The organism is Streptomyces sp. NPDC048644 (genome assembly GCF_043199105.1).
GTDB lineage: Bacteria > Actinomycetota > Actinomycetes > Streptomycetales > Streptomycetaceae > Streptomyces.
The window spans coordinates 1-115343 of record NZ_JBICVO010000003.1 but is presented as its reverse complement, the minus strand read 5'-3'; the positions used below and the strand labels follow the sequence as shown (position 1 = coordinate 115343).

The following is a 115343-nucleotide window of genomic DNA, read 5'->3' as shown; positions in this document are numbered from 1 at the left end:
GTATCCGCTGTTTCCAGAGGACGGCCAGAACGTCGAGTTGTTCATCGACGGCGTGTCGGGGCCGTACATCCCGCACCAATGGCCCGAGTTCCAGGCGGAGTTCCTGGAGGGGGCCGCCATGCTCTCGCGCACCCCGCTCTTCGAGGTGGTGCGCGAGGAAGCGCGGCCCCGTGGATACCGGCGGCTGTATCTGCGTCCGGCGGCGTCCGGCGACGAGCCGTTGGCGCCGCAGGGCACGGAAGAGGAGCGGGACGGCGGTTCCGGGGGCCTTTCCGAGGAGGCGCTGGCCCGCTATACGGAGGCGTCGGGGATCCTGCGGTGGCCGCCGGTGCTGGACGCGGAGCGGCTGGCGCGGACGCACGCGGCGGTGGCCGAGGTGAGTGAGGTGCTGGCTGCTCAGGGCCGGGCGGCTGCTGAGGCCGCGGCCGTCGAGGTGTCGCAGCGGGCGCGGGCGGAGGGCCATACCTGGATCGGTACGGAGGACGAGCGGCAGCGGCGGTTGCCCGGAGGCGGGCCGATCCGCCGCAGCGGCGCGCACCGGACCGGCACGGTCCGTAAGGACTCCGCACGGGGCACGGAGGGCAGGCGGGAAGCGGGCCCGTCCGGTACCTCTTCGGGCCCCGGACCGCTGGAGTCCGCCGCGGCCGATGAGACAGCGGCCGTTCCGATGGACACGGACCAGGGCCAGGCCGGGAACTACGTGGCATGGGCTGAGGCACACGAGGGCCCGGCATCCCGTGAGCAGCTCGACGAGGGCTGGCGGCTGCTCGCCGACCTGGACGACGAGGTCTACGCAGGCGACACCGGCCCAGAGCTGCGCGACCGGCTGCTGGCCCAGATGGAGCGGCTGGACGCGGCCAGTGCTCCCAGTCCGTCCGCGCCGTTCGCCCCGTCCCGCCTCCCCGCAAAGGACGCCGATCCCGTTGCCTGGGTCCGGTGGTTCAACCTGCTGGGCAACTTCGTGAACGCGCCGTTCACGGCCTACCTGCCGCTCTCTCACACCTCCGTGACCCGGTCCACCCTCCACGAGTTCCGGATCAAGTCGGGAGAACAGTTCCGGCGGGACCTGTGGAAGAACCGGACCGCGGACCACTTCCTGACGGGCCTTCGGGGCGATGCCGGCCGGGCCATCGACAGGGCGCTGGCCCGGCTGCGTACCGCCGGCACGGGATCCGCCGCCTCGGCTGCCGACGAGGAGGCGGGCCCCGGCAACGGCCAGGACGGCACACCTGCTGACGGGACGGAGCAGTGGCGTGGCGAGGCGCACCGCCTGATCTCGGAACTGCAGCGTGAGGGAGACACGCAGTTCGCCGCAGCCGCGCGCAGCTGGCTGAGTGAGGAGCGGCTGAACCCGTATACCAGGGGCCTGCGCGCCAGTGCCCTGCAGGCATGGCGTCACCATCTCCGTGAGCGGGGCGCACACCCCCTGACCGTCACCATCAGCCCCTTGCGGGACGACGCGTTCGACGCCTTCCTCGCGGTGCATCAGGAGGCGACGGGCCCGGGGGCGGATGCGACGCGCCAGAAGAAGCGTGCGCTGGTCACCTTGTTCCACGGGCACTTGGTGGTCCACCCGGAACTCCGGGGACACCCGGTCCACGGCGGGGCGGCGGCCACGAACGCATGGCTGTCCGAGCTGGACACCACGGTGTCGCTGCTGGGCTCGCTGGCGGGAGAGACCGGCGTCACCGCCCTGGACCTGGCGGTATGGGGGGAGTGGGTCGACCGTGGACTGGCGTATCGCGAGGAGGTGACGGGCCGGCTGCCGGCCGGCCAGGCGCAGGACTGGGCGGCGCGGCTGGATGGTGTTCTGGCGCCGTGGCTGGCGGCCCGGGAGGGGAACGCCGCCGCGACCGTACCGGTCACCGACGACTTCATGGACCTGGATCCGGACCCGGACCTGAGCCTGACGCACGACCTGGGCCCGGAGCCGCTGCAGACGGACCACCCGGCGTCAGGAGGTGCCGTCCGGGACAGGTACGAGCCGGTGGCCGTCGCTCGCCTCATCGACCTCTCCGGCTGGCCGGACCGGGCCCGAGGGCTGATCATCGACCTGGAGGACGTGCACGGGGTGGGAAGCGATGAGGCTCGCCTCGTCGCCGCATTCCTCCATGAAATCGTCACGTGGGACACCCAGTTGCGCTATGCCGCGGGGCTGCGGACGTGGTGGCAGCACCTGCCGCAGACGAGGCTGCTGACTCCTGCACCCACCATGGCCACGGACTACGTGGCGCAGGTGCGCTCCGCTGTGCAGCGAGGCGACACGCCGTCCAAGGCAGGCAACAGGGATCTTGCCGCCCCCCGGGCCTTCTACGCCTTCTTGAAGAAGCGGGGCGACATCGAGGCCGACCCGTTCGAGGACAGCGGCGGCACGAACCGACGGTCCGGCGCTCTGGAGACGGCTGCCCCGCAGCAGCGGCCGGAGCGGGAGAACCCCGGCATGCCGGACGCCGACGCCGTATCGGCCAGGCAGGGAGCGGGCCAGGCGTCGTCGGCACAGACGCAGGAGCCCCCGACCGGGCTGCACGCCGGACAGCTCGTCGTCGCCGTCCAGGGCTATCTGCGGTCGTGGAGCAAGAGCCCCCAGGGCGTCGCGGTACCTGCCGCGCGGCAGGAGGAAGGCCGGGAGTACCTGGCACAGCTCGACGAGGCGGTGCGGGCCGGGCATGACGACGCAGGGCCGCTGCGCGGGCAACTGCTGGCGGCACTGCGGGAGATGGCGCAGGCCGGCTCCGCCACGGCGAACACCGCGAGCCCGCTGCCGCAGCCGCCAGGACCCGAGGCGGCCGGCCCGGCACCAGCGGCTGGGAACCCGTCCCCGGGCCATTCCGGAGGGGCGGCGCCCAGGGAGGGCGGGACCGGTCACCCGCAGCCGGCATCCCGCCGCCCCGCACCGGGCGCCGGGAATCGGGTCGTAGGCCCGCGCGCCGCCCGGCGCAAGCCGCTGAACCGGCCGGGCGTCCATACGGGCCTGACGGTGAACGACGCGTTGGCGAAGGTGGCGGAGTGGGGGAGCGAGCAGCTGGACAACACGGCGCGGGAGTGGCTTGCGACGCACAAGCAGGGCGACGCGCTGCAGGAGGACTTGGCGAGGGCGCTGCTTCAGTGGGGTGAGTATCTGCGTGCGCGGGACCGGCATCCGCTGACCGAAGAGGACTTGCCGTCGGCCGATGAGGAGTACGACACCTTCCTCTGCATGGTCGCGGGGGCCGATGGCCGGACGCTTCATGGGAGCGTACGCAGTCGGCTGCGCTCCGATGTGGACGATTTCGTCATGTACCGGCGGAATCCCCACGCGTGGCAGCCGGTGCGCGACCCCGGGGCGAGGGCCGCCGCGCCACGCCCCACTGCCCCAAGGGCCGCTCCCGGAAGGAAGCCGGCCGGCACGGTGGAGGAATTGCTCGCTCATCTCTCCGCGCGCTACGGCGCGTCGCACCCGCTCGTCGAGGTGGCGGGTGAGTGGCTCGACGCGCAACAGACCGTGCGGACCAGGCAGGACCGGAGGCGGGAGCTGGCGGGTTGGGAGGAGTACCTGCACGACCGGGGCAGGGATCCGCTGGCGGAGACGGTGCGGCCGTCGGATGACCAGGAGTTCGACAGCCACCTGGAGGGGAAGAACATCGGGCCGGCGGTACGCGCGAAGCGCCTCGCCCGCCTCGACCAGATCTTCGGGCGTCTCCGGAGCCGGATGCAGGAACGGAACAACTCGGCCACCGCCGACGCGTTGCTTGCTCACCTCTCCGCACGCTACGGCGCATCGCACCCGTTCGTCGGGGCATCGCGTGAGTGGCTCGGCGGGGAACAGGGTGCGCAACGGAGCGAGGAGCAGGAAAAGCGGTCCCGTGAGGACCGGGTCCGGGCGCTGCGGGGTTGGGAGCAGTACGTGTACGGCCGGGGCAGGGATCCGCTGGCGGAGACGGTGCGGCCGTCGGATGACCAGGAGTTCGACAGCCACCTGGCGGAGCAGGGCATCAGCCTGGCGGTACGCATGAGGCACATCGGCCGCCTCAACCAGCTCTTCGATCGGCTCCGGAGCCGGACCGAAGGCCATCCCCTCACCGAGGCAACGCCCCGGGTTCCGGGTGGCACGGAGGAGGAATTGCTTGCCCATCTCTCCGTGCGCTACGGCGACTCGCACCCCTTCATCGAGGCGACGCGCGAGTGGCTCGACGCGCAACGGAGGGCGCAAAGCGGCGGGCAGCAGGGCGAGTTGACCCGTGCGAACCGGAGGCGGGTGCTGGCGGTCTGGGGGCAGTACCTGCACGACCGGGACAGGGATCCGCTGACGGAGGTGGAGCGGCCGTCGAGGGACCAGGGCTTCCGCCGCCACCTGAAGGAGCAGAACATCGGGTCGACGGGGGGCACGCAGCCCTTGACCCTCCTCGATCAGATCTTCGGGCGGCTCGCCGACAGGCCGCTGGAACAGGTCAACCCGGCTACGGCCGGAGGTAATTCGTTCACCATTCCTCCTGCGGTCACGAAGCTGGTGTCCGACATGGCAGGCGTGCACGGTGCGACGCACCCCTTCGTCCGGCTGGTGGACGAGTGGCTCAACCAGCGTCGCCTCGCCCGGAAGAGCCTGCGGACCTATGCGGGTGACATCCGTCCGTGGTGGGAGCAGGCACGGGACGGGCGCCTGCAATTCCCTGCCACGCCTCACGAGCAAATGGGTACATTCCTGCGGGATCTGGGGGTATGGGACGTGGCGACGGCGCGTCTGATCCAGAACGAATCCGGGTCTTCCACACGGAAATTGACGAATCATCACCAATTGGCTGCGCGGGCCCTCTACAAGCATGCGGAGCGCTGCGGCTACCTCGAAGATCTCGCACCGAGCGTCTATCCGGGCCTGACCACGGACGACGTGGTGGGGCAGCTGGCGGAGCGGGGAGGCGAGGAGCTGGGCAACACGGTCCGGGAGTGGCTCGCGTCGTACGTGCGGCGTGGCGCGCCGCCGCAGGAGGACCTGGCGAAGGCGCTGCTTCAGTGGAGCGAGTATTTGTGGGGGCGGGGCCGGCATCCGCTGACCGAGAGGAACCTGCCGTCGGCCGATGAGGAGTACGACACGTTCCTCGGCGGGGTCCAGGGGGCCGACGGCAGGACGCTCCAGGCGGATGAGCGCAGGCGCCTGCGCTCCGACGCGGACGATTTCCTCATGCACCGGCTGAGCCCCCAGGAGTGGCAGTCGGCGCGCGGCACCGGGGCGACAGCCCGGGTTCCGGTCATCGTGGACGAATTGCTCGCCCATCTCTCCGCGCGCTACGGCGACGCGCACCCGCTCGTCGAGGCGTCGGGCGAGTGGCTCGGCGGGCAGCTGCGAGCGCAGACCGCGGTGAACCGGGGTCTGGCACTGGCGGGTTGGGAGCGCTACCTGCACGACCGGGGCAGGGATCCGCTGGCGGAGACGGTGCTGCCGTCGAAGGACCAGGCTCTCCGCCGCCACCTGGAGGAACGGAACGTCGAGGCGACGGAACGCACGGAGCGCCTCGGCCGACTCGACCAGATCTTCTGGCGACTCCGGAGCCGGGTGCCGGGACGGAACGACCCGGCGACCACCCAAGGCAGCACTCAGGGGCCGTCGGCGCCTGTGCCGGAGACCCCCGCGGTGGTGGCCGCCCGGCAGTTCGAGGATGCGGCCGACAGCTATCTGCGCAGGGCCGAGAGCGCGGCCGAAGCCTCGTCGGCGCAGGTGGAGGAGGGCTGGAACCATCTCGTCCGGCTCGACGACGCGGTGCGGGCCGGCACGGTCGGCCCGGACCTGCGCGCTCGTCTCCTGAACGCACTGGCAGGGCTGGAACGGACCGACACCATGGCGCCGCGGATGGCGTCCATGCTGCCCCTCGGCATCGACATCCCCCGTGTGTGGGACAGCTGGGCCGAGGCGCTGGAGGCGACCGTCGCGTCGTTGGAGGAGGCCGCGGGGCGCGGCGGGCTGAGCGCGGAGCAGATCAGGCTGGGGCGGCGCCGCCGGCGCGACCTGTGGCATGCCGAGGTCCGCCGTCGGCTGCCGGAACAGCTGCCGGTGGAGATGACCCGGCGGCTGAACCAGGCGCTCAGCAGGCCCGCGCCCGGCGCCTTGGAGGTCACGGACGCGCCGCTGCCCGTCGCGCGCCGGACCGGGGCGTCGGGGCAGCTCCCGCGGTCGGCGAACCCGGCTGCACGGGTGCGTCGCCGGCCGACGCGGAGAAGCTTCGACGAGGCGGGGCCTGCGGCCGTTGAGCAGGTCCGTGACTGGCTGGCCACGCGGGAGAACCCGAAAAGCCGTCAGGGCTACGCCGCGGATCTGCGCGCGTGGTGGGAATTCGTGGGGCGCGAAGGACACGAGGGAGAGGCGTTGTTGTCGCCCTCCGCGGCCACGGTCGCAGCCTTCGTGGACAAGGCCCGCACGGGGCAGCGGGAAGCCCGCCTCTCCGCCGTACGCGGCTTCTACGACTTCCTGACGACCCGGCGCATCACCGCAGCCAATCCCTTCAGGGCCGAACCCGAGGTGACCGGGTACGGCCTGGCGGAACCGGGTGCGTGGGGCGGTCCGGACGGTGACGTGCCGATGGAGCCGGTGTCCGGGGAGCCGGGGGCCGGTCTGCGGGGGGATGCCGTCGGCTCCGGGCAGGAGGGCGGGCTCGACGACGACCCGTGGGGCGGCCTCTTCGACGACCTGGACGATGACCCGTGGGGCGGCCTTCTCGACGGCCTGGAGGAACCGGGTGCGCCGGGCGGGTTGGATGAAGACGTACCGATGGACCTGGTAAGGGCCGCGTACGAGCAGGTGCAGGGCGGCGCGGGCGGTACGGGGGCCGGCGCGGTGCCCGACGCCTACCAGGCGCTGTGGCAGTGGCTGCCGGGGGAGTTGCTTCCTCCGGTGGCGAGCGGGGCCGATCCGGGCGAGACCGTGACCCGGTGGCTGGGCAGCGCGGCGGCACGCGCCGAAGCGCGGACCGTGCTCGACGGGGAGAACCCGCTGGGCCCGGCGCTGCTGGACATCGTGGAGCACACCCTGTCGGCCCTGCCCACGCACGAGCAGCCGGCTTTCCTGTGGTCCGATCAGGACACGCTCGCGAACCACATGTTCGGCTCCCAACTGATCGGCTCCCACGTCTACCTCGGGCACCTGCTGGCGATGTCCCCGGCCCCCGTGCTCCCGCGTGGCGGGCAGAACATCGAGCTGCACATCGCCGGGGTGCACGGACGCCGGATCCCCCGGGAATGGCACGAATTCCACGACGAGTTCCCCGAAGGGGCGGTGCTGCTGCCGCAGACCCCCGTCCTGCGGGTCGTGCGCGTGGAGGGCACCGTCGACGGTCACATGCGCCTGTACCTGCAGCCTGACGAGGCGACGGAGGAACAGCCCACCACCCAGGGCTTCCTGGACGACGCGGGCTTCGGCCCCTACGGCGGGCCCGGCGACGTCCACATGCCGTCGGCACCCGGCGACGGGGCCGGTCCCTCGCAGCTCCCGCCCGGGGAGCCCGGGTTCTTCGCGCCGGGCCAGGACTCCGGCGTGCGGTACAGCGCGGCGGCACCGGGGGAGCCGCCGGGCCGGACCCCGGCTCCGGGACCGGGCACGGACACCTCCGCCCGGACCCCGGAGGAGTCCGCGCAGGCACCGGACACCTCCGCCCGGACCCCGGCCTTCCCGCTCGACACCGATCTCGACCCCCGGCCGACCCCGGCCGAACGGGCCGCAGGCGACCTCCGCAGGTCGCGGCAGGCCCTGCGGCTGCTGCGCACGCACTACGCGACGTGGGAGCAGTCGCAGCAGCCGGAGGACGGCAGGACCCAGCACCCGCTGCTGGCCGCCGGGCCCGAGGAGTCCTACCACCTCCGCAAGCGCGGGCTCGACGCCTTCCTGGAGCAACACCTGCCGCTCATCGAGGCGTTGGGGGATGCAGACCGGACGATTGCCGTCCGCCGCTTCATGACCGGGACCGTCGGGCCCTGGACGCACGACGAGAGTGCGCCCGACGCCCCGGCCGCCGGTCCGACAGGTGCCGTGCCGGGCCCGCCCGACGGCGTACACCCCGTGAGCGCCGAGCTCAGCGAGCTGTGCCGCACCAGTGCCAGGCCCGACGAGATGCGGGAGCGGGTGGCGCACGTCTGGCCGGAGATCGGCGATGCCTACCGGCAGACCGTCGCCGCCGACGAGACGGCCGGCGCCCGCGTCTCGGAAACCGTCAGGCAGTACCTGCGGCTGGCCTGGACCGGTGGTGACGACAGCGGCCGGATCCTGCCCGTGGACTCCCTCGTCAAGTCGCTCCTCCTCGACGGCCTGCCGCTGCGCGACGGCAACGGGACCGTCCGGCTGCCCGCCGCCGAGGTGTTCCGCCGCTACGCCGAACTCTTCCACGGGCCGCGCCAGGTGCTCATCGCCACCGCGGCATCCGAGTCGCGCGGCGTCTTCCACGCGTATTTCACCGGCCAGGTCCCCGCGGAGTGGCTCGTCGACCACATCGCCCAGATCGCGGTCAGGCTGGACGACCGGGGCGAAGGCGTTCCCGGCGAGCTGTCGGACTCCATGGTGGACGCGGTGCGCGGACTCTTCGGCGAACTGCACCAGCACTACCAGGCCGGGGCCTCGCTCCCGTACGCGGCATGGGAGCGGTCCCCCGGGACGACGGTGCCCTCGGCGGTGCCGGCGTTCGCCCACCAGGAGTACGCGAACGGCAACCGCAGACTGCAGCGTACCGGCGGCGCCCCCTCCCTGTTCCGCTACGACGGCGTCCACCAGGAACGCTTCGCGCGGATCAACGAGCTGTTCGCGACGCCGGAGCGCATCCGCCAGGCGCACGCGCACCTCACGCAGCAACGGCAGGACACGTCGGCCTGGCGCGCCCGCTGGCTGCTCGCCGACGACCCGATGCGCCGTATCCAGGACGGCTACCGGCCCGTGGAGTTGGACTACCGCTACCTCACAAGGCTCAGGGCCGACCGGCCGGCCCCTTACGACACGGCCGCCTTCCGCCACTTCCTTCACGGCCTGGCAGGCGGAGAAGCCGGGCAGCAGCCCTTCCACGCCTTCGAACTGGCCACCGTGTACTCCCTCGTCGTCGGCGACGCGCTCCCCGACTTCGGGCAGGCACTCGGCGACCGGACGCTGCCCGCCATGGTCACCGCCGCCGTCGCCGCGGCCGGGCTGCGCAGGCTGCCCGCCCACCACGGTGCCGTCCGGCAGCGCTTCGCCTCGCAGCAGGTGCCGTACATGACGGGCCGCGAACTGGACCTGAGCCTCGTGGTCGCCCATCCGCAGGCCGCCGGCAACACGGAGATCGTCTACACCGGCTTCCGGGCGACCGGCACGCACCCCCTCTTCCCCGGCAACCCCGGGGCGCCAGTGGTCATTTCCCCGGGCGAGCGCGGCATCGTCACCTCCGTCGAGCGGGCACCCGACCTCGACGGTCCGGCCGGCCCCGGTCACCGGCTCCACGTGGTGTCGCTCGGGGCCGAGATCGAGCGGATCCAGGTGAAGCAGCCGTCCGAGAAGTTCATGGAGGGGTTGGGCCATCTCGCGCCCGTGCCCTTCCAGCGGTTCGAGGTCAGGCGCCATCACCTCGGCGACGGGACGAAGCTGAGCCGGCTGATCGCGCGGGTTCACATGGTCGCCGATCCCGCACTCTCGCCCGCCGAGGTGGCGGCCAAGAAGCAGCAAGTCCTCCCGTACGTGGACATGTTCCACAACGTCGGGCACCGCTTCCCCGACGGCGATCTGGTGCAGTTCGTCGTGGAATTCACCAACGACGGCTCCCGCGCCCACCACACGGTGTCGCTGTTCCCGGGCAACGGCCGGGCGAACAGTGCCGAGTGGTTCGTGGGCACTCCTCCGCTGATCGTGCTGCACGAGTTCAGTCACCTCTTCGGCGGCCAGGACTGGTACCAGGAAGGATGGCCGCGCCCGCTGGACGAGGACGGCTCGATCATGGCCGGGCAGTACCTCGACCCGTGGGGCCGCACCTGGCTGAACAGTGACTTGCCGTCGTCCTTCGCCGCAGAGGTGCCGAACCTGCGGTGGCTGCCGCACGACCTGCAGATGCTCTGGTCGTCCGTGCAGCAGGCGCGCCTCGCGCAGGCGGAGGAAGCGCACGGTGACGGCGCACCCCAGGACCGTGCGGCCGGGCGTCGGCCTGACCCCGAGGCCGAGCGCGTCTCCGTCCCGCTGGAGGTCCGCCGGCGAGTGCTGTGGGGCGACCCCGGCACCGCCCGTCCGGGGCGGATGGCGCCACGGAACCACGCGATCCACCGCGAGTACCCGCAGCGTGTGGAGGAGATGAACCCCAACGGCACCTATCTGGCACGCTTTCCGTCGCAGCCCACGGCGGGCAGCGACGGCGTCGTCCACCACCCCACGGGCGGGGACCTCGCCGGCCGGCCGACGGCCGAGGGCGCCCCGGTGATGATGTTCCCCCGCCACATGACCGAGGACGAGGTGGTGAAGGCCGCCGAGCAGGCGTACCTCAACTGGCGTGCCAACGGGGGAATCTGGCCCGACGGGGCGGGCCGGGTCGCCTTCGACGGGGTCTATCAGGGCCTGCGGGTACGGGGAGTCGCCGACGCCTCCGGCAAGATCCTCGACTTCGCCCCGCACGAACAGCAGACCGACCCCAACGACACCGGACGGGCACCGCGCGCACTCCAAGTCCCCCTGTTCCGCACCCTGCTGCCGGAGCCGACCCCGGGCGGCGCGCCACTGATCACCCGCTTCACGGAACGCTTCGTGCTCGACGGCGACCGTGCCAAGGGCGTGGGCGGCTATCACGGCTTTGCGCCCACAAACCAGATGAGGCGCGGCATTTGGTACGAAGTGGTGGGCGGGGAACCCCTGGAGAACGGCGTCCGGGCTGGGGAGGTGAGGCTGCTGGACCTACGTATCTCCCCGCGACCGGGGGAGCTCGGAGATCTCAAGTGGTGGCATACGGTCGCCGACGGCCACAACGGCGGACACCTGCTCTTCCCGCAAGCATGGACGGCCGATGCCCTGTGGGGCGCGGTCCGCGACGCCCACACTCGCGCCCTGGACAGCGGGCGGTTCAGCTGGCACACCGAGGGCGACGACGCCCTGGGCGCGGGCTACCTGTGGACCGGCGAGAGCAACGGCGTCCGTATCCAGGGCTACACGCTCCAGGGACGCCACATCTGGGTCCGCCCCTCCGTGCATCAGCCGAGGGTGACCTGGTCCACCTGGGACGACGACGAGCACCTCGCGCAGTCCCAGGAGCACTCGGTCCGGCTGCCTACCAGCGGCACCACTGAGGCTCCCTTCCGGGTGTCGCACATCGTGCTCGACGACGGTGATCTGGGCGTGCAACTGGCCGTCGAACTGTCCGTCCCGCACGGCATGGACGCCGACCAGCAGAACGAGCTCACGGACTATCTGGACGAGGTCCAGGAGGAGATCGACGCGACGTACAACAAGGTGCCCCGGGGTGACGGGCGGCCCTTGGTCCGCTTCGACGTCGTGCCCGTCGGGCCGGCGCCGGGAGCCCGGTCGCCGCAGCCGGCCGAACTTCTCGCGCTGTGTGCCCGGGTCGGACCGGCTGCGCTGGCACAGCAGCTGCTGGGCATTCCGCCCGCTGCCCAGCAGATAGACGCGCTGCTCGCTGCCGCCTGCCGACAGGTGCCGATGCCGTCCCCGCATGCGGCCGACGCCTGGCTCCCGCACGACGCGGAGCAGCACATCGTGACGGCGCAACGCCACAGGACACCGGCGGGGATGGCCGCCGACCCGGGGGCGAGGGTGCTGCTGGAGACGTACCGGGCCGAGGAGCTGGCACCGTTCGCCACCCGCCGGAGCACCGTCGAAGAACTGCTCGCCCAGCTCCGGCCGGCATTCGCCCCCGGGGCCTGGTACAAGGAAACGGGGGACGAGCTGCCCGCCGGACTCACCGATGACGAACTGCGGCTGCTCGCCTTCCGCGCGGCGCAGCAGGGCAGGTCGGACACACCGGGGCGCGATGTGGTCACCGGAACCGTCCCGGGCCACGACGACCTGGCACTCCAGGTCAGGACCGACGCCGAAGGCACGATCCGTGACTACCGGCTGGTGCCGTCCGATGCGGCCGAGCAGTTCTGGCCGGAGGACGAACGGATGGCGGCATCGCCGCTCCTGCCGGATGACAGCAGTGAGGATGACCTCGCCGCGTATGGCGTGCGGGATCCGGAGTCGGACAGCGACGACGACCTCGCCGCGTACGGGGTGCGGGATCCGGAGTCCGATGGGGACGAGCCCGCCATGGACCCGGACGACGCTTCGGACATCTTCTCCGTACTGAGTGGCCGCTCAGCCCCGCCGCGGCCGAGCGCGCCGACGCCGGGGGAGCGGAGCCCCTACGAGCCCGATGGCCCGCGTCAGGACACGGACACGGACATGGACACGGACGCACACATGGACACGGACACGGATGCGGAAGGGGATTCCGGCACGGATTCCGACAGCGACACGGTCTCGGACATGTCGGGGGTCGAAGAGCAGGCGCCGCCCTCCCGGCAGGCGGCGGCCATCGCCCTCGCGCACCCGGACGGGCCGGTTCCGCCCCCGGCCGGCGGCCACCAGCAGGCCGGCGCGGGCGCCGAATCCACCCCGGGAGCCGCCACTTCGGGCACCGGTGAGCCACCGCTCCCGCCGATGACGCTCGGCACCATCCGCGTCGACGTGCCGGGACCGGCAGGACAGGGCGGCTTCGGATACCAGCCGTCCGGACTGTTCCAGGGTCTTGAGGTCAGCCGGGTGCGCCACCAGGGCGGGCCCTGGACGACCCGGGTGGTCCTGCGCACGGCGCCGGGGCAGCCGGACCTGCCCGGTGCCGTGCACACCACCACCGCCTACCGTCTGCCGGACGGGGAGCCGCTGGAGTTCGTCCTGGTCACGCCGGGCTCCGACGCGCAGCCTCCGGCCCCCGGGCCCGTCCCGCTGCTGTCCGGATCCGGTGAAGTGGTCCTGGAACCACGGGAGTTGCGATCCCTCGGGCAGGCCATCGACGACGCCTGGCGGGCCGCCGCCGATGCCGGCCAGGTCCGGCGGCAGGGCCGCGCGACCGATGACACCCCATCGGGCGCCGCCCGCACCGGCACGCCGGATGCCGATGGCCCCGCGCGGGTGCGGGTGCCCCTGGACGTGCGGCGGCGGGTGCTGTACGGCGGCGCCGGTTCCCCGGGGCTGCTCGAACCGGCCGGGACGGGGGCCCGCCCCTCCTCGTACCGGGTCGGGCAGCCGCACCCCAACGGCACCTATCTCGCCCGTACGGCACATACGACCGAGCCGTTGCTGATGCTGCCGCCCAACTGGTCGTCGGAACAGGTGACTTACGCCGTCGAGCAGGCGTATCTGGCCTGGCGGCGGGACGGCGGCAGCCGGCAGGACCCGTCGGTGCCGCGCCGCTTCGACGGGGTCTACCAGGGCCTGCGGCTGTGGGGCGAGGCCGACGCCGAGGGGAACATCGTCGACTTCGGGCTGCACCCCGTCCAGGCCGACCTCCGGGCGCCTTCCTTCCTCGCTCCCCATCCTGGTACGCCGGGCCCGCGCGTCACCGAGCGGCTGGAACGGCTGGTCCTGGACGGCGACCGGGCCCGCAACCTCGCCGGCCACTTCCTCCACGACGCGGACAGCCAGCGCGAGCGGGGCATGTGGTACCGGCCGCGCAAGAAGCTGGTCCGTGAGGACGGCGTGGTGCGGGAGGTCGACTGGAAGGAGGCGAACGGCGTCGCCACCGCACGGGCGAGTCTCCTGCCGGACCGGAACACCGGGGCGCACGGTCCGGAGACGGCCGGTAGGGAGGCCACCGATACGGAGGACTGGCAGATGCCGGCCGGTGGTAAATGGACGATGCTCTTCCCGTCGGAATGGACGATCGAAGGACTGTGGGACGCGGTGGCGCAGGGCCACGAACGGGCGCTGGACGCAGGCGACATCACCCTGTACGACACCGGCTACCTGTGGTCAGGCACCGGCAACGGCGTCCGCGTCGAGGGCTTCGTGCGCGACGGCGAACACGTCTGGATCCGGCCGTCGGCGCGGCAGCCGCTGCCCCGGTGGAGCGAGGACGCACTGGTCGCCACGGGCGGGCCGGTCACGGTACGGGTGCCGGTGGGCGGCGGCTCGGTCGGCCTCGCCGTACGGCACGCGCTGTTCAGCGGCGGCGAGCACGGCGTACACCTCACCGCCACGGTGCCCCGCCCCGCCCAGGGGAGCGGAGTCGACGACGCGGACTACGAAGGCGCGTTGCGGCGCCTCCAGGAGCATGTCGACGCGGCATACAACCAGGTGCAGGGGACGGCCGTCCCGGTGAAGTTCACGGTGGCAGGGGCGGATCCGGCCCACTCCCAGGGGACCGCCGCTGACCCCGACCCGGTCGCCGCCCTCCTCCTCGGCAGCGACGCCGACCTCGCGGAGGCGGCGTACCGGCTGCTCGGCGTGGAGCCTGCCGCTTCGGACGTGGACGCACTCGCGGCGCGCGTACGGCAGTTGGCCCCGATGCCCGTGGAGCCGGCCGGATGGCAGCCGCACTCCTCGGCGGAGCGGACATGGACGGCGCAGGAGACAGCGTCGGCGCTGACCCAGCTCCAGAAGGCCGATGCCGGCCGGCTGCCCTCCGACCCCGAGGTCCGCACCTGGTCCGACGATCCTGACGCGGCACCGCACGGACCGGGCGCCGCGGAGCTGGCGGCGCAACTCCGCGACCGGTTCGCCGGGAAGGCGTGGGACGCGTGGTACGCACCGGAGGTGCTGCCGGACGGCTGGACCACCGACCGGCTGCGGGTCGCTGCGTACCTGACGGCCCGACGTGCCCGGCAGGCCCAGGAGTTGGCGGATTACCCCCACGTCCTGGTCGCCGACGCGGGCGCGGAGCTGCCGTTCCGGCTCCGGGTGACCTTCGACGCCGGTACCGGTACGGTCCTCGACTACGTGCTCCCGGACCTGCCGCCGCCCGGCAGCGCTGGCCACCCGGTACCGTCCCCTCCCCCAACAGGGGCTGGGAACAAGGACGTCGGGGCCCAGGGCCTGGATATGATCCTCCAGGGGACGGACCTTCTCGCCGCCCCGGAGGCCAGGGGATGACCCCGGCCCACGCGCCGCCGCCCGCTCCCGGCCGAGGAGCCCTCGCAGCGGACCTGACGACGCACCCGCCGCACCCGCCCCCACCTTCACCCCCTACACCCCTCCCCACACGCACTTCGAGCAACAGCAGAAGAGGAGACGATGGCGCCCATGGAGCCGGAAGAGTCCCGCAAGGGCGGCGGCGCGCGACGGGACGCGGCCGATGCCCCGTCGACGGCCGCCGAGACAGCGGCCGTTGAAGCGGCGGAGGCCGAGCCTTCGGCGCCGGCCGGACCGCGACCGCAGGCGACCGAGGGCAGGCCGTACGCCACGGGCGGCGTGACCGTGCCCGTCATCTCCGCGGACACCGATCCCGCCGCGGAACCCGCGCCCGCACCGCGAGCGGCATCCGCGCAGGCTGCCGCCGCGTCGGGGCAGAGCGCCGCAGGTGCCCAGGGAGCGGCGGTACAGGCCGCAGCGGGGAAGAAGGACGCCCGGTCCGCCGCAGCCGCGGGCTCGTCGGGTCCTGGCGAGGACGCCGCGGACGAGGCGGCGGGGCCCGCCGGGCGGGTGTCCAAGCCGATGGTGGCGGCAGCCGCCCTGGCCGGTGTGCTGCTGCTGTGCTCGCCGTTCCTCATCAAGGGCCTGGTGGGGCACGGTTCGGACGACGCCAAGCAGCCGCCGGCCGCCGGGACCGACTACGACGGGCAGGGCCGCGGCGCCGGCATCGTGCCGGGCGCCGACCAGCCGCAGGGCAACCAGGGCCCGCCCGGCGGCAACGACGGCGGCTCGGGCGGTTCAGGCAACGGAGGCTCGGGCGACGGCGGTTCGGCGGGTGCGGGTGCCCCCGCCGACGGCGGCCACTCCTCACCCCCGCCCAAGGACGACAAGACCTACGCAGCCGTGGCGGGCCCGGACTGCACCAACAGCACCACCGGCTACAAGGAGCACGGGACGTACAGCGACGGCGACAAGGGCTGGACGACCCACGACGGCGGCTACGGCAAGGAGGGCTGCGGCGGGAAGTTCACCTCCGTCCCGATGGCGGGCGAGCAGGGCGACGACGGCAACTACGCCCTGTGGACCTTCGCCACCGGACCGGTGACGTCCGGAAGCTGCCAGGTCCGGGTGTACATCCCCAAGGACAGCGCGGTGGCGCACGTCGGCGGGCACCCCACCCGGTACTCCGTGTACGGCGCGGCCGGCGCGACGGGCAAGCCGCTCGGCGACTTCACGGTCAACCAGGTGGACAAGCGCGGCAGTTGGGTGTCAGGCGGCAGCTTCGCCATCACCGGGGGACACCTGGCCGTCAAGCTGCACACCCGCGGCGTCGACTACGGCTCCGGGTTCGCGGGCGCGCACCACGCCGCGGCGGCGGTCGGGGTGAAGTGCACCGGCTGACGGTCTGCGCACCGCCCGAGCGCTGAACGGCACCGGCGGTACGGCCCGGAGAGCTGAGGGGAACCCCTCGTCTCTCCGGGCCGATTTTTAGGGGTCGGTAGGGGGTGTGAGTGCGCCGTTCCGCTCCTTCCGGCAGAGACAATGGAGGCACGGAAATCGACGGCACGGAAAGCGATGGCCGGCACCGTGCACGGAAGCGGAGTGCGCGCCGGGCGCGGCGCGCGAGAGGAATGACATGGGCATCGCTTCCGATGGGGACACAGGTGCGGGACAGCCCGCGCCGGAAGAAGCCGGCGCCATCGCGGTCGTCGGACTGTCCTGCCGCTTCCCCCGGGCGGCAGGACCCGAAGCCTTCTGGCGGCTCCTCCACGACGGCACGCCACCGGCAGGCGGCGAGCCGTACGCGGCGGGGCACCCGGACCGAGGCCGCACCGGGGGCGCCGCGTGCCTCGACTCCGTCAACCGCTTCGAACCGGAATTCTTCGGCATCTCCGCCCGTGAAGCCGTCGCCATGGACCCGCAGCAGCGGCTGGTCCTGGAACTCGCCTGGGAAGCCCTGGAGAGCGCCGGAATACTGCCGGAGGGCCTGGCGGGCAGCGAGACCGGCGTCTTCATCGGAGCCGACGAGGACGCGGCGCCCCTGTGCCCCCACGGAGCCGGTGCCGCCCGGCCCGCGCCCACCGGCCTCAGCCGTGGCACGCTCGCCAACCGGGTGTCCTACGTCTTCGGCCTGCGCGGCCCGAGCCTGGTGGTCGACACCGCACAGTCATCCGCGCTGACCGCCGTCCACCTCGCCTGTCAGGCGCTGCGGGCCGGCGAGTGCAACGAGGCGCTGGCCGGGGGAGCCGCCGCCCACCTCATACCTGACGAAGCGTCACATGCCGGAGGTGTCCGCGCGGCCGGCGGGGTGGTCGTCCTCAAGACCCTGCGAAGGGCGCTCGCCGACGGCGACACCGTGCACTGCCTGATCCGCGGCGGCGCCGTCAACAACGACGGCGGCGGCACCCCGGCGGGCCCGCTCGCCGCCGCCCAGGAAGACGTCCTGCGCCGCGCCTACGCACACGCCGGGGCCGACCCCGCAGCCACCCGGTTCGTCGAACTGCACGGCGCGGGCACCGCCGACGCCGACCCGGCCGAGCAGGCGGCGCTGCACGCGGTACTCGGCGGCGCCCGCCCGGCACACGCGCCCCTGCTGGTCAGCTCGGTCAGGGCCGCCGTCGGACAGCCGGCCGGCGCCGTCGGCATCGCCGCGCTCATCAAGGCGGTCCTGTGCCTGCGCGAGGCCGTCCTCGTGGCCGGTTCCCCGCACACCGAAGCCTCTCCCGAGGCGCCGCACCTCCGGGCAGGCGACGGCGTACGGCCGCTCGTACGGCACGGCGGCGAGCCGGTACTCGCCGGGGTCAGCGCCTTCGGGGCGGGCGGCACCAACTGCCATGTGGTGCTGTCCGACTGGCGCCCGCAGCGCGTGGCACCGGCCACCGCGTCGGAGCGGCCCTCCGGTGAGGAGGCCGGGCGGCCGGGACCTGCGCGGCCCGACCACGGTGGCCTCCCCGTCCCGTGGGCCCTCTCGGCGGGCACCGCCGACGCCCTGCGCGCCCACGCGGCCCGCCTGCACGCCCACCCCGGATGCCACCCCGACGACCTCGCCCACACCCTCGCCCCCGCCCGGGACGCCGCCCTCTACCGCACCGTCCTCGTGGGCGCCGACCGGGACGGCCCCGCGGACGCCGCGGCGGACCTGGATGACGAACAGGTGCTGGAGATCATCGGCGAGCTGCCCCTGCAACGCCTGCGCGAGGCCGGGCTGTTGTCCCGGCTGCTGGAACTCGCCGGCCACCGCTGAAGCCATCCGTCCCTTCCTGACGCCGCGCCGTGACCCCCGTCCCGGCGCGGCTCAGTGCTGCCCGCGACCGGTCACAGGGCCCGGGAAGTAGGGGGTGGGGCGGCGGGTCTGGGGTTCAAAGTAGGGGGCGCGCGTGGATACGTTGACAGGGCGTTCGTGGGAGACCACGGCGTACGGCACCGGGGCAGACGCCCGGCGCATTCCGTACCGGATTCGGTAGTCCCCTGTCGCCGGGGATGCGTGTGCGACGACAGTGCAGAGGGAGAGCGAGGAGCCACTCGTGCGGTATGACATTCTTGGTTCGCTTAGGGTGACCGATGACCACGGCGTCTCCTCGGTCAGTGCGCCGAAGATGCAGATTCTGATGGCTGCGCTGCTCGTCCGGGCCAACCACGTCGTGTCGGGCGACGAGCTGACCCGCGAGATCTGGAGCAGCAACCCGCCACGGCGCGCGACCGCTTCCCTGCACGTCCACGTCTCCCAGCTGCGGAAGATCCTCGCCCGCCCCGGCCGGCCCGAGAGCCCGATCGGCACCGAGGCGCCCGGCTATCTCCTGCGCGTCCAGCCGGGCGAGCTGGACCTGCACCGCTTCCAGCAACTGCTGCGCGACGGGCGGCAGGCGGCGCGCGCCAAGAACCACGACAAGGCGGCGACGGTACTGGGCGCGGCGCTGTCCCTGCACCGTGGCACGGTGCTGAACGGGGTGGCGGACGGGCCGATCGTCGGCGGCTTCGTCCGCTGGGCCGAGGAAGCCAGGACCGAGTGCGCCGAACTGTTCGTCGAGTCCGGCATGGCACTGGGCCGCTACCAGGAGATGGCCGGACTGCTGCGCTCCCTGCTCGCCGAACACCCGCTGCACGAGGTCTTCTACCAGCAGCTCATCCGCTGCCTGTCGCGGTCGGGCCGGCGGGCCGAGGCACTGCGCGTCTACCACTGCGCACGCGAGACGATCCGCCGCGAACTGGGCCTGGAACCCTGCCAGGCGCTGCGGGAACTCCAGCGGACGATCCTGCTGTCCGAGGACGAGCGGCCCGGCATACGCCTGGCGGTGTGACGGGTGGTGCAGCGCAGACGGCGGTCCTGCGGGGCCGCCGTCTGCGCTGTTCCGTGACGGAACCGTGCGCGAAGCCCTTCCGTGCCACGAAAGCGCCGCGCCCCGCACATCGGCGGGGCGGGCAGCGCAGTGCGGAGCGGTCAGCAGCAGTGGTCCTTGCCGGCCTGCACCAGCCCCACCTCGTAGGCGAAGACCACCGCCTGGACCCGGTCGCGCAGATGCAACTTGGCGAGCATCCGCCCGACATGGGTCTTGACGGTGGCCGCGGACAGCACGAGGCTGTCCGCGATCTCCGCGTTCGACAGCCCCTGGGTCAGCAGGAGCAGTACCTCACGTTCCCGGTCGGTGAGCCGTTCCAGTACCGTGCAGTCCACCGGCATCCAGACGAATCGGCGGGGCCGCTGCCGGGTGATCACCGTGGTTTTCTCCTTCACCAGTCATCCAACAGCTCGTGGCGAGCTCCCCGGGCCGGGCATGTCTCACCGCCGGGCGGAGCCCGGCCACGGCGCCACCGGAGTGCCCCGGGTCACGCCGTAACTGCCTTGTGCCGACGGTGGTTTGTCGGAACGTCAGCATGTCGCGACGCTGTGTGGCCGGGGCACCCCCACTTGGAGGGGCATAGGGCTTCTGGCGCGATGTGTACCGTCATCGGGGGGATTCCGGCCGGTCGTCCGCGCCTGCCGCCGCCCCGCGGGACGGCCCACGTCACACGGCGCCGGACGGCCCGAGGAGCGTGGTGGCGATCTCCCGGGTGACCGCGGGGACATGGCTGTCGAGGTAGAAGTGGCCGCCGGAATACACCGACACGTCGAACGCGGCCGTGGTGTGCTCCCGCCATCCCTCGGCCTCGGCGACCGCAAGCGACGGGTCGGCGTCGCCGGAGAGCACGGTCAGCGGGCAGTTCACCACCGCGCCCTGATCGCAGATGTAGGTCTCCAGTGCGTGGTAGTCGGCGCGGACGACCGGCAGCACCATGGCCCGCAGCTCCTCGTCGTCCAGCACCCCGGGTGCGGTGCCGCCCAGCCGCTCCATCTCGGCGACCAGCCCGTCGTCGTCCCGCAGCCGGATGGAGGTGCGCTGCGGGGATGACGGCGGGCGGCGGGCGGAGGCGAACAGCTGTACCGGGCTCGCGAGGCCGGCCCGCTCGCACCGCCTGGCCACCTCGAAGGCGACGATCGCTCCCATGCTGTGCCCGAAAAAGGCGTACGGCTCGGTCAGCTGGGGCCGCAGCACGTCGAAGACGGCGTCCGCCAGCTCCGGGAGGCCGGTGAACGGCTGCTCCGCGCGCCGTTCCTGACGCCCCGGGTACTGCAGCGCCCAGGCTTCGACCTCGGCGGGCAGCTGCCGGGAGAGGGAGAGGTAGGAGCTTGCGGAGCCCCCGGCGTGCGGGAAGCAGACGAGCCGGACCCGGCTCTCCGGCGAGGGGCGGAAGCGCCGGATCCACGGGCTCGCCGCCGGGGCGGTGGCCACGGGGGCCGGCGCGACGGTGGGGTCGGGGTGCTGCACGGAAGGTCCTTCCTGGGGCGTGAACGTACCGCCGGTGGTATGCGCGGTACGGAGGGTGGTCACGGCAGGCTGCCGTGACCACCATGCTGTACCGGAACCATGGTGCCGTGCGGGTCAATCGGGGAGGTTCGGGAAGGCGAGCGTCGCCTTGCCGTCGCACCGGCCTCCGGAGGCGTCGTGATAGCGGTGCGTGGTGTGCGCCACCAGCAGCGGGGGCCCGCCTCCCGGGGCCCTCCGCTGGATCTGCTGGAACGCGAACTCGCCACGGAACGCACGGGGGTTGACCGGACGCCGGAACGTGCTCTCGAAGCGGGCGATGAGAATGTCGGGAAGCTGACGCTTCCAGTAGTCCTCCATGGTCCAGCCCGCGAAGTCGGCCAGCAGCTTCCACCGGACCGCGGCGGCGACCGTGTAATACATCACCTGGTTGTAACAGATGTTGACTTCGACGGAGTTGAGGTGCCCGGTGTCGTCGATGTAGCACGACTCGGGGATCGCGAACTCGCACTGTGTGGAGACGTCCCCGTCGACCGAGGTGACGACGACCGACTTGAGGTACTTGCAGTGCTCCTTGTAGGGGCGCAACACCTGGGCAAGCAGCTCCGGATCGCACGGGTGGGCGGACGCCGTCACGGCTACGCCCCGGTCTCGTACAGCTTGCGCGCGTCGTGCACGGTGACGCGGTGCGAGACGGTCGGCTCGGGTGTCGTGGTGTGCCGGGCGCGGTGGATCAGGCTGCGGTTGTCCCAGACGAGCAGATCGCCCTTCTCGAACTCCTGGAGGTGGATGGCCTCGTGGGACAGCTCCTCGTCGAGCTGCCCTGTGGCGTCGAAGAGCTGATGGAGGAGCTTGTCGTCGAGCGGGTTGCCGTCCGCGTCCTCGATCCCGACGGTGAAGCCCTCACTGATGTAGAGGATCGTTTCTGCAGTCATCGGGTGCAGGAAGGCAGTGGGGTGCAGCACCGCCGGGGTCTTCTTCTCGACCTCGTCGATGATCTCGGAGATCGGCCGGTAGACGTCGTGCGGGCGGATCTTGAAGTACTTGCGCACGCTGTGCCGGCAGTTGGTGCCTGACACCGCCGCCTTCAGCTCGTCGGGGAGCCTGCGGTACGCCTCGCCCATGTCGATGAAGTACGTACCGCGGTTCCTCTCCGGGATGACCTGCGGGTAGATGAGGGTGATCCCGAACGGGTCGGGCATGAACTGGTAGTCGGCGTGCCAGAACTTGCCGGTCTTGGGCACGCCGATCTGCTTGCCGTTCTCCTGGACGTTCGACGACACGAAGATGTCCGGGTTCTCCGGGTGGTGGTACATCGGTTCGTAGTACGCCTCAGGACGGCCCAGCCGCTTCCCCAGCTCGTGGAAGGACCGCGGTGAGAGGTCCTGGTTCTTCAGGACGGCGATCTTGCTGCTGTAGACGGCCTGCAACAGGTCCTGGACGTCCGACTCCGACGCGGTGGTGTGGTCGAAGTCCTCGACCGTGACACCCAGTTGCTTTCCTGCCTGCGGCGTGATCTGCATGAGGGGCGTTCTCCGGATTCTCGTGAGGGGTGCCGGCGGAAGCAGCGCCGACGTGGGGGAGTGGGGCGGGCCGCCTGCCGGGATCCGGCGGATGCGGCGCGGGGCCGGGACGTCACACCGCTACGGGAGGCCGCCCGGCTGCTTGGTGTCGATCAGCTTCGCCGTCTGCTCCAGCGACAGGTCCTCGGTCAGTTCGTTGTCGCCGACCTCGATCCTGAGGTTCCGCTCCAGCCGCAGCGAGATCTCGACCATGGTGAGTGAGTCGACCCCGAGGTCGGCGAAGGTGGCGTCCGGGCGCAGTTGGCCGGCGGGCGCGTCGTGCAGTTCCTGAAGGATCGCCACGAGGCGGTCGTAGGTGGTGTGGCTCATTGCCGGTCCTTTCCCAGGGCTCGTCGCCCGTCGGGTTCTTGGCTGAGGTCGGGCCAGCGCAGTACGCACGAGCCCCAGGTGAGGCCGCCACCGAAGCCGGTGAGCAGCACCCGGGCTCCCGGCGAAAGCAGGCCCGTGGAGTACGCGTGGTCGAGGGCGAGCGGAATGGAGGCGGCGCCGGTGTTGCCCACCTCGACGAGGTGGCGTGCGCACCGGTCCCGCTCGATGCCCAGGTCGTCCGCGACGGACTGAAGGATGCGCAGGTTGGCCTGGTGGCCGACGAAGTGGTCCACGTCGCCCGGCTTCCACCCGGCCGAGTCGAGGGCGGCGCGCGCCGAGGCCGCCATGCGGGTCACCGCGTGCCGGTAGACCTCCTTGCCGCGCATGGCGAAGTGCGATTCCTCGCGGGTCGGCGGGCGGTCCGACCCCCGCTGCCGCGATCCGCCGGCCGCGATCATGATGATCTCTTCCCCGTCACCGTCGCTGCCGAGGTCGAAGTGGCCCAGCGCGCCCGGCTCGTCCACCTCTCCGGCACGCAGCACGACGGCTCCGGCGCCGTCACCGAAGATGATGGCGTTGGTACGGTCGTCCGGGTCGACGATCGAGGAGTAGACGTCGGCACCGATCAGCAGCACCCGCTCGGAGACACCGGCGGCGATCAGACCGGCGGCGGTGGCGAGGCCGTAGACGAAGCCGGTGCACACGGCCGACACGTCGAAGGCCGCGACGTGGCGCAGACCGAGCCGGGCGGCGACCAGGGGAGCGGTCGCCGGACACGGGCGGTCCGGCGTGGTCGTGGCGACCAGGACCGTGTCCACGGCCGGCTCACCGGCCGAACACAGCGCCCGCCGCCCGGCCTCGACGGCCAGATCCGACGTGGCCTGACCCGGCTCGACGGCATGCCGGCCACGGATGCCGGTACGGGTGGTGATCCACGCGTCGGTGGTGTCGAGCCGCTGCGAAAGCTCCGCGTTGGTGACGACCCGCGGGGGCAGCCAACCCCCCACACCACACAGCACCGGTGCGCGACCGGGCGGCGGCCCTGAGGGGTCGGGGGGTATTCCGCTCATGCTCACGACGTACCTCTCAGGGAACGGACGAGAATTTCTTGAGGAAGCGTCATCCACGGTGGGTGAGGCGCTTTAAGGGAAATGCCGCAAAGTCGCTCATGTCAATGCGGGAGCGGATTCCTGAAGTGATTCTAAAGACGCACTAAAGCCTTGCCGATGCCTCGGGAGGGAAGCGATCCGCTGGGCAATCGCCCCGGAAAGGCCACCCCTGACCTGTGGGAATGCTCTACCGTCCCAGATTCTGAGCATATCCGGATCCGCTACGCACAGGGAAAGCCGTCGATCGGCCAACTTTTTGATGGTTGCGTTCGTCAGACCTTCGGCGTATCAACTGTCCTGCTGCCCGGCCCTTTTCGGTCGCTCGCGGAGAATCCGCCGGGAGCGTTATCGGCATCCCTACCGTCCGGCTGATTCCGGCACGCGGTACCGCGCGGATTTTGGAGGCGCGTTTTCCATGGACTCAACTTCGCCGCTCGCCCAGCGGATTGCCGGTCTCCCCGGCAACGAACGCAGGCGTGCGCTGCTCGACCTGGTGCGCACCCAGGTGAGCGACCTGCTCGGGTTCGCCGTCCCGGAGGACGCGGCCGACGTCTCCTTCCTCGACCTCGGCATCGACTCGCTCACCGCCGTCGATCTGCGCGACAGGCTCGGCGCCGCCGGCAGCCTGAACCTGCCCTCCACCATGGTGTTCGACCACCCCACCCCGGCACAGCTCGCCGGATACCTCGACTCCCTGCTGGACGACGCCGCCCGCGCGCACGAAGCCCCCGCACCCGACGGGGCCCGGAAGCCCGCAGCAGGGGAAGGCCCCGAGAGCCAGGAGGAGCACGGGAGCCGGGAACCGGAGCGGCACGACGACGACCCGATCGTCATCGTCGGAATGGCCTGCCACTTCGCCGGCGGTGTGGACTCCCCCGAGGACCTGTGGCGGCTGCTCGCCGCGGGCGCCGAGGCACACGGCCCCCTCCCGCAGGACCGCGGCTGGGACCTGGAAGCGCTCTACGATTCGGACCCCGACGTGCAGGGCACGACCTACGTCCGCGAGGGCGGATTCCTCGACCGCGCCCAGGAGTTCGACGCGGCGTTCTTCGGGATCTCGCCGCGCGAGGCGCTGGCGATGGACCCGCAGCAGCGACTGCTGCTGGAGACGTCCTGGGAGGCCCTGGAACAGGCCGGCATCGACCCCGCCACGCTGCGCGGATCCCGCACCGCCGTCTACGCGGGGGTGGCCGATTTCGACTACCCGCTGCTCGCCACGGCCGTACCTGACAGCGACATGTACTACACCACCGGCACGCACAGCAGCGTGGCGTCCGGCCGGATCTCCTACGCGCTCGGTCTGGAGGGCGCCGCCCTGACCGTCGACACGGCGTGCTCGTCGTCGCTGGTGACGCTGCATCTGGCGGCGCAGGCGCTGCGGCAGGGCGAGTGCTCCATGGCACTGGCAGGCGGCGCGACCGTCCTCGCGGGCCCCAGCGTCTATCTGGGCTTCAGCCGCCAGCGTGCCCTGTCGGCCGACGGCCGCTGCCGCGCGTTCTCCGACAACGCGGACGGATTCGGGCCCGCCGAGGGGGTGGGGATGTTGGTGTTGGAGCGGTTGTCGGATGCGCGGCGTAACGGGCATCGGGTGTGGGCTGTGGTGCGGGGTTCGGCGGTGAATCAGGATGGTGCGTCGAATGGTTTGACGGCGCCGAATGGTCCGTCGCAGCAGCGGGTGATTCGTCAGGCGTTGGCGGTTGCCGGGCTTTCCGTGGCGGATGTGGATGTGGTGGAGGCGCATGGTACGGGGACGGCGCTGGGTGATCCGATCGAGGCGCAGGCGTTGTTGGCGACGTACGGTCAGCGGGGTGCTGGCGTCCGGCCGTTGTTGTTGGGGTCGGTGAAGTCGAATATTGGTCATACGCAGGCTGCTGCGGGTGTGGCGGGTGTGATCAAGTCGGTGCTGGCGTTGGAGCGGGGTGTGGTTCCGGCGTCGTTGCATGCGCGGGTGCCGTCGTCGCATGTGGACTGGGATGCGGGCGCGGTGGAGCTGGCTGCCGAGGCGGTGGCGTGGCCCGAGGTGGACAGGCCCCGCCGGGCCGGCGTCTCCTCCTTCGGCATGGGCGGGACCAACGCCCACGTCATCCTGGAGCAGGCCCTCGATGTGGCGGCCGGCACCGCCGCGGACACGGCGCCCGAGCGGGGAGCCGACACCGGGGACGTGGCCCTGCCAGGCGGTCGGGAAGGGCTCGGCGGTCTCACTCTGTGGCCGGTGTCGGGGCGTGGTGAGGGTGCGCTGCGCGCTCAGGCCGGGCGGCTCGCGGAGTTCCTGCGCACGGGCCCGTCGGTTCCGGACGCGTCGGTGGCCGCCGCGCTGGCTCAGGGGCGTACGGCCTTCGAGCACCGCGGCGTGATCCTCGCGGACAGCCGGGATGCCGCGGTCGCAGGTCTGGAGGCGCTGGCGTCCGGCAACGAGAAGGCGGCTTTGGCCTCCCGCCTCGTCCCGCCGTCAGGTTCCACCGCGCCGGACGCCTCATCCGGTGCCGTGGTGACGGGCACCGCGCTCGCGTCCAGCGGCGAGGGTGTGGTGCTGGTCTTCCCCGGCCAGGGCTCCCAGTGGGTCGGTATGGGACGCCAACTCATCGACTTCTCGCCGGTGTTCGCGGACTGGGTCGCCGAGTGCGAGAAAGTCTTCGCCCCGTACCTCGACTGGTCCCTGAGCGCGCTGCTGCGGGACGAAGGCAGCACGGTTTCCCTGGACCAGGGCGACGAGGTGGTGCAGCCGGCGCTGTTCACGGTGATGACGGGCCTCGCGGAGCTGTGGCGGCACTACGGTGTCGTCCCCGCCGCGGTCGTCGGGCACTCGCAGGGCGAGATCGCCGCCGCGTACGTGGCGGGCGCGCTCTCGCTGCCGGACGCGGCCAAGATCGTGGCCCTGCGCAGCAAGCTCCTCAAGGAGCTGTCCGGGCGCGGCGCGATGGCGTCGGTGATGCTGGGGCGCGCCGAGACCGAGGCCAAACTCACCGACTGGGCGGGCCGGTTGTCCGTGGCGGCCGTCAACTCCCCTTCCTCGACGGCGGTTTCCGGCGACGCGGGCGCGCTGGGGCAGTTCCTCGACCGGCTGGCGGCCGACGGCGTATGGGCCCGCCGTATTCCCATCGACTACGCCTCGCACTCCGCGCACGCGGAGGTGGTGGAGGAACGGCTGGCGGAGCTGCTGGCGGACATCGTGCCGCGGTCTGGCGATGTGGTGTTCTGCTCGACGGTGACGGGTGAGCTGATCGACACCGCGGCGCTGGGCGCGGGCTACTGGTATCGCAACTTGCGGGAGCCGGTGGATTTCCAGGGTGCGGTGGAGTCGTTGCTGGCGGCGGGTTACCGGGTGTTCGTGGAGGCGAGTCCGCATCCGGTGCTGACGATGGCGGTCGAGCAGATCCTCGACGGAGCTTCCCGCGAGGGGGTGGCGCTGGAGTCGCTGCGGCGTGACCACGGCGGTCCGGAGCATTTCGCCGGGTCGCTGGCGCAGGCCCAGGTGCGGGGCGTGGACCTGGACTGGACCGCGGTGCTCGGGGCCGTGCCCGCCCGGGTGGACCTGCCGACGTACGCCTTCCAGCGGGACCGCTTCTGGCCCGTGCCCGCCATGCGGCAGGCCGGTGACCCGGCGGGGCTCGGGGTTGGTGGGGTGGATCACCCGCTGCTGGGTGCGGTGGTCGAGTCGGCGGACGGGGGCGGGGTGTTGCTGACGGGCCGGCTGTCGTTGGCCACGCATCCGTGGCTCGCGGATCACGCGGTGGCCGGTACGGCGCTGCTGCCGGGCACGGCGTTCCTGGAGCTGATGCTGCGCGCCGGTGAGGAGGTCGGCTGCGCTGAAGTCACGGAACTCGTACTGGAGTTGCCGCTGGTGCTGCCCGATGACGGTGGTGTGCGGATCCAGGTCGCGGTCGGCGCCGAAGACGACTCCGGGCACCGTACGGTCACCGTGCACTCCCGCCCGGAGGACGGCCCGCCCGGCCTGCCGTGGACCCGGCACGCCGGCGGCCTGGTGGCCGTCACCGGGGCGACAGGACCTGACGACCCGGCCGGCCTCGGCGACTGGCCGCCGGCCGGCGCCCGGCCGGTGCCGCTGGACGACTTCGCCGCGCGGATCGCGGAGCGCGGGTACGGCTACGGCCCCGCGTTCCAGGGGCTGCGGGCCGTCTGGCGCCGAGGCGAAGAACTCTTCGCCGAGATCGGCATGGACGAAGACCTGATACCGGGCGACCGCCTGGCCAGCGGCAGGCCCGAACGGTTCGCACTGCACCCGGCGCTCCTGGACGCCGCCCTCCGCCCGATGCTGCTCAACGGCGGCCTCGACGACACCGCGGAAGGCCCCTGGCTGCCGTTCTCCTGGAGCGGCTTCCGGGTGTACGCGGCGGGCGCCGACCGGCTGCGGGTACGGCTGACACCCCAGGGCCCTGGTGCGGTCGCGATGGAACTCGCCGACGGCGCGGGCCGCCCGGTCGCCTCGGCACAGTCGCTGGTGACCCGGCCGGTCCCCGCCGACCGGCTGCGGGCCGCCCACGGCGACGCCGGGCAGGCGCTCCTCCACCTCGACTGGCGCGCCCTGAACACCGAGGCGCGGACCGCGCCCGCCACCGAAGGCTGGGCGACGCTGGGCGCGGCGGACCCCGACGCACGCTACGGCGGCGTGCCGGTGACGAACCTGACGGACCTGGCCGCGCTGCGCGCCCGCCTCGACGCGGGACACCCGGCGCCGGACGTACTCCTGGTAGCGCGCTCCGGCCCGGCGGCCTCCGGCGCCGCAGTGCCGGACGCGGTGGCCGCCGGCACCGTGGAACTCCTCGGCGTCCTCCAGGAGTGGCTGGCCGACGAGCGCTGCACGGCCTCCCGCCTGGTGGTGCTGACCTGCGGTGCGACCGCCACCGGGCCCGACGAGGACGTCACCGGCCTGGCGGCGGCCCCGCTGTGGGGGCTGGTGCGCTCGGCGCAGGCCGAGAACCCGGGCCGGTTCATCCTCCTGGACACCGACGGCACCGCGGAATCCCGGCAGGCGCTGCCCGCCGCGCTGGCGGCTGCCATCGATGCCGGTGAGCCGCAACTCGCCCTGCGCGCCGGGCAGTCGCTGGTGCCCCGGCTCGCGCCGCACCCAACGGACGGCGCGGCCACCCTGGCCGCCGCCCTGGACCCGCAGGGAACGCTGCTGGTCACCGGCGGAACCGGCACGCTCGGCGGGGTGCTGGCCCGGCACCTCGTGCGCCGGTACGGCCTCGCGCACGTCGTCCTGACCAGCCGTAGCGGCAGGGCGGCGACGGACGCCGCCGCCCTGGAGGCGGACCTCGTGGCACTGGGCGCCAAGGTGACCATCGCCGCCTGTGACGCCGCCGACCGCACGGCGCTCGCCGAGCTGCTCGACACCCTCCCCGCCGAGCATCCGCTGACCGGTGTGGTGCACGCGGCGGGGGTGCTCGCCGACGGGGTGCTGCCGTCGCTGACGGCCGACCAGGTCGCACGGGTGCTGGACCCCAAGGTGCGGGCGGCCTGGAACCTGCATGAACTCACCCGCGACCGTGACCTCGCGCTGTTCGCGATGTTCTCATCCGTCGCCGGTGTCATCGGCACCGCAGGGCAGGCCAACTACGCGGCTGCCAACTCCTTCCTGGACGCACTCGCCGTACACCGTCGCGCCCAGAACCTGCCCGCCACCTCACTGGCCTGGGGATTCTGGAGCGAGGCGACCGGCATGACCCGGCACATCGACCAGGACGGCATGGCGGCCCGGCTGCGCCGCATCGGCATCAGGCCCCTCCCCACCGACCAGGGCCTCGCCCTCTTCGACACCGCGACCGCCACCACCGCCCCGGCACTGGTGCCCGCGCCGCTCGACCACGCCGCGCTGCGGGCCGGCACCCCGGACAGCGTGCCCGCGCTGCTGCGTGGCCTGGTCCGCGTCCCCGTACGCCGGACGGCGGCCCACCGGCCCGAAGCCGAAACCGGCGGGCTCGCGCAGCGGCTGCTCGCCGCCGCACCGGCCGAGCGGGAGCGGATCCTGCGCAAGCTCGTCCAGTCCGAGGTGCACGAAGTGCTCGGCGCCGCGCAGGCCGAGAACGTGGCGCCGGACCGCAGGTTCAGCGACCTCGGCTTCGACTCGCTCACCACCGTCGAGCTGCGCAACCGGCTCACCAGGGCCACCGGCCTGCGGCTGCCCACCACGCTGGTCTTCGACCACCCCACAGCCGCCGACATCGCCCGGTTCCTGCACGACCGGCTGATCCCCGAGAACGCCGAGGCGCCGGAGACGGCGGCCCCCACCGGGCCGACCACGATCCACCGGCCCGACACCGACACCGACATCGCCGCTATGGACGTGGACGAGCTGATCCGGCTCGCACTCGACGACAACTCCTGACGGCAACGGTAAAAGCGAGGTTCGTGATGGAAGCACCCCACGAGAAGGTCGTCGAGGCCCTGCGCGCTTCACTGACCGAGGCCAGGCAACTGCGCGCGGAGAACCAGCAGTTGCGGGACGCGGCGCAGGAGCCGATCGCGATCGTCGGCATGGCGTGCCACTACCCCGGCGGCGTGGACTCCCCGGAAGACCTGTGGACCATGGTCTCCTCCGGCACCCGGGCGATCGCCCCGTTCCCTGACGACCGCGGCTGGGACCTGGACGCGCTCTACGACCCGGACCCGGACCACCAGGGCACCAGCTACGCCCGCGAGGGCGGATTCCTGCGCGGGACGGCGGAGTTCGACGCGGCGTTCTTCGGGATCTCGCCGCGCGAGGCGCTGGCGATGGACCCGGTCCAGCGGCTGCTGCTGGAGACGTCCTGGGAGGCCCTGGAGCGGGCGGGCATCGCCCCCGCCTCCCTCAAGGGCAGCCACACGGGCGTGTTCACCGGCGCGTTCCCCTCGAACTACGGGCTGCTCCTGCAACCGATCTTCGACCAGATCGAGGGCTACTTCGACCTGGGCACCACCTCCAGCGTCGCCGCCGGCCGGGTCGCGTACGTACTCGGCCTGGAGGGCCCCACCGTCGCGGTGGACACGGCGTGCTCGTCGTCGCTGGTGACGCTGCATCTGGCGGCGCAGGCGCTGCGGCAGGGCGAGTGCTCGATGGCGCTGGCAGGCGGGGTGACGGTGATGCCCACCCCCACCGTGTTCATCGAGTTCAGCCGACAGCGGGTGCTGTCGCCCCGGAGCGTCTGCGAGCCGTTCTCCGACGGCGGCGACGGCACCACCCTCAGCGAGGGGGTGGGGATGTTGGTGTTGGAGCGGTTGTCGGATGCGCGGCGTAACGGGCATCGGGTGTGGGCTGTGGTGCGGGGTTCGGCGGTGAATCAGGATGGTGCGTCGAATGGTTTGACGGCGCCGAATGGTCCGTCGCAGCAGCGGGTGATTCGTCAGGCGTTGGCGGTTGCCGGGCTTTCCGTGGCGGATGTGGATGTGGTGGAGGCGCATGGTACGGGGACGGCGCTGGGTGATCCGATCGAGGCGCAGGCGTTGTTGGCGACGTATGGCCAGCGGGGGTCTGGCGTGCGGCCGTTGTTGTTGGGGTCGGTGAAGTCGAATATTGGTCATACGCAGGCTGCTGCGGGTGTGGCGGGTGTGATCAAGTCGGTGCTGGCGTTGGAGCGGGGTGTGGTTCCGGCGTCGTTGCATGCGCGGGTGCCGTCGTCGCATGTGGACTGGGACGCGGGCGCGGTGGAGCTGGCTGCCGAGGCGGTGGCGTGGCCCGAGGTGGACAGGCCCCGCCGGGCCGGCGTCTCCTCCTTCGGCATCAGCGGCACCAACGCCCACGTCATCCTGGAGCAGGCGCCCGACGACGAGCAGGCCCCCGACGCCGAATCGCCGCAGTCGGCCGCCGGGCAGGCAACGGGCCGTGCAAAAACGGCTGTTGGCGGTCTCACTCTGTGGCCGGTGTCGGGGCGTGGTGAGGGTGCGCTGCGCGCTCAGGCCGGGCGGCTCGCGGAGTTCCTGCGCACGGGCCCGTCGGTTCCGGATGCGGCGGTGGCTGCCGCGCTGGCTCAGGGGCGTACGGCCTTCGAGCACCGCGGCGTGGTGCTGGCGGCGGACCGCGAAGGCGCGGTCGACGGGCTGGAGGCGCTGGCCGCCGGTGTGAGTACCGGTAACGTCCTGACGGGCACCACGGTCGCAGCCGCCGACGACGGGGTGGTGCTGGTCTTCCCCGGCCAGGGCTCCCAGTGGCTGGGCATGGGCCGCCAACTCATGGACGAATCGCCGGTGTTCGCCGACTGGGTCGCGCGCTGCGAGGAAGCCTTCGCCCCCTACCTCGACCGCTCACTGACCGTGGCGCTGCGCGAGGAGCGGGACGCGACCGCGCTCGACGGGACCGAGATCCTCCAGCCGGCGCTGTTCACGGTGATGACGGGCCTCGCGGAGCTGTGGCGGCACTACGGTGTCGTCCCCGCCGCGGTGGTCGGGCACTCGCAGGGCGAGATAGCGGCGGCATGTGTGGCGGGCGCGCTGTCCCTGGCCGACGCCGCCAAGATCGTGGCCCTGCGCAGCCGGGCACTCAAGGAGGCCCGCACCCCCGGTGGCATGGCGTCGGTGATGCTGGGGCGCGCGGAGGTCGAGGCGAAGCTCGCACCGTGGCGCGACCGGCTGTTCGTCGCCGCCGTCAACGCCCCCGCGTCCACCACCGTTTCCGGGGACGTCGCCGCCCTGGAGGAATTCCTCGCGGACGTGACGGCCGCCGGGGTCAGGGCCCGCCGCATCCCCGTCGACTACGCCTCGCACTGCGCGCACGTCGAAGCGACCGAGGGGCCGCTGCGGGAACTGCTGGCGGGGATCGCGCCGCGGTCGAGCGAGACGGACTTCTGCTCGACGGTGACGGGTGAGCTGATCGACACCGCGGCGCTGGGCGCGGGCTACTGGTATCGCAACTTGCGGGAGCCGGTGGATTTCCAGGGTGCGGTGGAGTCGTTGCTGGCGGCGGGTTACCGGGTGTTCGTGGAGGCGAGTCCGCATCCGGTGCTGACGATGGCGGTCGAGCAGATCCTCGACGGCGCTTCCCGTGACGGCGCCGCGCTCGCCTCGCTGAGCCGCGAGCACGGCGGTCTCGCACACTTCGCCGGGTCGCTGGCGCAGGCCCAGGTGCGGGGCGTGGACCTGGACTGGGAAGCCGTACTGGGAGCGGCTCCCGCGCAGGTGGACCTGCCGACGTACGCCTTCCAGCGGAAGCGGTACTGGCCGGCACCGACGGCCAGGACAGGCGACCCGGCGGGGCTGGGGATCGGCGGGGTGGATCACCCGCTGCTGGGTGCGGCGGTCGAGTCGGCGGACGGCGGCGGGGTGTTGCTGACGGGCCGGCTGTCGCCGGCCACGCATCCGTGGCTCGCGGATCACGCGGTGGCCGGTACGGCGCTGCTGCCGGGCACGGCGTTCCTGGAGCTGATGCTGCGCGCCGGTGAAGAGGTCGGCTGCGCCGAAGTGGCGGAACTCGTACTGGAATCACCCCTGTTGCTCGCCGAGCGGGCAGCGGTTCGGGTGCAGGTCGCGGTCGGCGCCGAAGACGCCTCGGGGCACCGTACGGTCACCGTGCACTCACGGCCCGACGACGGTGCGGACAGCCGGTCCTGGACCTGTCACGCCAAGGGCTCCCTCGCCACCGGCGGCGCCGCCCCGGTGGACGGCACGGGAGCCTGGCCGCCGCCCGGCGCCGAGCCCGTGGACGTGGACGCGCTGTACGAGCGGCTCGGCGCGATCGGCGCGGAGTACGGGCCCGCGTTCCGGGGCCTGCGGGCCGTGTGGCGTCGCGGCGACGAACTCTTCGCCGAGGTCGGCACGGCGGACGGATCCGGTCCCCAGGACAGCGGCCCCGAGCGGTACGCGCTGCACCCGGCCCTGCTGGACGCCGCGTTGCACCCCCTCGGTCTGGACAGCCCCCGACTGCGGCTGCCGTTCGTGTGGCGCGGCGTCGCCCTGCACACCCCGGGCGCCTCGGCCCTGCGCGTCCGGCTCGCGCCCGATGGCACCGACTCCGTCTCGCTGACCGCGACCGACCCCGAGGGCAGGCCGGTCCTCACGGCCGAAGCGCTCACCCTGCGCCCGGTGGACCCGGCGGCGGTCGCCGCGGCCCGTGGCGCCCACCACGACAGGCTGTTCCGCACCGAGTGGCAGGCCGTGGCACCGGCCGACGCGCCCGCCGGCTCCTGGGCGGTGCTCGGAGACGGCCTCGCGGCGCCAGGGGCCCGGCGCTACGACACCCTGCCCGACCTGCACGCGGCGCTGGCCGCAGGCGAGGCCGTGCCGCAGGTGCTCGTGGTGCCCTGGCTGCCCGCTACGGACGCGCGGACCGGCCCGCTCGCCGAACGGGCCCGCCGGGCGACCTGCCGGGCGCTGGCGCTCCTCCAGACATGGCAGGCGGACGAGCGGCTGGCCGCCGTACGGCTGGCACTGGTGACCCGGGGCGCGGTGGCCGCGGCCCCCGGCGAAGGCGTCCCCGACCTCGCGCACGCCGCACTGTGGGGACTCGTACGCTCCGCACAGCGGGAGTACCCGGGCCGCATCGTCCTGCTGGACGCCGATGACACCACCGCTTCGCTGCGTGCGCTCCCTGGCGCCATCGCCACCGGCGAGCCCCAACTCGCACTGCGTGAAGGGCAGTTGAGCGCGCCACGGTTGGTGCGGGCCACGTCCGTCGAGCGGGCGCCCGACGGGCCGGCCGACCCCGAGGGCACGGTCCTGATCACCGGCGGCACCGGCGGCCTCGGCCGGCTCGTCGCCCGTCACCTGGTCGCCGAGTACGGCGCCCGGCATCTGCTGCTCGTCAGCCGCCAGGGGCCGCGGGCCGCCGGGGCCGAGGCGCTGGAGCGCGAACTGACCGGCCTCGGAGCCGAACAGGTCACCCTCGCCGCCTGCGATGTCGGCGACCGGGAGGCACTGGCCGGGCTGCTGGCATCCGTTCCGGCGCAGCATCCGCTGACCGGCGTCGTGCACCTGGCCGGCACCCTCGACGACGGAGTGATCCCCGCCCTCGACGAGGCGCGCATCGCACGGGTCTTCCGGCCAAAGGCCGATGCCGCGCTGCACCTCCACGAGCTGACCGCGGACCTGCCGCTGCGGCGGTTCCTCCTCTTCTCCTCGGCCGTCGGCACCCTCGGCGCACCCGGGCAGGGCAACTACGCTGCGGCGAACACTCTGTTGGAGGCGCTGGCCCGGCACCGTCAGGCAGCCGGACTGCCCGCCACCGCACTGGCCTGGGGCTACTGGGCGCAGGACAGCGACATGCTCAAGGAAAAGGACCGGGCCGGCCTGTCGGCGCAGTTGCGCAGGACCGGCACCCTGCCGCTGAGTGCCGACGAGGGCCTGGCGCTGTTCGACGCCGTGCAGGACGCCGCCGATCCGGTGCTGGTGACGGCGCCCCTGGATCTGGCGGCCCTGCGGGCGCCGGGCGCCGAAGTCCCCGCGCTGCTCGGCGCGCTGGTCCCGGCCGCGCGGCGGCACGGCAGGCGCGGCGCGGGGGCGGCAGGCCCCACGGCGCTGCGCGCCCGGCTCGACCGGCTCGCCGGCCCGGAGCGCGAGGCGGCTCTGCTCGACCTGGTGCGGGCACAGATCGCCGCGGTGCTGGGGCACGTGACGGCGGACCGCATCCCCGCCGGGCGTCCGCTGTCCGACCTCGGCTTCGACTCGCTCACCGCGGTGCAACTGCGCAATGCGCTCGATGCGGCGACCGGCCTGCGGCTGCCCGCCACGATGGTCTTCGACCACCCCACACCTGCCGATCTGGCCCGCGGTGTCGGCGACCGCCTGCGCGCGGCGTCCGCGCCCGCACCGGACGCGCAGCCCGCGGCCTCCGGGCCCTCACTCCTGGACGAACTCGCCCGGCTGGAAGCCGCGTGGGGCCGAGCCCCGGAGCAGGAGCTGGCCGCGGTCGGCTCCCGCCTTGAGGCGCTGCTGTCCCGCGTCCGCATCGGGGACGCGATGACCGCCGACCGCGACGGCATCGAAGCGGCCACCGACGAACAGCTCTTCGACCTGCTCGACGAGGAGCTCGGCTCCATCTGACCTGGCACCGGCCGCGTCCCCGGCCGGGCCCCAAGGGAAGGCACCCATGGCAGACGACCGCCGGCTACGGGAATACCTCACACGTGTCACATTGGAACTCCGCCGCACCAGGCGGAAGTTGGTGGAGAGGGAGGAAGCGCAGCACGAACCGATCGCCATCGTCGGCATGGCCTGCCGATACCCGGGCGGGGTGGAGTCACCCGAGGACCTGTGGGCACTGCTCGCCCACGGGCGGGACGCCGTCTCCGGCGCACCCGACGACCGGCAGTGGGACGAACGGCAGGCCGCGGCCGGCCAGGAATCCGGCGCCCCCAGGGAAGGCGGATTCCTGCACCACGCCGCCGACTTCGACCCGGAACCGTTCCGGATGTCCGAGCAGGAAGCGCTGGTCTGCGACCCCCAGCAGCGGCTGCTCCTTGAGTGCGCCTGGGAGGCCCTGGAGCGGTCCGGCATCGACCCGCTGTCCCTGCGGGAGAGCCCCACCGGCGTGTTCGCCGGCCTCATCTACAACGACTACGGTGGGCGCGTCCGGCAGGCGCCGGAGGGAACGGCGGGTGACCTGCTCGTCGGCAGCGCACCCAGCGTGGCATCCGGTCGCATCGCCTACACCTTCGGCCTCCAGGGCCCCGCGGTCACCGTCGATACCGCCTGCTCGTCGGCGCTCGTGGCGTTGCACCTGGCGGTCCAGTCGCTGCGCACCGGCGAATCCACGCTCGCACTGGCCGGCGGGGCGTCCGTGATGGCCACCCCGGCTGCCCTCGACGCTTTCGGGCGGCAGGGCATGCTCGCCCCGGACGGCCGCTGCAAATCGTTCGCCGCGGACGCGGACGGCTGGGGCCTGTCCGAAGGCGTCGGGATGCTGGCCCTGGAACGGCTCTCGGACGCCCAACGGGCCGGCCGTACGGTGCTGGCGGTGCTCCGCGGCTCCGCCGTCGTCCAGGACGGCGCCTCGCACGGGCTGACCGCCCCCAACGGGCAGGCCCACCGCCGCATGATCCGGCAGGCGCTCGCCGCCGCCCGGCTGACCTCGGCCGACATCGACGCAGTGGAGGGCCACGGCACCGGCACCCCGCTGGGCGACCCGATCGAGGCGCAGGCGCTGATGGACACCTACGGCGCCGAACGCGGCGCGGACCGGCCCCTGTTCCTTGGATCCCTCAAGTCGAACATCGGCCACACACAGGCGGCGGGCGGCGTCGGCGGCGTGATCAAGATGGTGCTCGCCCTGCGGCACGGCCTGCTCCCGCAGACCCTGCACGCCAAGGAACCGTCATCGCACCTGGACTGGTCACAGGGCACCGTCCGGCTGCTGACCGACCCCGCCCCCTGGCCCGCGGGGGACCGCACCCGCCGCGCCGCCGTCTCCTCCTTCGGCATCAGCGGCACCAACGCCCACGTCATCCTGGAGGAGGCGCCACCGCAGGACCGGGCGACCGCCGCCCGGCCACCGGCAGGTGCCGCCCGCACCGTGCCGTGGCTGCTGTCCGCGGCATCGGCGGAGGCACTGCGCGCACAGGCCGCCCGGCTCGCCGGCCACCTCGCCGCACACCCGGATCTCGACGCTCTCGACGTCGGCCGTTCGCTCGCCGCGAGCCGCGCGGGCGGGCCGCACCGTGCCGCCGTGGTGGCCGCCGACCGGGACGGGCACCTGCGGGGCCTCGCCGCGCTCGCCGATGGCCGGAACGCACCCGAACTGCGCCACGGCACACCTCCGGACGAGGCGGGAGACGCCGGCGCGCCCGCCGAAGCCGCCGACCCCCTGGCGGCGCTCGCCGACGTGCACTGCCGGGGCGGGTCGGCCGACGCCGCCGCCTTCGCCGCCACCGGCGCCCGCCTGATCGACCTGCCCACCTACGCCTTCCGGCGCCGCCGCTACTGGCTCGGCGCCGCACGAATCTGAAGGGTTGGTACGCCATGACCGGCCACGCCACACCTCCGCACGCGCCCCGCACGCTCGACACCAGGCTCGCCCACCACGCCGCGAACCAGCCGGACCGGACCGCCGTCGTGTGCGACGGCACGCAGCTCACCTACGGGCAACTGCACGAGGAGAGCGCCCGGGGCGCACTCGCCATGACGGCAGCCGGCCTGGGCAAAGGCGCCAGGGTCGGCTACCTGGGAAAGGAGTCGGCGCTCTTCTACGAGCTGCTCTTCGCCTGCGCGGCCGGCGGCACGGTACTCGTCCCCGTCAACTGGCGCCTCGCCCCCGACGAGGTCGAGTACATCCTGCGCGACTCCAGCGCCGAACTCCTCTTCGTGGAGAAGGAGTTCCTGCCCACCGCACGGCAACTCCACCCCGAGCTGCCCGCACTGCGGCAGCTGGTCCTGCTGGACTGTGACGACCCGGCGGGCACCGCCTTCGCCGCGTGGAAGGCCGCGGGCACCGGAGCCCTGCCGCCCGCCGCGCCCGGCACCGACGACGCCGTCGCCCAGATGTACACCAGCGGCACGACCGGTCTCCCCAAGGGAGTCGTCCTCGCCCACCGCAGCTTCTTCGCCGTCCGCGGCCTGCTGGACGATGCCGGCCTGGACTGGATCGACTTCCGGCCCGACGACAAGAGCCTCATCGGGATCTCCGGATCCCACATCGGCGGGCTGTGGTGGGCCACCCAGGGCTTCAACGCCGGCGTCACCAACGTCGCGATCCGCTCCTTCAACGGGCGCGAGGTCCGGGAGCTGATCGCCACGTCCGGCATCACCACCGCCTTCATGGTGCCCGCCATGCTGCTGATCCTGCTCGCCGAACCCGGCACGTCAAGCGCCGACTTCACCACCCTGCGCAAGACCGTCTACGGCGGTTCGCCCATCTCCGAATCGCTGCTCCAGCAGTGCATCGACGTCCTGCAATGCGACCTCGCCCAGATCTACGGCCTGACCGAGACCGGCAACACCGCCGTCTGCCTCGCACCCGCCGACCACCGTCCTGGCAGCCCCCGGTTGCGGGCGGCGGGGCGGCCCTACCCCGGCATCGAGCTGAAGACCATCGACGAGGACGGCCGCACCCTCGGCCCCGGCGACGTGGGTGAGGTCTGCATAAAGACCCCGGCCCGGATGCTCGAATACTGGCGCCTTCCCGAGGCAACCGCCGCCACTTTGCGGGAAGATTGGGTGCACACGGGCGACGCCGGGTTCCTCGACGAACAGGGCTATCTGTTCATCCAGGACCGCATCAAGGAAATGATCGTCCGGGCCGGCGAGAACATCTTCCCCGCCGAGGTCGAGAACGCGCTCAGCGCCCATCCGGCAGTGCTCGACGTGGCGGTCATCGGCGTCCCGGACGACCGGTGGGGCGAGGCGGTACATGCCTTCGTCGCCCTCCGGCCCGAGATGACGGCGGCACCCTACGAACTGCGGACCTTCCTGCGCGGACGGCTCGCCGACTTCAAGATCCCCACCCGCTACGCCGTCATCGACGCGGTACCGCGCAACCCCAGCGGCAAGATCCTCCGCCGCACCCTGCGGGACCAGTTCTGGAGCGCGCGCGACCGCGCCGTCAACTGACGCCCCCGGCAACCCGCTTCACCACACACGTCCCTGCCTCCGGCCCCGCACCGGACCGGGCCACCGTCCCCTCACGAGGAAAGAGACCAGCATGTCGGAAACCACCAAGGAAACGCCCGTCGAGGCCGTGGAGCCGTCCTTCAAGCCGTACGAAGGCAAGGCCGACCACCCCTGGGAGCAGCTGGCGTCGGACCGCGCCCGCTGCCCCGTCGCCCACTCGCCCGCCCTCGACTCGGTCCAGGTCACCACCTACGAGGGGGTGCGCGAGGTGGCACGCAACAGCGAGGCGTTCTCCTGCACCTACAGCGCGGCCTGGCCGCTGGAGGAGCCCGTCCCGGAAGAGATGCAGGTCTTCGACCTCACCGACCCGCCCCGCCACACCCGGCAGCGCCGGCTGGTGGTGCGCGCGCTGTCCGCGTCGCGGATCAGCCGGATGCGGCCGTTCGCCGAGCGGGTGATGAACGACCTCATCGATGCCGCCGCCGAGCGCGGCGGCGAGTTCGACCTCATCGCCGACTTCGCAGGACCGATGAGCGAGGCCCACATCGCCGAGCTGCTCGGGCTCGGTGAGGAGGAGCGGGAGATGGTGCTGCGCGCCGCGCTCTTCCCGGAGAGCACCGGCACGGCCAACACCGAGGGCCTGGAGAGCCCGGAGATGAAAGCCTGGCGCAGCTACCTGCAGGAGACGGTGCGCGCCCGCCGCGAGGCGGGTCCTGTCAACGACGACCTCCTGACGACGCTGTGCTTCGCCGAGGAGGACGGCGACCGGTTCGACGAGCAGGAGATCGGCCTCCTCATGCTGGGGCTGATCGCCGGCAACTCGTCCACCACGGCGGCCGTGGGCAACGTCTCCTGCGCCCTGGAGCAGCACCCCGAACAGAAGGCCAAGTACCTCGCCGACATCGAGGGCCTGAACGCCTCCACGGTCGAGGAAGGACTCCGCTACGACGGGCCGATCCTCGGCCTGTACCGCAGGACGCTGCGCGAGGCGGACATCGCCGGCCACTACACCGCACAGCCCGGCGAGCGGATCTACTTCTCCGTCGGCGCCGCGAGCCACGACCCGGAGGTCTTCGACCGGCCCGACGAGTTCCTCATCGACCGGGACTGGAAGAACCTGCCCGCCAGCATGGCGTTCGGCTACGGCGCACACCACTGCATCGGCGTGAACCTCGGCCGCCTCCAGGTCGAGGTGGCACTCGCCACGCTGTACACCCGGCTGCCGAACCTGCGGCTGCGCCCCGGATTCACCCCCGTGCAGCAGCCAGGCCCGATGGTCAGGGCGTGGGAGGCCCTGCCGATGGTCCACGACACTCCGGTGCTGCCCCGCACGGACGTCGCATGAGCGGCCTCACCGAACTCTCCTCCGAAGAACGGCACTTGGCGGTGGATCACGAGCTGTGCAGTGGCACCGGGCACTGCCAGGACGCGGCGCCGGAGATCTTCCGGGTCCAGGAGCGGTGGTCCTGGCTGCGCGAGGACGCCGACCTCGCGGCGGCCGACGCCGGCCGGCTGGCCGACGCCGAGGCCCGGTGCCCATGGATGGCCATCACCTTCGAGAGAAGGGAGCGGACATGAGCTACATCCTCGACCCGGCGTGGCACGCCGAGCGGGAACGCCTGGAGAACATCTCCGGCCTCTACGACCCCGGCACCACCGAGATCTGCACCCGGCTCGGCCTCACCGCGGGCTGGCGCTGCCTGGACGTGGGCGCCGGCACCGGCGGCGTCGTGCGGATGCTCGCCGAACGGGTCGGGCCCGAGGGCGAGGTGCTGGCGGTCGATGCCGACACCCGCTTCCTGGAGCCGCTCGCGGGCGGCCCGCTGACGGTGCGCACCATGGACGTGACGGCCGAACCCCTGCCCGACAGCCGGTTCGACCTCGTCCACGCGCGGCTCGTCCTGGAACACCTCGCCGCACCGGCCGACGTGGTGCGGTCGATGGCCGCCGCCGCCCGGCCGGGCGGCTGGGTGGTCGTCGAAGACCTCGACTGGTCCACGGCGCTGACCGTTGACCCCCCGTCCGAGGTGCACGAACGGGTCGTCGCCTGCTGCCACAAGGTCTTCGCAGGCACCCCCTACGACGCCTCGTTCGGCCGGCGGATTCCGCGGCTGCTGCGCGCCGCGGGGCTGACCGACATCGGGATCAGGGCGGTGTCGATGCCGCTGCCCGCCGACCCGGAAAAGGGCCAGCCGGCCTGGGAGATGCTGGTCGGCCAGCTCGCCCCCCGGATGCTCGCCGAAGGACTGCTCACCCAGGCGGACCTCGACGCCTTCCACCGGCAGTGGCACGACGGGGAAACGGTCGGCTTCGGACCGCTGATGGTCAGCGCCTGGGGCCGCCGCCCGGTCTGAGCCGGGAGCCCGCCGCACGGCCGAAGCCCGCCCCGGGACCTCCCGGGGCGGGCTTCGGTGCGGTGCGGTGACCGTCACTCCATGGGGTCAGGCACCGTCTCCTGCGCCGGCCCCCCGTGGTCCGGAACGTTCAGCAGCTGGACGGTCGCACAGCTCACCAGGCGGTTGCGCTCGTCGAAGACCTCCGCCGACCACAACTGCTGCGTGAAGCCGCAGTGGACGGGCACCGCGCAGGCGTGCAGCGTCCCCGAGACGGCCGACCGCATGTGGTGCATCTGCGTCTCGGCGCAGACGGCCGACCGCCCTTCGTCGACGTTCAGCGCCCCGCCGGCGGACACCGCGCTCTCCACGAGCGCCGCCAGGACACCGCCGTGCACGGCCCCCGCAGGCCCGTGTATCCGCGGGGACAGGGCCAGCGACGTGATCACCCGCTTCGCGGACAGTTCCTCGTACCGGATGCCGAGGAGAGCGTCGAGTGGATGCGTCTGACGGGTCAAGGGTCCGCTCCATTCGGGGTGGGCACCGTACGGGCGCCGCTGCATGAGGAGTTGGCGGTCAGGCACGTCCGCGGGCCGCCGCACACGGGCACGGCGGCCGGACACAGGGGCCGGCGGCCCCGCGGCGGATCAGATCCAGTCCGGCTGCTCCGGGGGAATCCGGCGCCCGTTGGCGATGAAGAACGAACGGATCACGTTGCCGCGGAAGAGCTGGCGGTTGCGCGGCCCGTCGAGCGCGGCGGAGAACTCCTTGACGCGGTCGCTGTAGAAGCCGCGCTTGCGGTACTTGCGGGTCTCCTCGTTGAAGATCTCGGCCACCATCTCGTCGGGGGTCCTGCCGACGAATTCGGCGAACTCGGCGAGCGTGCCGAGCCTGGTGTCCCGGTCCTTCGGTTCGAGGTCGGCGAGGTGCGCCGCGTACCGCTTGACGGTGATCAGGTCGTGAAAGGTCGGGTCGGTCATGGTCTTCCTCAGCCGGCTTCGTCGATGTCGTCAAGGAGGTGCCCCATCCGGGACCGCTTGGTCCGCAGATAGCGCAGGCTCTCGTGATGGGACGGCATCACCAGCGGCACGCGTGCGGACACCCGCACCCCGTGCCGGGCGAGCGCCGCCACCTTGTCGGGGTTGTTGGTGAGCAGCCGCACCCCGGCGATCCCCAGATCGCGCAGGATCGCCGCGCCCGCCCCGTAGTCCCGCCCGTCGACCGGAAGTCCCAGGGCCAGGTTGGCGTCCACGGTGTCGAGGCCGGTGTCCTGGAGCTGGTAGGCGCGCAGCTTGGCGGCGATGCCGATGCCCCGGCCCTCGTGGCCGCGCAGATAGATCACCGCGCCGCGGCCCTCGCCCGCGACCAGCCGCAGCGCCTCGTCGAGCTGCCCGCCGCAGTCGCAGCGCAGCGACCCCATGAGGTCCCCGGTGGCGCACTCGCTGTGCATCCTGACCAGCGCGTCGTCCGCACCCGCCACCTCGCCCGCCACGAACGCGAGATGCTCGGCGCCGTCCGCCGCCGCGTACGCCAGGCAGCGCAGCTCACCGTGGACGGTCGGGATCCGCGCCTCGGCCAGCCTGCGGACCGCCTCCGGGCCGTCGGGGCGGGCCGGAGGCCGCGGCGCGGGCGCCACGGCCTCCGCTGTCACCTCACTTCTCACTCGGGGAGGCCGAACATCCCCGCGAGGGCCCGCAGTTCCGCCTTGCGGTGCGGGAGGGGCGCGGCGCTCTGGATCATGCCGGCCTCGGCCAGCTCGTCCACCACCTCGGGGTCGCCCTGAATGCTGTTGCCCCAGGTGCCGTCGAAGTAGAGCTGCTCGAAGTCGGGGCGAGGCCGCTGGCCGCCCGCCTCGATGCTCTCCGCCGCGTAGCCGACCAGCTGGATCTGGGTCGGGATGACGCTCTCGGGCATGTTCAGCAGTTCGCGGATCTGGTCCCGGCGGCCGGTGACCAGGCCGGTGCCCAGGCCCTCGTCGGTGGCCGCGAGCAGCGCGGAGCCGACACCCAGGCCGCACTCGAAGGAGCTGAGCCACTTGGCGAACTCGATGTCACCGGCCAGCACGTTGAAGTCAGGCGTCTTCATCACGACGCTGTCGACGAACTCCTCGCTCCAGCCGTAGCTGGAGGTGAGGGAGCCCGTTTCGATGAGCTTGAGCAGCGTGGGGCGCAGCGGCTCCCAGCCCGCCAGGTCGGTGCACCAGACGATGGCGACCGGCGCCTGGTGGGCCTGCGGCTGGTTGTAGACCGCGTCGATCAGGCCGTCGCGCACCGCGTCGGGCGTCTCGCCCTTGGTGACGACGACGGCCTTGCGGACCTCCTGGGCATTGCCGTGGTGCGACTGGAGCCGCGCCGCGTGCAGGATCTTCTGGATCTTCTGCTTCTCCACCGGGCGCCATGCCTGGTAGTAGCGGGTCGTCCGCCGCGTTCCTACCGTGCGCTTGAATTCCACGGGTACTCCCTGATGTTGACGGATGAAAGCGTTACTGAAGGGAAAGAAGACGGCGCCGACGGCCGTGGCCGCCACGCCGGTTCAGCTGCCGCGAAGCAGGTGCTTGCGGATCTTGCCTACCGAAGTGCGTGGCAGTCCTTCGACGACCTCCACGCAGCTCGGAACCTTGAACGGCGCCAGCCTGGCCGCACACCACTCGATCAACTCACGCTCATGGAGCGGCAGTTGACCGTTGGTCACGACGAAGACCTTCACCGTCTCGTCCCGGATCGCGTCCGGAACCCCCACGACGGCCGACTCGAACACCGCGGGGTGCGCGTTGACCACCCGCTCGATCTCGCTCGACGACACGTTCTCGCCGGCCCGCTTGATGACGTCCTTGCCGCGGTCCACGAAGTGCACATAGCCGTCCGCGTCCACCCGGACGTGATCGCCGGTACGCAGCCAGCCGCCGCCGACGGCCGCGGCCGTCGCCTCGGGATCGCCCAGGTAGCCGGCCATCAGCGTCCGCCCCGGCACCCCGCCCACCAGCAGCTCGCCGGTCTCGCCGCGCGCCACGTCCCGCAGCCGCTCGTCCACCACCCGCAGCCGCGCACCGGGCACCGGACGCCCCATGCTCTGGTTGCGGCGCCGCCCGTACAGGGGGTTCATCAGCGGCGGCGCGACCGTCTCGGTCATGCCGTAGAGCTGGAGCAGCGGGGCGCGGAACCGCCGCTCGAACGACTGGAGTTGATCGTCGGTGACGTTCTGCGCGAACAGCACGGCCCGCAGCCGGTGCGCGATGTCGTGCGGCGTGGGCTGCTGGGCCAGGATCATGCGGATGGGCGCCGCGAACAGGCTCGCCACCGTGGCGTCGAGCCGGGCGGCCTGCTCGGACCACCGGGAGGCGCTGAACCGCGGCGTCAGGGCGATCGACGCGCCGGACACCAGCGCGGACATGGCGGAGTAGTACTGCGCGTTGCCGTGGAACAGCGGCAGCACGATCAGCTGCCGGTCCTCCGGGCGCAGCCGCAGATGCCGGGCGACCACCTCGCCCGAGTGCAGATACGCCGCGTGCGGCACGACCACGCCCTTGGGGCGGCTGGTGGTGCCCGATGTGTACAGCACGCCCAGCGGCGCCGACGGGCCGGCCGCGGGACGCGCGGCCCGTACCGGCGCGGTGGCCAGCGCCTTGGCCAGCGAATCCGTCCCTGCCACCAGCAACTGCTCGCAGCACGGGGCGGAGATGGCGGCGACCTGCGCGGTGGTGAGCAGGTCGGGCTGGGTCAGGCTCAGCCGGCATTCGGCGTGGGCGAGGACGTAGGCGAGTTCGTCGGCGGTGGAGAGGGGGTTGGTGGGGACCATCACGGCGCCCGCCTTCGCCGCGCCGAACCACGCGTCGAAGAACTCGGGGCGGTTGGTCAGATGGACGTGGAAGCGCTTGCCGGGGCCGATGCCCCGACTGGCCAGCAGGTCGGCCATCCGCTCGGCGCGCCGGTCCATCTCGCCGTAGCTGATGCTCGTGACCGTATTGGACTCGTCCAGGAAGGAGAGGAACGGGCGCTCCGGATGGCTCCGGGCGCGCCGCCGCAGGACACCGGCGACGGTGTCCTGTCCAGGGGTGCTCTGCCGTAGTGGTTGCACGTCGACAAGAGTCGGGTCCGCACATCAGCAGCCGCGTAACGAACCATCAACTCGCTGTTAACGGAGGGGAATCGAGGATCAGGCGCGGGCCTCAGGGGGCGGTGTGCGGGCAGGCGTCAAAAGGCCCCCGGCGGGCGCGGGGCGCGCCGGCCGGGGGCCTGGGGAACAGCGGGGGATGAGCGGGGCGGAACGGAGCGGAGTCAGAGGTTCCGCGGTCGGGGGCGGGCCCGCAGGGCCGGAGTCGGGGGAACTCCAGGGCCCGCCCCCTCCGGGCGTCGGCCCGCCGTCACGGGGGGACGGGGCCGACGTGCCGTGCTCCGCGGCGGCGACCGGTACGGGAGGGGGAGGCGCATCCCGTTACCACTGCGTCGCCGGCCGCCGCGGAGCGGTAGAAGAGCCCGCTCAGGGCAGCGCCCGGGGCGCCGTACGGTGCGATCCGGCCGGCGGCGGGAGCGGGGAGGGGGCGGCCCGGCCGCCGCATCGCGCACACCGGCACGGCGGGAACGCCATGCTGACCTGCGGCAGTTGCGGCGGCGCCACCGCCTGCGGCACCGACAGCGCGCTGACGTCGGTGCGCTGGTGGGTGTCGGGATCGACCCGGTACACCGTGATCGTCATGCCGGGCACGGCGCACCGCCCCGAAGACGACGGGACGACGGCACGACGGGAGAGGCCGGCCGCGCGGCGGTATGGCGCGAACGCGATGCACGGAACACGGGTGATCCTCTCCTCGGTGGGGGCGGCGGGACGGGCGAAGGCCGTCCTGATCACCGCCGGGGGAGGGACGGGGCGGGCGGCGGGGAGTGCGACAACACCCCCGGGCCCGGCGGGTCCTTCCGGCTGCCCCCATTGAAACGCCGCGACCGGACGGCCTGCACCCCCTCCTGGGGGGGACGGGTGAGGAACGGCGCCCGGAGGCACGTGCCCGGTTCCGGGCCGACTCAACTCCCCGTTAAGGCCGCAACGTCCCCTTCCTGACCGATCCGGTCTCCCAGTCGTCCGTATCGGCACTGGTGCAGAGTGATCGGTCCGTGACAGGATGTGCACGCGGAACCCGGTGGACTTAACCGGCCGTTGGGAACCGCAGGGGGCGGCGCCGGGCAGCCGGGGAACGATCCACGCACACCGCTGTCCGCAGGCCGGCAAGCACGGGCGAGGGACGGTGGGGGATGGCGGCGGCAGACGGTGAAGGGGAGCAGACGGAGCGGGGCATGCTGGGCGACCGTCTTGGCCGGCTCTTCGCGCACATGCACCCGCCGGGAGCGCCCTACACCAACGCGTACGTCGCCGAGGAGATCAGCGGCGACGCGCAGACGTACGGCGGCGTGCGGCTCACCGAGCAGTACCTCTCGATGCTGCGCAACGGCAAGCGCACCAACCCGTCGCCCGAAGTACTCAGGGCGCTCGCCAAGTTCTTCGGAGTGCCGGTCGGCTACCTCATCGGGGACCTCTCCCAGCCGCAGGCCGAGCGGGTGGAGGAAGAGGTCCGTTTCCTCGCCGCCATGCGCGACCAGCGGGTCCGCGCCATCGCGCTGCGCTCGGTGGGCCTGCCGCCCGAGGTGCAGGACAGCCTGACCACCATCATCACCCAGTTCCGCCGGCAGATGGACCTGCCGGCCGACCTGCCGGACCAGGGCGGTGAGGTGCGTGGCGGGTGAAGCGGTGCGGGCCGCCGAGCGCGACCGGATCTTCGCCACCTGGCGGCGGGTGGAGCACGACGACGGGATGAGCATGCGACTGGGGCAGATACGCAGGCGGTGCAAGCAGCTGATCAAGGAGCTGGCGCTGCCCGCCGCGATCGATCTGCGGGGAATGTGCGACATCGTCGGCGCGCGGGTCGAACGGCCGGTCCACATGGTGCCGATGAGCCTCGGCGGGGTGGTCTCGGGCATGACCGCCGCGACGGACGACGCCTACTGGGTCTTCTACGAAAGCCGCACCTCCCCCTGGCACCAGGCACACATCGTGCTGCACGAACTGAGCCACCTCCTCCTGGGCCACGGCCAGGACCCGGCGGTCACCGAGGACGCCCTGCGCCTGTGGACCCCGTCGGTCGACGCCGCGACGGCCATCCGGCGGATGGGCCTGACCGTGGGCTTCGCCCGCCACCACGGCTACGACAACCCCGCCGAACGGGAGACCGAGGTGCTGGGCACGCTGCTGATGGAACGAGTGGCCCCGCCCGCCCAGGAGGACGCACTCCCGCCGGAAGGCCAGGCAGCCGTCCTGGCCGCCGCACTCGGGCCCGCCCTGCAACACCTCAGGCAGCAGGGGGAGTTCAGGACCGCACCCAAGGATCCCCACGTCGCGGCGGCCGGCGACGACGGCGGCACCCCAGGCGGTGAGCCCCGTGTTTGACGTCATCTACCTCTGCTTCGCCGCCATCGCCTGGACCCTCGTCGGCTACAAGGCCGTCGCCTGGTTCCGCGACCGTGGCAACGCCGACCTGGGCCTGGCCTGCGTGATGACCGGCGGCGTCGCGACGGTCTTCCTGTTCTCCGCGCCCAGCCTCTACCGCGCCTTCGACCAACTCCTTGGCGTGGCCAACCTCGCCATGGTCTTCCTCTGCTCCGCCGTCGTGGTGTTCGCCCTCGGCGCCCAGGTGCTGCTGCTGCGCTGGGCGGCGGGCGAAGGCGCCGACACGCGGGCCCGCGCCCGGGTACGGGCCCGCTGGACCGTCGCCGCCGTCGCCGCCCTCTGGGCGGTGGCCGTCACCGGCTTCGCCGTCGGCCGCCCGGACACCGTCGAGCACCCCCGCGACTTCAGCACCGCCTACACCGGCTCTCCCGGCGTGATGCTCTTCCTGGGGCTGTATCTGGCCATCTTCGGAGCGAGCCTGGCGGCACTCGGCACGCTCTGCCCGCGCTACGCCGCCAGGCTCGGCACCTCCTGGCTGGCCCGCGGCCTGCGGGTGCTCTCCGCCGGCTGCTGGCTCGGCCTGCTCTACTGTGCCTGCAAGCTGACCGGCTTCGCGCTGTCCTGGGCGGGACACCCCGCCCCCTGGCTCTCCAACGGCGTGGCACCGCTCAGCGCATCCGTTGCCGCGATCCTCGTCCTCGCCGGTTTCGCGCTGCCCGCCGTCGGCCCGCGGGCTGCCGCCTGGCGCCGCCTCCGTCGCCTCACCCCCCTCTGGCGCCTGGTCACCGCACAGGCGCCCGAGGTCACGATGGACGGCGCGCGCCGGCCGTTCGCCGACCTGGAGTGGCGCGCCAACCGTCAGATGGCGGAGATCCGGGACATCCAGCGCGGCATCCGGCGCCACGTCGAATCCGACGCCCTCGACATCGCCTGGGAACGCGCCCGCCCCGTGGTGCCCGACGAACGGCAGCTCGCGGCCGTCGCCGAGGCCACCGCGCTGCGCCGCGGCCTGGAGAACCGCGCGGTGGGCCACGTGCCCGCACACGGCGCCGACAGCGTCGTCGTCACCAGGTCCGGCGCGTCCGCCCAACTGGCCGCCGAATACGAGCATCTGGCGCTCGTCGCCGATGTGTACCACTCGCCGCTGATCGACACCGTGCTCACCGAACTGCGCCAGCGCAGCACGGTGTCACGCGACTGACCGCGGCACACAGACGGGGTGGCCCGGCACGGGGGTCCGGGCCGCCCGTACCGCACCGGCGGCACCGGCATCGAAGCCGGTGCCGCCGGTGACAGGGACCGCGCGCCGCAATGCACGGCATGACGCGCAGAGGGTTGCTGAGTCCGGAGGGAACCGGCTGCACTGATGCCCGACGGTGTCCGGCGGGCCCGCCACGACCGGCGTGCTCCCTTCCCGGACGACGTGCCGTCAACTCACGGCGGAAGCACCGCAGTTCGATGGATCGGCCACGGGGGAAACGTGTCGGATATCGAGGTGGTGAGCGCCGTCCTGAAGGTCTGCGGCGACGACAACTGACCGCACCGCAACGGCGGGTGGCCGCCCGGAGGTGCCCCGGACGGCCACTCCTCTAGAGTCGGACACCATGCAGAACACCGCAGGGACCGGCCCCGACACCACCGCCGACGTGACGGCACTCCTCGACGATCCGCATGCCGCGTACGCCGCGCTGCGCGAGAGCGGGCCCGTCCACCGCATCACCGCCCCCGACGGGCAGCCGGCCTGGCTGGTCACCCGCTACGACGACGTCCGCAGCGCACTCGCCGACCCGCGGCTCTCGCTCGACAAACGCCAGGCCACACCCGGCAGTTACCGCGGCTTCGCGCTGCCGCCCGCCCTGGACGCCAACCTCCTCAACATGGATCCGCCGGACCACACCCGGGTGCGCAGGCTGGTCGTGAAGGCGTTCACCACCCGCCACGTCGAGGCGCTGCGCACCCCCGTACGGCGGGTCGCCGACGAGCTGCTCGACGCGATCGAACCGGCGGGCCGCGCGGACCTGATCGCCGACTACGCGGGCCATCTGCCGATCGTCGTCATCTGCGACCTGCTCGGCGTCCCCCGCGCCGACCGCCGCGACTTCCGCGCCTGGACCGACACGCTGATCACCCCCGACCCCACCCGCCCGCAGCTGATGAAGCAGACGATCGGCGAGCTGACGGCCTACTTCACCGGACTGATCGCCACCAAGCGCGCGCACCCCGCCGACGACCTGCTCTCCGAGCTGATCGCAGTACGCGACACGCAGGAAACGGACCCTGCCGCACCGGGCGGCGACCGGCTCACCGAGGACGAACTGACCTCCCTCGCCTTCCTGATCCTCTTCGGCGGGTACGAGAACACCGTCCACCTCATCGGCACTGCTGTCCTGGCCCTGATCGACCATCCCGAACAGCTCCGCCAGTTGCGCTGCAATCCGGCCGAACTGCCGAAGCTCATCGAGGAGTTGATGCGCTACGAATCCCCGGCGTCGCTGTCCATCCGGCGCTTCGCACGCGAGGACCTGGACATCGGCGGCGTACGGATCCCGGCGGGCGACTGCGTGCTGCTCTCCCTCGCGTCCGCCAACCGCGACCCCGCCCGCTTCCCCGCCCCCGACACCCTGGACCCCGGCCGTGACCTCTCCGGGCACCTCGCGCTCGGCCACGGCATCCACTACTGCCTGGGCGCGCCGCTCGCCCGGATGGAGACGGCGACGGCGCTGGCCGCGCTGATCGAGCGCTTCCCCGGGCTGCGGCTCGACGTGCCGCGCGAGGAGCTGCGGCACCGCCGTACGCTGCGCGCGCGTGGCCTGATTTCGCTCCCTGTCGCCTGGTAATCCGAAGACGAACAAGTTTTCTGCGGCGTAAGTGTTCTGTCATGAGGTAGAAAGGTGTTGAGACCCGCCCGGTGTGCATCCCCCGTCGCACCGGGCGGGTCGTTGTCGTCCACGACACGCCGGTGACCGGTGCCGCCGCTTGGGCCGTCTGGCGCAGCCGTCCTGCGTGGCGCCCCGGCCCTTCCTAGCGTGACGGCATGGCAATTGACGCACTTTCCCGGAAGACCGGTGCGCTGGCGGTGATCGCCGCCACCGGCCTGTCCCTGGCCTTCATACCGGCCACGGCCCTCGCGGGCGCCCCCGCACACCGCCCTCCAGAGCCGTCCGCGGCCGGGGTGCAGGTGGCCGATGCCCCCGGGGTGCCGAAGCTGCCGGACGGTCTTTCGGCTCTGTCCTGGGCGGTCACCGACGCCGATTCGGGCAGCGTCCTGGCGGCCAAGGACCTGCATCGCAAGCTGCCGCCCGCCAGCACACTCAAGACGCTGTTCGCCGTGACCGCCCTGCCGAAGTTCGCCGCCGATTCGGTACGCCGGGTCAGCGCAGCCGACCTCGAAGGCGTCGGCACCGGCAGCAGCCTCGTCGGGGTCGCGGAGGGCGGCAGTTACACGGTGGCCGACCTGTGGCGCGGCGTCTTCCTGCGGTCGGGCAACGACGCGGTGCACGTCCTGGCGTCGATGAACGGCGGCTGGGACGCCACCGCCCGCGAGATGCAGGAGAAGGCCCGCGCGCTCGGCGCCGACGACACCACGGTGGAGTCCCCGGACGGCTATGACTCACCGGGCCAGGTGTCCTCCGCCTACGACCTGACCGTCTTCGCCCGCGCCGGGCTCGCCAACGCCGACTTCGCGCGCTACTGCTCCACCGTGCAGGCCGACTTCCCCACCGCGGACGGCGTCACCCGGATCGAGAACACCAACCGGCTGCTGTCGGGAGCTGACGGGATGCCCCGCTACCCGGGGATCATCGGCGTCAAGAACGGCTACACCACACAGGCGGGCAACACGCTGATCGCCGCCGCCAGGCGGGACGGCCACACCCTGCTGGTGACCGTCATGAACCCGCGGTCCGGCGAGGCCAACGGGGTCTACAAGGAGGCCGGTGCCCTGCTGGACTGGGGATTCGCGAGCGTGGACAAGGCCGAGCCGATCAGCTCGATGACCCGCGCGGTGGCCCAGGGGCCCGCGGTGCAGCCCGCGGCGCACACCACGCAGACCGACGAGCGGGGCGGCTCGCCGTGGCGCGACGCGCTGGCCCTGTGGGCCGGAGGTGTCGGCGCGACGGTGCTGGCCATGGGCGCCGCGCTGGCCTGGCGGATGCACGCCAGGCGCCGGGCGGCCGGCCCGGAAGCCCCGTAGCCCGGCGGCTCAGCGGCGCAGCCGCGGGGCCGTGGCCGCTGCCGGGACCGGCGCCTGCGGCGGCTGCCGCAGGCGCCAGGTCAGCTCCCTGGCCCAGGCGGTCAGCCCGGCGATGTCGATGCCGTACGGCGCGGTGTCCGCGTACGGGGTGAGGGCCGCGGCGCCGCGGTCGAGCAGGGCGACGCCGCCCGTGGCATTGCCGCGGGCGGCGTGCGTGAGGCCGACGGCGAGCTGGGCCAGGCCGCGCCACAGTTCGCGCTCCGGTTCCGGCGCCGCCTTCCAGGCGTCCTCAAGGACCTCGTGGGCGTGGAACGGCATCCCCGCGTCGAGCAGCCGCTGTGCCTCGGCGAGGGAGGCGTGCGGCGGGCGCACCACGCCCTCGGGCTGCCGGTCCACGCCCGGTGTGCCGTACGGCAGCGGCCGGCCGAGCCCGTCACGCGGCCTGGCATTGCGGGCCTTGCCCTGTGGGTCACGGTCCCGCCTGCGCGACGGGGCGCCGCCCGCCGTCGCTGCCGCGGCTGCCTCATCGGCCGCGCAGTACCGGCAGCCGCCGTCGCCCGGCCGGTCGTCGATCCGGCCGCAGCGGTCGCAGACCCGGTCCAGCCAGCAGGCCGGATCGCCGCCCTCGTCCCGGCCGGTGACCGCGGCGGGTGCGGGGCCGCCGTTGCCCCGCGCGCCGGTCCTTCCGTTGCCCGTCTCCGCTTCGTTCACCCTTCGATTGTGCGCCGCGGGCCCGCCGTACGTCCCGCCGGGGGCGGTACCGGCTCAGGGCACCCGGGCCGGGGACGAGGCGTCCGGTACCCGCAGGGCGGGGGAGCCGTGGCCGTCGGCGGGGACGGTCCAGATGTCGCTGCTGCCGCTCTCCTTGCCCGGCAGCGCGTAGGCCAGCGTGCCGTTGTCGAGCCAGGCGGCCTGGTCGTCCACGCTGCGGGTCTCGGCGAGTGGCCGCTCGCGGTGGGTGCGCAGGTCGAGTACGTACAGCCGCCAGGGTGCGCGGGCGCCGTCGCGGACCCGCTTCTTGAAGGCGAGCCGGGTGTTGTCGGGGGAGAGGGACGGGCACTCGACGTTTTCGCGGAGGGTGTGCGCGGTCCATTTCCGCAGGTCGCCCTGGACGAGGTAGGTCGAGCCCCGGGTGGAGACGGTGGCGTAGAAGGTGTTGTCGTCGCGGGCGAAGCTGACGCCCCAGTAGTTGACGTCGGGGGAGTGGTAGCGGCGGCCGTCGAGGGTGAGCGGGATCTCCTCCATGTTCTTGATGAGGTAGCCGGTGCGGGTGTCGAGGAGGGAGGTGCGGGTGGAGAAGGACGTGGTGGCGTAGGAGTCGCCGGTGGCGAACATCGTCCAGGACAGCATCCGTCCGGACGCCGAGACCCGGGCCCGGTTGGGGATGCCGGTCAGCGCGATCCGGCGCTTCTCGTGCAGCGTGCGGTCCAGGACCACGGCGTACGACGTCGGCGGGATGCCGGGACGGCGCTGGAGGCACAGGGCGGTGTCCGCGGCGGCGTAGAAGCGTTCGCAGCGGGGGCCGCCCGTCGTCCGGTGCGGTCCGGACGCGCGGCCCTTCGCGGCGGGGGCGGCGCCGGAGGCCGGGGCCGGCAGATGGGCGATCCGGCCGGAGCCCGCGCCGGTGCTGCGGAAGTACAGCTGCCCGTGGCCGATGCCGAACGCCGATACGGGGTCGGCGGGTTCGGCCCGCCGGGCGGCCCCCACGGTGTAGACGACGGCGATGCCCGCCAGGAGCACTCCGGCGACGGCCACCGCGGTGATCCGGGCGCGCAGCGAAAGGGTGCCGGTGCGGCGGGCGGGTCGGCCCGCGGGGCTTTCGGGCGGTGCGGGCGGCGCCGGGCGCACCGCCTCACGGAGCGGACGGTTCGGTGGGTTCATGCGCGGGACGGTGCCTTTCCGTGCGGGGGAGCAGGACGGCGGACACGGCCAGCGCCGCGGCCAGCGCGAGGACCGCGGCGAGCAGCGCGGGGCGGGTGCCCCAGAGCGTCCAGGCGGCGCCGAATCCGGCAGCGGCCAGCAGCCGGCACAGTGCCTGGCCGGTCTGGAGCAGCGCCATCCCGCTCGCCCGGCGCGCGGCGGGCAGCACAGGACCGGCCAGCGCCATCAGCACGCCGTCGGTGGCCGCGTAGAACACGCCGAGCAGCAGCAGGACGGCGGCCAGCAGCGGCAGCCCGGCCTCGGTCGTCAGCAGCAGGAGGTAGCCGCCGAGCAGCGCCGCATGGCCGCAGAGGAGCGGCACCCGCCGCCCGATGCGGTCGCCGAGACGGCCGGCCGGCACGGCCAGCAGCAGGTAGACGGCGGCGGCCCCCAGCGGCAGCAGCGGGAACCAGCTGACCGCGAACTCCAGCCGGCGTTGCAGCAGCAGGTACAGGAACGAATCGCCGATGGTGGCGGCCCCGAGCAGCGCCGCGGCGGCGAAGATGCGCCGGAACGCGGGGTCGCGCAGCGGCGCGAGGAGCGCGGCACGGGGCTTGGGCGCGGCTGCCGGAGCCGGCCGGGGCGCGGGCACGGCGTCCCGGCCCGGTACGAAGGCGACCAGCATGAGGACGCCCAGCAGGCCGGTGCAGAAGCTCACGACGAAGACCGCGTCGTAGGCGTCGGCGGTGGCCCACAGCAGCGCGAACGCGGCGAGCGGGCCGAGCAGCGCGCCGGTGGTGTCCATCGCGCGGTGCACGCCGAAGGCCCGGCCGAGCGCGTCGGGCGGTGCGCTCAGCGAGATCAGCGCGTCGCGGGGTGCGGTGCGTACGCCCTTGCCGATCCGGTCGGCGGCGAGCGAGGCGCCGATGCCGAGGGTGCCGCCGCCGGCGAGCAGCAGCCCGATGCGGGAGAGGGCGGAGAGCGCGTAGCCCCATCCCGCGACGAGTTTGTGCCGTCCGCCGCGGTCGGCCGCGTGCCCGCCGAGCAGCCTGACGAGCGCGGTCACGCCGTTGTAGAGGCCGTCGAGGAAGCCGAACTGGAGCGGGGAGAGGCCGAGTTGGATGACGAAGTAGAGGGGCAGCACGGCGGTGACCATCTCGGATGAGATGTCGGTGACGAGGCTGACCGCGCCGAGGGCCAGGACCGGCCCTCCGACGCGGCCCCGCGTCACCTTCGCCGTGGCAGCCGCGTCCGTGGTGGCGAGATACATGGCGTGGCGTCCGTGGACCGCGGCGGGCGCCCGGTCAGTGGCACTCGTAGGAGGGGCTGCTGTCCTTCGTCTTGCCGTCGGTGCCGATCAGGTTCCAGGAGAACCCGGTGTCGGTGAAGTTCAGTTTCACCACCCCGAAGGTGTTGGTCAGCCGCTTCTCGCTGTTGGGCTGGACCTCTTCGATCTTGTAGGGGTGGGCGCCGCCCATGCCGCCGAGGAGTTCGACGATCCCGTTCTCGTCCCGGTCGCCGTCCGGGTTCTGCGGGGCGAACCGCTCGTAGTGGTGGTCGTGGCCGTTGAGGACGAGTTCGGCCTTGGCGTCGTAGAGCTGCTTCCACACCGGCCTGCTGACCGGGTCGTTGCCGTGCTCGCCCGAGGAGAAGAGCGGGTGGTGGAAGTAGGCGGCCACGCACTTCTTGGAGTTGGCGGCGAGGTCGTCCTTGAGCCAGGCGAGCTGCGCCTTGTCGAGGTCGTTGGTGTTCAGCGCGACGAAGTGCCAGTTGCCCTGGTCGAAGCTGTAGTAGGGCTTGCCGTGCGGGTAGGCGATGTCGCCGAAGTAGGACTTGTAGCCCTTGAGTTCGCCGTCCGGGTCGTAGGTCTCGTGGTTGCCGGGGATGGGGTGCGTCTTGTCCTTGAACTTCCCCCAGGTCTTGTCGTAGTAGCGCGTGAAGTCCTTGGTGCGGGCGTCGTCGTACTGGTTGTCGCCCATGGTCATCACGAACGCCGGGTTGATCTTCTCCACCAGCGCGGCGGTCTTGGGGTGCTCGCAGTCGCTGTCGCTCGCGGTGCACTGCTCGGCGATGTCGCCGGCGGCGACGGCGGTGAAGCCCCCGGCCTGGGGGCGGTCGGGTGCCGCGTCGGCGCGGCCGACCGGCGACCACAGCAGTACGCCGCCGAGCAGCGCGAGGGCTGCGCCGGCGGCGGGGATGCCGATGCGGGGGTTGGTGAGCCGGTGCTTCGTGGCGCGGGGGGTGTGCGTCATGTCCGTCTCCTGGGTCGGCGACACAGCCGTCCCGAGGAATCCTGGCGGTCGGTCATGTACCCGTCAAGATGCGTACCCCAGCATTGTTAGGAAACTTTACTACTCGCTCGTGACAGTGGCATCGAAGAAGCACAAGTACCCCTGGATTCCGGCCACTTCGGGCTTCGGTTCGGGGTACGACCACACCAGATCCGCCGCCCCGCCGTCGGCCAGCGACCAGTACGACGCGGTGCCCTTGAACGGGCAGTACGTCCGCGTCGGCGACGGCGTCAGCAGATCGGTGCGCACGTCCTGCGGCGGCAGGTAGTAGCGCACCGGATATCCCGTCTCGCGCAGCAGCAGCGGCCGGCGGCTGTCGGCCAGCAGCACCCCCTCGTGCTCGACGCGGACGTGGTCGGTGCCCTGCTCCACCGTGATGCGGTGTCCTGCGGTCATGGTCGTCCTTCCGATCGGCTCAGGGCGGCCCTGAGAACGTCGTGCCGGTGAACCCGCAGTGTGCCCGCCAGCCCCGCAGGCCGCGCCCCGCCCGCCCCGAACGGCCGAATCCGGCGCCCGCCCGCCCCGCGAAGGGGAGGGCGCGACGCCGGATCCGGGGAGGAAGGCGGTCAGGCGGCCCGCTGCTCGTACCCGACGAGCCGGACGCAGACGGCGAGGCCCGCGATGGCCTGCTCCAGCTCCGCGAGGCCCGGGTAGCTGGGCGCGATCCGGATGGTGGCGTCGCGCGGGTCGTTGCCGTACGGGTGGGTGGCGCCGGCCGGGGTCAGCACGATGCCCGCGTCGGCGGCGCGGCGTACGACCTCCTTGGCGCAGCCGTCCGGCACCTGGAGGGTCACGAAGTAGCCGCCCTTGGGCGAGGTCCAGGTGGCCAGGCCGGTGCCGCCCAGCTCGGCGTCCAGGATCCGGGCCACCGCTTCGAACTTGGGCTGGAGCAGGGCACGCTGCCGCTCCATGTGCGCCCGCACGCCGTCGGCGTCCTGGAGGAACAGCACGTGCCGCAGCTGGTTGATCTTGTCGGGGCCGATCGACCGCTTGGTGTTGTTGGCGAGCAGCCACTGCACGTTCGCGGGCGACGAGCCGAAGAAGGCGACACCCGCGCCCGCCATGGTGATCTTCGAGGTGGAGCCGAACACGAACGCCCGGTCCGCGTTCCCGGCCTCGGCGCAGGCGGCGAGCAGGTCGGCGATCCCGACGGGCTCGTCGGTGAGGTGGTGGGCGGCGTAGGCGTTGTCCCAGAAGATCCGGAAGTCGGGAGCGGCGGTCTCCATGCGGGCCAGCCGCGCCACGGTCGCGTCGCTGTAGCAGACGCCGTCCGGGTTGCTGTACTTCGGGACGCACCAGATGCCCTTGACCGACGGGTCGTCGGCGACCAGCCGCTCCACGGCGTCCATGTCCGGTCCTTCGGCGGTCATCGGCACGGGGATCATGTCGATCCCGAACCGCTCGCAGAGCGCGAAGTGCCGGTCGTAGCCGGGCACCGGGCACAGGAACGCGATCCGCTCCTGGTCCACCCAGCGCGACTCGGCGCCGGGCAGCACGCTCAGCAGGGCGTGCACCAGGCTGTCGTGCATCAGCTCCAGGCTGGAGTTGCCGAGCGCGAGCAGCTGCCCGGCCGGCACCTGGAGCACCCCGGCGAACATCTCGCGCAGCTCCGGCAGCCCCTGGAGCCCGCCGTAGTTGCGCAGGTCCGTGCCGTCGGCCGAGGTGTACCGGCCGTTGGGCAGGCTCAGCAGGTCATCGGAGAGGCCGAGCTGCTCGGGCGCCGGCTTGCCCCGGGTGAGGTTGAGCGAGAGCCCGCGCCCCGCAAGGTCCTGGTAGTCCTGGCGGGCGCGCTCCAGGAGCCCGGTCAGGGCGTCGGGGCTCAGCTCGGTGGTCATGGTGTGTCCTCTCACGGGTACCGCATGGATCGGGGTGGCGCCTGCCGAGAATACAAACCCGCGCGGGCGGCCCGACCGGGAGGCCGGTGCGGCGGGGGCGGCAGGGGGTGCGGTACCGCACCCTGCCGCCCGTGCCGTGCCGGGGCCTGGGCCGATGTGCGCTAGATCTCGCGGATCCCGCGCCCCGCCCACGCGGGCGCCGGTGCCACGAGCCCGGCGAGGCGGGAGTGCGCCGCGCCGGGCAGCGGTGCGGCCCGCCCGGCGCCCTGGTCGACGTGCAGCGCGAACAGTTCCTCGGTGGCCACCGGATCGCCGGCCGGCTCACCCACGAACATCTCGTGCAGGAACCGCACCTTCTTGGCGTCCGCCCCCAGCACCGTGGTGCGGACGGTCAGTTCGCTGCCGCGCGCCACCTCGTCGAGATAGCGGACATGGGCCTCGACCGTGTACAGCGAGCACCCGGTGCGGGCGCGGTAGTCCGCGTCCAGGCCCGCGTCCGCCATCAGCGCGTCCGTCGCGAAGCCGAAGACCAGGACGTAGTACGCCTCACTGAGGTGGCCGTTGTAGTCGATCCAGTCGTCCTGGACCGTCTGCCGGAAGAGGGGAAGCGGAGCCGTCATCGCGCGGTGCCTCCCAGACGTCCTGTGGCCCGCAGCACGTCGATGACGCCCTGGTCACGCTCGGCGACCAGATCCGCGTAGGTACGGTCGCCGGCCGCCGCCTCGCAGCCGTCGACCATGGCGTCCCGCAGCTTCCGGTCCAGCTCGGGGGCCTCCAGACGGGTCCACGGCGACTTCAGCGACGGGCCGAAGTGGTCGAGCATGTGCGCCATCCCGCCCTCGCCGCCGGCCAGCGCGAAGGTCAGGCAGGGGCCCATGAACGCCCAGCGCAGCCCGGGGCCCTCGGTGATCGACGCGTCGATGTCCTCGACGGACGCCTCGCCGTTGGCGACCATGTGCAGCGCTTCGCGCCACAGCGCTTCCTGGAGGCGGTTGGCGATGAAGCCGGGCAGTTCGCGGTCCATGGTGATGACGGACTTGCCCGCCACGTCGTAGAAGCGGGACGACCACGCCACGGCGTCCGCGTCGGTCCGCTCGCCGCCGACGACCTCGACCAGCGGAATGAGGTACGGCGGGTTGAAGGGGTGGCCGACGACGAGGCGGGACGGGGTGCCGGCGTCCGTCTGCATGTCGGTCATCGGGTAGCCGGACGTGGAGGAGGCGATCACCACGCCGGGCGGCGTCGCGGCGTCCAGCTCGGCGAGCAGCGCACGCTTCAACTCCAGCTTCTCCGGGGCGCTTTCCTGGACGAACTGGGCGTCGGCAACCGCTTCGGCGAGGGTCGGCGCGACGGTCAGCCGGTCCTGCGAGGCGCCGTCGGCGAGACCTATCTGCTCCAGCGCGGGCCAGGCGGCGGCGACCAGGCGGCGCAGCTTCTCCTCGGCGTCGGCGGCCGGATCCCAGGCGGTGACGTCGTAGCCACGGGCGAGGAAGTGCGCCACCCAGCCGCCGCCGATGACGCCGGCGCCGATGCAGGCGATGCGGCGGACGTCCTCGGGGGCGCAGGGTGCGGGGGTGGTGTCGGACATGCGACAGAACTCCAAGTCGGTGGGTGCGGTGGGCAGTTGAGGTCAGCCGCGGGGCTTGAGGCCGAGCCGGGCGCGGGCCTGGCCGGGGGTGGCGACCGAGGCGCCCAGCAGCTCGGTGATCTGCACGGCGCGCTCGACCAGCTGGCCGTTGGTGGCCTTGACGCCCTTGCTGAGGTAGAGGTTGTCCTCCAGGCCGACCCGGACGTTGCCGCCGAGCAGGATCGACTGGGCCACCCACGGCATCTGCATCCGGCCCAGCGCGAAGCTCGCCCACTGCGCGCCGTCGGGCAGCATGTTGACCATCGACTGGAGCACACCGGGGTCGGCGGGCGCGCCCCACGGGATGCCCATGCACAGCTGGAAGACGGTCGGGTCGTCCAGCAGCCCCTCGGCCAGCAGCTGCTTGGCGAACCACAGCTGTCCGGTGTCGAAGATCTCCAACTCGGGCCGTACGCCCAGGTCCTGGATCCGCTTGGCGCCGGCCCGCAGCATGTCGGGGGTGGAGACGTAGAGGTTGGAGCCGTCGCCGAAGTTGAGCGAGCCGCAGTCCAGCGTGCAGATGTCGGGCAGCAGCTCCTCGACGTGCGGCAGCCGCTCCAGGCCGCTGACCAGGTCGGTGCCCGGCAGGCTTGTCAGCGGGTTCTCCGGGTCGATGACCAGGTCGCCGCCCATGCCAGCGGTGAGGTTGATGATGACGTCGGTGCCGGTCTCCTTGACCCGCTCGACGACCTCCGCGTAGAGCCGCGGGTCACGCGAGGGCGCGCCGGTCTCGGGGTCGCGGACGTGGATGTGCACGACCGCGGCACCGGCGGACGCCGCCTCCACGGCCGACGCGGCGATCTGCTCGGGCGTCACCGGGACGTGCGGGGAGCGGCTGACGGTGTCGCCCGCGCCGGTGAGCGCGCAGGTGATGATGACCTCGTTGTTCACGGGGATTCCCTTCGGTGGTGGCCCGGTCGGGCAGGGGGGCGGGCCGGACGTCGCCGTGCCCGCCGGGGTGTGCCGTGGTGCGGGTGCCGCGGATGCGGGGGCTGCGCCTCGTCAGTCAGCGGCCAGTTCGCTCGTCACGAAGGCGAGCAGGGCGGTGTGCATGGTGTCCGGGGTCGTGCTGTCAGGCGCGGTGGCCAGTACCTGGGTGGCCAGGCCGTCGATCAGGGCGGTCAGCCGCAGCGCGGTGGACTCCGGGTCGACGGGACGGAAGACGCCCTGGGTGACGCCGCGGCGCAGCACGTCGGCGACGGTGGTGCGCCACTGCCGGTAGTAGTGCTCGTGCAGCCGGCCGACGGCGGTGGACCGGGCGGCCTGCGCCCACAGGTCCAGCCACACCAGCCACTGGCGGCGCTGCTGCGCGGTGCGCGGCGTCTGGAGCGCGATCAGGTGCAGCAGCTCGGCGCGGGCGTCGGTCGCCTCGGCGAGGCCCGCGGCGCGGCGGGCGGTGTCCTCGTCCATGCACCAGCGGACGGCGGCTTCCAGCAGTTCGTCGCGGCCGGGGAAGTGGTAGTGCACCGCCGCGGTGCTGGTGCCGCAGGCCGCGGCGATGTCGGCGACCCGCACTTCGTGAAAGCCGTGCTCGGCGATCAGCCGTACGGTCTCCCGCACGATCTGGAGCGGTCTGCCGCCCTCCGGTACGTGCGCGGGGCCGCGCTCCTGCGGCGGCTCGGGGCGTTCCGGAGAGCCGAGCAGCCGGCCCGCGTCCACCCCCGCGATATCGGCGATCCGCACGATCTCGGCGACGGTGAACCGCCGGCTGCCGCTCAGCGACCTGGACAGCTTCGACGGGTCCATCACGATCCGGCGGGCGAACTCGCGGCGGCTGCAGCCGAGACCGTCGATCACCTGCCGGACACGTTCCGTGAGGGCGCCCGCCTCGTCGGCGACCCGGGCCCCTGGGTCTTCCTTCATGGCCAGGGACCGTAACAGCGCGTTGAGAACATCGCAACACTCCAAGGCGTGCAAAGGGCAGAAAATGCCTGTTCGTGGCCCTTTGGCGGGGTGGTGTTGCGCATCAACTGATGAGCGAGTCAGTCGTGGGGCGGGAGGGGTGCGCGAGGCGCCCGAGGCTCCGCAAAGCGGGTGAATGTGGCAAAGTGACGGCATGGCTGACCGGGGAGCGAAGCGGCCCACCGTGTCGGTGCCGGACGACTGGCCCGCCCACCCGGACCTGACCCTGGCCCTCAACGGCATGGGCGGCTTCGACTGGGATCTCGACAGCGGGCGGCTGCACCTGGACCCGCCCGCACTGGAGCTGTTCGACGTGCCGCCCGGCACCTACGACGAGCGCCCCGCCACCCTCGCCGACCGCGTCCCGCCCACCGAAGCCGCCCGCCTCGACGCCCTGGTCGCCCGCGCACTCAAGGACGGCAGCGACTCCTACGGCGCCTACTTCCGCGTCCGCCACCGCGACGGCGCACTGCACTGGGCCCACAGCCAGGGCAGCATCCGCAGGGACGCGTCCGGCAGACCACGCCGCATCATCGGCGTGGTCCGCGACGCGGGCGAGGAATACACCCAGGCGGCCGAACGCCTCGCGGTCGATGAGGAACGCCGCCGCCACAACAGCGTCGTCGAGCGCACCACCGCCGCACTCGCCCACGCCAGAACCGTCCACGACGTGATCGCCGTACTCGCCGACGACCAGGGCCTGAGCCGGCTCGGCGCCGAGAACATCATCCTCGGACTCGTCGAAGCAGGACGCATCCGGCTGGTGTCCGAAGGCAAGGCGGGCAGCTTCATCCCCGACCACGAAGTGACCCGGGTCGGCGACGAGTTCCCGATGAGCGAGGTCGTCCGCACCCTCGCCCCCCGCTTCATCGCCAGCCGCGCCGAATTCGCCACCGGCTACCCCCGCCTGTGGCCGGCCATCGAACCGCTGAACATCGGCTCAGCCGCCTACCTCCCGCTGATCGCCCAGGGCCGCACCATCGGCGTCATCGGCCTCTTCTACCAACGCGAAAGCGCCTTCCGCGACCAGGAACGCAATCTCCTGATCGCCCTCGGCAGCAGCATCTCCCAGAGCCTGGCCCGCTCCATGCTCTACGACCAGGAACACGAACTCGCCGCCGGACTCCAAAAGGCCATGCTGCCGCGCCGCATCCCCGGCGTCCCCGGCGCCCAGATCGCCGTCCGCTACCGCTCCGCCCGGCTCGGCCGCGACATCGGCGGCGACTGGTACGACGTGATCCCGCTGCCCGACGGACGGGTCGGCGCCGTCGTCGGCGACGTCCAGGGCCACGACACCCAGGCAGCCGCCCTCATGGGCCAGCTGCGGATCGTGCTGCGCGCCTACGCCACCGAAGGCCACTCACCGGCCACCGTCATGGCCCGCGCCTCCGCCTTCCTCAAAGAACTCGACACCGACCGCTTCGCCACCTGCGTCTACGTCGACGCCGACCTCAGCACCGGCGCCGCCCGCTTCGTCCGCGCCGGACACATCGACCCCCTGCTACGGCACGCCGAAGGCATCTGCCGCAGACTCCCGGTCGCCGGCGGACTGCCCCTCGGCCTCTCCGCCGAATTCACCCGTCTGGACTACCCCGTCACCACCGTGCACCTCGCTCCCGGTGACACTTTGCTGCTGTGCACCGACGGCCTCGTCGAAGAGCCCGGCACCGACATCGACGACGGACTGCGCCACCTGACCGCCGAGGTACGGCACGGCCCCCAGGACGTCCAGCAACTCGCCGACCGGCTCTGCACACTGGCCGACCGGCGCCCCGGCGAGGACGACATGGCCTTCCTCCTGCTGCGCCGCCTCGGCAACCCCCACCACGACATCGCAGGCCGGGTCCAGCGCCAGATCGCCCCCGCCGACCCCGAAGGGCTCTCCGCCGCCCGCCACATGATCCGGGCCGCGGTACGCGCCTGGGGCGCCCGCGAACGCGCCGAAGAGATCGAACTCGTCGCCGACGAACTGATCACCAACGCCCTGCTGCACACCGAAGGCCCCGCCGTCATCCGCATCGAGATGCCCCACGGCGCCGAACGACGGCTGCGCCTGGAGGTGGAGGACCCGTCGAGCAACCTCCCCAAGCGCCGGGAGCCGGGCGAAGCCGGCGTATCGGGACGCGGACTGCTGCTCGTGGACAGGCTGGCCGACGTATGGGGAGTGGAACCGCGCGGCAGCGGAAAATGCGTATGGTGCGAGTTCAACTGCCCCTGACCGGACCGGCCGTGGCGCCGCTCCGGCCCGACGGGTCCGTACGCCGAGCAATCGGCACGTCGAGTGAGGACGGCATATGGCATCGCGACCGGCGGAACAGCGCGTTCAAGCCCGCCAACTGGCAGCGCACCTGGACGCCGAAGGGGTCAGGAACATCGCCCTGACCTGGATCGACAACGCCGGCATCGCACGCGTCAAAGCGATCCCCGCCACCCGCATCGGCAACGCGGCCGAACGCGGCATCGGCATGTCCCCGGTCTTCGACGTCTTCACATCCGACGACGCCATCACCGAATCCCCCCACCTCGGCGGTCCCGACGGCGACCTGCGGATCTTCCCCGTCCTCGACCGCGTCACGGTACTCGCCGCGCAGCCCGGCTGGGCCTGGGCACCCGCCGACCGCTACGACCAGCTCGGCGCCCCCCACCCCGCCTGCCAGCGGGACTTCGCCCGGCGGATGACCGCCCGCGCCGCCGACGCGGGAATCGGCCTGCGCATGGGCTTCGAAACCGAATGGGTCGTCAGCCGCGTCCCGGAAGGCGGCGGAGCACACCCCGCCGACCCGCACACCCCGCTCGACCACCCCTGCGCGGGCCCCGCCTACGGCATGACCCGCATCGTCGAACTCTCCGACTACCTCCGCGACATCACCGAAGCGCTCACCGTCCAGGGCATCGAGGTACTCCAGCTCCACCCCGAGTACGCGCCGGGCCAGTTCGAGGTCTCCACCGCCGCCGCCGACCCGGTACGGGCCGCCGACGACATCGTCCTGGTCCGCGAGACCATCCGCGCCGTCTCCCAACGCCACCAACTGCGCGCCGCCTTCGCCCCCACCGTCGTCGCAGGCCAGGTCGGCAACGGCTGCCACCTCCACCTCAGCCTGTACCGCGAGGGCCACAGCCTGCACCGCACCCCCGACACCCCCTGGGGCCTGGCACCCGAAGCCGCCGCCTTCCTCGGCGGCATCCTCACCGCCCTCCCCGCCCTGCTCGCCATCGGCTGCCCCTCGCCCGCCAGTTACCTGCGGCTCCAGCCCTCCCAATGGGCCGGCGTCTACCAGTGCTGGGGCGTCGAGAACCGCGAGGCGGCACTGCGCCTGATCACCGGAGCCCCTGACGACCCGGACGGCGGCCACGCCGAGATCAAGCCCTTCGACGCCGCCGCCAACCCCTACCTCGTCGTCGGCGCGGTCATCGCCGCCGGCCTGCACGGCATCGAAACCGGTACGCCGCTCCCCGAACCCGTCAGCGGCGACCCCGGCGCACTCGGCGTCCGCGAACGCAGCAGGCGCGGCATCGTCCGCCTCCCCGCCACACTCACCGACGCCACCGACCACCTGGAGAAATCCGCCCCGCTCCGCGACGCGATGGGCGAGATCCTGCACGGCGCGGTACTCGCCGTACGCCGCGCGGAGGAAGCCCGGTTCGCCGGGAGCGACGCCGACGAGATCGCCGCCGAGACCCGCTGGCGCTGGTGATGACGACCGGCACCCCGGGGCCCGCCGTCCCCGACGACGGCCTCCCGCCGCTGGTCGACCACCACTGCCACGGCGTCATCCGCCACGCCCCGACCCCCGCCGAATTCACCGGACTCCTCACCGAATCGGACCGTCCGCCGGCCCCCGGCACCACCTTCTTCGACACCCAGGCAGGCTTCGCCGTACGCCGCTGGTGCCCACCCCTGCTCGGCCTCCCGCCGCACTGCCCGCCCGACCGCTACCTCGCCCGCCGCCACGAACTAGGCCCCGACGAGACCCGCCGCCGGCTGCTGGCCGCCACCGGCATCGGCACCTACCTCCTCGACACCGGACTCCCAGGCAACCTCACAGGACCCGCCGAAACCGCCGCGGCAGGCGGCGCCACCGGACACGAAGTCGTCCGCCTGGAAACCCTCGCCGAACACCTCGCGGCAGGCACCAGGGACGCCGAGGAGTTCACCGGCACCCTCGCCCACGCCGTACGCGACGCAGCCCGGAACGCCGTCGCCTTCAAAACCGTCGCCGCCTACCGCCACGGCCTGGCCCTCGACCCCAGGCCGCCCACCCACGACAGCCTGCACACCGCCGCCCGCGACTGGCTGGCCGCAGGACCCGCCACACTCACCGACCCTGTCCTGCTGCGCCACCTCATCCACCTCGCCGTCGCCACCGGCCGCCCCCTCCAACTCCACACCGGATTCGGCGACCCCGACCTGCGCATCGACCACGCCGACCCCGCACTGCTCACCGACTTCGTCCGCGCCACCGCCGACACCGGCACCGACCTCGTCCTGCTGCACTGCTACCCGTACCACCGCCAGGCCGCCTACCTGGCCGCCGTCTTCCCGCACGTGTACGCCGACATCGGGCTGACGCTCACCCACACCGGAGCACGCGCCGCCGCCGTACTCGCCGAATTCCTGGAACTCGCCCCGTTCGGCAAACTCCTCTTCTCCACCGACGCCTACGGCCTGCCGGAGCTCTACACCGTCGGCAGCGCCCTGTTCCGCACCGCCCTGCACACCGTCATCGGCGACTGGACCGCGTCCGGCGCCTGGTCGCAGGACGACGCCCGACGCGTCGGCGCCATGATCGCCGCCGACAACTCCCGCCGCGTGTACGGCCTCACGGGCGGCTGACCGCACCACCGGCCGTCAGGGAAGAACGTGCGGCGCCCCCGTGCTTTACTTCCGCGTGCCTCCTACACCAATACCCACGAAGGGCTCAGCGCCCGCCCGCCCCCGCATATTCGCCGACCTCACCCCGCTCCGCAGCTCGCCGGACTACCGCAGGCTGTGGTGCGGCAACACCGTCTCCTGGATGGGCCAGCAGATGACCGCCCTCGCGGTCTCCCTCCAGGTCTACTCCCTCACCCGGTCCACCTTCGCCGTCGGCCTGGTGGGCCTGTGCTCCCTCGTACCGCTCGTCGTCTTCGGGCTCTACGGCGGCGCCATCGCCGACACCGTCGACCGCCGCAAACTCGGCCTCTACAGCGCCGCCGGCGCCACCGTCCTGTCCGTCGTGCTGGCCGCCGCCGCGCTCGCGCACTACCGGCACGTCTGGCTGCTCTACTGCGTCGTCGCCCTCCAGGCCGTCTGCTTCGCGATGAACTCGCCGGCCCGCACGTCGATGATCCCCAGGCTGCTGCCCGTCGAACAGCTCCCGGCCGCCAACGCCCTCAGCTCGCTCACCAGCAACCTCGGCCTGATGGGCGGCCCCATGCTCGGCGGCGTCATCGTCGGCCTGTGGGGATACCAGGCCGCCTACCTCATCGACGTGGCCGCCTTCAGCGCCTCCCTCTACGCGATGTGGCGACTGCCCGCCATGCGGCCCGACCACGGGGAAGGCGACGGCGCCACAACGCCCCGCAGGGCCTCCGTCCTTGACGGGCTGCGCTTCCTCGCCACCCGGCCCAACCTGCGCATGACGTTCTTCACCGACATGGCGGCGATGGTCCTCGCCCAGCCCCGCGCCCTCTTCCCCGCCATCGCGGCACTGTGGTTCGGAGGCGACGCCAAGACGGTCGGCCTGCTGGTCGCCGCGCCCGCCGTCGGCGCCGTACTCGGCGGCCTGTTCTCCGGCTGGCTCGGCGGCATCCGCCGGCACGGCCTGGCTATCCTGGTCGCCGTCGGAGCCTGGGGCGCCGCCGTCGCCAGCTTCGGCCTCTCCCGCCACCTCTGGCTCGGCCTGTTCTTCCTGGCCGTCGCCGGCTGCGCCGACACCGTCTCGATGGTCTTCCGCAGCACCATGCTCCAGGCCGCCACCCCCGACAAGATGCGCGGCCGGCTCCAGGGCGTCTTCATCGTCGTGGTCGCCGGCGGCCCCCGCCTCGGCGACTTCCTCGCCGGGTCCGCCGCCGACCTGACCTCGCCCGCCACCGCGGTCGTCGTCGGCGGCCTCGCCTGCGTCCTGGTGGTCACCGCCCTCGGCCTGGGCCGCCGCGCCTTCGCCCGCTACGACGCGCGGGATCCGCAGCCGTGAGGGGCGGGGCGGGGCGGGGCAAGGGCCGTCGTCCTGGCGTCGGACGGGGGCGCCATCGGGCGTGCGCGGGGCCGGAATTCGCGGTGGGTGCGCGGCGACGGCGAATGCCGGGCGGCGCGCGGTTTCTTCGTGCGGCCTCGTCGTCGGCGGCTATTCGGCGCACGGATATCGGGGGCGGGCGGCGCGGCGGGATGACGTGTCCGCTATCCGCTATCCGTGACCACGGCGGGCAGTCGCACGCCGTGGGGCGTAGCGGTGAGTTGCTCTCCCGCCCCGGTCAAGAATGAAGATGGCCGGGTTCGGTGAATGATTTGGTGTTCGCGCCAAGGCCGTGAAGGATTCCGCGGTCCGAGCGGTACGCATCGGCGCACGGCCGGATGAAGGCAGGCCAGGTCCTGACACCACCGTTTGCGGAGGGCGGCTGTCGCGCGGATCCCTGTGGCCGACGGGTTCTGCCCGCGAGGGGTGCGGCGGATGCCGGTGGCGGGCGGTGAGCGCGGTGGCTGACAGTGAGGGCGCGGGCGGGTAAGTGGGCGGCGGGGGCGGGGTGTTCGGCCACCCGGCGGTGTTCCGCGCTGTTGGTGACGGCGTTTCCGTGCCCGCGGGGGATGCGGGGCCGTGCGCCGCGTTGCCGGAGCCGTCGGCGCAGGTGGCGGCGGGTCGCGGTGGTTGTCGCCGTGGAGCGCGCCGGGACGGCGGGGGCAGTGCGGTCAGGGTGGTGGCCATCGGTGCCGCCGTGACGCAAGAAGGTTCGTGGTCAGCGCGGTGTTCGCCCGGTGCGGCGACGGCTGGTTTTTTTCGAATGTGCTCACGCAATTAAAGACGATCTTCCCCTGAATTCCGAAGTGCGCTAACATCGTTCCGCTCGGTGATACTTCATCTGTGAAGTTCGCACGTCATAGTGCCTTCCGATGTCCCCCTGATTCGGGACAGGGCCGCACAATGTGGATCCACAGTCAGGAGAATTAGGGGTGAACCAGCTCTCGGACCGGTCGGACGACGGACAACTGACCGTCACTGATCGCACGCGGCTGCGTCGCGGACGGGAGAAAGTCCGTACCACCCGGGCTGATTTGGATGAGGTTCTCGCCGCCGGCTTCGTATGCCATCTCGGTGTCCTGGTCGACGGTGCCCCCATGGTCGTTCCCACGGTTTACGGAGTCGGTGACGACGTCCTTTATCTGCACGGCTCCGTCGCGAGTCGCAGCCTGGTCCAGGCGCCGGATACGCCGGTGTGTGTGACGGTCACGCAGGTGGACGGAATCGTGCTGGCGCGTTCCGTCTTCGAGCACAGCATCAACTACCGGAGCGTCATGATCTACGGCGTTCCGCGGGTGGTCACCGACCCCGACGAGAAACTGGCCGGCCTGCGCGCGGTGACCGAACAGTGCGCGCCAGGACAGTGGGATTACGCGCGCGGACCGAGCCGTAAGGAATCCGCCGCGACCACGCTGCTGGCGCTCGGCCTTTCGGAGGTTTCGGTGAAGGCACGCACCGGGCCGCCGGATGACGGTGAGGGTCCTGACAGTATGACGAACCGCTGGGCCGGAGTGATTCCGCTCGGCACGGTCCGGGGAAATCCGGAGCCCGATCCGTTGCTTTCCGCGGATATCGAGATGCCGCCGCACATCTCGGCGATGACCCGGGCAGGGGAGTGCGCCGACGTGCTCGGCGCACTCCCGGTCGCCGAATCCGAGGGGTGAGTCGGCGTGAAAGGGGACGAGGGAACCCTGTCATGCGGCGCTGGGAAAGGTATCGCGGCTCGCCAGGCCGGACCGGTAGGCGAACGCCACGGCCTGGGCGCGGTCCCGGAGCCCGAGTTTCCGCAGCATGTGGGAGATGTGTGACTTGACGGTGGCGGAGCTGACCGCGAGCGATTCCGCGATGTCCGCCGTGGCGAGGCCGTCCGCCAGCAGGTTCAGCACCCGGCTCTCCCGTTCGGTGAGCGTGGCGAGCTTCGCCAGCACCGCCGTGTCCGGGACGACGGCTTGGTCGAGTGCGGCACCGATGACCCGGTCGGCCACCGAAGGGGCGAGATATGTCCCGCCGGCCGCGACGGCGCGAATGGCTGCCGTGATCATGGAGCGGCTTCCGGATTTCTCTCCGAGGCCGCGGGCGCCGAGCCGGAGCGCGCTGACAGCGGATTCCAGGTCCCAGTGGTCGGCGAAGGCGATGACGGGCAGTGTGGCGGTGGCCGTGGTCAATCCCTTTAATTCGTCGAGTATGCGGTCCGTTGCGGCCACGACGATGACATCGGGGCGCAGATGGCCGATGATGCTGCTCAATTCCGTTGTGCGGTGGTCCGCTTCCGTGGCGACGAGGTTCGATTCACCATTGATGAGTGAGGTGAAGCCGGCTCTGCTTAATTCATTCTGGTCGAACACGATGATGCGCTTAACCTCGCCTTTGTCCCTTTTGAGGGTGTGACTGGCTGGGCAAATCGTCATGTTTGCGGCTCCCCAGGCGCGTGCACACACATCTGTGGTGCAGATTTTGCGCGGCGCCTTCCGAGGCTGTAGGCGTAAATACCGTGAGGCCGGGATGCGTTTACCGCTGATGCCGTCGATTGTCCGGTGTGCCGACTCGATCGGCGACGAAGATCACCCCCACCCGTTTCCGCTCTGCGACCTGCTCATGCGCACACCTGTAACGGTCTCGGAACACCATGCACCCCGCCCAGGGATCCCGGCCGAGTGGCTGGGGCGACTGTGATGCCCCTGAATATTCCACACCGTTGTGGCGATACGCTAGATGCTTCACGGCGGTGGATCGGTTGCGACCTTCCTGCCGTTTTGGCGGAATGTCTGAAGCCGCGCGTCGCGGGCCGGAGAATCTCGCGGGTGATCTGCGGATACGTCCGGATCTCTCCGGTGCGGGAACCGGGCCGGGGGGAACGCTCCGTAATCACCGCCCTCGCGGATCGTTCCGGAGCGGCGGTCTCCGGCTGGCGCCCGCCCTGAGGGCCGGCCGTTGCCGACGCGAACGTTCCGCCGGTGGCCGCCGGAGCCGCGCGCCGCTCATTCCTGGCGCACCGCCGTGGCCTCCTTCTCGTCCTCCTGGCCCTCGTCGGACGGGGCCGGCCGTCCGGCGCCCCGCCGCCGGGTCCAGTACCGGTAGAGCAGGGCCAGCGCCGCGATCAGCACCGGGATGACGATGACGACGCCGCTGAACGGGACGAGGATCAGGCACAGCACGGTCCCGATGACGGCCAGCACCCGGCGGGTGCCGGTCAGCAGCCGCACCCCGGCGGCCATGGCGGCGACGAACGTCATGATGACGAGCGAGTTCGGTACGACCAGCAGCGTCTCGGGGCCCCAGTGCATGAAGTAGCTGACGACCAGTCCGGCCGTCGCATAGCCGCCGACCGTGAGGACGGACACCGCGGGGATGCCCCGCGGGCTCACCCGGGCCAGCGGGGCGGGGAACGCACCGTCCCGGGCCAGCGCGTATCCGAGCCGCGAGGTGGTGGCGACGAAGGCGTTCGCCGTGCCCAGCGCGATCAGCATGGCGATCACGGCGGTCATCGTCCCGATCGGGCCGCCGACGCCGTTGGCCAGCAGCCGGGCGATGACGGTGTGGTTCACGTCGTCGGAACCGTAGGTCTTGGTGCCGATCGTCGCCACGACGACGCCGACGTACAGGAAGGTGATGACGCCGACGCTGATCACCGTGGAGCGCGGGACGTCCCGTACCGGATCGCGGAACTCCTCGGCGAGGTGGGTGATGGCCTCCCAGCCGAAGAACGCGAAGAAGATGACGACGGCGACGCTGCCCACCTCGGACATGCCGTGCGGCGCGAACGGCGTCCAGTTCGCGGCGGTGAACCGGGGAACGGACACCACGAGGGCGGCCAGCAGCATGAGGGAGACGGTCGCGGCGAAGACGAGCTGCAGCCGCCCGCTGACCTTGATGCCGCGGAGGTTGGCGACCGTGGCGACGACCAGGATGCCGCCCGCGAAGAGGAACGTCGTGCCGCGCGAGAGGCCCAGGTAGGAAGCGCCGTAGTAGGCGCCGGTGAGCGCCACCAGGGTCTGCGCGGTGGCGGACGCGATGAAGTAGAACCAGCCGGCGACGGTGCCTGACGCGGGGCCGAACGCCTTGGTGACGAACGTCGCCACGCCGCCGGCGTCGGGAAAGCGGCTGGCGAGCGCCGCGAAGGTCAGCGCGAGCGGGATGCCGAGGGTGGCGTCGAACACCCAGGCCACGATCGAGGCAGGTCCCGCGCGGGTGGCGCTCAGCGCGGGCAGGAGCAGTACGCCCGCGCCGACGATGGCACCCACGTACAGGGCGATGCCCTGCGTGACCGTGATGGTGCGCTGTAACGGCTGAGCCATCGTTCCTCCTCCAAGGCACTTCTCCAGGCAGAACCTAGGAGAATGACGGATGGGAAGTCAACACTTACAATTGACCATAAGAAGTGTCGCAAAACTCGGTGCGGGGACAGCTCATGGACGTCACAAGCAGCACACCGCCACCCGAGGCCGCGCTGCTGCACTCCTTCCTCAACACCCTCGACCTGCGCACCTTCACCCGGTACGGAATCCCGCTGCACGGCGACGACCTGCTGTCCACGCCACGGGCCCTGGCAGCCTGGCTGTACGCCAGGGAACTGCTCCCCGCCGATTCCCGGGTGAGCGGGCAAGATCTCGCCCGCGCGCGCGACCTGCGGGCGCAGTTGCGCGCCGCCCTGAGCCGCGGCGAGGATCCCGAAGCGGCGGACGGCGGCTCCCCGCAGGGCATCCGGCTGAGCTTCCGGCTCAGCGCGGCCCCCGGGGAGCCGCCGCGCCTCGTTCCCGCGGGCGCGGACGTGGACGGCGCGCTCGGGCACATCGCCCTGTCCGCCGCGCGCGCCGTCACGTCGGGCGCCTGGGGGCGGCTGAAGATGTGCGAGGCGCCCGACTGCCACTGGGTCTTCTACGACAAGTCACGCCCCGGGCGCGGCCGTTGGTGCTCCGCCGAGCTGTGCGGGAACCGCATGAAGACACGTGCGTACCGCAGGCGGCAGCGGTGACGGTACGTCATGCGGTGTCCCGTACCGCGTTGGCGAGCGTCCGCAGCCCCTCGTCCAGCTCATCGGCGCCGATGGTCAGGGCGGGCATCAGCTTGACGACCTCGCTGTCAGGTCCCGAGGTCTCGGTCAGCAGACCGAGCGCGAAGGCCCGCCGGCACACCGCGGTGGCCCGCCCCCGGTCGGCGAACTCCAGCCCCCGGACCATGCCGCGGCCCCGGTGGCGGGCCCCCGCAGCGGAGTGGTCCGCGCAGATCGCCGCGAGCGCCTGCTCGATCTGCTCGCCGCGGGCGAGGGTCTGCTTCTCCAGCTGCCCGTCGGCCCAGTACGCCCGCAGCGCGGCGGTGGCGGTGACGAAGGCCGGGTTGTTGCCGCGGAACGTGCCGTTGTGCTCGCCAGGAGACCACACGTCCAGCTCCCGCTTGAAGAGCGTGAGCGCCATCGGCAGCCCGTAGCCGCTGATCGACTTGGAGAGGGTGACGATGTCCGGCACGATGCCGGCCGCCTCGAAGGAGAAGAAGCCGCCGGTGCGCCCGCAGCCCATCTGGATGTCGTCGACGATCAGCAGCATGTCGTGGCGCACACACAGCCCGGCCAGCTCCCGCAGCCACTCCGGCCTGGCCACGTTGACCCCGCCCTCGCCCTGGACCGTCTCGACGATGACGGCCGCCGGGTGGTCGAGCCCCGAGCCGCCGTCCGTCAGCATCCGCTCGAACCACCGGAAGTCCGGGGCGCCGTCGTCGAGATAGCGGTCGAACGGCATGGGGGTGGTGTGCACCAGCGGTACGCCGCCGCCGGCCCGCTTGAAGGCGTTGCCGGTCACCGCGAGCGAGCCAAGCGTCATGCCGTGGAAGGCGTTGGTGAAGGAGACCACCGGCGTGCGCCCCTTGACCTTGCGGGCCAGTTTCAGCGCCGCCTCGACGGCGTTGGTCCCGGTCGGGCCCGGGAACATCACCTTGTACGGCAGCTCGCGCGGCCCCAGGACGACCTCCTGGAAGGTCTGGAGGAAGGCCCGCTTGGCCACGGTGGACATGTCCAGGCCGTGGGTGAGGCCGTCCCGTTCGATGTAGTCGATCAGGGCGCGCTTGAGTACCGGATTGTTGTGGCCGTAGTTGAGGGATCCGGCGCCGACGAAGAAGTCGAGGTAGCGGTGGCCGTCCTCGTCGGTCACCCGGCTGCCGCGGGCACGGTCGAAGACGGTGGGCCAGGCGCGGCAGTAGCTGCGCACCTCCGACTCCAGGGTCTCGAAGACGGTCAGATCGGGAGGGGTAATGGCCACGGCAGGCTCCTGGGCGATGAGAAGGGTGGTGTGGCGGTGCGGCCCAGCGCGCTCGGGCGGGTCATTCCGCGGCGCCCGTGGGACGGCTCTCGGGGGGTGCGAAGACCACCGCGACCCGCAGGTCTTCGGTGATGTCGGTGAACCGGTGCGGGACCTCGGCCGGTACGTAGACGATGGAGCCGGGCCCGACGGGACGGCTCGCTCCGCCCGCGTGGACGACGGCGCGGCCGGCCAGCACGATGTACAACTCATCCTCGGCGTGCGGCTGTTGCGGGTCCTGCCCGTCCGCCGCCAGGGTGTAGAGGCCGACGCTCATCGTCGGCCCCCGCAGGAACTCCAGGTAGCGCTGCCCGGTCGCGTCACCCCGCTCGGCCAGTTGCGCGAACTCGTGGAACTCAGGACCGTCCGGCATGCCCGTCTCCTTCACATCCGCAGCGACAACTCGCTGTGGAAACCGCTGACATGGTCGGAACGGACGCTATCGTGCGCCACCGGGTAGAAGCCCTCGAAGAAGTCGACATAGTCGCCGCACAGCGCCCGCAGCACCGGCGCGATCTCGCGGCCCAGCTCACCGGCGGCCTCCCGCACCCCGACCGCGGTCATCATCGTCGTCGGCGCGCCCGAAGCCAGCGCGGTGAGCACGCTCGCGAGCCGGCTGTGCCGCAGCGCCTCGCGCACCTCACCGGTGACGGTCGCCGGATCGGCGACCCGGCCTGACTGCCACAGAATGACGCGCACCGACCGGCAGCCGACCACCTTGCGCGGCGGCACCAGCTCCAACGGGCCGTCGGCCAGGAGGCGTTCGGACCCGTGCAGCGGCGCGGTCCAGCGGGACAGGTCCGCGTCGGCACCCGGGGTGACCAGGGGCGCTTCCCCGCTGAGGTCCCAGGACCAGCACAGGATGTGCAGCGGGGCGGCGGGATCCGTGACGCTCCGCAGCATCACGCGGCTGCCCGGGGTGAGCTTCAACCGGGTGAGCTGCACGCCGCGTTCCTCGGTGGCCGTGGCGAAGGCCAGCGGGACGGGTTGCAGCGCGCGGGTGACCTCGCGCAGGACGGTGAACGGTTGCGGCCCGCTCAGGCCGTACTCGTCGGCGGCCGGGCCGCTTGCGGTGGCCTCGAACTGGTCGAACCCGCCACGGGACAGCAGGGGCATGGGATTTCCTCCGGGGAGTGCGGGAGCGTGGGCAAGGATCACGCCGGGCCGCGCGGACGGGCGCGGCCACGGTGCGCGGCGAGGACGGCGGACCCCACGGCGGCGGCCAGCACGGCGAGCGGGATGAGCAGCGCCACCCCGAGGAAGGGCAGCAGCGGCAGGTAGCCGGCGACCGCGGCCACGCCGAGCGCGCGCCGCGCCCCGGTCGTCACCGCGACGCAGGCGCAGGCGGCGGTCAGGAACACGGCGCAGGCCATGGCGTTGGGCACGGCGAGCACATCGGTGGCGGCCAGATTCCCGCTGCGGACCAAGGCCACCCCGAGAACGGCGACGGCACCCACCGCTGCCGACGCCACGGCCGCCGCGCGGGTGCCGTGGCCGGGGCCCGCGGCCAGGTGCGCGGTCAGCCGCGCGGCGGTGCGGACGTTGCGCGCGCAGAACACCGCGGCGGCGACCGCGAGCGCGGCGGCTGCCACCCGCCCCGCGCCGCTGCCGCCCAGGTCAGGCAGGGCGAGCCCGGCGACCGAGCCGTCCGTGCCCGCCGACGGCGCGGCCAGCAGGGCCCCGGCGTACAGGGCGCCGACCGCGGCCACCCCGGCCAGCGGCCCGGCCACCCGGCGCACACCGGTGACGGGAGTGAGCCGCCCGGCCGCCTCCCAGCCGACGACGACGAAGAACTGGAGGGCCGCCGCCCGCCCGATGCCGCCAGGCGTCACCTCGGGGGCGGCGGGCGGCGCCGCCGGTGCCGGTCCGGCCAGCGCGGACGCGGCGACGAGCAGCACGAGGACGGCACCGAACACCGGCAGACCGGCAGGCAACGAGCGGCCCGACGGGGCCAGTACCGCCGAGAGCACCAGCACCCCGGCGGCCACCCAGCCGATGCAGGCGCCCGTGGCCGCCCGGGGCAGCACCGGACGCAGCGCCTGCGCCAGGAACCCGGCGCTCACCAGGGCCACCACCACCTGCCCCGCCGTCACCCCGAGCGCGTAGTAGGCCCGCAGCGCGCGGCCCTGGGCGGTGCCGAGCGCCGCTTCGGTCAGCGGGACCGCGCCCTGTGCCGCGCCCGGCGCCGAAGCGGCAGCGGCCAGCGCCGCCACCAGGACGGCGCCGGCGGCCACTTGGTAGCCCCAGCCGGTGAGCGCCGCCCCGCCGTGGGCGGCGTAGGCCGTCCACGGCAGGAACAGCGCCCCGACGCCCAGGACGTTGGCGGCAAGCGCCAGGGCGGAGCGCGGGAGCGGGCCCGTCATCACCGGGTCTGGAACAGCCGGCGGTATTCCTGGCCGGTCCGCTGCCCGCCGGGTACCAGCCGCCGGCCGCGCGCCGGCCAGCCGACCCCGTCGAAGCCGTCCGCGAGGCCCAGTTGGCGCCAGGCGTGCCGGGACCAGACGGGCATGAGGGGCGAGGCGACCGCCGCGACGACGGCGAGCAGTTCGGCGTGTGCCGCGGCCACCGCGGCCGGGTCGGGCCGGTCGGTGGCCGGTGCCTCCTGGAACCGCCGGAGCGCGCCGGAGGCCAGCTCCACCGCTTCGGCCAGGCCGGCGGCTGCGCCCTGGAGGGAGAAGCTGCCCGGCTCCAAGTGGCGTTCCAGGTCGGCGGGCAGCCGCTCGGCGAGGTCGCGGACGGCCGCAGGCCAGTGGTCCTGGTCGGTCTCCGGCACCACGCCGCCGTGCTCCTTGGCCAGCAGTTCGACGACCGAAGCGGCCCAGTCCTCCAGCCGCCCGACCAGGAGGGTGTTGACCGTACGGTCGAAGTCGGCCATCCGGAAGTCGGTCTTGCCCCTCTCCGGTGAGGTCAGGCACAGGTGCAGCCTGACCGCGTCGGACGGCGCCTCGCGCAGGAAGTCCGAGCCCCAGATCGCGTGGCCGCGGCTGGTGGAGAACTTGTCGCCCTCCAGGGTGTAGAACTCGTTGCTGATCACGTACTTGGGTGTGATGTAGTCGCCGAGCCCGAGCAGCAGCGCGGGCCAGAGCACCGCGTGCGAGAAGCTGCAGTCGAAGCCGATGAAGTTCACCAGCTCGGTTTCCGGGTCCTGCCAGGTCCGCCGCCACGCGTCCGGCCTGCCGAGCGCCTTGTCGTGTGCCGCGGTCGCCGCCATGTAGCCGAAGATGCCGCAGAACCAGGTGTCGAGGATGTGCCCTTCCCACCCGTCGAGCGGCACGGATATGCCGTAGTCGTGCTCCCGGCTGATCGGGACCACCGGCAGGCCGTGTGCGGCCATCTCCGTGCAGAAGTCGATGACGCGCTGCCGCCAGGGATTGTCGGCGCAGAGCGCGGCGAGCCGTTCGGCGAACGGCTCCAGCGGGACCACCAGCCGGTTCGCGGTCCTGGTCTCCGGTGTCGTGCCGCAGGTCACGCAGTGCGCGTCGACCACGCCGCCCGGCTCCTGCGGGTAGCCGCACTCCTCGCAGTACGTGCCGTCGCTCGGCGCCGAGCAGAACCGGCACCGGCCGCGGATGTACGCCTCGTAGACGAAGCGGTCGCAGTCGGGGCAGTACGGGGTGGGCAGCTCCTGCTCCCTGATGACGCCGTTGTCCCACAGCCGCAGGAAGTGCTCGCGGACCAGCTCGTCGTGCAGGGGCTCGCGGTGCGGGTGCTCGTAGGTGTCGGGCAGCATGCCGGCCAGCGCCAGGGTCTGCTCGATGCGGCCGGTGTACCGGAAGGCCGTGGTCCTGGCGTCCCACCCCAACTCGGCGCCGCGCCTGGGCACATAGCAGGAGTGGTCGTCGGTGTAGGCGACGTAGGAGACGGGGACGCCGCGCGCGCCGAGGTACCTGCGCAGCACGTCGGCGCCCATGAAGGGGCCGGACAGGTGCCCCAGGTGGAGGTCACCGTTGGGGTTCGGCGGGGCACAGGTGATCAAGACGTTCCGTGGCATGGGTGTGCCGTCCTTTTCATGGGAGGAGAGCGGGCCTGGCGGCGTTACTCGGTGCTCCGGCGGTCGGCCACCCGCAGGTTCACGGTGGTGGCCGGTGCCGCCCGGCGTGGCGAGCCGTTTTCCGAACCGTGCGGCACGACCTGTCCTGCGCGTACCCGGGTGTCGCTGGGCAGCGAGGTCATCACCACGGCCTTGGCGCCGACCACGCTGTTGGCGCCGATCTCGACGGGACCGAGCACGCAGGCGCCGGTGCCGACCACCACCCCGTCGTCGAGGGTGGGATGCCGCTTGGCGCCGGGCCCGCGGGTCTGGTCGTGCCACCAGCCCACCGAGCCGAGCGTCACCAAGTGGTAGAGCATGACGTCGTCGCCGATGCGGACGGTCTCGCCGATCACCACCCCGCACCCGTGGTCGATGAAGAACCGGCGGCCGATCCTGGCTCCGGGATGGATGTCGATGCCGCCCGACACGACACGGCCGAACAGGGAGACGGCGCGGGCGGCGACGCGGTGGTCCCGCAGGTACAGCGCGTGTGCGGCGCGGTACAGCCACAGGGCGTGGAGATGGGGGTAGAGCAGCACCTCGAACGGGCTGTTGACGGCGGGGTCCTTGTCGCAGACGACCTGGACGTCCTCACGGGCGTGGCGCCACACCGCACGCAGCGTGCCGCCCTTCTCGCCGGAGCCCTTCGCCTCTTTCCCGCCTTTCCCCCTTTCGCCGGCCTGCCGCTTGGATCGCCAACGGACAAGTGGATTCATGGAAGTTGCCCTACATATGCCGGTAGCGCTGGATGGTCGGGCTGGGCGGCCCGGCCGCGAACCGGTCCGGCCGGTACGCGCCCAGCTCTGGCCGCTGTGCTCCGGTGGTCAGTTCGTCGGCGACGGCGCGGCCCACCGCGGGGGCCGTTTTGAACCCGCCGCCGTTGAACCCGGTGGCCAGGTACAGGCCCGGGTGGCGCCCCACCGGGCCGACGAGCGCCCGGCCGTCGTCGGTGTACGCCTCGTCGGCGCGGGCGGCGTCGATGAGCGGCGCCGCGGTGATGCCGTGCAGCCGGCGGGCGGCGAGCGCCCGCCCCACGCCGATCTCCTCGGCGTCCGCGGGTATCCGGGTCGAGCCCTCGGGCGCCGCGGTCGGCTCCAGCGGGATCCGGAACAGCACCCGGCCGGGGCCGTCCGGACGGAAGTACGTCCCCGCGGTGTCATCGATGATCATGCACAGCCGCTCCGCGCCGGGGAGCGCGGCGGAGTCCGCGACCGCCCAGCCGAACTGCCGGGCGTGCAACGGCAGTCCGGCGCCGCCGTCCCCGCCGAGGCCGGCCCCGGCGTCCGCGCACACGCCGGACGACCCGGCACCCGCCGCGACGACGACCTGACCGGCCGAGACGGTCTCGTCGCCCGCCACCGCCCCGGTGATCAGGTCGCCGCTGCGGCACAGCCGGGCGCCGGCCCGCGCGGAGACGACATCGGCGCCCAGGGCCCGTGCCCGGCCGGCCAGTACCGCCGCGGTGCGGGCCGGATCGGCGTAGCCGCTGCGCGGCTCGTAGGCGACGGCGGCCACACCCGTCAGGTCGAGCGCCGGCTGCGCCTCGGCGAACTCACCGGGGGTCAGCCCGTACGTGGACACCCCCAGCTCCGTCAGCTCCTTGACGCTGCGCGCCAGACGGTCGGCGTGCTCGTCGCCGACGAGGAAGGCGAAGCCGGTGCGCCGGAATCCGCAGTCACCGCCGATGAGTTGCGGCCACTGTTCGAAGGTCTCCAGGCTGAGCGCGGCCAGTCTGGCGTCGTGCGGATCGCTGTGGTGCATCCGTACCTGGCCCGCCGAGTGCCGGGTGGCGCTGTGCGCGAAGGCACCGTCCCTGGCCAGCAGCGCCACCCGTGAACCGGCCGCCGCCAGGTGGTAGGCGATGCTCGCGCCCACCACTCCGTCACCGATGACGACGACATCCGCGGTGCGTGGCATCAGGCCGTCTTTCGCGGGCCGGGGGTGAATTCCAGCGGAAGGTTCCGCAGGCCGCGGAAGGACAGGTTGCGCTGCCAGGTCAGCTCACCGTCGGCCAGCCGCAGGTCGCGCAGGCGTCCCAGGATGGTGCTGAACGACACCTCGCCCATGATGCGGGAGATCTCCGCACCGGGGCAGTAGTGGATGCCGTGGCTGAAGGACAGGTGGCGGTTGTCGGCGCGGGTGATGTCCAGCCGGTGGGGGTCGGCGTAGACGCTCGGGTCGCGGTTGGCGGCGCCGAGCATGACCAGCACCTTGTCGCCCTTGGCTATCTTGCGGCCCCGGATCGTCATGTCCTCCGTCGCCATGCGGCCCACCAGGTGCAACGAGCCGTCGTAGCGCAGGATTTCCTCGACGGCCGACGGCATCAGATCCGGCCGCTCGCCGAGCAGCCGCACCTGGTCGGGGTGGCGCATCAGGGCCAGCAGGCCGTTGCCGATGAGGTTGAGCGCGGTCTCCAGTCCTGCGAACATCACGACGATGCAGGTGGCGACCAGGTCGTCGCCGTCCAGCGGGTTCTCGTCGCGGTTGACCAGCGAGGACAGCAGGTCGTCCCTCGGCTCGGCCCGCTTGCGGACGGCGAGCGCGGTGAAGTAATCGCGCATGGCGAGGATGGCGTTCTGGCCCCGCTCCAGGTCGGCGATGGGCACGTTGGCGCCGCCCGCGTTGATGGCCGTGACGAAGTCGGCCGTCCAGTGCTTGACCTCGTCGCGGTCCTCGCGCGGGATGCCGATCAGCTCCGAGTTGACGATCACCGGCAGGTGGTAGCCCAGGTCCTGGATGCCGTCGCAGGTGCCGCTCTCCACCACCGCGTCGACAAGATCGTCCACCACGCTCTGGATCTTCGGGCGCATCTGCTGGGCCAGCCGCACGGTCATGCCGCGCTGCACCGGGCGGCGCAGCCGGGTGTGCCGGGGCGGGTCGTTGTAGAGCATCATCCGGCGGCGCATCGCGGCCCACTCGGCGAACCTGCTCTCCTCGGCCTCGCTGAGGTGTCCCAGGAAGGCCGTCGTGCGGTCGGACGACAGGCGCTCGGGGTGGTTCAGGGCCTCCAGCACGTCGTCGTTGCGCAGCAGCAGCCAGGAATCCAGGTGCGCGTTCCACCACACCGGTTCCTTCTCCCTGACGATGTCGTACACCCGGTACGGGTCCGAGATGACCTGTGGCTGCAGCAGGTCGGCGTATTCCTGGAACGCTGCGTCCGGTGCGGAAGCGGGCATTTTCCCTCCTCGGGGCTCGGTGCGTGGCGGTCAGTTCTGCGCGGCTGCTGCGCCGTCCGACGGCTGCCCGCCCCACCACAGCGAGAGGAAGACCAGGGGCGTGTCCCCGTCGTTCACCAGCAGGTGCTTCTCGTGCGGCGGGATGAAGACGGTGTCGCCGAACTTCACCCGATGCCGCTCGCCTGCCACCTCCATGTCGCCCGTCCCGGAGACGACGTAGAACAGCTCCGACTCACCGTCGGGGTTGATGTGTTCGGTCATCGTGGTCCGCGGCGGCACGATCACCCAGGCACCCCCCTCGTACGGCTCGTCGGCGCCGTCGAAGCGGACCAGGCGCTGCGCCTTCGTGTTGTAGTCGGGCTCGAACGTCAGGTCGTCCGCATCCCAGCTGTGGATGTGCATCGTTTTCCTTTCGGCGCGCGACGGCGCACGGACTGCGGAGCACGGTTCAGGAGGCAACGGCTTTGCTGAGGCTGTCCGCGATGGCGGCGGCACGCAGGGACACCAGGCTGAAGGAGCCCGCGTCACCGAGACCGTGGGTCCGCTCGCACAGCCCGTTGAGGTAGATCGGCGGCAGGTCCTTGCCGGTGTCGGGCAGGACGCGGTAGTCCCGGCCGATCGTCGCCTGCCGCTGCTCGGTGCGGCCGACGCGCGGGGAGAGGGGGGTGAGCAGGTCGGGCAGGAAGTTCCCGCCGGACTCGTCGGTGAGGTCGATGAATCCGGTGGCGACGATGACGAAGTCCACGTCCAGGGAGCTCGGTTCGCCGAGGTGGCGCTCGGCCAGTTCCAGCGTGATGCCGCTCTCGGCGGCTGCCGCGCTCACGATGTCGCTGTTGCGGGTCAGCTGGATCTGGTAGTCGCCGTCGAGCCGCTGCTCGTAGAGCTTGGTGTGGTACGCGGTGAGCACGTCGATGTCGGCGGCGGAGTAGTTGGTGTACCGCAGCTGCTTGTCGAGGTACTCCTTGGATTCCGGCGAGGCGTCGTAGTAGTAGTCGACGAACTCCGGGAAGAACACCTCGCCGTGGAACGGGCTGAGGTCCTTCTGCCGGTATCCGAAACCGCGCAGTACGTTGGTGATGCGGCTGTTCGGGAACCGCTGTGCGGCGTCGAGACAGATTTCCGCGGCGCCCTGGCTTCCGCCGATGACGGCGATACGCGCCGATGGCACCGCCGCTATCTCGTCGACGCGTTCCAGATACCGGGTGTAATGGAATACCCGGTCGTCGGCGAGTTTCCGGAGCGCCGACGGGTAGTACGGCGGGCGGCCGGGGGCGACGACGACGGAACGGGCCGTGAGCCGCTCGCCGCCGGCCAGCCGGATCTCGGCCCCTTCGCCCTGCGCCGGCAGGTCGACGCCGGTGACCTGGCTGCCGTATCGCACCTGGTCGTCGAAGTGCCGGGCCGCCCACGTGACATAGCGCGCGTAGTCCTTGCGCAGCGGAAAGGGCACGTTCAGATTGAGGAAGTGGAACAGCCGCTCTTCCTCGTGCAGATGATTGATGAAGCTGTAGTGACTCCGCGGATTCCGCGGCGAGACCAGGTCACGCACCGGATGGTGCTGGATGTCGGAACCGCTCAGGAGCATGCCGGCCTGCCACACCGGGGTGGTCCGGCTCTCCAGGAAGAGGGATTTCACCTCCGGATACATCTCTTCCAGGGCAATGGCGAGCGCGATATTGGACGGGCCGAATCCGATACCGATCACATCTGCATCAAAAGATCCCATGGCGCAGGTCTCCAATCCGGTCGCAGGTGCTTCGCGGGAGCTGTGACACACCTGACGGCAGCCAGAACTCTATGGGCGGAAGATCGATTGAGTCTTCCGCCATCCGGACCGATTACGATCAACTCCCCGCCCGGCCAAGGCGGTTCACATTCCACCTCCGTAGGGCGGAGCACCCCGCGCTCTCCGCCGTCGGTGGAGGCGGAGCCCCACCATCCGCTGCCCCCGTGGCCTCCCGGAGGCCGCCCGCCGCGATTCGTCGTGCGCCGCGGCCATGGACGGGCGAAACTCGGGTACGGGGGCTCACACGCACGCAGCAGTCCACCCATCGGAGGCACGCAGTGCAGCGGCAACCGACCACGTACCCGTACGGGACCACGGCCCGCGAGCCCGACCCCGGCGGCCCCGGGCCCGATCCCGGCGGCCCGCCGCCCGGCCCCCTCCCCGAGCCCCCGCTCCCCGGCCCTCCCGTGCCGCCAGGACCTCCGGAGCCCTCGCCGTCGCCGGTACCGCGCCCGCCGGGCCCCGACCCGGTCCCCGACCCGTCACCGGCCCCGTCGCCGGTCTCCTGACCGGGCCCCGCACACCCGGCGCGGACGGCCCCGGGCGCCGCCCCGCCACCCACCGAGGAGGTGCTGTTCATGGCCATCGCCACGGTCAACCCGGCCACCGGCGAGACCCTCAAGACCTTCGACGCGCTCAACCCGGGCGAGATCGAAGACCGCCTGGTCCTCGCGGAGCGGGCCTTCCAGGCCCACCGCACCACGTCGTACGCCGACCGCGCCCGGCTGCTGCACGAAGCCGCCGACCTGCTGGACGCCGACCGGGACGCCATCGCCCGCACCATGACCACCGAGATGGGCAAACCACTGGCCGCGGCCCGCGCGGAGGCCGCCAAATGCGCCAAGACGATGCGCTGGTACGCGGACCACGCCGAGGAACTGCTCGCCGACGAGCACCCCGACCCGGCCGACGTCCGTGACTCCGGCGCCCAGCGGGCCGTGGTGCGCTACCGGCCGCTCGGTGTGGTGCTCGCCGTGATGCCGTGGAACTTCCCGCTCTGGCAGGTCGTACGGTTCGCCGCCCCCACGCTCATGGCAGGCAACACCGGCCTGCTCAAACACGCGTCGAACGTCCCGCAGACCGCGCTCTACCTGGAGGACCTGTTCCTGCGGGCGGGCTTCCCCGAGGGCTGCTTCCAGACCCTGCTGATCGGGTCGGGCGCCGTCGAGGACATCCTGCGCGACCCGCGGATCGCCGCCGCCACCCTGACCGGCAGTGAACCCGCGGGCCGTGCGGTCGCCTCCGTGGCGGGCGACGAGATCAAGAAGACCGTGCTCGAACTGGGCGGCAGCGACCCGTTCGTGGTGCTGCCGTCGGCCGATCTCGACGCCGCCGTGCGCACCGCGGTGACCGCCAGGGTCCAGAACAACGGGCAGTCCTGCATCGCCGCCAAGCGCTTCATCGTGCACACCGACGTCTATGACGCCTTCGCCGAGCGCTTCACCGAGGCGATGGCCGCGCTGACCGTCGGCGACCCGATGGACGAGGGCACCGACGTCGGCCCGCTCTCCAGCGAACAGGGCCGCTCCGACCTGGAGGAACTGGTCGACGACGCGGTGCACCGCGGGGCACGGGCCCGCTGCGGCGGTCGCCGCCCAGCGGACCGGACGGCGGGCTGGTTCTACGAGCCGACGGTGCTGGACGGCATCACACCGGACATGCGCATCCACCACGAGGAAGCCTTCGGCCCGGTGGCCACCCTCTACCGGGTGGCGGACCTCGACGAAGCGGTGCAGATCGCCAACGACACGCCGTTCGGCCTCAGTTCGAACGCCTGGACCCGGGACGCGGCCGAGCAGGAGCGGCTGGCCAGGGACCTCCAGGCGGGCGGCGTCTTCTTCAACGGCATGACCGCGTCCCACCCGGGCCTGCCGTTCGGCGGAGCCAAGCGCTCCGGGTACGGCAGGGAGCTGTCGGGCCACGGCATCCGCGAGTTCTGCAACCTCACGACGCTCTGGTACGGCTAGATGAGTGAGTCCGAAGTCGTGCCGGACCCCGCCAGGCAGGCACGACTTCGGACTCACTCATCTAGGGCGTGTCCGCGACGCGCGACGCCCCCCCTCCCGCCCGGCCCCTCCGGCACGGTGAAGATCTTGTCCAGGTGGTAGTCGAGGGTGCGCAGGACCCCGGCCAGCGGGCGGCGGGCGTGCAGGACGTCCCCGCCGAGACCGATGGCGCCGGAGACCAGCAGGTCGGCCTCGTGCCGTGGGTCCAGACCGCGGGCGCACCGACCGTCGGCCTGCGCCTGCCCGATGATGCCGGCGACCAGGTCCTCCAGGGGATGCTCGGCGCCGAGGAAGACCGCGGCCAGCGCCGGGTCGGTCAGGCTGCGGGAGTAGTACGCGGCGAGCACCTGCAACGAGGTGCGCCGCTGGGCGTCCATCGGGAGGAATTCCTCCAGCACCGCCCGCAGCAGGGCCCGTGGGGTGTCGGAGCCGAACCGGATGCGGGCGCGGGCGGCGCGCTCGTTGTCCTCGTGGAGCAACGTCAGGGCGGCGAGCAGGAGTTGGTGCTTGCCTTCGAAGTGGTACTGCACGGTGCGCAGCGACACCCCCGCCTCGGCGGCGATCTCCCGCATGCTCGCGGCGTGCAGTCCCCGCCCCGCGGCGATTCGCCACACCGCCTCGGCGATCTCGCGGCGCTTGCGCGCACGGGTGTGCGTCCCGGCCTGCTCCGGCGCCGCGGGGACCTCCGGGGGCGCGGGCGGCGGCTGCTTCCGCCGCCGGTAGGCCCTGGCCTGGCAGCTCCGTGAGCAGTAGCGGGCGGGCCTGCCGCGTCCCGCCGCGGCCAGCGGAGCGCCGCACTCCCGGCAGGCGGCGGACGTGCCGCCCCTCGCCCCGCCCTTTCTCTCGTCCTTCTTTTCGTCACGCACGCTCTGCACTATAGGCCGGGAATTTGTGTGACGGAAACCCCTTTCAGGCCCATTTTCCGCACGCTGCGAATGGTACGTTCGTAACGTCACCAGGGCGCTTCCACGGCCCTGGGAAAGCCGGTGCGGAGTGCAGGAACGCCGCAGCCCGGCCGACGTATCCGGTAGCCGCAAGGGGGAGACGCCTCATGAAATTCGACGTGTTGCAGATTATTGGAGCCGTGGCGGTGGTGATCTTCGGGCAGTCCGTCATCAGGCTGCTCATCGACCACGACAACACCGGGTTCCTCGGTGACCTGCACGGCGGCTTCGCGGCCACCCTGTCCGGCTACGCGGCCGGCACCGTCATCGGCGTGCTGCTCGCAGGCTGGGCCCACACCCGCGCCAAGGCACTCGGCCGCCGCGGCTGACCCGCGCCGGGGGAGCGGGGGACGGGGAGCGGGGGAGCGGGCCGGGCCCGGTGCGCACCGGAAAGCGGACATGCGCCGGGCCCGGTGGCCGCTGCCCGCCGCGTCCTGGCCGGCCTCCAGGGGCGTGCGGCGCGGGCGCGCCGGGCAGTACCAGGTCACGCCCCGCGCCGCCACAGGAAGGCCCCCGTCATGACCTCCCCCGGACTGCGCCGCGCGCTGACCGCCGTGGCCGGGGCGGTGGCCGCCCTCGTGCCGCTGGCCCTGGCCGCGGGCTTCGTCGCCCCCGAACAGGTCCAGGTCTACCTGACCACCACCTCCGACCCCGGTGGCCGGAACGTCGTCAAGGGCCTGGAGCGGCAGAGCCCCCTCCGCTTCACACCCGGCGGCGGGGGCAACATCACCGTCGACGAGGCCACCGCCTACCAGACGTTCGATGGCGGTGGCGCGTCCTTCACCGACACCGCCGCCTGGCTGCTGAACAGCAGCGACGCGCTCAGCGACGCCACCCGCGACGCGACGATGAAGAAGCTCTTCGACCCGGACGACGGCATCGGCATCGGCTTCCTCCGCAACCCGATGGGCGCATCCGACCTCGCCCGCTACGGCTACACCTACGACGACCTGCCCGCCGGGCGGACCGACCGGCATCTGACGCACTTCTCCGTCGGGCACGACCTCGCCGACATCCTGCCGCTCACCGCACGCGCCCGCGCCCTCAACCCCGCTCTCAAGGTGATGGCCACGCCGTGGTCGGCGCCCGCCTGGATGAAGGACAACGACAGCCTCGACCAAGGATGGCTCCGGGCGAAGTACTACGGCACCTACGCCAGGTACTTCGTGAAGTACCTCAACGCGTACCGGAGCCGGGGTGTGCCGGTCGACTACGTCTCCGCGCAGAACGAACCCACCTGCTGCGCCGGCTACCCGTCCATGCGGTGGAACGGCTCAGGTCTCGCCTACTTCACCAAGAACGACCTGCTGCCCGCGCTCCGGCGGGCCGGCCTGTCCACCAAGGTCCTCGCCCTGGACTGGAACGGGGACAGCTACCGCGACTTCGCCGCCCCCACCGTCGACGACCCGGCCGTCCGCAGGCACCCCAACTTCGGCGGCACGGCCTGGCACGGCTACCGTGGCGACGTCACCGAGCAGAGCCGGGTGCACCACCGCTACCCGCACCTCCCCGTCTACGACACCGAGCACTCCGGCGGGCAGTGGATCGCCGACCAGCAGCGCGAGGACATGCACGACCTCATCGACGCCACCCGCAACTGGGGCCGCAGCTGGGTGAAATGGTCGCTGGCCGTGGACCACAACGGCGGCCCGCACCAGGGAGGTTGCGGCACCTGCACCGGCTTGATCACCGTGCACAACGGCGACGCCGCGCACGGCACCGTCGACTACACCATCGAGTACTACACGATGGGCCACCTCACCAAGTTCGTGAAACCCGGCGCCCGGCGCATCCGGTCCACGGCCAACTCCGCGCTCCCCAACGTCGCCTGGAAGAATCCTGATGGTTCCAAGGCGCTGATCGCCTACAACGACACCGGCAGCACCCGGAGGGCGGACATCAACTGGGGCGGCCGGCACGCCTCCTACGACCTGCCGGCCGGTGCGTCGGTGACCTTCACCTGGAGCGGTGACCCGTCCGACGGCGCCCCGGCCGCGCCCCGCCACCCCGTCCCCCCTGCCTACCAACGAGAGCGGAGCTGAGCGCGATGCGCATCCGACACCCCCGGCGGCTGGTCGGCGCGCTGGGCGCCTGCCTCGCGCTGTGCGCCACCGCCGGGGCCCAGGCCATCCCCGCCCCGCACACCGCCAAGATCACCGTCTTCGCGGGCAGCCTCCGCGCCACCGTCACCCTGGGCCGGCCCGCCGCGAGAGCGCCGCAGGCCGTCGCTCCGTACCTCTACAACGGCTGGGGCGACCCGCCCGACCCCGCCGAGGTCATGGACGCCACCGGTACCGGCTGGTTCACCCTCGCCTTCGTCCTCGACGCCGGCGGCTGCGAGCCGCAGTGGGACGGCAGCCGTCCCCTCAAGGGCGGCGCCGACCAGAAGACGGTCGAGGCCGTCCGCGCCAAGGGCGGTGACGTACTGCCCTCGTTCGGCGGCGCCGGCGGGAAGAAGCTGGAGGAGTCCTGCGCCGACGCGGACGCGCTGGCCGGCGCGTACCAGAAGGTCATCGACACCTACCGGCTCAAGGCCGTCGACGTGGACATCGAGGGCGACACCTACGACGACCCGGCCGTCCAGCAGAAGACCATCGACGCGCTCAAGAAGGTCAGGGCCGACAACGCCGGCCTGAAGGTCTACGTCACCTTCCCCAGCGAACAGGAAGGACCGGACGGCAGCATGATCGGCCGGGCGGCGGACTGTGGCCTGGAGGCCGACGGCTGGACGATCATGCCGTTCGACTTCGACGGCGCCGGCCGGAACATGGCCGAGCTGACCGAGCGGGCAACCGACGGCCTGATGCGGCGGGTCAAGGCCGCCTACGGCTACGACGAGGCCGAGGCGTACCGGCACAGCGGACTGTCGTCCATGAACGGCGTCACCGACATGAACGAGAAGGTCACCACCCGCGATTTCGCGTCGATCCTCCGCTACGCCCGGCAACACCGCCTCGCCCGCCTCGCGTTCTGGTCCGTCAACCGCGACCGCCCCTGCCCCGGCGCCTACCCCGACGACGACACCTGCTCCGGAGTCGACCAGCAGCCCTGGCAGTTCAGCCGGACCTTCGCGCGCTACACGGACTGAGGCGCCGCCGACCTGCGGGCCCCGGCCGCCGTACCCCCTGCCGGGCCTGCCGGAGGGTGGCACAATTTCTCGCCCCAGGAGGACCGATGACGTGCAATAAGTGCGGCAACCAGATGACCCCAGGCGCCGGAGGCTGGTATCAGTGCTACAGCTGCGGAAACAGCATGCCCCCTCCGGGGTTTCTCCCTGTCCCCAGTGCGAGGGGTCGCTGGTCAGCGCCCCCGCGGACTGCTGGCGGTGCGCGGCGGACGACTGCCCGTACGAGATGACGGCGGAGGCGTACGTGCTGTACGCCGAGTTGTCCGATCTCTTCGAGCGTGACCCGGACGGCTTCTTCGAGATCGTGCGCGCGCACCGTGACGCGGCACGCGCGCTGGAGCCCGCCTGGCTGCGGTAGTCGGACGCCGTGCGCGCCGGCGGCGGGCCCTATACGGGCGCGCCCGCCCGCGCTCCCGCCGTGACCGGCGCCGCGTTGCGGGTGCGGTGCGCCAGGGTCGCCTTCCGGGTGGCGACGTCGACGGTGTACGCGTCGACGGTCAGCGCCGCGCCGGAGACCTTGAGCACCATGAAGCCGTTGTCGGCGAAGTTCTGCCAGGCCGCGGGGTGCCCGAAGTGGGCCCTGCCGTCCTCCGTCTTGGCCGATGCGCCGCACACCACCTGCCGGGTGCCGCCGGTGCGCGCCGTCGGCTCCAGGATCTGGAGCGTGTGGTCGTGCCCGGAAAGGATCAGGTCGGCGCGACCGCAGACCACTTCCTCGTACATCGCCTTGAGGTGCACCCCGCTGGTGTAGTTCCCGATCTCGAAGCCGTCGTAGGCGCCGGCGCTGCCGTGCTTGCCGTTGTTGAGGTACGGGTGGTGGCTCAGCACGATCTTCCAGCGGGCCCGCGAGGCGCCGAGCGCGCCGTCGAGCCAGCGCCGCTGCTCGCGCATGTACGGGCCGTCCCACCGGTAGTGCGGGTCGACCTGGGTGACGTACGAGGACCACGGGATGGTGTCGATCGCGAAGAACTCCACCAGCGGCTGCGCGGCCGGCACCGGCACGCTGTAGTACCGCTGCGGCATGTACCAGCGCCGGGACGACGCCGCGTACCCGACCTCACGGTCACCGCGCGACGGGTCGCCGCCGCTGCCAGGTATCAGCCCCGAACAGTCGTGATTGCCCAGCACCATCAGCCACGGCACGTCGATGCCGGAGTTGGGCTTCTCGAACTTGTCCTGGAACTCGGAGTCGTGGTCGGATTCCGGGCCGTTCTCGTAGATGTTGTCCCCGAGCCCGACGGCCAGGCCCACCTCTTCGGCCCGGCAGACGTCCCGGGCGGCGGCGGCCACCGCATACTGCGCCTCGTCGCCTGTGCCCGCGTCACCGGTGACCAGGACCGCGAACTCGCCCTTCCCGTTGGGGTGTTGGGGGAAGGGAAAGGCGCCGGATGCTCCGCCGCGCGCCACCGGGGACGCGGACGCCCGGCCCGCCGTCGGCAGGACGGTCAGCGCGGCGCCGGCCATCGCGCCGCCCAGCAGCGTCCGCCGGTTCACGGACGGGACCGCGCGGCCCGTCGTGGGCATCGGTGCCGCCGCGGTCTCCGCGGCGGTCCGCAGCCACTGGTCCTCGGTCAAGTCCGCCCGCGGCGGGATCAGTTCGTCGTCGCACATGCGAGGTTTCTCTCACGGGCAACGGGGCCGGTGGTGAAGGTCCGATGAAGGCGGGGTGGACGTATGACCGACACCGGGGGGTGCGGGCCCGGCCGTCTCACCCCGCCGATTCCGGCCCGAACCACGCGGCCGGCGCCCGCCGGAGCGCCGCACGGGCCTCGTCCGATGCCACAGCGTCCTCCAGGGTCCAGGCCACATAGTCGTCAGGTACAGAAAAATGCACGCTCGGCAAAATTGCCGAGCGTGCACCTTTCCGCTCTCCCTGCCTCAACGCGGGCCGGACCGCCGCCCGTTCACCAGGCGGCGCAGCCTCCGCCCGCAGTACCGGGCGTAGCCGCGCTGCGCGAGGGGCACCAGCGGGCCCGCGAGCCGGGTGAGGAGGGCGGCCGGACGGCTGAAGGCGGTGACGGTGAACCACACGGACCCGTCGGGCCTGATGTCGACGACGAACGACTCCTCGCCGCATTCGGGATGACCGGCGCGGGTGCCGTAGCCGAAGCCGATGCGGTCCTCCTCGTCGGCCCGCCACACCACCCGGCACGGCGCCAGCAGCCGCACAGGGCCGACGCCGAGCGAGATCTCGACCTCCACGCCGGGCGCCGCCCGCCCGGCACTCGCCCGCACCCCGGCGCCCGTCGCCCGGTGCATCCGGAACGTGGTGACCGCCTCGCCCGCCGCCGCGAACACCGCGCGCCCGTGCCCGATCGGCACCTCGACGTGCAGATGGTTGTAGCCGGCCGGCAGCGGTGTGCGCAGAGTGGCGCCTTCCTCGGGGTAGTTGAGGTCGTTCATGCGGTGCGTCCCTTGAGAGTCGGGGTGGTGGTCGCGGCGGCGAGGGCGCCGCCGTCGTGGGGGAGCGGGCGCAGGCGGCGCCGGGCGAGCAGCGCGCAGAGGGCGAAGCCGATGGCGTTGCCGAGGCCGTGGGTGGCCGCCATCCAGGCCAGTGTGGGGTGCGGCAGCCCCGTCGCCTCGCCGAGCGCCCAACTCAGCGCCAGCAGCATGGTCGCGACGAGGACGACGGCCGATGTGCCGAGCAGTGCGCGGGCCGTTCGGTCCTGCCCCGCGGCGCCGATGTCGCGCCAGGTCAGCAGGCCGACCAGCCACATCCCGCAGGTCAGCACCAGCGCCCCGGCCAGCTCCGCCCAGTCGTCGACGAAGTACCCGGCGAGCACCAGCAGGGTGCCGACCGGGACGCTCAGCGCCGCGATCCGGCCCGCCCGGCCCGTCCCGGCGCGACACACCAGGCCCGCGATCAGTGCGGCTGCGAAGCCCGCGAAGTGGAAGTGCGGCACGGTCAGCGCCAGGATGTCGAGGCCGAAGCCGAACAGCCGGTGCCCCGAGCGCTCGGCGACCAGCGCGATCCCCGCGACGGCCGGTGTGACCAGCGCCGTCAGCACCGCGACCTCCGGGGCGGCGAGCGAGCGGGTACGGGCGAGCCGCAGCGGTGCCTGCGCGGCGAGCGCGAGGGTGGCCAGCGCGTACACCGCGGCGCAGCCGACGGCGGCCGGACCGCGGGGCAGCCACAGCGCGACGGCCCCCACGGCGGCGGCCGTCGGCCAGCATCTGCGGATGACGGCGAGCTCCGGCGCGTCGAGGAGCGAAAGCCCGAGCGGGATCACGACCAGCATCCCGAGCATGACGATGAGTGGGACCAATACGGTCACCGCGTCCCCCTTTTTCCCATGACACATGTGCCGCCGCGCGCGACCGGCGTGGCCGCGTCCGCGCGCTGTGCGGCGTTCCGTGGACGACCCTACGCCGGTAATTGAACGCGTTCAAGAAAGGGGTGCGGGGCCTCCTTCGGACTGTGGTGACGGGGGAGTGGAACAGCGGTGACATGCGAAAGCGGGTGGCCGCCGAGCCTCTGCGGCCACCCGCAGGTGGGTATCGGTGGCACCGGGGCGCCGCCGAACGTGGATACCGCTCGCCCGCGGTCAGCCGCCGTCCGGTGCCGCGGATGCCAGCCGTGCCGCCGGCGGTAGCGGTGCGTGCTGAGGGCAGGCCGCGAACGCCTGGATCGCCAGCGCGGCGAAGCGTCGGGAAGCCATGACCTGGGCGGCGGTCGATGCGGTGCGGATCCCCTTGTTGGCCATGAGGACGAGAATGAGGTCGTCCAGGACGAAGTCGGACCGCAAGTGCCCTGCGTCCTTGGCCCGTTTGGGCCGGCCCGGCGACCGCTTTCAGCGTGTATGCGCGGCCCGCGACATCCAGCGCCCCCGGGAAGGCCGACAGGAAGGCTTCGGTGAGACCCCGATCCCGCGCGTGCAGCTCACAGATCTTCTCGATCACCAGGCACAGGCCACGCCGCGGATCGGGATCGGCGCACCCCTCGTCGACGATGGCGCGACTCGCGCGCAGCTGGTCCGCGAAGGCTTCGGTGACCAGCACCTGCTTGGTCGGGAAGCGACGGTACAAGGTGGCAGGTCCCACCCCCGCGCGCCGTGCGATCTCCCGCATCGGCACGTCCAGTCCGTCGGTGGAGAACAGCGCTCGGGCCGCGTCGAGGATCCGCTCGCGGAGACGGCGTTGAAGGCAATCGTGATGTCGGCGCCTCGTGGACCGGCCGACGGGTGTGGGCCTTCACCGGCACGGGCGGAGGCTACGTCGAACAGGCCATCGCGTCGGTCGAGGAGATCCTTCCCCTGCCCGCGAACCCTTCCGTGGCCGACGCGGTGACTCTCGGCGGTTCCGGCGTGGTGGCCCATTTCGGGCTCCGCCACGCCCACTTCGCTCCCGGAGAGACGGTCCTGGTGCGTGGCGCGGCCGGCCGCATCGACGTGGTGGCCGGCCAGGACCTGCCCTCGTTCTTCGGCCGGCTCAATCCGAACGGCCGCATGGTGGCCGTGGGCGCTGTTGCCGGCCGGCCACCGGCGGACTTCGGCACGAAGATCACGGCGGCGTTCCAGAAGTTGATGTGGACGCGGGCGAGGTCTTCGGCAGGATCGTCCTGACGCCGTAGCCGAAGGTGTCCACGCCGGGCGATGTCACGTTCGGCGCACGCCGGCGGTGATGCGACGCCTCACCCGTCCTCCATCCGCTTGAAGAGGACGAGCACCGTCTCGCTGGACTTCCCGGACTCCCACTTGTCGACCCAGGCATCGAAGAGCTGGATGCGCCGGATGGTCTGGCCGTGGGAGTTCTCCTCCTGAATGGTCAGGGTCTCCGCCGCGCCGTCGCCTTCATCCAGCGACTTTTTGATCCACGTGGCGAACACCTCGCTCTTTTTCAGCCCGCGGGTGATGGTCACCTTGCCGCCCTTCTCGTCGGCGTGGAGACCGCTGATGCCCTTCACCGCTTCCACCACGACGCCATCGAGTTGCACGTCGAACCGGTGGGCGGCGAGAGTGCCGTCCTGTGCCATGTGCTGTCCGTCCTCTTCCCTGTGGTGGGTTCGGTCGTCGACCGGGCCGGTGCTGTCGGAGAACCGCGAGAGCCGGAAGGCCGCGCACTCGGCGGGTCCGACCGGCGCAACCCCGCTCTCGCACCTCATCTGCCCGAGGTCGAACCACATCACCGGCCATGGTGCACGGGAACCTGCTGGGTTCACCATCCCCCGGCAGGGCAGCACCTGGTGCACAGGCCCCGGCGCTTTCGGGCAGTGCCAAGGCAGTTCACTCCGTCCGGCACAGTGGATTTCCTTCCCTGGAGTTCCGTCCTTCTTCAGGCACGGGCGCGCTCCAGGATCGACGTCAGGTCGGCGCCGGCCGGGAGGGTGCCGAAGGCGTTGCCCCACTCGCCGGCGAGGCGTGAGGCGCAGAAGGCGTCGGCGACCGCGGGGTGGCTGTGCCGTACCAGCAGCGAGCCCTGGAGGACCAGCGCCATCCGCTCGGCGAGGGTGCGCGCCATCAGCTGCGCCCGCTCCGGGTCCGCTGCCCCGGCCAGCATCGACCGGACTCCGGCCACCGCCGTGTCCAGCCTGCGGTCGGCGCCCGACGCGGCGTCCACCTCGGCGAAGAAGGCGTCCAGCGCGGCCGGTTCCCTGCCCAGTGCCCGCAGGACGTCCAGCGCCGCGACGTTCCCCGAGCCCTCCCAGATCGACAGCAGCGGCGCCTCGCGGTAGAGCCGCGGCATGCCGGACTCCTCGACGTAGCCGTTGCCGCCGAGGCACTCCAGGGCCTCCGCCGCGTGTGTGCTGCCCCGCTTGCACACCCAGTACTTGCCGGCCGCCAGCGCCAGCCGGCGCAGCGCCGCCTCGCCCGCGTCCCCGGCCTGCGACCTGTCCACCGCCGCCGCCAGCCGCATGCCGAGCACCGTCGCCGCCTCCGACTCGATCGCGAGGTCGGCGAGTACGGAGCGCATCAGGGGCTGCTGGTCCAACTCCCGCCCGAACGCCCGCCGGTGGGCGGTGTGGTGCAGTGCCTGCCGCAGCCCCGCCCGCATCCCGGCGGCCGAACCGAGCACGCAGTCGAGCCGCGTCATGTTGACCATCTCGACGATGGTCCGCACCCCGCGCCCCGGCTCGCCCACCGGCCAGGCCACCGCCTCGTCGTACTCGATCTCGGACGAGGCGTTGGAGCGGTTGCCCAGCTTGTCCTTCAGCCGCATCAGCCGCAGGCCGTTACGGGTGCCGTCCGGCAGCACCCGCGGCAGCAGGAAGCAGCTCAGCCCCTCGTCGGTCTGAGCCAGCGTCAGGAAGATGTCGCTCATCGGTGCGGAGGTGAACCACTTGTGGCCGGTGATCCGGTACGTCCCGTCGCCTGCCGGGACCGCGCGGGTGGTGTTGGCGCGCACGTCGGAGCCGCCCTGCTTCTCCGTCATCGACATGCCGGCGATCAGACCCGACTTGGTCAGCGGCGCCCGCAGCCCGAAGTCGTAGGTGCGGGCGGCGAGCAGCGGCTCGTACTGCGCGGCGAGCTCCGGGGCGGCCCGCAGCGCCGGCACCGCCGCGTACGTCATCGAGACCGGGCAGCCGTGCCCCGGCTCGGCCTGCGACCAGACGTAGAACTTCGCCGCGCGCACCAGATGGGCGCCGGGGCGGTCGTCGGCCCACGGTGCGGCGTGCAGGCCGTGTTCCACCGCCACCGTCATCAGCTGGTGCCAGGCCGGATGGAACTCGACCTCGTCGATGCGGTGCCCGTACCGGTCGTGGGTGTGCAGCCGGGGCGGCTGCTCCTCCGCCCAGCGGGCCTGGTCCTGGACGTCCGGCGAACCGGCCAGCGCGCCCAGCTCGGCGACCTCCTTCTCGCCCCATCCGGCGCCCTCCCGGTGGAGCGCTTCCCGCAGGGCCGGTTCGTCCGCAGTGCTGAACCCGGTCAGCTGCGGTGCCTGGTTCACAACTTCATGGGTGACGGTCATGGTCCGATGTTACAGTTCTCGAACAGGTGGAGGAAAGATGTAAGGAGTGGGTTCATGGACCGCGGCGACGCCGCGCGGCTCGCCGTACGGCCGCTCACGGCCCGCTCGATCGTGCTCAGCACGCTCCTCGGCCACCACCCGCCACAGCTGCCGGCCCGCGTCCTGGTCAGGGTCGGCGAACTCTTCGGCATCGCCGAGGGCACGGTCCGCGTCGCACTCTCCCGGATGGTGGCGGCGGGCGACCTGCGGCACGGCGACGACGGCTACGGCCTGACCGCCCGGCTGCTGGAGCGGCAGGCCAGGCAGGACGAGAGCCGCACCCCGCGCACGCTGCCCTGGGACGGTGGCTGGGAGATCGCCGTCGTCACCGCGGAGCGCCGCCCGGCGGCCGACCGCACCGCCCTGCGCCAGGCCATGGCCGGTCTGCGGCTCGCCGAACTCCGCGAGGGCAGCTGGCTGCGCCCCGCCAACCTCGAAAGGACCCGCCCGCAGGCCGCCGCGGAACAGTGCACCTGGCTCAGCGGCACCCCGGACGAGGACCCGGCGGCGCTCGCCGCCCGGCTGTGGGACCTCGACGGCTGGGCCGCCCGCGCCGAGGCCCTGGCCGCCGCGCTGGACCGGGCGGCCGGGCCCGCCGAGCGCTTCACCGTCGCCGCCGCCGCGCTGCGCCATCTCCTCGCCGACCCGCTGCTGCCGGAACCGCTGCTGCCCGGCGGCTGGCCGGGCGCGGCACTGCGGCGGCGCTACGACGCATTCGAGGCCGAACTACGGGAACTGCTGCGTCAGTACCTGGAGGGGTAAGTCAGCCGGCCCGGGACGCGGCACCCACGGCGTCCGTCTCCGTCTCCGCCGCCTCGGGCTCATCCGCTGCCGGGGCCGGGCCGCGCCGACGGCGCACCTCGTAGCCCGCCAGCACCACGGCCACCGTCAGCAGGCTCAGCCAGAACTGCGAACGACTGTCGGGCAACACCGCCATCGCGGCGATCACCGCCGTCATCGCGGCGATGGTCACCCAGCTCAGCCACGGGAACAGCCACATCTTCAGGGTCAGCCGCCCCGGCTCGTCACGCTCAAGCCGCCGCCGCATCCGCACCTGCGCGAAGGCAATCGCCAGATAGACGAACAGGGCTATCGCACCGTAGGAGTTGATCAGGAACGAGAAGACGACGTCGGGTGAGATCCAGGCCGCGATCACCGACAGATAGCCGACCGAGGTCCCGGCGAGCAGCGCCCGGCGCGGCACCCCGCTGCGGCTCACCGCGGTGAAGGCGCGCGGCGCGTCGCCGTTGCCGGTGAGCGCGAACAGCATCCGCGACGAGGTGTACAGCGCGGAGTTCAGGCAGGACAGCACGGCGATCAGTACCAGCGCGTTCATCACCGTACCCGCGGCCGGCACCGCCAGCCGGTCGAGCACCGCGGCGTAAGGACTGACCTCGATCGCCTTCGACGTCCACGGCACCACCGCGACCACCAGGAAGATCGACAGCACGTAGAACGCCACCACCCGCAGCACGATCGAGCGGATCGCCTCGGCCACCGCCCGCTCCGGCTCGACGGATTCGGCCGCGGCGATGGTGACGATCTCGGCGCCCGTGAAGAAGCCGATGCAGGGGACGACCGCGGCGAGCACGGCGCCGACCCCCTCGGGGGCGAACCCGCCGTGCGAGGTCAGCAGCGCCAGGCCGCCCGTGGCGTGCGGCCACAGCCCCAGGACGTAGAGCGCGCCCAGGAAGAGGAACACGACGATCGCCACGACCTTGATCGACGAGAACCAGTACTCGAACTCGCCGTACGCGCGGGCCGAGACCATGTTCGTCGCGGTCAGCAGCGCCATCAGCACCAGGCTGACCGCCCACAACGGCGCGCCGGGCAGCCACAGTTGGATGATCCGGCCGCCGGCGACCGCCTCCACGGCCACCACGATCACGAAGAAGTACCAGTACAGCCAGCCGACGGTGAAGCCCGCCCGCAGCCCCAGGGTCTCGCGCACGTGCGCGTAGAACGAGCCCTGCGCGGGGCGGGCGACGGTCATCTCCGCCAGCATCCGCATGATCAGTACGGTCAGCACGCCGGCGGCGAGGAAGGACAGCACGGCGGCGGGGCCCGTCGCGTGCACGACGACGCCGCTGCCGACGAACAGGCCCGCCCCGATCACCCCGCCGAGCGCGATCAGCTGCATGTGGCGGCGCTTGAGGCCCTGTTGCAGCCCGGCCCCGGGACCGTCCTGTGCGGCGTGCGGCGCGCCGCCGTCGCGTGCTGTTCCCGTACTCATGGGTGGCGACGCTAACCCGCGAATCCTGCCGCACTGTTGCGGCGGTGTTTCGCCTTCGGCCGGGTGCCGCCGGTGTCAGCTCCCGGGGCTCAGAGCGGCAGCGCGCACACCGCGACCGGGGCCGCGAACGGCTCGCCGAGCGGCGCCAGCGCCCCGCTCTTCGCGTCGACCGAGAACACCGTCACCGTCCCCGACTTCTGGTTGGCTGCGAACAGCAGCCGCTCGTCAGGCGAGAAGGCGATGTGCCGCGGGAAGTCACCGCCCACCGGCACCGTGTCCAGCAGCCGCAGCCGCCCGCCGTCGGCCTCCACCGCGTACCGCGTCAGGCTGTTGTGCCCGCGGTTGGCGAGGAAGGCGAAGCCGCCGTCCGCGGTGACCAGCAGCTGCGCCGGATAGCTGGTGCCGGATCCGGTCCCGGTGGACTGCGGCTCGCCCGGCGTCAGCCGCCCGCTGCCTGGGTCGTACCCGCAGACCACGACGGTGTTGTCGACCTCGTTCGCCAGATACGCGAACCGCCCCGACGGGTGGAACGTCAGATGCCGCGGACCCGCGCCCGGCCGCAGCGCCGCGTACGACACCTGGCTCAGCGTCCCGGCGCTGTCGTCCAGCCGGTAGGTGTAGACGGCGTCGGTGCCGAGGTCCACGGCGAGTACGTGCCCGCCGTCCGGGGCGGTGACGATCTGGTGGGCGTGCGGCCCGTCCTGGCCGGGCCCCGGCGGCGGGCTGGTGTGGGCGACCAGGTCCGTGCGCTCGCCCAGTGCGCCGCCCGCCGACGGGTCGACCGGATGCACCGCCACACTGCCCGAGAGGTAGTTCGCGCTGAACAGCCAGCGCCCGCCGGGATGCACCGACAGATGGCAGGGCCCGGCCCCGCCCGTGGCGCGGCTGCCCAGCACCTCGGGCCGGCCGCCGTCCGGCAGCGCGATCGTGGTCACCGCGCCCTCCTGCTGCTCGTCGACCGCGTAGAGGGTGCGGCCGTCCGGGGCGAGCGCGAGGTACGAGGGATCGGCGACCCCGGCCACCACGCCGGTCGCGGTGATACGGCCGCTCGCCGCGTCGTAGGTGCCCGTGCCGATGCCGGTGCCGCCGCCCGCGACGGAGGTGTACGTGCCCAGGAACAACCGCCGTTGGGCCCGCGGCGTGCGACCGGGGCGCTGCCCGGCCTGCGCGGGAGCGGCGTCCTGGAGGCCGAGTGCGGCGGCGCCCGCGGCGGCGGCCAGACCGGCGGCGGTCCCGATGACGTGCCGGCGGCCGATCCCGGGCCCTGTCCGTGCTGCGTTCATGCCACACCTCGGCGTTCGACGGGGGTTGCGGTCCGCGGGCGGTGCCCCGCGTACGCCCCGGTGATCGCGGAGGCGCGCAGCCAGGGTGGCCCGTACGGCGCGCTACGGCAAGGGGTGCAACACAAAGTGCAGCCTGTGCAACGATTGGGCGGGCTGGTGGCGCTCAACTTCCGGGAGACGAGCGGTGGTTGGCGGCCGTACAGGGCTCGGAATCGGCGAGTCCGCAGGTCGTGACGCCGGTACGGCACCCCGAGGCGTCCGTACATCCCGGTGATGACCAGGCCCCCCACACGTAGCACTGAAGTCGTACACGACAACACATACGCCGACGGATTCGCCGGCCCCCCTCCGGCTCGTAGTTTCTTGATCGACGCAGGAACGTGATCGAGAGGCGACGAGAATATGTACGGCAAGGCATTCGCCCCGGAGTACCAAGGGCAGATCGGCTCGTCGCTGGGCGTGAACTCCTCGTACGAGGAAGTGCTGGCCACCGCGAGCCGTGCGCACCGCGAGGCCGGTGACGCACTGGAGCGGGCCCGCGCCGCACTCGCCGTGGGCGAGGCCAACCGGCGGCTCGGACGGGTGGCACAGGCGGGCGCGGCCTGGCGGGAGAGCTACCGCAGCGGCCGGGAGGCGGGCGACGCCGGCGCCATGGCCTGGGCGCTGTGGAGCGGCGGCACCCTCGCCCGGCAGTGCGGATCGCTGGCGCTGGCCCGCAGGCTGCTCACCCACGCCGTGGCACTTGCCGACGCGGCGGGCGACCGGCTGGCCCACGGCTACTCCCTCGCAGGTCTCGCCGAGACCGGCCGCATCCAGGGCGACTACGCCGCCGTCGCCGACCTCCACGAGCGACTGCTGGCGCAGGGCAGGGCGCACGGCGAGGCCCGCCACATGGTCTGGGCGATGTCCGGCATCGCGCAGATGCACCGCAACACCGGGGACCTCGCCAAGGCGCTGGAACTCTTCGAGGAGTCCGCACGCATAGCCGACGGGGCCGACGACGCCCGCGGGCACGCCTGGTCGCTGCGCGGGATAGCCGACGTCCTGTCCGCGCAGGGAGAGACGGACAGGGCGCTGGAACTGCTCTCCGATGCGGAGGCCATCTGCCGCACCATGGACCTGGCGAGCGCGCTCGCCTACAACCACAAGATGCGCGGCAACGTCCTCTACCGCGCCGGACGCTACGAGCCCGCCCGGGACATCTACGCCGTGGCGCTGCGCGAGTTCACCGAGATGCGCGAGCCGCGCGGCGCCGCACTCGCCCGGCTCGGACTGACCAAGTCACGCTCCCGCCTGGGCCGCGACCACGCCGAGACCCTCAGCGAACTCACCGACGTGGAAAGGGAACTGGACCGCATCGGGCTGCGGCACGCCAAGGAAGCGGTCATCGCCTTCCGGGCCGAGACGACAGAGCGGTGGGCGGCAGAAACATCCGCACCTCACGGCGATGCCACCACGCCCCTGACTCCCGCAGCTCCCGCGGGCTGGTGAAGCGGTACTCGAACAGCCGGGCCCGCACCCGGGCGGGCGGCGCGTCGGGGAACGGATTGCCGCGCAGCAGCCGCAGCGTGTCCCGGTCGTTCTCCAGCAGCCGTTCCACGAACGGACCGAACCAGGCGCGGGCATAGGCGGGGGACAGCGCGGCGAACCACATCAGCCAGTCGAGGCGCAGATGATATGGCGCGAACTGGCGGGGCAGCCGCCCCACTTCGCCCGGCTTGCCGTGGAACTCGTAGGCCCGCCAGACCGTGCCGGGCCCGTCGGCCGCCGCGGACGTCCCCTCGATGACGATCTCCCGCCTGATGCGGGTGATGCTGCCGAAGGCGCCGTAGGAGTTGACCAGGTGCAGCGACTCGTAGGACGTGTTCATCAGCTGCCCGCGGGTCAGGAGGTTGCGGGCCGGGCGGTAGCTGAGGGCCAGGACGAGCGCGGTCAGCGCGCAGACCAGGACCTCGAACCAGAGCGGGGACGGGCCCTGTGCCGCGGGCGGGCGGACCGGCAGCAGGGCTCCGGCGACCGCCAGGGCCGGGGCGATCGTCAGCCAGTTCAGCCAGGCGAAGTTGCCGGAAAGCACCAGCCACAGCTGGGTGACGGCCATCGCGAGCGCGGCCCAGCCCGCCACCGGCTGCGGGGTGAACAGCAGGACGGGCAGGACGAGTTGGGCCACGTGGTTGGCGGCCACCTCCACCCGGTGCAACGGCTTGGGCAGATGGTGGAAGAACCAGCTCAGCGGGCCCGGCATCGGCTGCGTCTCGTGGTGGTAGTACAGGCAGGTCAGGTCGCGCCAGCAGCGGTCCCCGCGCATCTTGATCAGCCCGGCGCCGAACTCCACCCGGAAGAGCAGCCAGCGCAGCAGCCACAGGACCAGCACCGGGGGAGCGACGTCGTCGTTGCCCAGGAAGACGGCCAGCAGCCCCGTCTCCAGCAGCAGGGACTCCCAGCCGAAGCCGTACCAGGTCTGCCCGACGTTGACGATCGACAGGTACATCACCCACAGCACCGCCCACATCGCCATCGCCACACCCAGCGGCACGGCATCGGCGGCCCCCGCGGCGACCGCAGCCGCCAGCAGCGCCCCGCACCACGACCAGCCGGCGAAGAACCGGTCCGAGTAGTGCCAGTGGAAGACCGAAGGCGAGGCACGGAACGGCACCCGGGCCACGAACCGGGGCACCGGCAGCATCCCGCGCTCGCCCATCAGCGCCCGGAACTGCCGGGCCGCGGCGAGGAACGCGGTCAGATAGATGACGGCCACCAGCCGCTGGAAAACCAGCCGGCCCAGCCAGTAGTCGGAGTCGGAGAACCAGTCCACCCGCACAGGGGTAGCACCGGGGGCCACGGCCGGGGGGCAGGCGCGCTCCGGCGGGCGCCCGGCGACCCGGCGGGAGGGGCGCTGCGGACGAGCCGTCATTCGAATGGCGGGTCAGGTGCCGGCGGGCCCTACAGCCGGTCCGCTGTCCGTGTTTGACCAGGTCTGGCGGTTTCTAAGGGCGGTATTTCCGCCTTCCAGTGGCTTGCGGCGATAGCCGGAAAAAGTCGAGCGCGGGTGCCCCGGCGTCGTTAGGGTGGGGGACGACGGAAGACCTTTCGGGGAGACGCCAACACCATCGGCCCGTCGCGGGAACGCCACAAACCCTTGGCTGACCTCCCGGTTTGTGAACGAGGCGCCACCGCGTCGGACCAATACTTCAATGAAGGAGTGCGTGGTGGCATTCGACAAGACGCAGTACAAGCAGCCCCGCGAGAAGCAGGGCGACCGCCCCGGACGGATCAAGGAAGTCCGCAACCTCGAGGTCTGGGGCCGCGGCGCCCCGGTGCGCCTCGCCGGCTGCGACGAGGACCCGGCCGAGCCGCACATCTTCCGCGGCATCGACTGACCTGTCGGCGGCGCAGCGCCCACCGGGGCTCAAAAATCCGCCCGTGTGCCGGGTTCCGGAGCCCGGTGGGCGCCGTCCCGCCGCAGGTCAGTCCGCGTACAGCTGGCGCTGCGGCACGACCTGCTGCGACTGGCTCGGGCTCGACCACAGCAGCTTCATGTGGGCCTCGCCGCCGCGTTCCGTGTAGTCGATCCGGATGCGGTGCCGGTGGCCCGCCTTCAGGGTCACCGTGCCCTTGTCGACCGCGGCTTCGTGCGGCGTCGCGTGGTCGATCACCGGCTTGCCGTCGATCCAGACCCGCACGGTGTCGTCGGAGACCGTGGTCAGCGTGTACGTCTCGGCGTAGCGCGGCTGGATGTTGCCGGTCCAGCGGGTGCTGAAGTGGTCGGCGGGGATCCTGGGGTCGGGTGATCCGTCGAAACGGTAGGACTTGTTGACCGTCGGGTCGACGGTGGTCACCGCGGGCGGGCCGGTGAAGGAGTCGTTCGCCCAGCTCTGCGCCGTCAGCCCGGTCCCGGTGCCGGCCGGTGCCGCCTTAGGCGGCGTGATGCGGAGCCGGATGACGCTCGCGAGGGGATCCGGAGCCGGGCCGGACGGCGTGAGGTCGAAGCCGTCGCCCGACGGCGTGACCTCGACGGGCCGGCCGCTGCCCAACACCTCGGCGCCGGTGATCGTGAACGGCGCCTCGGCCGTCAGGTGCAGCGGCGCGCCGGACGCCGGCCAGGAGGTGACGGACGCGTAGAGGGTGTCGCCGCGCCGGGAGACCGCGCCCCAGGACGGTTCGGCGACCAGACCTGTGTACCCGGCGCCGTACACCGCGTCGCCCTGCCCGTGCGCGCGCAGCCACTGTCCCGTCGCGCGCAGCCGGTCGACGGACGGCTGCGGGATCCGGCCGTGCCTGTCAGGGCCGACATTCAGCAGGTAGTTGCCGCCGCGGCTCGCGACGTCCAGGAGATTGCGGACGACGGTGGCGGGCGACTTCCAGTGGGTGTCGTACTTCGCGAATCCCCAGTGGTCGTTCAGCGTCATGCAGCTCTCCCAGAGCTGCCCGTCCACCGGCCGGTCGGGGATCTCCTGCTCCGGTGTGCCGAAGTCGCCGTCGGCCACCCCACGCTTGCCGACCCGGTTGTTGACGATCAGGTCGGGGTTCAGCCGGTGCAGATACGTCTGGAGATCGGCGCCGTCCCGGCGGGACCAGCGGTTGGTGGGGTCGTCCGCGTCCCATTCGCCGTCGAACCAGAGCAGCGCCGGGTCATACCGCTCCACCAGCTCCTTGAGCTGGCCGTACATCCGCTTCTTGTACCGCGGGAAGGTCGCGGGGTCGGCGAAGTCGGGGTCGTGCCAGTCCCAGATCGAGTAGTAGAAGCCGAGCTTGATGCCGGCCGCGTCGGTGGCCTTCTTCAGTTCGGCGAGGATGTCGCGGTGCGGGTCGAACGCGGAGTGGTCGCGCAGGTTCCAGCGGTTCTGCTTCGTCGGCCACATCGCATAGCCGTCGTGGTGCTTGGAGGTGATGACGATGTAGCGCTGGCCTGCGGCCTTGGCGGCGCGCACGATCGCCTCGGCGTCGAAGTCCGCCGGGTTGAAGGTCGCCGCCTGCTTCTCGTACGCCGCGTCGGGGATCTTGCACTGGCGCTTGATCCACTCGGCGTCGCTGCACACCGTTCCGTCGGGCCTGGTGTACTCGCCCTCCAGGTTCGAGTAGGCGCCGAAGTGGATGAACATGCCGAAGCGGTCCTGGCGCCACCAGGAAGTGCGGTCGGCGGTGAACGGGTCGTCGGTCGCGTGGTTGGTGCCGGGACCGCCGGCGGGGCGGGGCACGGGCGGTGCCGCGGCGGCCGGGCCGCCGAAGGACAGCAGCAGCGAACCCAGCAGCCCCAGCGCTCCCAGCAGCCGGAACGGTCCGGTACGGCGTTCCATCACAGGCTCCTCCGGTCGGTTCGGTGAGTCGGTCGGTGGGACGGTCGTTCCGTTGGCCCCGGGGCGTTTCCGTGCCTCCGGCGCCACCCCGCATGGTGCAGGCGTCCGGGCCGGACGGGAAGCCCTCGGACGCGAGAAACATCGGATCATCTCCCGGTGGTCGAGGGTGAGTTACCGACTTCGGGGGTGTCGATGGCCACAGACCTCGGATCTCATGACGGCATGCGAAAGGCCCCGGGGAGCCGCACCACCCCGGGGCCTTTCGCGCGCGGTCACCGCTGAGGCGGGACCTGCGTGGTCACTGCTGCGGCAGGACCACCGCCTTGACGGAGGTCGCGTCCCGCGCGCCGGACGTCAGCGCCCGTTCCGTGTCGGCGAGCCCGTACCGATGGGTCACCAGGCGGTCCAGATCGACCTCGCCCGACGCGACCAGGCCGAGCGCGGTGGGCCAGGTGTGGGCGTACCTGAAGGTGCCGGTGACCTCCAGTTCGTACTGCTGGAGGCGGGACAGCGGCAGGCTGACCTCGTCGCCGCCCATGCCGACCAGCACCACCCGTCCCGCCCGGCCCACCTGGCACACCGCCTCGGCGATGGCAGGGCCGAAGCCGGAGCACTCCAGAAGGACGTGCGGCTCGAACCCGCTCTCGTTCAGGGGCTGTTCGGCGACGTTCAACGCCGCGGAAGCGCCCAGCTCGGCCGCCAGCGCGAGCCGGTGCGGATTGACGTCGCTCACGACGACCTCGGCGGCGCCGAAGGCCCGTGCGCTCTGGAGGGCGACCAGGCCGATCGGCCCGGCGCCGGTGATCAGCACCCGGTCGCCCGGTGCCACCCGCGCCTTGCGGCAGGCCCAGACCCCCACCGACAGCGGTTCGAGCAGCGCAGCCGCCTCGTCGGATACCCCGTCGGGCACCGGATGGACGAAGTCCTCGTGCGCCAGGGCGAATTCGGCGAACGCGCCGTCCGCCTGGCCCGGGATCGCGAAGAAGTGCATCGCACGGCACAGGTTGTAACGCCCCTGCCGGCACTGCTCGCAGCCGCCGCACGGAGTGCCCGGCTCGATCGACACCCGCTCGCCCGGCACCCGGCGGGTGACGTCGGAACCCACAGCGACGATCACCCCGCTCGGCTCGTGCCCCAGGATCAGCGGCCCGTCCACGCGCCAGCCGCCCAGCTCGCCCTCTTCGTAGAAGTGCACGTCGGAGCCGCAGGTGCCGACGGCGAGCACCCGCACCAGGACCTGCAGCGGCCCCGGCACCGGGACCGGCACCTCCTCGACGGCGAGCTGCCGAGGACCGCGCTGGACGGCCGCCCGCATGGTGCGCGGGAGCGGGCCGCCGTCCGCCGCGTCGCCCGGAAGGGCCGCTGTCATGCCACCGGGCCGTTCGGGACGATCTGGAGCTTGCGGCCTGTGCCCTGCTTGAAGGTGTCGAGCGCCTCGGCGTACTGGTCGAGACCGAACCGGTGCGTGATCATCGTCTCGGAGTCGATGACGCCCTTGCCCAGCAGCTCGACGGCCCGGCCGTAGCTGTGCAGGATCGCCATGCTGCCGACGATCCGGATCTCGTCGTTGTAGATGCGGAACGGCGAGAACCGCGCCATCTCCTGGTCGGGGGCGCAGCCGAACTGCTGGAAGGTGCCGCCGCGGATCGGCCGGGTCAGCCCGTCCTCGATGGCGCGGATGTTGCCGGTGCAGTCGGTGACGACCTGCCAGCCGCGCGGGTGGTCGTCGGTCAGCGCGTCCGCGGTGGTGGCGACGGCGTCGGCGCCGAGCTTGCGGGCCACCGCCAGCCGGTCCTCGTTGATGTCGACGACCGAAACCGAGGCGGCACCGGCCCGTTGGGCGACCTGGAGGTAGAGCAGGCCCATCGTGCCCGCGCCGTAGATCAGGAAGTTGTCGCCCAGCTTCGGGTCGACGATGTCGAAGCCGCGCACGATGGTCGACAGCGGCTCGATGAGCGGGGCGTGCTCGGGCCGCACGGTCGCCGGCAGCCGGTAGAGGTTGCGGACCGGCACCTTGACGTACTCGGCGCAGGCGCCGTCGATGGTGATGCCGATGGTGCCCCACTGCTCACAGAGGTTGCCGTGCCCTATGGAACAGAAGTGACACGAGCCGCAGTAGATCGCCGGGTCGGCGGCGACCAGGTCGCCCTCGGCGAAGCCGGTCACCGCGGTGCCCACGGCGACGATCTCGCCGGAGAACTCGTGGCCGGGGATCACGGGGTAGCGGGTCGGCCCGAACTCGCCCGCGAGCATGTGCACATCGGTGCCGCACAGGCCGGAGGCCGTGACCTTGACGACGACGTCATCGGGGCCTGGTGTGGGGTCGGCGACGGTGGTGACGGACAGCTTGTTCGGTTCCTCGATGACAACTGCGCGCATGGTCGTTACCGCCTTTCGGGGGAGGGGTCGAGGGAGTGAGCGGGGTGCGGGACGGGTACGCCCGGCGGGAAGCCGGGACGGGTACGCCCGGCGGGAAGCCGGGACGGGTGCGGACGGCATCGCGTGCCGCTTCGACGACCGCTTCGGCGGTGATGCCGCAGGCGTCGAACAGTTCGGGCCCTGACGCGCAGGCACCGAAGTCCTCAAGTGACACGCAGCGCCCGCGGTCGCCGACGATCTCCCGCCAGCCCTGGGCGATGCCCGCCTCGACGGACACCCGGGCGGTGACGGCGGCCGGCAGCACGTGGTCCCGGTATCCGGCGTGCTGCTCACGGAACCACTCGACGCAGGGCATCGACACCACGCGGGTGGGCACACCGTCGGCCTGCAGCCGCTCGCGGGCCGCCAGCGCGAGCTGCACTTCGGATCCGGTGCCGATGAGGATCACCTGCGGCAGCCCGCCTTCGCGCACCCCGTCGGCCTCGGCGAGTATGTACCCGCCGCGGGCGGCGCCGTCGGTGCCGGAGAGCACCGGCAGGTCCTGCCGGGACAGCGCCAGGCCGTGCGGCGCGGGCCGGTCACGGTGGCGCAGCAGGATCTCCGCCCAGACCGTGGTGGTCTCCGTCGCGTCGGCCGGGCGCACGACGTTGAGGCCCGGGATCGCGCGCAGCGAGGCGAGGTGTTCGACGGGCTGGTGGGTGGGGCCGTCCTCGCCGACGCCGATGGAGTCATGCGTCCATACATACGTCACCGGCAGCCGCATCAGCGCGGCCATCCGCACGGCCGGGCGCATGTAGTCGGCGAAGACCAGGAACGTCCCGCCGTAGATACGGGTGTTGCCATGCAGCACGATGCCGTTCATCACGGCGCCCATGGCGTGCTCGCGGATGCCGTAGTGGACGGTGCGCCCGTACGGGTCGGCGGCGGGCAGCGGACTGTCCGCGGGCAGGAACGACGAGCCGGGGTCGATGGTGGTGTGGTTCGAACCTGCCAGGTCGGCCGAGCCGCCCCACAGTTCGGGGAGTACGGAGCCCAGCGCCTTGAGCACCGTTCCGGAGGCCCGGCGGGTCGCCACCCGGCCGTCCGCGGGGAAGGCGGGCAGCGCGCCCTGCCAGCCGTCGGGCAGCGCCCCCGCGAGGATCCGGGCGTACGCGGCGGCGCGTTCGGGGCGGCGGGCCTGCCAGGCGGTGAACTCCGCCTGCCACCGGTCGTGCGCCGCCCGGCCGCGGTCACCGGCCGCGCGGGTGTGCGCGAGGACGGCGGGCTCGACCGTGAAGTCCTGCTCCGGGTCGAAGCCGAGCAGCTCCTTGGTGGCCGCGACCTCGGCGGGGCCCAGGGCCGCACCGTGCGCGGCGGCGGTGCCGCGGGCGTGCGGTGCGGGCCAGGCGATGACGGTGCGGACGGCGACGAGCGAGGGCCGCCCGGTCTCGGCCCGCGCGGCCGACAGGGCGGCGTGCAGGGCGCTTTCGTCGACGTCGCCGTCCGGGCGGGTGGCGACCTGCTGGACGTGCCAGCCGTGGGCCGCGTAACGGGCGAGCACGTCCTCGCTGCTCGCGGCCCGGGTGTCGCCCTCGATGGTGATGCGGTTGTCGTCCCAGATCAGGACGAGATTGCCGAGCCGCTGGTGTCCGGCCAGCGCGCTCGCCTCGGCGGTGACGCCCTCGGCCAGGCAGCCGTCGCCGGCCAGGGCCCAGACGGTGTGGTCGAACGGGGAGGCGCCGGCCGGGGCGTCCGGGTCGTACAGGCCGCGTTCGTAGCGGGCCGCCATCGCCATGCCGACCGCGTTGGCGACGCCCTGCCCCAGTGGCCCGGTGCTGGTCTCCACACCGGCCGTGTGCCCGTACTCGGGGTGCCCCGGGGTCGCGCTGCCCTTACGGCGGAATGCCTTGAGGTCGTCCAGGGTCAGCCCGTAGCCGGAGAGGAACAGCTGGGTGTAGAGGGTCAGCGAGGCGTGGCCTGCGGACAGCACGAAGCGGTCGCGGCCCGCCCAGTGCGGGTCGGCGGGGTCGTGCCGCATCAGGTGCTGGTGCAGCAGGTACGCGACCGGCGCCAGGCTCATCGCGGTGCCGGGGTGGCCGTGCCCGGCACGCTGGACGGCGTCCATCGCCAGCACCCGGGCGGTGTCGACCGCGCGGCGGTCGGCGGCGCTCCAGACGAAGCCGCCTGCGGGGGCCGTGGCGCCCTGCTCCGCGGGTGGCGGGGGAGTCGTGCAGCTCACCGTGGGTCGGCTTCCTTCCGGGCGGTGGCGGGCGGACTGTCAGGCGGCGCGCAGGTTGCGGGACTCGACCTGCTTGATCTTCTCGACCTTGGGTGCCGAGCCGCCACCGGCGAACTCGGATACCAGCCAGTGCTCCAGGCACACCAGCGCGGCCTCGACGCCCATCGTGCGGCTGCCGAAGCAGGCGACCTGCGCGTCGTTGGACTTGCGGGCGCGCTCGGCGCTGTAGCTGTCGGGGATCTGCGCGGCGCGGATACCGGCGACCTTGTTCGCGGCGATGGCCATGCCGATGCCGGTGCCGCAGATCAGCACGGCCCGCTCGTGCTCGCCGCGCGCCACGCTCTGCGCGACGCGTTCGGCGACGTCCGGGTAGTCCTCGGACGGGGCGGCGCTCATGTCCGTGACCGGGAAGCCGCGGTCGGTGAGGTAGGCGGCTATGGCGTCCTTCATGGCGATGCCTGCGTCGTCGGCGCCGATCGCGATGCGGTAGGTGTCCTGCACGGTGGTCTCCTCGGGGTCCTGGGCCGTGCGGCCGGGGGGCTGGGGGCGGTGCGGCGGACGGCCGGTGTCAGCTGCCCGCGATCTCTTCGATGACCTTGCGCAGGCCCTCGGTGTCGTGGGCGAGCCGACCGAGGAACAGGCCGTCGACGGCGCCGGCCAGCTCGGTGTACGTGCCGGGGCCAGCGGTGCCGCCGTAGATCAGCCGGCCGCGCACGTCGTGGTCGCGCAGCGCGCCGCGGATGGCGGCGGCGACCGCGCGGACGTGGTCGGCGGGCGCCGCCTCGCGGGCGCCGATCGCCCAGACCGGCTCGTACGCGATGACGACCTCGCTGCCGGGCGCCGCGCCGCCGAGCGCGGCCCGCACCTGGGTCAGGGTCTCCTCGATGGCCCCGGCGAGTGTGTCGGCGCGGCGCTCGCCCGCGCAGATGACGGGGATCAGCCCGGCGTGGGTGGCCGCCCGGGTCTTGGCGGCGACCGTCTCGTCGGTCTCGCCGAAGTGCCGGCGGCGCTCGGCGTGGCCGACCTCGACGTACCTGGCGCCGGTCTCGGTGAGCATTCCGGCGGAGACCTCGCCGGTCCATGCGCCGGTCTCGGCCCAGTGCACGTCCTGCGCGCCGTAGCCGACACCGGTGCCGGACAGCAGCTCGCGGGCGTCCGCCAGCGCGGGGAAGGCGGGCAGCACGAAGAGGTCGACGGGGCGGGGGAGCGTGGCCAGGGTGCCGTTCAGCGCGGCCACGTCCGCGAGCCAGGCCCGGGTCTGCGCCAGGCCGAAGTACAGCTTCAGCGAGATGCCGACCACCGGGCGGGTGGCCTCGGTGGACGTCGAGTTCTCAGGGATCACGTCGTTCATGGTGCTTCAAACACAATCACATGTGAAGTTCTCAAATCAAGACGTGAACTTCACATGTGTCTGTGATTTTCGGGGGTGGTGCGACGGGCGCCCGATGTGCCGTCGAAGCCTGCGCCGACCCGCGTTCCCTCAGTCCGGCAGGCCCCAGCGAGGCGCCGGGGCGTTCGCCGCGACGGGTGCGACGTACGGCTCGGGGCGGTCGCCGCGCGCCGTGATCAGCGCCGTGCCGCCCTTCGGCAGGGAGAGGCGGAGCGTGCCGCCGCCGAGGTCGTCGTGGTGCACCGGCCGCCCCTGCGCGTCGCGTACCTCCACCGGTCCGTCCGGCAGCGAGTGCCGCACCACGCACGGGGCGCCCGCCTCGCTGCGCAGCCGGACCCAGCGCGTACGGCCGTCCTCACGGGCGGCGCTCAGCAGGAAGGCGCCCTGGGTGCGGAAATCGTGCAGGCACACCGCACGCCAGGCGTCCGGCAGCGCGGGGAAGACCCGGATCACCCCGCCCCAGCTCTGGCACACCATGTCGTGCAGCGACTGCGCCGCCGACAGCGGCGTCTCGATGACAGGACCCGACTCCTGGTACATGGTGTTCGGCCGGATGAAGCGGTCCATCAGCTCGTCGAGGTAGCCCAACGCCTGCGCGCCGCGGCCCATTTGGGCGGACAGGGACGCGGCGCCCGTGAACGTGTAGCCCTGCAGGGCGCCTTCGAAGCCCACCCAGTGGCGCAGCGACGTCTCGATCAGGGCCCGCCGCTCCGGCTGCTCCCAGGTCACCTCGTACAGCGGATAGACGGCGAGGAGGTGGGAGTAGTGCCGGTGGGACTTGGCGAACGGGACGCCGGCGCCGATCATGAAGCCGTTCTCGTCCACCGGATACGGCGCCAGCCTGGCCGACACCGCACGCCAGCGGTCGGCCGCGGGGTCGGACACACCGAGGATCTCCACCGCCTCCAGCAGCGTGGCGCAGCCCCAGCGCAGCAGCATCAGGTCGTAGTTGCAGTCCCGCGCGTTGACGCCGTACTCGGGCGAGAAGGTCGCCGGCAGATGCAGCTTCCCGTCCCCGCCGGGCTCCAGGAAGTGCAGGTAGTAGGCGACGGCCCGGCGCAGCAGGGGATACAGGACCTCGCGCAGCACCCGCTCGTCCATGGTGTGCCGGTAGGTCAGCCAGACGTTGTGCAGCGCCCAGGTCAGGTTGCCGACCTCGGGTGTCGGCGGGTCCTGGCCCGGTATGCCGACCGCGTAGCCGCCGTTCGCCGCGTCCGCGCCGTTGCGCAGGAACATGTCGGTGGTGCGCGGGATGCCCGCCGAGTCCGTGCGGTACGCGGCGTCGAGCTGGTCCGACAGGCGGTCCCGGTACGCGCTCAACGCCCGTGTCACCGCGTCGAGTTCGAGGTGGTTCGAGCCGTGGATCAGCCAGTACTCCAGCTGGACGTTGAGGTTCCACCACGTGGCGGGCCACGGCGTCGGCTCCAGCCAGGGTCCGCTGGTGGCCATCACCGGCGCCTCGGCGCGGGCAGCGGCGGCCACCTTGTAGAGCTGGATCCAGTAGAAGCGCTGGAGCCTGGCGTCCGGCACGGACAGGAAGCCGTGCCGGTAGTAGGCGTGCCACCAGGGGCGGTGACCGGCGGCGGCCAGCGCCCCGTACGAATGGGCGGCGGCGCCGCGCACCGCGCGCAGGGCGCGCCCGCGTGCGTCACCGGCGCGACGGTGCGGGGCGACCGCCGCGTACAGCGTGCGCGCCCCGTCCGGCCGGGCCCGCTCGCGCCAGGCCGTCACATGCATCCCGCCCGCCAGCAGCGGCTGCACGGCCGCCCGCACCCCGCCGTGCTCCTCGGTGCGGGCCGGCGGATTGCCGGTGTACCCGTCGGGCGCCGGCTTGAAGGCGGCCCGCGGGCTGATCGCGTCGGCCGGGTGGAACGTCCAGCCGAACCCCCGCTCGCCCGCGCTCGGCCGGACCTCGACGGCCAGCACCGAACGGGAGTTGTGCACCAGCGCGCGGACGGCGAGCGTGCCGCGGTCGGTGGTCAGGGTGCCGGTCAGCTCGGCGTCGTGCAGGCTCAGCCGCCAGTCGACGCCGGTGACGGTGCCGACCGGCTCCAGCGTGAAGTGGCCGACCGGCAGCCGCGCGAGACCGAAGAGCGCCCCGAACTCCGGCCGGTGGTCCTGCACTTCGCTGTGCTGGACGGTGAACCGTACGGCTCTCGCGCCGGGTTCGGCGTACACGAGCGAGCCGAGCAGCGCATTGCCGAGGAACGGGCCCTCGTGCCAGGCCGTCGGCATCCGCCGCCAGACCGGATCCGCGTCGGCGAGGATCCGTCGCCAGGGATCGGCCGCGGGCTGCGGCGCGGCCGGTGGTGTCCCGCCCGCGGGCGACGCGGCGGCCTCCGCACCGGCCGGACCGGCGGCGCCCGCCACGCCGACGGCCAGCGCCGCCCCGAGCACGCTGCGCCGGGGTGGCGTCGCGCGGGTGCCGGGCGGTGCGGCGCCCGGTGCGACGCCGGGTCCGTCGGGCGGCATGGCAGGATCGGCGGCCATCGGGTCTCCAAGTCGGTGCGGTGGACAGGGAGATGGGGACGGCGCCGCGCGCATCCGTCGCGGTGCTCCTCGTACCGGACCGCTCGCGCCCGACCCCTCTCGCATGGTGCAGCGGACGAGGGGGAAGCGGAAGTCTTTCGACGGAGAGACATCCGATGACCGTGGGAAGATCTCGGGATCTTGGGACGTCGGCGCCGAATCGGCCCGAAGGAGAGGCCGGTGAGCGCGGTGCCGAGCGGGCCCTGGTAGGGCGATTCCTCGGATGTATGGCCCGGCCGCCGGCCAGGGGCGCTCAGCAGCCGGCCAGCTCCGCCAGCGTCCTGGCCTGCGCCAACTCCTCGGCCCCGCCCGCGACATCGTCGTGATCGGCGCTGTGCAGCGCGCTCTCCACGCTCCGTGCCACCGCCCAGGCGGCCAGCCGCGCCGGGTCATCGCCCAGCGCGTCGGCCAGCAGGGCGCAGCGCTCGCGCAGTACCGGCCGTGGGTCGTCGCGGGTGAACGGGTCGTCGATCTGGGTCAGCAGCGGCCACGGGTCGTAGGCGGGGTCGCCGGTCATCGGCTTGGGATCGATCGCCAGCCAGGGCCTGCGACGCGCGGCGAGCATGTTGCCGGGGTTGGCGTCGCCGTGCACCACGACCTCGCGGCGGGCGCCGGACGGCAGCGTGCGCAGCAGCCGCGCGCCCAGCTCCACCAGGCCCGCGTCGTAGCCGGGCCGCAGCCGCAGCATCCGTTCCTGCACCAGATCGGCCCACTCGGCGCAGACCTGCTCCACCCTCTCCAGGGTGCCGTCGGGCGGCGTGGGCGCCGACCACAGTGCGCGCAGCACACCGGCGGCGAGAGCGAGCCGCTCTTCGGGCGGCAGGGCCGCCGCGGCGAGCGAGGTGCCCGGCGTGCAGCGCTCGATGAGCAGCGCCCCGCGGCTCCGGTCGTGGCGCAGCAGCCGCACCGCGCCGTTGCCGTCCCAGATGCGCAGCGCAGGAGCCTCGCCTTCGGCCTCGCGGTGCGGCCAGCCGACCTTGAGCACGGCCGGGGCGCCGTCCGGGAGTTCGGCGGGCGCCACCCAGGCGCAGGTCCCGCCGTCGTAGGGGGCGCCGAGACGCACATCCCAGCGCTCCTCGACCTCACGGACCAGGCCGGGCAGCCGGTCAAGCCAGGCCCGCCCGGCGGCGGTGCGGCCCATGTGCCGGACCACGGAAAGCCGGGCGGGAAAACGATCGTCGTCGTGCCGGGTGCGCTCCATCGGGCACACCCTAGATGAATGAGTCCGATGTTTGTGCTGGCCGCGACCATGGCGAAGGGCGCCCGTTGGCTCGTGTGTGACTACCAGCCTGGACGCCCTTCTGGCGGCACTGTACGTGTTCATCGACGACCACGTGGCCCCTTGTCGCCGGATCGGGCGACCCCCGAAACTGACGGACGCCGAACTGCTGTGCCTGGCCGTCGCCCAGGTCCTGCTCGGTTTCCCCTCCGCCCGGCACTGGATCCGCTTCGCCCACGCCCGACTGGGACACCTCTTCCGCTACCTGCCCCAGCAATCCGCCTACAACAAGCGCCTCAACGCCGCCGGACCGCTGATCTCCCAGGTGATCGAAGCACTGGCCCGCCAGGTGCCCACCTGGCACGACGACCTGCGGCTGATCGACTCCACCCCGCTGCCCTGCGCCGCATCGCGGGAGACCGTCAAACGCTCCCAGCTGGCCGGGTATGCCGGGTACGGCTTCTGCCGCAGCCACTCCCGCTTTTTCTGGGGACTGCGGCTCTACCTGGTCACCA

Annotated in this window: 77 protein-coding genes and 7 pseudogenes (1 of these 84 running past the window's edge); 32 read left to right on the top strand and 52 right to left on the bottom strand. The window is 72.4% G+C overall.

Annotated features, from left to right (window positions below):
• The 4 genes from ACGFNI_RS07775 to ACGFNI_RS07760 form a co-directional block, all read left to right on the top strand.
• On the top strand, window positions 1-15043 hold the final stretch of the coding sequence (locus ACGFNI_RS07775) for a hypothetical protein (RefSeq protein ID WP_393681620.1). It extends 30284 nt beyond the left edge of the window; the window shows 15043 of its 45327 coding nt (coding positions 30285-45327); its start codon lies off the left edge, out of view; its stop codon occupies window positions 15041-15043.
• 150 nt (window positions 15044-15193) lie between these two features.
• Window positions 15194-16423, top strand: a complete 1230-nt coding sequence (locus tag ACGFNI_RS07770) for a hypothetical protein (RefSeq protein ID WP_393681618.1) — start codon at window positions 15194-15196, stop codon at window positions 16421-16423.
• Between the two features lie 235 nt (window positions 16424-16658).
• On the top strand, window positions 16659-18266 hold the full coding sequence (locus ACGFNI_RS07765; protein WP_393681616.1) for a beta-ketoacyl synthase N-terminal-like domain-containing protein: 1608 nt from the start codon (window positions 16659-16661) through the stop codon (window positions 18264-18266).
• Window positions 18267-18576: 310 nt separating this feature from the next.
• Complete coding sequence (locus ACGFNI_RS07760) at window positions 18577-19320, top strand: BTAD domain-containing putative transcriptional regulator (RefSeq protein ID WP_393681614.1); 744 nt, start codon at window positions 18577-18579, stop codon at window positions 19318-19320.
• A 140-nt stretch (window positions 19321-19460) separates the two neighbouring features.
• On the opposite strand, the pseudogene ACGFNI_RS07755 reads toward ACGFNI_RS07760, so the two are convergent.
• From ACGFNI_RS07755 to ACGFNI_RS07730, 6 genes and pseudogenes are all read right to left on the bottom strand, one after another.
• Window positions 19461-19679: pseudogene (locus ACGFNI_RS07755) on the bottom strand (response regulator transcription factor); the annotation flags it as partial.
• 346 nt (window positions 19680-20025) lie between these two features.
• Window positions 20026-20826 carry a thioesterase II family protein gene (locus ACGFNI_RS07750; protein ID WP_393681612.1) on the bottom strand — a complete coding sequence of 267 codons (801 nt, stop codon included), beginning with the start codon at window positions 20824-20826 and terminating at the stop codon, window positions 20026-20028.
• Between the two features lie 114 nt (window positions 20827-20940).
• A complete protein-coding gene (locus tag ACGFNI_RS07745) occupies window positions 20941-21459 on the bottom strand; it encodes an FcoT family thioesterase (protein ID WP_393681610.1) in 519 nt (172 codons plus the stop codon).
• A 2-nt stretch (window positions 21460-21461) separates the two neighbouring features.
• Window positions 21462-22346, bottom strand: coding sequence for a TauD/TfdA dioxygenase family protein (locus ACGFNI_RS07740; protein WP_393681609.1), 885 nt, complete (start codon window positions 22344-22346; stop codon window positions 21462-21464).
• A gap of 120 nt (window positions 22347-22466) precedes the next feature.
• A complete protein-coding gene (locus tag ACGFNI_RS07735; protein WP_393681607.1) occupies window positions 22467-22715 on the bottom strand; it encodes an acyl carrier protein in 249 nt (82 codons plus the stop codon).
• Window positions 22712-23785: a beta-ketoacyl-ACP synthase III gene (locus ACGFNI_RS07730; RefSeq protein ID WP_393681605.1), complete on the bottom strand. Its 1074-nt coding sequence runs from the start codon at window positions 23783-23785 to the stop codon at window positions 22712-22714. Before ACGFNI_RS07730 ends, ACGFNI_RS07735 begins: the two co-directional genes overlap by 4 nt.
• Window positions 23786-24245: 460 nt before the next feature.
• Between ACGFNI_RS07730 and ACGFNI_RS07725 the strand changes: the two are divergent.
• The 7 genes and pseudogenes from ACGFNI_RS07725 to ACGFNI_RS07695 form a co-directional block, all read left to right on the top strand.
• Window positions 24246-30170 (top strand): annotated as a pseudogene (locus ACGFNI_RS07725) (type I polyketide synthase); the annotation flags it as partial.
• Window positions 30171-30193: 23 nt separating this feature from the next.
• Window positions 30194-35791 (top strand): SDR family NAD(P)-dependent oxidoreductase, encoded by a 5598-nt coding sequence (locus ACGFNI_RS07720; RefSeq protein ID WP_393681603.1) that lies wholly within the window; start codon window positions 30194-30196, stop codon window positions 35789-35791.
• A gap of 49 nt (window positions 35792-35840) precedes the next feature.
• Window positions 35841-37691: pseudogene (locus ACGFNI_RS07715) on the top strand (type I polyketide synthase); the annotation flags it as partial.
• Between the two features lie 14 nt (window positions 37692-37705).
• A complete protein-coding gene (locus tag ACGFNI_RS07710; RefSeq protein ID WP_393681601.1) occupies window positions 37706-39292 on the top strand; it encodes a long-chain-fatty-acid--CoA ligase in 1587 nt (528 codons plus the stop codon).
• Window positions 39293-39383: 91 nt separating this feature from the next.
• On the top strand, window positions 39384-40637 hold the full coding sequence (locus ACGFNI_RS07705; protein ID WP_393681600.1) for a cytochrome P450: 1254 nt from the start codon (window positions 39384-39386) through the stop codon (window positions 40635-40637).
• The gene (locus ACGFNI_RS07700; protein WP_393681598.1) at window positions 40634-40870 is read left to right on the top strand and encodes a ferredoxin; all 237 of its coding nucleotides are present in this window, start codon (window positions 40634-40636) and stop codon (window positions 40868-40870) included. Before ACGFNI_RS07705 ends, ACGFNI_RS07700 begins: the two co-directional genes overlap by 4 nt.
• On the top strand, window positions 40867-41646 hold the full coding sequence (locus tag ACGFNI_RS07695; RefSeq protein WP_393681597.1) for a methyltransferase domain-containing protein: 780 nt from the start codon (window positions 40867-40869) through the stop codon (window positions 41644-41646). Before ACGFNI_RS07700 ends, ACGFNI_RS07695 begins: the two co-directional genes overlap by 4 nt.
• A 74-nt stretch (window positions 41647-41720) precedes the next feature.
• Here ACGFNI_RS07695 and ACGFNI_RS07690 read toward each other — a convergent pair whose 3' ends face one another.
• The 6 genes from ACGFNI_RS07690 to ACGFNI_RS07665 all read right to left on the bottom strand — a co-directional run bounded on the left by ACGFNI_RS07690 (window position 41721) and on the right by ACGFNI_RS07665 (window position 46317).
• Window positions 41721-42143 carry a PaaI family thioesterase gene (locus ACGFNI_RS07690; RefSeq protein ID WP_393681596.1) on the bottom strand — a complete coding sequence of 141 codons (423 nt, stop codon included), beginning with the start codon at window positions 42141-42143 and terminating at the stop codon, window positions 41721-41723.
• Window positions 42144-42272: 129 nt separating this feature from the next.
• A complete protein-coding gene (locus ACGFNI_RS07685) occupies window positions 42273-42605 on the bottom strand; it encodes a hypothetical protein (RefSeq protein WP_393681594.1) in 333 nt (110 codons plus the stop codon).
• 8 nt (window positions 42606-42613) lie between these two features.
• Complete coding sequence (gene ribA / locus ACGFNI_RS07680; RefSeq protein ID WP_393681593.1) at window positions 42614-43276, bottom strand: GTP cyclohydrolase II; 663 nt, start codon at window positions 43274-43276, stop codon at window positions 42614-42616.
• 8 nt (window positions 43277-43284) lie between these two features.
• Entirely contained in the window at window positions 43285-44076 is a 792-nt protein-coding gene (locus ACGFNI_RS07675) for a nitroreductase family protein (RefSeq protein WP_393681592.1), read from the bottom strand.
• An 81-nt stretch (window positions 44077-44157) separates the two neighbouring features.
• Window positions 44158-45699, bottom strand: a complete 1542-nt coding sequence (locus ACGFNI_RS07670) for an AMP-binding protein (RefSeq protein ID WP_393681590.1) — start codon at window positions 45697-45699, stop codon at window positions 44158-44160.
• Between the two features lie 402 nt (window positions 45700-46101).
• Window positions 46102-46317: a hypothetical protein gene (locus ACGFNI_RS07665; RefSeq protein WP_393681588.1), complete on the bottom strand. Its 216-nt coding sequence runs from the start codon at window positions 46315-46317 to the stop codon at window positions 46102-46104.
• 551 nt (window positions 46318-46868) lie between these two features.
• On the opposite strand from ACGFNI_RS07665, the gene ACGFNI_RS07660 reads away from it, so the two are divergent.
• From ACGFNI_RS07660 to ACGFNI_RS07640, 5 genes are all read left to right on the top strand, one after another.
• Window positions 46869-47357, top strand: coding sequence for a helix-turn-helix domain-containing protein (locus tag ACGFNI_RS07660; protein WP_393681587.1), 489 nt, complete (start codon window positions 46869-46871; stop codon window positions 47355-47357).
• A 79-nt stretch (window positions 47358-47436) separates the two neighbouring features.
• The gene (locus ACGFNI_RS07655; protein ID WP_393682170.1) at window positions 47437-48057 is read left to right on the top strand and encodes a hypothetical protein; all 621 of its coding nucleotides are present in this window, start codon (window positions 47437-47439) and stop codon (window positions 48055-48057) included.
• On the top strand, window positions 48050-49258 hold the full coding sequence (locus tag ACGFNI_RS07650; RefSeq protein WP_393681585.1) for an MAB_1171c family putative transporter: 1209 nt from the start codon (window positions 48050-48052) through the stop codon (window positions 49256-49258). The genes ACGFNI_RS07655 and ACGFNI_RS07650 overlap by 8 nt, the downstream gene beginning before the upstream one ends.
• A 403-nt stretch (window positions 49259-49661) precedes the next feature.
• Window positions 49662-50894 (top strand): cytochrome P450, encoded by a 1233-nt coding sequence (locus ACGFNI_RS07645; RefSeq protein WP_393681584.1) that lies wholly within the window; start codon window positions 49662-49664, stop codon window positions 50892-50894.
• Window positions 50895-51091: 197 nt separating this feature from the next.
• Window positions 51092-52249 (top strand): D-alanyl-D-alanine carboxypeptidase family protein, encoded by a 1158-nt coding sequence (locus ACGFNI_RS07640; protein ID WP_393681582.1) that lies wholly within the window; start codon window positions 51092-51094, stop codon window positions 52247-52249.
• Window positions 52250-52258: 9 nt separating this feature from the next.
• Here the strand turns inward: ACGFNI_RS07640 and ACGFNI_RS07635 are convergent, their stop codons facing one another.
• From ACGFNI_RS07635 to ACGFNI_RS07590, 10 genes are all read right to left on the bottom strand, one after another.
• Window positions 52259-52822 carry a DUF309 domain-containing protein gene (locus tag ACGFNI_RS07635; RefSeq protein ID WP_393682168.1) on the bottom strand — a complete coding sequence of 188 codons (564 nt, stop codon included), beginning with the start codon at window positions 52820-52822 and terminating at the stop codon, window positions 52259-52261.
• A 192-nt stretch (window positions 52823-53014) separates the two neighbouring features.
• Window positions 53015-54130: a TolB family protein gene (locus ACGFNI_RS07630; RefSeq protein WP_393681581.1), complete on the bottom strand. Its 1116-nt coding sequence runs from the start codon at window positions 54128-54130 to the stop codon at window positions 53015-53017.
• Entirely contained in the window at window positions 54102-55379 is a 1278-nt protein-coding gene (locus ACGFNI_RS07625; protein WP_393681580.1) for an MFS transporter, read from the bottom strand. The genes ACGFNI_RS07630 and ACGFNI_RS07625 overlap by 29 nt, the downstream gene beginning before the upstream one ends.
• 34 nt (window positions 55380-55413) lie before the next feature.
• Window positions 55414-56361: a metallophosphoesterase family protein gene (locus tag ACGFNI_RS07620; protein WP_393681578.1), complete on the bottom strand. Its 948-nt coding sequence runs from the start codon at window positions 56359-56361 to the stop codon at window positions 55414-55416.
• Between the two features lie 99 nt (window positions 56362-56460).
• Window positions 56461-56796 (bottom strand): DUF427 domain-containing protein, encoded by a 336-nt coding sequence (locus ACGFNI_RS07615; protein WP_393681576.1) that lies wholly within the window; start codon window positions 56794-56796, stop codon window positions 56461-56463.
• A gap of 170 nt (window positions 56797-56966) precedes the next feature.
• Window positions 56967-58235 (bottom strand): aminotransferase class I/II-fold pyridoxal phosphate-dependent enzyme, encoded by a 1269-nt coding sequence (locus ACGFNI_RS07610; RefSeq protein ID WP_393681574.1) that lies wholly within the window; start codon window positions 58233-58235, stop codon window positions 56967-56969.
• Window positions 58236-58396: 161 nt separating this feature from the next.
• Complete coding sequence (locus ACGFNI_RS07605; RefSeq protein ID WP_393681572.1) at window positions 58397-58855, bottom strand: thioesterase family protein; 459 nt, start codon at window positions 58853-58855, stop codon at window positions 58397-58399.
• A complete protein-coding gene (locus tag ACGFNI_RS07600) occupies window positions 58852-59823 on the bottom strand; it encodes a 3-hydroxyacyl-CoA dehydrogenase NAD-binding domain-containing protein (RefSeq protein ID WP_393681570.1) in 972 nt (323 codons plus the stop codon). The genes ACGFNI_RS07605 and ACGFNI_RS07600 overlap by 4 nt, the downstream gene beginning before the upstream one ends.
• Window positions 59824-59865: 42 nt before the next feature.
• Complete coding sequence (locus ACGFNI_RS07595; RefSeq protein ID WP_393682167.1) at window positions 59866-60759, bottom strand: 3-keto-5-aminohexanoate cleavage protein; 894 nt, start codon at window positions 60757-60759, stop codon at window positions 59866-59868.
• A 105-nt stretch (window positions 60760-60864) separates the two neighbouring features.
• A complete protein-coding gene (locus ACGFNI_RS07590; RefSeq protein ID WP_393681568.1) occupies window positions 60865-61725 on the bottom strand; it encodes a TetR family transcriptional regulator C-terminal domain-containing protein in 861 nt (286 codons plus the stop codon).
• 193 nt (window positions 61726-61918) lie between these two features.
• Between ACGFNI_RS07590 and ACGFNI_RS07585 the strand changes: the two genes are divergently transcribed.
• From ACGFNI_RS07585 to ACGFNI_RS07565, 5 genes are all read left to right on the top strand, one after another.
• Entirely contained in the window at window positions 61919-63982 is a 2064-nt protein-coding gene (locus ACGFNI_RS07585) for a SpoIIE family protein phosphatase (protein ID WP_393681566.1), read from the top strand.
• 76 nt (window positions 63983-64058) lie between these two features.
• Window positions 64059-65459 (top strand): glutamine synthetase family protein, encoded by a 1401-nt coding sequence (locus ACGFNI_RS07580; RefSeq protein WP_393681564.1) that lies wholly within the window; start codon window positions 64059-64061, stop codon window positions 65457-65459.
• Window positions 65459-66598 carry an amidohydrolase family protein gene (locus ACGFNI_RS07575; RefSeq protein ID WP_393681563.1) on the top strand — a complete coding sequence of 380 codons (1140 nt, stop codon included), beginning with the start codon at window positions 65459-65461 and terminating at the stop codon, window positions 66596-66598. Before ACGFNI_RS07580 ends, ACGFNI_RS07575 begins: the two co-directional genes overlap by 1 nt.
• Window positions 66599-66653: 55 nt before the next feature.
• Entirely contained in the window at window positions 66654-67940 is a 1287-nt protein-coding gene (locus ACGFNI_RS07570; RefSeq protein ID WP_393681562.1) for an MFS transporter, read from the top strand.
• A gap of 971 nt (window positions 67941-68911) precedes the next feature.
• A complete protein-coding gene (locus ACGFNI_RS07565) occupies window positions 68912-69643 on the top strand; it encodes a pyridoxamine 5'-phosphate oxidase family protein (RefSeq protein WP_393681561.1) in 732 nt (243 codons plus the stop codon).
• A 30-nt stretch (window positions 69644-69673) separates the two neighbouring features.
• Here ACGFNI_RS07565 and ACGFNI_RS07560 read toward each other — a convergent pair whose 3' ends face one another.
• Both ACGFNI_RS07560 and ACGFNI_RS07555 read right to left on the bottom strand, forming a co-directional pair.
• Window positions 69674-70324: a DNA-binding response regulator gene (locus ACGFNI_RS07560; RefSeq protein ID WP_393681559.1), complete on the bottom strand. Its 651-nt coding sequence runs from the start codon at window positions 70322-70324 to the stop codon at window positions 69674-69676.
• Between the two features lie 633 nt (window positions 70325-70957).
• Window positions 70958-72274: an APC family permease gene (locus ACGFNI_RS07555; RefSeq protein ID WP_393681557.1), complete on the bottom strand. Its 1317-nt coding sequence runs from the start codon at window positions 72272-72274 to the stop codon at window positions 70958-70960.
• Window positions 72275-72387: 113 nt separating this feature from the next.
• Here ACGFNI_RS07555 and ACGFNI_RS07550 point away from each other — a divergent pair, with 113 nt between their 5' ends.
• Complete coding sequence (locus tag ACGFNI_RS07550; protein WP_393681555.1) at window positions 72388-72951, top strand: CGNR zinc finger domain-containing protein; 564 nt, start codon at window positions 72388-72390, stop codon at window positions 72949-72951.
• 7 nt (window positions 72952-72958) lie between these two features.
• Here the strand turns inward: ACGFNI_RS07550 and ectB are convergent, their stop codons facing one another.
• The 10 genes from ectB to ACGFNI_RS07500 all read right to left on the bottom strand — a co-directional run bounded on the left by ectB (window position 72959) and on the right by ACGFNI_RS07500 (window position 83180).
• Entirely contained in the window at window positions 72959-74227 is a 1269-nt protein-coding gene (gene ectB, locus ACGFNI_RS07545) for a diaminobutyrate--2-oxoglutarate transaminase (RefSeq protein WP_393681553.1), read from the bottom strand.
• A gap of 61 nt (window positions 74228-74288) precedes the next feature.
• Entirely contained in the window at window positions 74289-74639 is a 351-nt protein-coding gene (locus ACGFNI_RS07540; RefSeq protein ID WP_393681551.1) for a cupin domain-containing protein, read from the bottom strand.
• Window positions 74640-74650: 11 nt separating this feature from the next.
• On the bottom strand, window positions 74651-75382 hold the full coding sequence (locus tag ACGFNI_RS07535) for a hypothetical protein (protein WP_393681550.1): 732 nt from the start codon (window positions 75380-75382) through the stop codon (window positions 74651-74653).
• A gap of 38 nt (window positions 75383-75420) precedes the next feature.
• Window positions 75421-76629 (bottom strand): hypothetical protein, encoded by a 1209-nt coding sequence (locus ACGFNI_RS07530; RefSeq protein ID WP_393681548.1) that lies wholly within the window; start codon window positions 76627-76629, stop codon window positions 75421-75423.
• Window positions 76629-78257, bottom strand: a complete 1629-nt coding sequence (locus ACGFNI_RS07525; RefSeq protein WP_393681546.1) for a methionine--tRNA ligase — start codon at window positions 78255-78257, stop codon at window positions 76629-76631. The genes ACGFNI_RS07530 and ACGFNI_RS07525 overlap by 1 nt, the downstream gene beginning before the upstream one ends.
• Before the next feature lie 44 nt (window positions 78258-78301).
• Window positions 78302-79015: a serine O-acetyltransferase EpsC gene (epsC, locus tag ACGFNI_RS07520; protein ID WP_393681544.1), complete on the bottom strand. Its 714-nt coding sequence runs from the start codon at window positions 79013-79015 to the stop codon at window positions 78302-78304.
• A gap of 10 nt (window positions 79016-79025) precedes the next feature.
• Complete coding sequence (locus ACGFNI_RS07515) at window positions 79026-80216, bottom strand: NAD(P)/FAD-dependent oxidoreductase (RefSeq protein WP_393681542.1); 1191 nt, start codon at window positions 80214-80216, stop codon at window positions 79026-79028.
• Window positions 80216-81475 (bottom strand): cytochrome P450, encoded by a 1260-nt coding sequence (locus tag ACGFNI_RS07510; protein WP_393681540.1) that lies wholly within the window; start codon window positions 81473-81475, stop codon window positions 80216-80218. Before ACGFNI_RS07510 ends, ACGFNI_RS07515 begins: the two co-directional genes overlap by 1 nt.
• 30 nt (window positions 81476-81505) lie before the next feature.
• Window positions 81506-81877, bottom strand: a complete 372-nt coding sequence (locus ACGFNI_RS07505) for a cupin domain-containing protein (protein WP_393681539.1) — start codon at window positions 81875-81877, stop codon at window positions 81506-81508.
• Between the two features lie 46 nt (window positions 81878-81923).
• Window positions 81924-83180, bottom strand: a complete 1257-nt coding sequence (locus tag ACGFNI_RS07500; protein WP_393681537.1) for a SidA/IucD/PvdA family monooxygenase — start codon at window positions 83178-83180, stop codon at window positions 81924-81926.
• A gap of 659 nt (window positions 83181-83839) precedes the next feature.
• Between ACGFNI_RS07500 and ACGFNI_RS07495 the strand changes: the two genes are divergently transcribed.
• Window positions 83840-85228, top strand: a complete 1389-nt coding sequence (locus ACGFNI_RS07495; protein WP_393681536.1) for an NADP-dependent succinic semialdehyde dehydrogenase — start codon at window positions 83840-83842, stop codon at window positions 85226-85228.
• A 53-nt stretch (window positions 85229-85281) separates the two neighbouring features.
• Here the strand turns inward: ACGFNI_RS07495 and ACGFNI_RS07490 are convergent, their stop codons facing one another.
• On the bottom strand, window positions 85282-86133 hold the full coding sequence (locus ACGFNI_RS07490) for a TetR/AcrR family transcriptional regulator (protein ID WP_393681534.1): 852 nt from the start codon (window positions 86131-86133) through the stop codon (window positions 85282-85284).
• A gap of 185 nt (window positions 86134-86318) precedes the next feature.
• Here ACGFNI_RS07490 and ACGFNI_RS07485 point away from each other — a divergent pair, with 185 nt between their 5' ends.
• From ACGFNI_RS07485 to ACGFNI_RS07470, 4 genes and pseudogenes are all read left to right on the top strand, one after another.
• Entirely contained in the window at window positions 86319-86540 is a 222-nt protein-coding gene (locus tag ACGFNI_RS07485) for a hypothetical protein (RefSeq protein WP_393681533.1), read from the top strand.
• Between the two features lie 189 nt (window positions 86541-86729).
• Window positions 86730-88196 (top strand): annotated as a pseudogene (locus tag ACGFNI_RS07480) (glycoside hydrolase family 30 beta sandwich domain-containing protein); the annotation flags it as partial.
• Window positions 88197-88258: 62 nt separating this feature from the next.
• On the top strand, window positions 88259-89299 hold the full coding sequence (locus tag ACGFNI_RS07475) for a chitinase (RefSeq protein WP_393681531.1): 1041 nt from the start codon (window positions 88259-88261) through the stop codon (window positions 89297-89299).
• Window positions 89300-89441: 142 nt separating this feature from the next.
• Window positions 89442-89696, top strand: coding sequence for a hypothetical protein (locus tag ACGFNI_RS07470; protein WP_393681529.1), 255 nt, complete (start codon window positions 89442-89444; stop codon window positions 89694-89696).
• 29 nt (window positions 89697-89725) lie between these two features.
• On the opposite strand, the gene ACGFNI_RS07465 is transcribed toward ACGFNI_RS07470, so the two are convergent.
• The 4 genes and pseudogenes from ACGFNI_RS07465 to ACGFNI_RS07450 form a co-directional block, all read right to left on the bottom strand.
• The gene (locus tag ACGFNI_RS07465; protein WP_393681527.1) at window positions 89726-90949 is read right to left on the bottom strand and encodes a metallophosphoesterase; all 1224 of its coding nucleotides are present in this window, start codon (window positions 90947-90949) and stop codon (window positions 89726-89728) included.
• A 267-nt stretch (window positions 90950-91216) separates the two neighbouring features.
• On the bottom strand, window positions 91217-91741 hold the full coding sequence (locus ACGFNI_RS07460) for a DUF1990 family protein (protein WP_393681525.1): 525 nt from the start codon (window positions 91739-91741) through the stop codon (window positions 91217-91219).
• Window positions 91738-92613, bottom strand: a complete 876-nt coding sequence (locus ACGFNI_RS07455) for a YndJ family protein (RefSeq protein WP_393681523.1) — start codon at window positions 92611-92613, stop codon at window positions 91738-91740. The genes ACGFNI_RS07460 and ACGFNI_RS07455 overlap by 4 nt, the downstream gene beginning before the upstream one ends.
• 270 nt (window positions 92614-92883) lie before the next feature.
• A pseudogene (locus ACGFNI_RS07450) lies at window positions 92884-93457 on the bottom strand (TetR/AcrR family transcriptional regulator).
• On the opposite strand from ACGFNI_RS07450, the pseudogene ACGFNI_RS07445 reads away from it, so the two are divergent.
• Window positions 93454-93858, top strand: a pseudogene (locus tag ACGFNI_RS07445) (NADPH:quinone reductase); the annotation flags it as partial. The pseudogenes ACGFNI_RS07450 and ACGFNI_RS07445 overlap by 4 nt on opposite strands.
• Before the next feature lie 110 nt (window positions 93859-93968).
• On the opposite strand, the gene ACGFNI_RS07440 reads toward ACGFNI_RS07445, so the two are convergent.
• The gene (locus ACGFNI_RS07440) at window positions 93969-94460 is read right to left on the bottom strand and encodes a phage tail protein (protein ID WP_393681522.1); all 492 of its coding nucleotides are present in this window, start codon (window positions 94458-94460) and stop codon (window positions 93969-93971) included.
• A gap of 149 nt (window positions 94461-94609) precedes the next feature.
• Window positions 94610-96244 (bottom strand): acyl-CoA dehydrogenase family protein, encoded by a 1635-nt coding sequence (locus tag ACGFNI_RS07435; protein WP_393681521.1) that lies wholly within the window; start codon window positions 96242-96244, stop codon window positions 94610-94612.
• Window positions 96245-96298: 54 nt separating this feature from the next.
• Between ACGFNI_RS07435 and ACGFNI_RS07430 the strand changes: the two genes are divergently transcribed.
• Window positions 96299-97045: a PaaX family transcriptional regulator C-terminal domain-containing protein gene (locus ACGFNI_RS07430; RefSeq protein WP_393681519.1), complete on the top strand. Its 747-nt coding sequence runs from the start codon at window positions 96299-96301 to the stop codon at window positions 97043-97045.
• A 1-nt stretch (window position 97046) separates the two neighbouring features.
• Here the strand turns inward: ACGFNI_RS07430 and ACGFNI_RS07425 are convergent, their stop codons facing one another.
• Both ACGFNI_RS07425 and ACGFNI_RS07420 read right to left on the bottom strand, forming a co-directional pair.
• Window positions 97047-98516: an amino acid permease gene (locus ACGFNI_RS07425; RefSeq protein ID WP_393681517.1), complete on the bottom strand. Its 1470-nt coding sequence runs from the start codon at window positions 98514-98516 to the stop codon at window positions 97047-97049.
• Window positions 98517-98605: 89 nt separating this feature from the next.
• Window positions 98606-99799 (bottom strand): lactonase family protein, encoded by a 1194-nt coding sequence (locus ACGFNI_RS07420; protein ID WP_393681515.1) that lies wholly within the window; start codon window positions 99797-99799, stop codon window positions 98606-98608.
• 402 nt (window positions 99800-100201) lie between these two features.
• Here ACGFNI_RS07420 and ACGFNI_RS07415 point away from each other — a divergent pair, with 402 nt between their 5' ends.
• Window positions 100202-101290, top strand: a complete 1089-nt coding sequence (locus ACGFNI_RS07415) for a tetratricopeptide repeat protein (protein ID WP_393681513.1) — start codon at window positions 100202-100204, stop codon at window positions 101288-101290.
• Here the strand turns inward: ACGFNI_RS07415 and ACGFNI_RS07410 are convergent.
• Window positions 101184-102611, bottom strand: coding sequence for a lipase maturation factor family protein (locus ACGFNI_RS07410; RefSeq protein ID WP_393681511.1), 1428 nt, complete (start codon window positions 102609-102611; stop codon window positions 101184-101186). The genes ACGFNI_RS07415 and ACGFNI_RS07410 overlap by 107 nt on opposite strands.
• Window positions 102612-103005: 394 nt before the next feature.
• On the opposite strand from ACGFNI_RS07410, the gene ACGFNI_RS07405 reads away from it, so the two are divergent.
• Window positions 103006-103176 (top strand): hypothetical protein, encoded by a 171-nt coding sequence (locus tag ACGFNI_RS07405; RefSeq protein WP_393681509.1) that lies wholly within the window; start codon window positions 103006-103008, stop codon window positions 103174-103176.
• An 87-nt stretch (window positions 103177-103263) separates the two neighbouring features.
• On the opposite strand, the gene ACGFNI_RS07400 is transcribed toward ACGFNI_RS07405, so the two are convergent.
• From ACGFNI_RS07400 to ACGFNI_RS07365, 8 genes are all read right to left on the bottom strand, one after another.
• A complete protein-coding gene (locus ACGFNI_RS07400; RefSeq protein ID WP_393681507.1) occupies window positions 103264-105093 on the bottom strand; it encodes an alpha-L-fucosidase in 1830 nt (609 codons plus the stop codon).
• 298 nt (window positions 105094-105391) lie between these two features.
• Window positions 105392-106462 carry an NAD(P)-dependent alcohol dehydrogenase gene (locus tag ACGFNI_RS07395; RefSeq protein WP_393681506.1) on the bottom strand — a complete coding sequence of 357 codons (1071 nt, stop codon included), beginning with the start codon at window positions 106460-106462 and terminating at the stop codon, window positions 105392-105394.
• A complete protein-coding gene (locus ACGFNI_RS07390) occupies window positions 106459-107472 on the bottom strand; it encodes a zinc-dependent alcohol dehydrogenase family protein (protein WP_393681504.1) in 1014 nt (337 codons plus the stop codon). Before ACGFNI_RS07390 ends, ACGFNI_RS07395 begins: the two co-directional genes overlap by 4 nt.
• Entirely contained in the window at window positions 107396-109690 is a 2295-nt protein-coding gene (tkt, locus tag ACGFNI_RS07385; RefSeq protein WP_393681502.1) for a transketolase, read from the bottom strand. Before tkt ends, ACGFNI_RS07390 begins: the two co-directional genes overlap by 77 nt.
• Before the next feature lie 39 nt (window positions 109691-109729).
• Window positions 109730-110191, bottom strand: coding sequence for a ribose 5-phosphate isomerase B (gene rpiB / locus ACGFNI_RS07380; protein ID WP_393681500.1), 462 nt, complete (start codon window positions 110189-110191; stop codon window positions 109730-109732).
• Between the two features lie 67 nt (window positions 110192-110258).
• Window positions 110259-111032, bottom strand: coding sequence for a triose-phosphate isomerase family protein (locus ACGFNI_RS07375; RefSeq protein WP_393681499.1), 774 nt, complete (start codon window positions 111030-111032; stop codon window positions 110259-110261).
• Window positions 111033-111170: 138 nt separating this feature from the next.
• On the bottom strand, window positions 111171-113570 hold the full coding sequence (locus tag ACGFNI_RS07370) for a glycoside hydrolase family 95-like protein (RefSeq protein WP_393681497.1): 2400 nt from the start codon (window positions 113568-113570) through the stop codon (window positions 111171-111173).
• A 292-nt stretch (window positions 113571-113862) separates the two neighbouring features.
• Window positions 113863-114810: an aminoglycoside phosphotransferase family protein gene (locus ACGFNI_RS07365; protein ID WP_393681495.1), complete on the bottom strand. Its 948-nt coding sequence runs from the start codon at window positions 114808-114810 to the stop codon at window positions 113863-113865.
• A 76-nt stretch (window positions 114811-114886) separates the two neighbouring features.
• Here ACGFNI_RS07365 and ACGFNI_RS07360 point away from each other — a divergent pair.
• A pseudogene (locus ACGFNI_RS07360) lies at window positions 114887-115343 on the top strand (IS982 family transposase); the annotation flags it as partial.

What these genes read in the sequence shown, in the direction of transcription:
- ACGFNI_RS07770 (WP_393681618.1), top strand. Translation starts at nt 15,194, where the DNA reads ATGGAGCCGGAAGAGTCCCGCAAGGGCGGCGGCGCGCGACGGGACGCG.
- ACGFNI_RS07765 (WP_393681616.1), top strand. Translation starts at nt 16,659, where the DNA reads ATGGGCATCGCTTCCGATGGGGACACAGGTGCGGGACAGCCCGCGCCG.
- ACGFNI_RS07740 (WP_393681609.1), bottom strand. Translation starts at nt 22,346, where the DNA reads ATGCAGATCACGCCGCAGGCAGGAAAGCAACTGGGTGTCACGGTCGAG.
- ACGFNI_RS07735 (WP_393681607.1), bottom strand. Translation starts at nt 22,715, where the DNA reads ATGAGCCACACCACCTACGACCGCCTCGTGGCGATCCTTCAGGAACTG.
- ACGFNI_RS07730 (WP_393681605.1), bottom strand. Translation starts at nt 23,785, where the DNA reads ATGAGCGGAATACCCCCCGACCCCTCAGGGCCGCCGCCCGGTCGCGCA.
- ACGFNI_RS07710 (WP_393681601.1), top strand. Translation starts at nt 37,706, where the DNA reads ATGACCGGCCACGCCACACCTCCGCACGCGCCCCGCACGCTCGACACC.
- ACGFNI_RS07705 (WP_393681600.1), top strand. Translation starts at nt 39,384, where the DNA reads ATGTCGGAAACCACCAAGGAAACGCCCGTCGAGGCCGTGGAGCCGTCC.
- ACGFNI_RS07700 (WP_393681598.1), top strand. Translation starts at nt 40,634, where the DNA reads ATGAGCGGCCTCACCGAACTCTCCTCCGAAGAACGGCACTTGGCGGTG.
- ACGFNI_RS07695 (WP_393681597.1), top strand. Translation starts at nt 40,867, where the DNA reads ATGAGCTACATCCTCGACCCGGCGTGGCACGCCGAGCGGGAACGCCTG.
- ACGFNI_RS07685 (WP_393681594.1), bottom strand. Translation starts at nt 42,605, where the DNA reads ATGACCGACCCGACCTTTCACGACCTGATCACCGTCAAGCGGTACGCG.
- ACGFNI_RS07665 (WP_393681588.1), bottom strand. Translation starts at nt 46,317, where the DNA reads ATGACGATCACGGTGTACCGGGTCGATCCCGACACCCACCAGCGCACC.
- ACGFNI_RS07660 (WP_393681587.1), top strand. Translation starts at nt 46,869, where the DNA reads ATGGCGGCGGCAGACGGTGAAGGGGAGCAGACGGAGCGGGGCATGCTG.
- ACGFNI_RS07645 (WP_393681584.1), top strand. Translation starts at nt 49,662, where the DNA reads ATGCAGAACACCGCAGGGACCGGCCCCGACACCACCGCCGACGTGACG.
- ACGFNI_RS07640 (WP_393681582.1), top strand. Translation starts at nt 51,092, where the DNA reads ATGGCAATTGACGCACTTTCCCGGAAGACCGGTGCGCTGGCGGTGATC.
- ACGFNI_RS07630 (WP_393681581.1), bottom strand. Translation starts at nt 54,130, where the DNA reads ATGAACCCACCGAACCGTCCGCTCCGTGAGGCGGTGCGCCCGGCGCCG.
- ACGFNI_RS07625 (WP_393681580.1), bottom strand. Translation starts at nt 55,379, where the DNA reads ATGTATCTCGCCACCACGGACGCGGCTGCCACGGCGAAGGTGACGCGG.
- ACGFNI_RS07620 (WP_393681578.1), bottom strand. Translation starts at nt 56,361, where the DNA reads ATGACGCACACCCCCCGCGCCACGAAGCACCGGCTCACCAACCCCCGC.
- ACGFNI_RS07615 (WP_393681576.1), bottom strand. Translation starts at nt 56,796, where the DNA reads ATGACCGCAGGACACCGCATCACGGTGGAGCAGGGCACCGACCACGTC.
- ACGFNI_RS07610 (WP_393681574.1), bottom strand. Translation starts at nt 58,235, where the DNA reads ATGACCACCGAGCTGAGCCCCGACGCCCTGACCGGGCTCCTGGAGCGC.
- ACGFNI_RS07605 (WP_393681572.1), bottom strand. Translation starts at nt 58,855, where the DNA reads ATGACGGCTCCGCTTCCCCTCTTCCGGCAGACGGTCCAGGACGACTGG.
- ACGFNI_RS07600 (WP_393681570.1), bottom strand. Translation starts at nt 59,823, where the DNA reads ATGTCCGACACCACCCCCGCACCCTGCGCCCCCGAGGACGTCCGCCGC.
- ACGFNI_RS07590 (WP_393681568.1), bottom strand. Translation starts at nt 61,725, where the DNA reads ATGAAGGAAGACCCAGGGGCCCGGGTCGCCGACGAGGCGGGCGCCCTC.
- ACGFNI_RS07585 (WP_393681566.1), top strand. Translation starts at nt 61,919, where the DNA reads ATGGCTGACCGGGGAGCGAAGCGGCCCACCGTGTCGGTGCCGGACGAC.
- ACGFNI_RS07580 (WP_393681564.1), top strand. Translation starts at nt 64,059, where the DNA reads ATGGCATCGCGACCGGCGGAACAGCGCGTTCAAGCCCGCCAACTGGCA.
- ACGFNI_RS07575 (WP_393681563.1), top strand. Translation starts at nt 65,459, where the DNA reads ATGACGACCGGCACCCCGGGGCCCGCCGTCCCCGACGACGGCCTCCCG.
- ACGFNI_RS07555 (WP_393681557.1), bottom strand. Translation starts at nt 72,274, where the DNA reads ATGGCTCAGCCGTTACAGCGCACCATCACGGTCACGCAGGGCATCGCC.
- ACGFNI_RS07550 (WP_393681555.1), top strand. Translation starts at nt 72,388, where the DNA reads ATGGACGTCACAAGCAGCACACCGCCACCCGAGGCCGCGCTGCTGCAC.
- ACGFNI_RS07540 (WP_393681551.1), bottom strand. Translation starts at nt 74,639, where the DNA reads ATGCCGGACGGTCCTGAGTTCCACGAGTTCGCGCAACTGGCCGAGCGG.
- ACGFNI_RS07535 (WP_393681550.1), bottom strand. Translation starts at nt 75,382, where the DNA reads ATGCCCCTGCTGTCCCGTGGCGGGTTCGACCAGTTCGAGGCCACCGCA.
- ACGFNI_RS07530 (WP_393681548.1), bottom strand. Translation starts at nt 76,629, where the DNA reads ATGACGGGCCCGCTCCCGCGCTCCGCCCTGGCGCTTGCCGCCAACGTC.
- ACGFNI_RS07525 (WP_393681546.1), bottom strand. Translation starts at nt 78,257, where the DNA reads ATGCCACGGAACGTCTTGATCACCTGTGCCCCGCCGAACCCCAACGGT.
- epsC (WP_393681544.1), bottom strand. Translation starts at nt 79,015, where the DNA reads ATGAATCCACTTGTCCGTTGGCGATCCAAGCGGCAGGCCGGCGAAAGG.
- ACGFNI_RS07515 (WP_393681542.1), bottom strand. Translation starts at nt 80,216, where the DNA reads ATGCCACGCACCGCGGATGTCGTCGTCATCGGTGACGGAGTGGTGGGC.
- ACGFNI_RS07510 (WP_393681540.1), bottom strand. Translation starts at nt 81,475, where the DNA reads ATGCCCGCTTCCGCACCGGACGCAGCGTTCCAGGAATACGCCGACCTG.
- ACGFNI_RS07505 (WP_393681539.1), bottom strand. Translation starts at nt 81,877, where the DNA reads ATGCACATCCACAGCTGGGATGCGGACGACCTGACGTTCGAGCCCGAC.
- ACGFNI_RS07495 (WP_393681536.1), top strand. Translation starts at nt 83,840, where the DNA reads ATGGCCATCGCCACGGTCAACCCGGCCACCGGCGAGACCCTCAAGACC.
- ACGFNI_RS07485 (WP_393681533.1), top strand. Translation starts at nt 86,319, where the DNA reads ATGAAATTCGACGTGTTGCAGATTATTGGAGCCGTGGCGGTGGTGATC.
- ACGFNI_RS07475 (WP_393681531.1), top strand. Translation starts at nt 88,259, where the DNA reads ATGCGCATCCGACACCCCCGGCGGCTGGTCGGCGCGCTGGGCGCCTGC.
- ACGFNI_RS07465 (WP_393681527.1), bottom strand. Translation starts at nt 90,949, where the DNA reads ATGTGCGACGACGAACTGATCCCGCCGCGGGCGGACTTGACCGAGGAC.
- ACGFNI_RS07460 (WP_393681525.1), bottom strand. Translation starts at nt 91,741, where the DNA reads ATGAACGACCTCAACTACCCCGAGGAAGGCGCCACTCTGCGCACACCG.
- ACGFNI_RS07440 (WP_393681522.1), bottom strand. Translation starts at nt 94,460, where the DNA reads ATGTGGTTCGACCTCGGGCAGATGAGGTGCGAGAGCGGGGTTGCGCCG.
- ACGFNI_RS07435 (WP_393681521.1), bottom strand. Translation starts at nt 96,244, where the DNA reads ATGACCGTCACCCATGAAGTTGTGAACCAGGCACCGCAGCTGACCGGG.
- ACGFNI_RS07430 (WP_393681519.1), top strand. Translation starts at nt 96,299, where the DNA reads ATGGACCGCGGCGACGCCGCGCGGCTCGCCGTACGGCCGCTCACGGCC.
- ACGFNI_RS07425 (WP_393681517.1), bottom strand. Translation starts at nt 98,516, where the DNA reads ATGAGTACGGGAACAGCACGCGACGGCGGCGCGCCGCACGCCGCACAG.
- ACGFNI_RS07420 (WP_393681515.1), bottom strand. Translation starts at nt 99,799, where the DNA reads ATGAACGCAGCACGGACAGGGCCCGGGATCGGCCGCCGGCACGTCATC.
- ACGFNI_RS07415 (WP_393681513.1), top strand. Translation starts at nt 100,202, where the DNA reads ATGTACGGCAAGGCATTCGCCCCGGAGTACCAAGGGCAGATCGGCTCG.
- ACGFNI_RS07400 (WP_393681507.1), bottom strand. Translation starts at nt 105,093, where the DNA reads ATGGAACGCCGTACCGGACCGTTCCGGCTGCTGGGAGCGCTGGGGCTG.
- ACGFNI_RS07395 (WP_393681506.1), bottom strand. Translation starts at nt 106,462, where the DNA reads ATGACAGCGGCCCTTCCGGGCGACGCGGCGGACGGCGGCCCGCTCCCG.
- ACGFNI_RS07390 (WP_393681504.1), bottom strand. Translation starts at nt 107,472, where the DNA reads ATGCGCGCAGTTGTCATCGAGGAACCGAACAAGCTGTCCGTCACCACC.
- ACGFNI_RS07370 (WP_393681497.1), bottom strand. Translation starts at nt 113,570, where the DNA reads ATGGCCGCCGATCCTGCCATGCCGCCCGACGGACCCGGCGTCGCACCG.
- ACGFNI_RS07365 (WP_393681495.1), bottom strand. Translation starts at nt 114,810, where the DNA reads ATGGAGCGCACCCGGCACGACGACGATCGTTTTCCCGCCCGGCTTTCC.